Origin of the sequence: Kitasatospora sp. NPDC059146 (genome assembly GCF_042786665.1) — a bacterium.
Lineage (GTDB): Bacteria > Actinomycetota > Actinomycetes > Streptomycetales > Streptomycetaceae > Kitasatospora.
In genome coordinates, this window is record NZ_JBHZCY010000015.1 from 1,210 (window position 1) to 110,064 (window position 108,855).

At 74.1% G+C, this 108,855-nt stretch carries 97 protein-coding genes and 1 tRNA gene; 43 read left to right on the top strand and 55 right to left on the bottom strand.

The genetic code is table 11. The features are described from left to right. From ACFXPX_RS09285 to proC, 6 genes are all read right to left on the bottom strand, one after another. Nucleotides 1–1,051, bottom strand: a 1,051-nt coding sequence (locus ACFXPX_RS09285) for an NAD-dependent epimerase/dehydratase family protein (RefSeq protein WP_380640359.1), incomplete at its 3' end; no start/stop codon positions are given. A 151-nt stretch (nucleotides 1,052–1,202) separates the two neighbouring features. Then, a complete protein-coding gene (locus ACFXPX_RS09290; RefSeq protein ID WP_003948845.1) occupies nucleotides 1,203–1,301 on the bottom strand; it encodes a 30S ribosomal protein bS22 in 99 nt (32 codons plus the stop codon). 190 nt (nucleotides 1,302–1,491) lie between these two features. Beyond that, complete coding sequence (locus ACFXPX_RS09295; protein ID WP_045699258.1) at nucleotides 1,492–1,701, bottom strand: helix-turn-helix domain-containing protein; 210 nt, start codon at nucleotides 1,699–1,701, stop codon at nucleotides 1,492–1,494. Nucleotides 1,702–1,926: 225 nt separating this feature from the next. After that, entirely contained in the window at nucleotides 1,927–3,123 is a 1,197-nt protein-coding gene (locus tag ACFXPX_RS09300; RefSeq protein ID WP_375881746.1) for an acetoin utilization protein AcuC, read from the bottom strand. 49 nt (nucleotides 3,124–3,172) lie between these two features. Then, on the bottom strand, nucleotides 3,173–4,375 hold the full coding sequence (locus tag ACFXPX_RS09305; RefSeq protein WP_380640361.1) for an MFS transporter: 1,203 nt from the start codon (nucleotides 4,373–4,375) through the stop codon (nucleotides 3,173–3,175). 85 nt (nucleotides 4,376–4,460) lie between these two features. Continuing rightward, a complete protein-coding gene (proC, locus tag ACFXPX_RS09310; protein ID WP_375881741.1) occupies nucleotides 4,461–5,288 on the bottom strand; it encodes a pyrroline-5-carboxylate reductase in 828 nt (275 codons plus the stop codon). Between the two features lie 208 nt (nucleotides 5,289–5,496). Here proC and ACFXPX_RS09315 point away from each other — a divergent pair, with 208 nt between their 5' ends. Beyond that, on the top strand, nucleotides 5,497–5,946 hold the full coding sequence (locus ACFXPX_RS09315) for a hypothetical protein (protein WP_375881738.1): 450 nt from the start codon (nucleotides 5,497–5,499) through the stop codon (nucleotides 5,944–5,946). A 44-nt stretch (nucleotides 5,947–5,990) separates the two neighbouring features. Here ACFXPX_RS09315 and ACFXPX_RS09320 read toward each other — a convergent pair whose 3' ends face one another. The 7 genes from ACFXPX_RS09320 to ACFXPX_RS09350 all read right to left on the bottom strand — a co-directional run bounded on the left by ACFXPX_RS09320 (nucleotide 5,991) and on the right by ACFXPX_RS09350 (nucleotide 14,219). Next, on the bottom strand, nucleotides 5,991–6,503 hold the full coding sequence (locus ACFXPX_RS09320; RefSeq protein ID WP_380522900.1) for a hypothetical protein: 513 nt from the start codon (nucleotides 6,501–6,503) through the stop codon (nucleotides 5,991–5,993). A 79-nt stretch (nucleotides 6,504–6,582) separates the two neighbouring features. Further along, nucleotides 6,583–8,427, bottom strand: a complete 1,845-nt coding sequence (gene ilvD, locus ACFXPX_RS09325; protein ID WP_380522901.1) for a dihydroxy-acid dehydratase — start codon at nucleotides 8,425–8,427, stop codon at nucleotides 6,583–6,585. Nucleotides 8,428–8,643: 216 nt separating this feature from the next. After that, nucleotides 8,644–9,414: a class I SAM-dependent methyltransferase gene (locus ACFXPX_RS09330; protein WP_375881731.1), complete on the bottom strand. Its 771-nt coding sequence runs from the start codon at nucleotides 9,412–9,414 to the stop codon at nucleotides 8,644–8,646. 45 nt (nucleotides 9,415–9,459) lie between these two features. After that, nucleotides 9,460–10,263 (bottom strand): sugar phosphate isomerase/epimerase family protein, encoded by an 804-nt coding sequence (locus tag ACFXPX_RS09335; protein ID WP_375882328.1) that lies wholly within the window; start codon nucleotides 10,261–10,263, stop codon nucleotides 9,460–9,462. Between the two features lie 489 nt (nucleotides 10,264–10,752). Then, a complete protein-coding gene (locus ACFXPX_RS09340; RefSeq protein ID WP_375881728.1) occupies nucleotides 10,753–11,715 on the bottom strand; it encodes a Ppx/GppA family phosphatase in 963 nt (320 codons plus the stop codon). A gap of 151 nt (nucleotides 11,716–11,866) precedes the next feature. After that, nucleotides 11,867–12,721 carry a glycerophosphodiester phosphodiesterase gene (locus ACFXPX_RS09345; RefSeq protein WP_380640363.1) on the bottom strand — a complete coding sequence of 285 codons (855 nt, stop codon included), beginning with the start codon at nucleotides 12,719–12,721 and terminating at the stop codon, nucleotides 11,867–11,869. A gap of 169 nt (nucleotides 12,722–12,890) precedes the next feature. Then, nucleotides 12,891–14,219 carry an SUKH-4 family immunity protein gene (locus ACFXPX_RS09350; protein WP_380640364.1) on the bottom strand — a complete coding sequence of 443 codons (1,329 nt, stop codon included), beginning with the start codon at nucleotides 14,217–14,219 and terminating at the stop codon, nucleotides 12,891–12,893. A 109-nt stretch (nucleotides 14,220–14,328) separates the two neighbouring features. On the opposite strand from ACFXPX_RS09350, the gene ACFXPX_RS09355 reads away from it, so the two are divergent. Further along, the gene (locus ACFXPX_RS09355; protein ID WP_380405455.1) at nucleotides 14,329–14,598 is read left to right on the top strand and encodes a DUF6247 family protein; all 270 of its coding nucleotides are present in this window, start codon (nucleotides 14,329–14,331) and stop codon (nucleotides 14,596–14,598) included. Between the two features lie 3 nt (nucleotides 14,599–14,601). Here the strand turns inward: ACFXPX_RS09355 and ACFXPX_RS09360 are convergent, their stop codons facing one another. From ACFXPX_RS09360 to ACFXPX_RS09370, 3 genes are all read right to left on the bottom strand, one after another. Then, the gene (locus tag ACFXPX_RS09360; RefSeq protein ID WP_380522905.1) at nucleotides 14,602–14,847 is read right to left on the bottom strand and encodes an antitoxin; all 246 of its coding nucleotides are present in this window, start codon (nucleotides 14,845–14,847) and stop codon (nucleotides 14,602–14,604) included. A gap of 67 nt (nucleotides 14,848–14,914) precedes the next feature. Continuing rightward, nucleotides 14,915–17,710 (bottom strand): toxin glutamine deamidase domain-containing protein, encoded by a 2,796-nt coding sequence (locus ACFXPX_RS09365; protein ID WP_380640368.1) that lies wholly within the window; start codon nucleotides 17,708–17,710, stop codon nucleotides 14,915–14,917. A 28-nt stretch (nucleotides 17,711–17,738) separates the two neighbouring features. Beyond that, nucleotides 17,739–18,209, bottom strand: coding sequence for a hypothetical protein (locus ACFXPX_RS09370; RefSeq protein ID WP_380640370.1), 471 nt, complete (start codon nucleotides 18,207–18,209; stop codon nucleotides 17,739–17,741). Nucleotides 18,210–18,469: 260 nt separating this feature from the next. Here ACFXPX_RS09370 and ACFXPX_RS09375 point away from each other — a divergent pair, with 260 nt between their 5' ends. Next, on the top strand, nucleotides 18,470–19,294 hold the full coding sequence (locus ACFXPX_RS09375; protein ID WP_380522919.1) for a hypothetical protein: 825 nt from the start codon (nucleotides 18,470–18,472) through the stop codon (nucleotides 19,292–19,294). Between the two features lie 169 nt (nucleotides 19,295–19,463). On the opposite strand, the gene ACFXPX_RS09380 is transcribed toward ACFXPX_RS09375, so the two are convergent. Next, entirely contained in the window at nucleotides 19,464–20,633 is a 1,170-nt protein-coding gene (locus ACFXPX_RS09380; protein WP_375881712.1) for an NADH-quinone oxidoreductase subunit D, read from the bottom strand. Next, complete coding sequence (locus tag ACFXPX_RS09385; RefSeq protein ID WP_375881710.1) at nucleotides 20,630–21,646, bottom strand: SAM-dependent methyltransferase; 1,017 nt, start codon at nucleotides 21,644–21,646, stop codon at nucleotides 20,630–20,632. Before ACFXPX_RS09385 ends, ACFXPX_RS09380 begins: the two co-directional genes overlap by 4 nt. A gap of 165 nt (nucleotides 21,647–21,811) precedes the next feature. On the opposite strand from ACFXPX_RS09385, the gene ACFXPX_RS09390 reads away from it, so the two are divergent. From ACFXPX_RS09390 to ACFXPX_RS09465, 16 genes are all read left to right on the top strand, one after another. Beyond that, complete coding sequence (locus ACFXPX_RS09390; RefSeq protein WP_375882323.1) at nucleotides 21,812–23,005, top strand: sensor histidine kinase; 1,194 nt, start codon at nucleotides 21,812–21,814, stop codon at nucleotides 23,003–23,005. 26 nt (nucleotides 23,006–23,031) lie between these two features. Next, a complete protein-coding gene (locus tag ACFXPX_RS09395; RefSeq protein WP_375881707.1) occupies nucleotides 23,032–23,721 on the top strand; it encodes a response regulator in 690 nt (229 codons plus the stop codon). Between the two features lie 104 nt (nucleotides 23,722–23,825). Next, nucleotides 23,826–24,773: a Rossmann-like and DUF2520 domain-containing protein gene (locus ACFXPX_RS09400; RefSeq protein ID WP_375881705.1), complete on the top strand. Its 948-nt coding sequence runs from the start codon at nucleotides 23,826–23,828 to the stop codon at nucleotides 24,771–24,773. Beyond that, nucleotides 24,773–25,678 (top strand): pantoate--beta-alanine ligase, encoded by a 906-nt coding sequence (gene panC / locus ACFXPX_RS09405; protein WP_375881702.1) that lies wholly within the window; start codon nucleotides 24,773–24,775, stop codon nucleotides 25,676–25,678. The genes ACFXPX_RS09400 and panC overlap by 1 nt, the downstream gene beginning before the upstream one ends. 96 nt (nucleotides 25,679–25,774) lie before the next feature. Further along, complete coding sequence (panD, locus tag ACFXPX_RS09410; protein ID WP_380640372.1) at nucleotides 25,775–26,224, top strand: aspartate 1-decarboxylase; 450 nt, start codon at nucleotides 25,775–25,777, stop codon at nucleotides 26,222–26,224. A gap of 15 nt (nucleotides 26,225–26,239) precedes the next feature. Next, entirely contained in the window at nucleotides 26,240–27,913 is a 1,674-nt protein-coding gene (locus ACFXPX_RS09415) for an L-aspartate oxidase (protein ID WP_380522910.1), read from the top strand. Between the two features lie 4 nt (nucleotides 27,914–27,917). Continuing rightward, nucleotides 27,918–28,886 carry a carboxylating nicotinate-nucleotide diphosphorylase gene (gene nadC, locus ACFXPX_RS09420; RefSeq protein WP_375881694.1) on the top strand — a complete coding sequence of 323 codons (969 nt, stop codon included), beginning with the start codon at nucleotides 27,918–27,920 and terminating at the stop codon, nucleotides 28,884–28,886. A 59-nt stretch (nucleotides 28,887–28,945) separates the two neighbouring features. Further along, nucleotides 28,946–29,731 carry a type III pantothenate kinase gene (locus tag ACFXPX_RS09425; RefSeq protein WP_375881691.1) on the top strand — a complete coding sequence of 262 codons (786 nt, stop codon included), beginning with the start codon at nucleotides 28,946–28,948 and terminating at the stop codon, nucleotides 29,729–29,731. A gap of 165 nt (nucleotides 29,732–29,896) precedes the next feature. Then, on the top strand, nucleotides 29,897–30,646 hold the full coding sequence (locus tag ACFXPX_RS09430) for a hypothetical protein (RefSeq protein ID WP_375881688.1): 750 nt from the start codon (nucleotides 29,897–29,899) through the stop codon (nucleotides 30,644–30,646). Between the two features lie 102 nt (nucleotides 30,647–30,748). Beyond that, the gene (lysX, locus tag ACFXPX_RS09435) at nucleotides 30,749–32,305 is read left to right on the top strand and encodes a bifunctional lysylphosphatidylglycerol synthetase/lysine--tRNA ligase LysX (protein WP_380640374.1); all 1,557 of its coding nucleotides are present in this window, start codon (nucleotides 30,749–30,751) and stop codon (nucleotides 32,303–32,305) included. Nucleotides 32,306–32,554: 249 nt separating this feature from the next. Beyond that, nucleotides 32,555–33,019, top strand: a complete 465-nt coding sequence (locus ACFXPX_RS09440; RefSeq protein ID WP_375881683.1) for a BlaI/MecI/CopY family transcriptional regulator — start codon at nucleotides 32,555–32,557, stop codon at nucleotides 33,017–33,019. A gap of 9 nt (nucleotides 33,020–33,028) precedes the next feature. Beyond that, complete coding sequence (locus ACFXPX_RS09445; protein WP_375881681.1) at nucleotides 33,029–33,565, top strand: amino-acid N-acetyltransferase; 537 nt, start codon at nucleotides 33,029–33,031, stop codon at nucleotides 33,563–33,565. 91 nt (nucleotides 33,566–33,656) lie between these two features. Further along, a complete protein-coding gene (locus ACFXPX_RS09450) occupies nucleotides 33,657–34,007 on the top strand; it encodes an Lsr2 family protein (RefSeq protein ID WP_375881678.1) in 351 nt (116 codons plus the stop codon). A 669-nt stretch (nucleotides 34,008–34,676) separates the two neighbouring features. Then, nucleotides 34,677–37,196, top strand: coding sequence for an ATP-dependent Clp protease ATP-binding subunit (locus tag ACFXPX_RS09455; RefSeq protein ID WP_375881675.1), 2,520 nt, complete (start codon nucleotides 34,677–34,679; stop codon nucleotides 37,194–37,196). 273 nt (nucleotides 37,197–37,469) lie between these two features. After that, nucleotides 37,470–39,821 carry an immune inhibitor A domain-containing protein gene (locus ACFXPX_RS09460; protein WP_375881672.1) on the top strand — a complete coding sequence of 784 codons (2,352 nt, stop codon included), beginning with the start codon at nucleotides 37,470–37,472 and terminating at the stop codon, nucleotides 39,819–39,821. Nucleotides 39,822–40,261: 440 nt separating this feature from the next. Beyond that, entirely contained in the window at nucleotides 40,262–41,185 is a 924-nt protein-coding gene (locus tag ACFXPX_RS09465; RefSeq protein ID WP_380586256.1) for a M23 family metallopeptidase, read from the top strand. A gap of 26 nt (nucleotides 41,186–41,211) precedes the next feature. Here the strand turns inward: ACFXPX_RS09465 and ACFXPX_RS09470 are convergent, their stop codons facing one another. Then, nucleotides 41,212–41,850 (bottom strand): TetR/AcrR family transcriptional regulator, encoded by a 639-nt coding sequence (locus ACFXPX_RS09470; RefSeq protein WP_380522912.1) that lies wholly within the window; start codon nucleotides 41,848–41,850, stop codon nucleotides 41,212–41,214. A gap of 260 nt (nucleotides 41,851–42,110) precedes the next feature. Between ACFXPX_RS09470 and ACFXPX_RS09475 the strand changes: the two genes are divergently transcribed. Further along, nucleotides 42,111–43,706: an MDR family MFS transporter gene (locus tag ACFXPX_RS09475; RefSeq protein WP_380522913.1), complete on the top strand. Its 1,596-nt coding sequence runs from the start codon at nucleotides 42,111–42,113 to the stop codon at nucleotides 43,704–43,706. Nucleotides 43,707–43,789: 83 nt separating this feature from the next. On the opposite strand, the gene ACFXPX_RS09480 is transcribed toward ACFXPX_RS09475, so the two are convergent. After that, the gene (locus tag ACFXPX_RS09480; RefSeq protein ID WP_380640376.1) at nucleotides 43,790–44,707 is read right to left on the bottom strand and encodes an A/G-specific adenine glycosylase; all 918 of its coding nucleotides are present in this window, start codon (nucleotides 44,705–44,707) and stop codon (nucleotides 43,790–43,792) included. Between the two features lie 291 nt (nucleotides 44,708–44,998). On the opposite strand from ACFXPX_RS09480, the gene ACFXPX_RS09485 reads away from it, so the two are divergent. Next, the gene (locus tag ACFXPX_RS09485) at nucleotides 44,999–45,871 is read left to right on the top strand and encodes a hypothetical protein (RefSeq protein WP_380640379.1); all 873 of its coding nucleotides are present in this window, start codon (nucleotides 44,999–45,001) and stop codon (nucleotides 45,869–45,871) included. 209 nt (nucleotides 45,872–46,080) lie between these two features. Here ACFXPX_RS09485 and disA read toward each other — a convergent pair whose 3' ends face one another. Together disA and radA are read right to left on the bottom strand one after the other, a co-directional pair. After that, nucleotides 46,081–47,139 (bottom strand): DNA integrity scanning diadenylate cyclase DisA, encoded by a 1,059-nt coding sequence (gene disA, locus ACFXPX_RS09490; protein ID WP_350507754.1) that lies wholly within the window; start codon nucleotides 47,137–47,139, stop codon nucleotides 46,081–46,083. A gap of 202 nt (nucleotides 47,140–47,341) precedes the next feature. Beyond that, nucleotides 47,342–48,889, bottom strand: a complete 1,548-nt coding sequence (radA, locus tag ACFXPX_RS09495; RefSeq protein WP_375881658.1) for a DNA repair protein RadA — start codon at nucleotides 48,887–48,889, stop codon at nucleotides 47,342–47,344. A 150-nt stretch (nucleotides 48,890–49,039) separates the two neighbouring features. Here radA and ACFXPX_RS09500 point away from each other — a divergent pair, with 150 nt between their 5' ends. After that, complete coding sequence (locus tag ACFXPX_RS09500) at nucleotides 49,040–51,004, top strand: hypothetical protein (RefSeq protein WP_380640381.1); 1,965 nt, start codon at nucleotides 49,040–49,042, stop codon at nucleotides 51,002–51,004. Nucleotides 51,005–51,425: 421 nt separating this feature from the next. Here ACFXPX_RS09500 and ACFXPX_RS09505 read toward each other — a convergent pair whose 3' ends face one another. Together ACFXPX_RS09505 and ACFXPX_RS09510 are read right to left on the bottom strand one after the other, a co-directional pair. Continuing rightward, nucleotides 51,426–52,760, bottom strand: a complete 1,335-nt coding sequence (locus ACFXPX_RS09505) for a DUF1254 domain-containing protein (RefSeq protein ID WP_380526259.1) — start codon at nucleotides 52,758–52,760, stop codon at nucleotides 51,426–51,428. Nucleotides 52,761–52,853: 93 nt separating this feature from the next. Continuing rightward, nucleotides 52,854–54,191: a DUF1254 domain-containing protein gene (locus ACFXPX_RS09510; RefSeq protein WP_380595313.1), complete on the bottom strand. Its 1,338-nt coding sequence runs from the start codon at nucleotides 54,189–54,191 to the stop codon at nucleotides 52,854–52,856. Between the two features lie 210 nt (nucleotides 54,192–54,401). Between ACFXPX_RS09510 and ACFXPX_RS09515 the strand changes: the two genes are divergently transcribed. After that, nucleotides 54,402–55,442, top strand: a complete 1,041-nt coding sequence (locus ACFXPX_RS09515; protein WP_380640383.1) for an NAD-dependent epimerase/dehydratase family protein — start codon at nucleotides 54,402–54,404, stop codon at nucleotides 55,440–55,442. A gap of 113 nt (nucleotides 55,443–55,555) precedes the next feature. Here the strand turns inward: ACFXPX_RS09515 and ACFXPX_RS09520 are convergent, their stop codons facing one another. Further along, complete coding sequence (locus ACFXPX_RS09520; protein WP_380640385.1) at nucleotides 55,556–56,605, bottom strand: family 2 encapsulin nanocompartment cargo protein polyprenyl transferase; 1,050 nt, start codon at nucleotides 56,603–56,605, stop codon at nucleotides 55,556–55,558. A gap of 168 nt (nucleotides 56,606–56,773) precedes the next feature. Beyond that, entirely contained in the window at nucleotides 56,774–58,195 is a 1,422-nt protein-coding gene (locus ACFXPX_RS09525; RefSeq protein WP_375881641.1) for a family 2B encapsulin nanocompartment shell protein, read from the bottom strand. Nucleotides 58,196–58,525: 330 nt separating this feature from the next. Between ACFXPX_RS09525 and ACFXPX_RS09530 the strand changes: the two genes are divergently transcribed. Continuing rightward, nucleotides 58,526–59,572, top strand: coding sequence for an ATP-grasp domain-containing protein (locus tag ACFXPX_RS09530; protein WP_380526250.1), 1,047 nt, complete (start codon nucleotides 58,526–58,528; stop codon nucleotides 59,570–59,572). Between the two features lie 17 nt (nucleotides 59,573–59,589). Here the strand turns inward: ACFXPX_RS09530 and ACFXPX_RS09535 are convergent, their stop codons facing one another. From ACFXPX_RS09535 to ACFXPX_RS09545, 3 genes are all read right to left on the bottom strand, one after another. Then, nucleotides 59,590–60,132 carry a methylated-DNA--[protein]-cysteine S-methyltransferase gene (locus ACFXPX_RS09535; protein WP_380640387.1) on the bottom strand — a complete coding sequence of 181 codons (543 nt, stop codon included), beginning with the start codon at nucleotides 60,130–60,132 and terminating at the stop codon, nucleotides 59,590–59,592. A 148-nt stretch (nucleotides 60,133–60,280) separates the two neighbouring features. Continuing rightward, complete coding sequence (locus ACFXPX_RS09540) at nucleotides 60,281–60,514, bottom strand: hypothetical protein (protein ID WP_380640389.1); 234 nt, start codon at nucleotides 60,512–60,514, stop codon at nucleotides 60,281–60,283. A 184-nt stretch (nucleotides 60,515–60,698) separates the two neighbouring features. Then, complete coding sequence (locus ACFXPX_RS09545; RefSeq protein WP_380526244.1) at nucleotides 60,699–61,988, bottom strand: MFS transporter; 1,290 nt, start codon at nucleotides 61,986–61,988, stop codon at nucleotides 60,699–60,701. A 202-nt stretch (nucleotides 61,989–62,190) separates the two neighbouring features. Between ACFXPX_RS09545 and ACFXPX_RS09550 the strand changes: the two genes are divergently transcribed. Further along, a complete protein-coding gene (locus ACFXPX_RS09550; RefSeq protein ID WP_380526242.1) occupies nucleotides 62,191–63,045 on the top strand; it encodes a hypothetical protein in 855 nt (284 codons plus the stop codon). A gap of 30 nt (nucleotides 63,046–63,075) precedes the next feature. Here the strand turns inward: ACFXPX_RS09550 and ACFXPX_RS09555 are convergent, their stop codons facing one another. Genes ACFXPX_RS09555 through ACFXPX_RS09565 form a run of 3 tightly spaced genes read right to left on the bottom strand, consistent with a single transcriptional unit; the run spans nucleotide 63,076 to nucleotide 65,900 of the window. After that, nucleotides 63,076–63,894: a serine/threonine-protein kinase gene (locus ACFXPX_RS09555; RefSeq protein ID WP_380640391.1), complete on the bottom strand. Its 819-nt coding sequence runs from the start codon at nucleotides 63,892–63,894 to the stop codon at nucleotides 63,076–63,078. Further along, nucleotides 63,891–65,720 (bottom strand): ABC transporter ATP-binding protein, encoded by a 1,830-nt coding sequence (locus ACFXPX_RS09560; RefSeq protein WP_380526238.1) that lies wholly within the window; start codon nucleotides 65,718–65,720, stop codon nucleotides 63,891–63,893. Before ACFXPX_RS09560 ends, ACFXPX_RS09555 begins: the two co-directional genes overlap by 4 nt. A 42-nt stretch (nucleotides 65,721–65,762) precedes the next feature. Continuing rightward, complete coding sequence (locus ACFXPX_RS09565) at nucleotides 65,763–65,900, bottom strand: hypothetical protein (protein ID WP_375881624.1); 138 nt, start codon at nucleotides 65,898–65,900, stop codon at nucleotides 65,763–65,765. A 357-nt stretch (nucleotides 65,901–66,257) separates the two neighbouring features. Between ACFXPX_RS09565 and ACFXPX_RS09570 the strand changes: the two genes are divergently transcribed. The 7 genes from ACFXPX_RS09570 to ACFXPX_RS09600 all read left to right on the top strand — a co-directional run bounded on the left by ACFXPX_RS09570 (nucleotide 66,258) and on the right by ACFXPX_RS09600 (nucleotide 74,594). Beyond that, the gene (locus ACFXPX_RS09570) at nucleotides 66,258–66,731 is read left to right on the top strand and encodes a hypothetical protein (RefSeq protein WP_375881622.1); all 474 of its coding nucleotides are present in this window, start codon (nucleotides 66,258–66,260) and stop codon (nucleotides 66,729–66,731) included. Beyond that, nucleotides 66,724–67,539: a class F sortase gene (locus ACFXPX_RS09575; RefSeq protein WP_380640393.1), complete on the top strand. Its 816-nt coding sequence runs from the start codon at nucleotides 66,724–66,726 to the stop codon at nucleotides 67,537–67,539. The genes ACFXPX_RS09570 and ACFXPX_RS09575 overlap by 8 nt, the downstream gene beginning before the upstream one ends. Nucleotides 67,540–67,761: 222 nt before the next feature. Next, nucleotides 67,762–68,625 carry a hypothetical protein gene (locus ACFXPX_RS09580; protein WP_380640395.1) on the top strand — a complete coding sequence of 288 codons (864 nt, stop codon included), beginning with the start codon at nucleotides 67,762–67,764 and terminating at the stop codon, nucleotides 68,623–68,625. Beyond that, on the top strand, nucleotides 68,622–69,383 hold the full coding sequence (gene cseB, locus ACFXPX_RS09585; RefSeq protein ID WP_380526232.1) for a two-component system response regulator CseB: 762 nt from the start codon (nucleotides 68,622–68,624) through the stop codon (nucleotides 69,381–69,383). Before ACFXPX_RS09580 ends, cseB begins: the two co-directional genes overlap by 4 nt. Nucleotides 69,384–69,454: 71 nt before the next feature. After that, nucleotides 69,455–70,696 (top strand): sensor histidine kinase, encoded by a 1,242-nt coding sequence (locus ACFXPX_RS09590; protein ID WP_380640397.1) that lies wholly within the window; start codon nucleotides 69,455–69,457, stop codon nucleotides 70,694–70,696. Nucleotides 70,697–70,863: 167 nt separating this feature from the next. Then, nucleotides 70,864–73,992 (top strand): trypsin-like peptidase domain-containing protein, encoded by a 3,129-nt coding sequence (locus ACFXPX_RS09595; protein WP_380640399.1) that lies wholly within the window; start codon nucleotides 70,864–70,866, stop codon nucleotides 73,990–73,992. An 8-nt stretch (nucleotides 73,993–74,000) separates the two neighbouring features. Beyond that, the gene (locus ACFXPX_RS09600; protein ID WP_380594517.1) at nucleotides 74,001–74,594 is read left to right on the top strand and encodes an NUDIX hydrolase; all 594 of its coding nucleotides are present in this window, start codon (nucleotides 74,001–74,003) and stop codon (nucleotides 74,592–74,594) included. Here ACFXPX_RS09600 and ACFXPX_RS09605 read toward each other — a convergent pair whose 3' ends face one another. After that, nucleotides 74,595–75,827, bottom strand: a complete 1,233-nt coding sequence (locus ACFXPX_RS09605; RefSeq protein ID WP_380594519.1) for a hypothetical protein — start codon at nucleotides 75,825–75,827, stop codon at nucleotides 74,595–74,597. A gap of 123 nt (nucleotides 75,828–75,950) precedes the next feature. Between ACFXPX_RS09605 and ACFXPX_RS09610 the strand changes: the two genes are divergently transcribed. Continuing rightward, a complete protein-coding gene (locus ACFXPX_RS09610; RefSeq protein ID WP_380594521.1) occupies nucleotides 75,951–76,370 on the top strand; it encodes a CU044_2847 family protein in 420 nt (139 codons plus the stop codon). Between the two features lie 83 nt (nucleotides 76,371–76,453). On the opposite strand, the gene ACFXPX_RS09615 is transcribed toward ACFXPX_RS09610, so the two are convergent. Beyond that, a tRNA-Thr gene (locus ACFXPX_RS09615) sits at nucleotides 76,454–76,527 on the bottom strand. Nucleotides 76,528–76,808: 281 nt separating this feature from the next. On the opposite strand from ACFXPX_RS09615, the gene ACFXPX_RS09620 reads away from it, so the two are divergent. The 3 genes from ACFXPX_RS09620 to ACFXPX_RS09630 all read left to right on the top strand — a co-directional run bounded on the left by ACFXPX_RS09620 (nucleotide 76,809) and on the right by ACFXPX_RS09630 (nucleotide 79,503). Further along, nucleotides 76,809–77,900 (top strand): ABC transporter ATP-binding protein, encoded by a 1,092-nt coding sequence (locus ACFXPX_RS09620; protein ID WP_375881521.1) that lies wholly within the window; start codon nucleotides 76,809–76,811, stop codon nucleotides 77,898–77,900. Between the two features lie 179 nt (nucleotides 77,901–78,079). Beyond that, nucleotides 78,080–78,523: a hypothetical protein gene (locus ACFXPX_RS09625; protein ID WP_375881519.1), complete on the top strand. Its 444-nt coding sequence runs from the start codon at nucleotides 78,080–78,082 to the stop codon at nucleotides 78,521–78,523. 191 nt (nucleotides 78,524–78,714) lie between these two features. Further along, a complete protein-coding gene (locus tag ACFXPX_RS09630) occupies nucleotides 78,715–79,503 on the top strand; it encodes an NDP-sugar synthase (protein WP_375881517.1) in 789 nt (262 codons plus the stop codon). A 133-nt stretch (nucleotides 79,504–79,636) separates the two neighbouring features. Here the strand turns inward: ACFXPX_RS09630 and ACFXPX_RS09635 are convergent, their stop codons facing one another. The 7 genes from ACFXPX_RS09635 to ACFXPX_RS09665 all read right to left on the bottom strand — a co-directional run bounded on the left by ACFXPX_RS09635 (nucleotide 79,637) and on the right by ACFXPX_RS09665 (nucleotide 86,761). Next, nucleotides 79,637–81,358 (bottom strand): DoxX family protein, encoded by a 1,722-nt coding sequence (locus ACFXPX_RS09635; RefSeq protein WP_380640401.1) that lies wholly within the window; start codon nucleotides 81,356–81,358, stop codon nucleotides 79,637–79,639. Nucleotides 81,359–81,546: 188 nt separating this feature from the next. Further along, the gene (rlmB, locus tag ACFXPX_RS09640) at nucleotides 81,547–82,539 is read right to left on the bottom strand and encodes a 23S rRNA (guanosine(2251)-2'-O)-methyltransferase RlmB (RefSeq protein ID WP_380640403.1); all 993 of its coding nucleotides are present in this window, start codon (nucleotides 82,537–82,539) and stop codon (nucleotides 81,547–81,549) included. A 136-nt stretch (nucleotides 82,540–82,675) separates the two neighbouring features. After that, nucleotides 82,676–84,070, bottom strand: coding sequence for a cysteine--tRNA ligase (gene cysS / locus ACFXPX_RS09645; RefSeq protein ID WP_375881509.1), 1,395 nt, complete (start codon nucleotides 84,068–84,070; stop codon nucleotides 82,676–82,678). Between the two features lie 114 nt (nucleotides 84,071–84,184). Then, nucleotides 84,185–84,580 carry a PPOX class F420-dependent oxidoreductase gene (locus ACFXPX_RS09650; RefSeq protein WP_375881507.1) on the bottom strand — a complete coding sequence of 132 codons (396 nt, stop codon included), beginning with the start codon at nucleotides 84,578–84,580 and terminating at the stop codon, nucleotides 84,185–84,187. A gap of 191 nt (nucleotides 84,581–84,771) precedes the next feature. Next, nucleotides 84,772–85,263 (bottom strand): 2-C-methyl-D-erythritol 2,4-cyclodiphosphate synthase, encoded by a 492-nt coding sequence (ispF, locus tag ACFXPX_RS09655; protein ID WP_360225686.1) that lies wholly within the window; start codon nucleotides 85,261–85,263, stop codon nucleotides 84,772–84,774. Further along, nucleotides 85,253–86,008: a 2-C-methyl-D-erythritol 4-phosphate cytidylyltransferase gene (gene ispD, locus ACFXPX_RS09660; RefSeq protein ID WP_375882312.1), complete on the bottom strand. Its 756-nt coding sequence runs from the start codon at nucleotides 86,006–86,008 to the stop codon at nucleotides 85,253–85,255. Before ispD ends, ispF begins: the two co-directional genes overlap by 11 nt. A gap of 270 nt (nucleotides 86,009–86,278) precedes the next feature. Next, nucleotides 86,279–86,761 (bottom strand): CarD family transcriptional regulator, encoded by a 483-nt coding sequence (locus ACFXPX_RS09665; RefSeq protein ID WP_030244332.1) that lies wholly within the window; start codon nucleotides 86,759–86,761, stop codon nucleotides 86,279–86,281. A 426-nt stretch (nucleotides 86,762–87,187) separates the two neighbouring features. Here ACFXPX_RS09665 and ACFXPX_RS09670 point away from each other — a divergent pair, with 426 nt between their 5' ends. Continuing rightward, complete coding sequence (locus ACFXPX_RS09670; protein WP_380640405.1) at nucleotides 87,188–87,895, top strand: DUF461 domain-containing protein; 708 nt, start codon at nucleotides 87,188–87,190, stop codon at nucleotides 87,893–87,895. Nucleotides 87,896–88,127: 232 nt separating this feature from the next. On the opposite strand, the gene ACFXPX_RS09675 is transcribed toward ACFXPX_RS09670, so the two are convergent. Beyond that, entirely contained in the window at nucleotides 88,128–88,823 is a 696-nt protein-coding gene (locus ACFXPX_RS09675; protein WP_218199074.1) for a response regulator transcription factor, read from the bottom strand. A 2-nt stretch (nucleotides 88,824–88,825) separates the two neighbouring features. Beyond that, nucleotides 88,826–90,316 (bottom strand): sensor histidine kinase, encoded by a 1,491-nt coding sequence (locus tag ACFXPX_RS09680; protein WP_380640408.1) that lies wholly within the window; start codon nucleotides 90,314–90,316, stop codon nucleotides 88,826–88,828. A gap of 306 nt (nucleotides 90,317–90,622) precedes the next feature. On the opposite strand from ACFXPX_RS09680, the gene phoU reads away from it, so the two are divergent. Both phoU and ACFXPX_RS09690 read left to right on the top strand, forming a co-directional pair. Then, nucleotides 90,623–91,312, top strand: coding sequence for a phosphate signaling complex protein PhoU (gene phoU, locus ACFXPX_RS09685; protein WP_380526211.1), 690 nt, complete (start codon nucleotides 90,623–90,625; stop codon nucleotides 91,310–91,312). 166 nt (nucleotides 91,313–91,478) lie between these two features. Next, nucleotides 91,479–91,658, top strand: coding sequence for a hypothetical protein (locus ACFXPX_RS09690; RefSeq protein WP_350507747.1), 180 nt, complete (start codon nucleotides 91,479–91,481; stop codon nucleotides 91,656–91,658). Between the two features lie 97 nt (nucleotides 91,659–91,755). Here the strand turns inward: ACFXPX_RS09690 and ACFXPX_RS09695 are convergent, their stop codons facing one another. Continuing rightward, a complete protein-coding gene (locus ACFXPX_RS09695; protein WP_380640410.1) occupies nucleotides 91,756–92,352 on the bottom strand; it encodes a lytic polysaccharide monooxygenase in 597 nt (198 codons plus the stop codon). Between the two features lie 259 nt (nucleotides 92,353–92,611). Next, the gene (locus ACFXPX_RS09700; RefSeq protein ID WP_375881490.1) at nucleotides 92,612–93,370 is read right to left on the bottom strand and encodes a phosphoglyceromutase; all 759 of its coding nucleotides are present in this window, start codon (nucleotides 93,368–93,370) and stop codon (nucleotides 92,612–92,614) included. 149 nt (nucleotides 93,371–93,519) lie between these two features. On the opposite strand from ACFXPX_RS09700, the gene ACFXPX_RS09705 reads away from it, so the two are divergent. Further along, complete coding sequence (locus tag ACFXPX_RS09705; protein WP_380640412.1) at nucleotides 93,520–94,833, top strand: MDR family MFS transporter; 1,314 nt, start codon at nucleotides 93,520–93,522, stop codon at nucleotides 94,831–94,833. Nucleotides 94,834–94,849: 16 nt separating this feature from the next. On the opposite strand, the gene ACFXPX_RS09710 is transcribed toward ACFXPX_RS09705, so the two are convergent. Next, nucleotides 94,850–95,392: a YbjN domain-containing protein gene (locus tag ACFXPX_RS09710; protein WP_380640414.1), complete on the bottom strand. Its 543-nt coding sequence runs from the start codon at nucleotides 95,390–95,392 to the stop codon at nucleotides 94,850–94,852. Nucleotides 95,393–95,490: 98 nt separating this feature from the next. Beyond that, nucleotides 95,491–96,858: a D-inositol-3-phosphate glycosyltransferase gene (gene mshA, locus ACFXPX_RS09715; protein ID WP_375881483.1), complete on the bottom strand. Its 1,368-nt coding sequence runs from the start codon at nucleotides 96,856–96,858 to the stop codon at nucleotides 95,491–95,493. Nucleotides 96,859–97,084: 226 nt separating this feature from the next. Between mshA and ACFXPX_RS09720 the strand changes: the two genes are divergently transcribed. Continuing rightward, entirely contained in the window at nucleotides 97,085–97,918 is an 834-nt protein-coding gene (locus ACFXPX_RS09720; protein WP_380640416.1) for a class I SAM-dependent methyltransferase, read from the top strand. 203 nt (nucleotides 97,919–98,121) lie between these two features. Here ACFXPX_RS09720 and ACFXPX_RS09725 read toward each other — a convergent pair whose 3' ends face one another. Beyond that, complete coding sequence (locus ACFXPX_RS09725) at nucleotides 98,122–98,682, bottom strand: O-acetyl-ADP-ribose deacetylase (protein WP_375881478.1); 561 nt, start codon at nucleotides 98,680–98,682, stop codon at nucleotides 98,122–98,124. Nucleotides 98,683–98,921: 239 nt separating this feature from the next. On the opposite strand from ACFXPX_RS09725, the gene ACFXPX_RS09730 reads away from it, so the two are divergent. Further along, nucleotides 98,922–100,439, top strand: a complete 1,518-nt coding sequence (locus ACFXPX_RS09730; RefSeq protein ID WP_380526201.1) for a SpoIIE family protein phosphatase — start codon at nucleotides 98,922–98,924, stop codon at nucleotides 100,437–100,439. Nucleotides 100,440–100,558: 119 nt separating this feature from the next. Here ACFXPX_RS09730 and ACFXPX_RS09735 read toward each other — a convergent pair whose 3' ends face one another. The 7 genes from ACFXPX_RS09735 to ACFXPX_RS09765 form a co-directional block, all read right to left on the bottom strand. After that, entirely contained in the window at nucleotides 100,559–100,900 is a 342-nt protein-coding gene (locus ACFXPX_RS09735; protein WP_375881473.1) for a DUF2516 family protein, read from the bottom strand. A gap of 122 nt (nucleotides 100,901–101,022) precedes the next feature. Then, complete coding sequence (locus tag ACFXPX_RS09740) at nucleotides 101,023–101,601, bottom strand: hypothetical protein (RefSeq protein ID WP_380640418.1); 579 nt, start codon at nucleotides 101,599–101,601, stop codon at nucleotides 101,023–101,025. Between the two features lie 2 nt (nucleotides 101,602–101,603). Continuing rightward, nucleotides 101,604–102,011 carry a helix-turn-helix domain-containing protein gene (locus tag ACFXPX_RS09745; protein ID WP_375881467.1) on the bottom strand — a complete coding sequence of 136 codons (408 nt, stop codon included), beginning with the start codon at nucleotides 102,009–102,011 and terminating at the stop codon, nucleotides 101,604–101,606. A 250-nt stretch (nucleotides 102,012–102,261) separates the two neighbouring features. After that, nucleotides 102,262–103,548, bottom strand: coding sequence for a MerR family transcriptional regulator (locus ACFXPX_RS09750; protein ID WP_380640420.1), 1,287 nt, complete (start codon nucleotides 103,546–103,548; stop codon nucleotides 102,262–102,264). Between the two features lie 34 nt (nucleotides 103,549–103,582). Beyond that, entirely contained in the window at nucleotides 103,583–104,464 is an 882-nt protein-coding gene (locus tag ACFXPX_RS09755; RefSeq protein ID WP_375897252.1) for an RNA polymerase sigma-70 factor, read from the bottom strand. Nucleotides 104,465–104,479: 15 nt separating this feature from the next. Next, on the bottom strand, nucleotides 104,480–104,680 hold the full coding sequence (locus ACFXPX_RS09760) for a hypothetical protein (protein WP_380640422.1): 201 nt from the start codon (nucleotides 104,678–104,680) through the stop codon (nucleotides 104,480–104,482). After that, on the bottom strand, nucleotides 104,677–107,829 hold the full coding sequence (locus ACFXPX_RS09765; protein WP_380640424.1) for an SNF2-related protein: 3,153 nt from the start codon (nucleotides 107,827–107,829) through the stop codon (nucleotides 104,677–104,679). The genes ACFXPX_RS09760 and ACFXPX_RS09765 overlap by 4 nt, the downstream gene beginning before the upstream one ends. 226 nt (nucleotides 107,830–108,055) lie before the next feature. On the opposite strand from ACFXPX_RS09765, the gene ACFXPX_RS09770 reads away from it, so the two are divergent. Continuing rightward, the gene (locus ACFXPX_RS09770; RefSeq protein ID WP_380527348.1) at nucleotides 108,056–108,661 is read left to right on the top strand and encodes a YceI family protein; all 606 of its coding nucleotides are present in this window, start codon (nucleotides 108,056–108,058) and stop codon (nucleotides 108,659–108,661) included. Nucleotides 108,662–108,855: the final 194 nt, after the last annotated feature.

The following is a 108,855-nucleotide window of genomic DNA, read 5'->3' on the forward strand; positions in this document are numbered from 1 at the left end:
CTTCGGGGCCGAGCAGGGCGGTCAGCCGGTCGGTGACGGCGGCCAGCCGCTCCGGCGGCAGCAGGCCGGGGCCCCGGGCGGCGGCGAAGTCGGCGAAGGCCTCCGGAGTGCTGAACGCCGGACGGTAGCCGAAGGTCTCCCGCAGCCGGGTGGTGTCCACCACCCGGCCGTGGGTGAGCAGCCGCAGCTGTTCGGGCGAGACGTCGACCAGCCGGGTCTGCCGGGCCAGCACGGCCATCCAGCTGACCGCGGGCAGCAGCAGCGGCAGGGTGGGGCGGCCGAGCCGGCGGGCGCACTGGGAGAGCAGCAGCACGCCCTCCCCCGCCACGTTGAAGGTGCCGGTGTTGACGGTGCCGGGCTCGGGCTCGCCGGCGGCCCGGCAGAGCACCGCGACGGCGTCGTCCTCGTGCACGAACTGCAGCCTGGGGTCGTAGCCGAGCACCGTCGGCAGCACCGGCAGCGCGAAGTACTCGCTGAGCGGGGTGTCGGCGCCCGGACCGACGATGTTGGCGAAGCGCAGCACCGTCACCGCGACGTCCGGGCGGCGCCGGGCGAAGCCGCGGACGTAGCCCTCCACCTCGGCCGCGTCCTTGGCGAAGCCGCCGCCGGGCGGGTCCTTCGGCTGGATCCGCTCGCTGAACACCGCCGGGTCGCGGGGCGCGGAGCCGTAGACGCCGGTGGTGGACTTCACCACCAGCCGGCGCACCCCGGGCGCCTTCTGGCAGGCGCCGAGCAGCTGCATGGTGCCGATGACGTTGGACTCCTTCACCGCGGAGCGGTTGGTGGAGCCCAGACCGGTGGCGCTGACGCTCAGGTGCACCACGGTGTCCACCCGGTGCTCGGCGATCACCCGGGAGACCGCGGGGCGGCGCAGGTCGAGCTGGTGGAAGGTGTACGGGGCGGCCGGTCCGTCCGGCTCCCGGAGCGGCAGCCGCGGCGGCTGCACGTCCACGCCGACGACCCGGTCCACCCCCGGGCGGCGACGGAGCTCGGCGGCGAAGCGGGCACCGAGATGGCGTGCCACGCCGGTGACGAGCACGACCACACCCACGGTGCTGCACCCCATTCCCTCGACCCGAGCGGCCTGCGTGCACCGTACCGCGCCGCCCCACCGGGCCGTGAAACGACACCGCCCGCCCCGGGCCACGAGGGCCGGGACGGGCGGTGGAAGCGCTGGGCGCGCTCAGCGCGGCCGGGGGCGCTTACTTCTTGTTGCGACGCTGAACGCGGGTCCTCTTCAGAAGCTTGCGGTGCTTCTTCTTGGCCATACGCTTGCGACGCTTCTTGATGACAGAGCCCACGGAACAACCCTCGCTCACTGAGACTCTCGTCCGTGAGAGACGGAGTCCATACGACTGACGTGAGGGCCTAGCCTACCGTCCGCGTGGCCCGGGCCGTAATCGCGCTCCCCTGAAGCGGGAAACTCGCGGGAAATCCGGGGCGAACGGGGACGGATCCACGGCTGTGGACCCGCCCCCGCCCGGCCTGGTGCTACGCGCTCTCGAGCCGCACGTAGGACTCCTTGAGGTACTCGTGCACCGCCTGCTGGGGCACCCGGAAGGACCGTCCGACCCGGATCGCCGGCAGCTCTCCGCTGTGCACCAACCGGTACACCGTCATCTTGGACACCCGCATGACCGCGGCCACCTCGGCCACGGTCAGGAAGACGACTTCCTGCAGGGGACGCTCGACGGAACTCATGACCATCACCCGACCCTTACCCGTGTGCAAGGCACCGGCTTCCCCTCCGGTGACTCCACCGGCACACGTGTATCCCCAGAGTAGTTATGGGTGGTACCAGTGGGAAGAGGGGAAGTGCAGTCCTCGTACGGTGAGAGATAGGACCGTTGCAGTACGTAGTCACTCGGCGGTTCGCCCCAGGGGGCGTACGCACGGCCCCGCCGGCGCGCGGCCGGGACGGCGGATTCAGGCCAGCAGACCGTGGTGGGGGAACACCGCGCGGCGGGCCGCGAGGATGGCCTGATCGAGACGGTCGGCCGGATCGTAACCCGAGTCGAAGTCGCGCCAGGACGGGCGGGCGCCGTCGGTCATCCGCAGCGGGGCCGGGCCGCGGGTGCGGCGGTAGACCTCGGCGCGCCAGGACTCGGGGGTCTCGGTGGCCGGGTCGACGGGCCGGCCGGCGGCGGTGGCGACCAGGTGGGTCCAACTGCGCGGGACGACGTCCACCACGGCGTAGCCGCCCCCGCCGGTGGCCACCCAGCGGCCGCCGGTGAGCCGGTGGGCCAGCCCGTGCAGCTCCTCGGCGATCAGCCGCTGGGCGTCCACCGTGACGGCGAGGTGGGCCAGCGGGTCCTCCAGGTGGGTGTCCGCGCCGTGCTGGGTGACCAGGACCTGCGGCCGGAAGGCGGCGAGCAGTTCGGGCACCAGGGCGTGGAAGGCGCGCAGCCAGCCGGCGTCGCCGGTGCCGGCGGGCAGCGGCAGGTTGGCGGCGGAGCCGGGGGCGTCCGGGCCGCCGGTCTCGGTGGGCCAGCCGGTCTGCGGGAAGAGCGTGGCCGGGTGCTCGTGCAGCGAGACGGTCAGCACCCGCGGGTCGTTCCAGAAGGCCTCCTGGACGCCGTCGCCGTGGTGGACGTCCACGTCGACGTAGGCGACCCGTTCGGCGCCGAGTTCGAGCAGCCGGGCGATCGCCAGGGCCGGGTCGTTGTAGACGCAGAAGCCGGAGGCCTTGCCGGGCATCGCGTGGTGCAGTCCGCCGGCGAAGTTGACGGCGTGCGGGGTCTCGCCGTGCCAGACCGCCTCGGCGGCGGCGACCGACTGGCCGGCGATCAGCGCGGCGGCCGAGTGGACGGCCGGGAACGACCAGTTGTCGTCGGTGCCGAGCCCGTGCCGGGGGTCCGACTGCTCGGGGTGGGCGGCGGCGTGCTTGACCGCCTCGACGTACTCCTTGGTGTGCACCAGCTGCAGGGTGGACTCCCCGGCGGCCGGCGCGGACCGCACCGTCACCCCGGGCCCGGTGGCGAGTCCGAGGGCCTCGACCAGGCGCATGGTCAGCGCGAGCCGGGCCGGGTCCATCGGGTGGCCGGGGCCGAAGTCGTAGGCGGTGACGGCCTCGTCCCAGTAGAGGTGCAGGCCGCAGGAGGAGTCACGCTCGGCTTCGGGCATGGCCTCCACCGTAGTGGGTGGGGGCGGCGGGCCCCGCCCGCCCCCACCGTCAGACGGCGGCGGGGGCCGGCAGCCGTGCGGGTTCCGGGGCGAAGCGCTCGGCCAGCGGCAGCACGGCGAGCACCAGCAGCATCGGGGCGAGCAGCGCCCAGCGGTACGAGCCGGCGTCCGCGATCGCCCCGACCAGTGGTGAACCGATCAGGAAGCCCACGTAGTTGAAGAGGTTGAGCCGGGCCACGGCGGCGTCCGAGTCGGCCGGGAAGAGCCGGCCGCCGGCCGCGAACACCTGCGGGATGATCGCGCAGATGCCGAAGCCCAGCACGGTGAACGCGGCGATGCCCGCCCAGGCGGTGGGCGCCAGCGCGGCCAGTCCGAAGCCCAGCGCGGCCAGCGCGGCGCCGGAGCGCACCACCGCGACGGCGCCGAAGCGCTGCACCGCGCGGTCGCCCAGGACCCGGCCGAGCAGCATCGCCACCATGTAGCCGAGGTAGGAGAGTTTGGCGAGGTCCTCCCGGCTGCCCAGGCCGTCGGTGAGGTACTTGACGCTGTAGTTGGAGACCGAGGCGTCCGCGATGTACGCGAAGGCCATCGCCAGGCAGAGCGGCAGCAGCGGGCGCCAGGGGATGGTCCGGGCGGCGGCCTCGGCGGCCTCCCGGACGGCGTCGCCGAGTTCGGCCGGTCCGGCGAAGCGGGTTCCGGTCAGCACCGCGAGCGGGGCGACCACCGCCGCGGCCGTACCGAACAGCACCGGCAGTCCCAGGTCGTAGTGCGAGCCGAGGCCGGCGACCGCGGCGCCGAGGATCCCGCCGAGGCTGAACGCCGCGTGGAAGCCGATCATGATCGAGCGGCCGTAGCGGTGCTGGAGGCCGACCCCGAGCATGTTCATACTGGCGTCCAGCGCCCCCACCAGCAGCCCGAAGGCGCCCAGCGCGAGGGCCAGTTGCCACAGCGTGTCCCCCAGCCCGGCGCCCGCCAGGCTGAGGCAGACGGCCGGCTGGACGACCCGCAGCACGGCCCGGGCGCCGGTGCGCTTCACCAGCTGCTCGGAGAGGATCGAGCCCGCCCCGGCCAGGATCGGCACCGCGGCCAGGAAGACCGGCAGCAGGCCGTCGCTCAGCCCGTACCGGTGCTGGATCTCCGGGATGCAGGTGACCAGCAGCGCGAAGGTGGTGCCCTGGAGCAGGAAGCTGACGGCGAGCGCGGCCCGCCCGGCCCGCAGGCCGGGCGGGAGGACAGGGGGGACGACGCTCATGCGGGACCTCGCTACTGGCCGGTAGAACGATGTTGGCCGAGAGCGTAGGGCGTGCGCCGCCTTTGCGGGAGGGGTCGCGCAGGGGTCATTTCCCGCCGGAGGCCAGCTCCCGGGAGCGGTCCCGGGCCGCCTCCAGGGCGCCGAGCAGCGCGGCCCGCACCCCGTGGTTCTCCAGCTCGCGGATCGCCGCGATGGTGGTGCCGGCCGGGGAGGTGACCGCCTCGCGCAGCTTGACCGGGTGCTCGCCGGAGTCGCGCAGCATCACCGAGGCGCCGATCGCGGACTGCACGATCAGGTCGTGCGCCACCTGCCGGGGCAGGCCGAGCAGGATGCCCGCGTCGGTCATCGCCTCGACCAGGAAGTAGAAGTAGGCCGGGCCCGAGCCGGACAGCGCGGTGGCCGCGTCCTGCTGGGCCTCCGGCAGCCGCAGCGCCTTGCCGACCGAGCTGAAGATCCCCTCGGCGCGCGCCAGGTGCTCCTCCCGGGCGTGCGAGCCGCCGGAGATGACGCTCATCCCCTCGTCCACCAGCACCGGCGTGTTGGGCATCACCCGGACCACCGGGGTGCCGGCCGCGAGCCGCTCCTCGAACCAGGCGGTCGGGACGCCGGCCGCCGCCGAGATCACCAGCCGGTCCGGGCTGATGTGCGGGGCCAGCTCCTCCAGCAGGGTGCCCATGTCCTGCGGCTTGACCGCGAGGATCAGGGTGTCGGCGAGCTTGGCGGCCTCGGCGTTGGAGACGGCCACCACGCCGTAGCGGTCGGCGAGTTCGGCCGCGCGCTCGGGGCGGCGGGCGGTCACCAGGACGTCCGCCGGGTCGGTGCCGGCCCGCAGCAGGCCGGAGAGCAGGGCCTCGCCGATCTTGCCGGTGCCCAGGAAGGCGATCTTCTGTCCGTGTGCTGCGCTGCTGCCCATGGTCCGCTCCTTGCCTCGGTACTGCGGCCATCCTCGCACCGCCCGGCGGCGCCCGTCCGGACCGTCCGGTCCGTGGTCCGCGGGGCCCCGCAGGGGCGGGGACGGCCCGGGAGCGCCGGAAGGGTCCGGGCGCGGGCTTTGCCCCTAGGGAGAAAACTCGGGGGTTTCCCCTATGGCCTCCGGGCCCGGGCGGGCGCACCGTGGAGCCATGGCACACGACGAAATGTCCCGACGTGAGAACCGGCAACTCGCCGCCGCCTCGGCGACGATGGGCCCGTGGCGGACGGCCGCGGGAGTCGGTGCGGTGGTGGGCGCGACCGCCCTGGGGGTCGAGGCGATCTCCGGGGACTGGTCACTGGCCATGCTGGCCGGACCGGCCGGCTGGGCCCTGTTCTTCCTCTTCCTGGTCGGCACCGTCGGCGGTCAGCTGCGCCGCGACACCACCGACCGGCGGCTGCGCCGCTGGGCCGACGCGCACCCGTGGCAGTCGGCGCTCCCGGCGGCCGGCGGACTGCTGGTGCTGAACACCCTGGCGCAGTACTTCCTCGGCGACAGCGGGCTGTTCGGGTCCTTCTTCATCTCGCTGCTGCCGGCCGGCCTGCTGCTGGTGATCGCCGGGGTGGTGGGCTCGGTGAAGCAGGCCCGCGGCAAGGGTTAGGAACCCGCGGCGAGGATCGGGGCGGAGGGGCGGCGGGTCGGCGGTCAGCGCTTGCGCTTGCCGCCGGGGCGGCCGCTGCGGCCGGCCTGGCGCTTCTCGTACTGCTCGACGGCCTTCCGGTGGGCGTCCCGCCGGACGGCCTCGCCGGGGGCCTCGACCAGGCTGCGGGCGAAGTAGGCGGCCAGGCTGCCGACCCCGCCGATCAGCCAGACGGCGCCGAGCGACTTGTCCTCGGCCATCCAGCCGGTCAGCTGCTCCTTGCCCTCGGTGAGGACCTTCCAGGTGCGTCGGACGGCCATCAGCGAGCAGACCGCGATGGCGGCGGTCAGCAGCCCGTTCAGGAAGCCGCCGCTCTCGGAGAGGGCGATGCCCTCGACGCCGAAGCGCAGCACCAGTGCGGCGGCGGCGGTGGCGGCCAGGGCGCCGACCGAGACGCCGACCCGGCGCAGCCAGTAGCCGTTGTCCCGGTGGAGCCAGGAGGTGCCGAAGAAGCGGATCGGCTCCGGCTCGGGGGCGCCGGCGGGCTTGGGGGCGGGGGTGGGGGGCTGCTCGCTCACGTCGTCGATTATCACCCGGGCGCCGCGGAACGAGGGAGGAGCCGTCCCGGCCGGGACGGCTCCTCCGGGGTGTGCGGGGTCAGCCGAGCTTGCTGACGTCCCGGACGGCGCCCTTGTCGGCCGAGGTGGCCATCGCCGCGTAGGCCCGCAGCGCCTGGCTGACCTGGCGCTCGCGGTTCTGCGGCCGGTAGCCGTGCCCGGCCTCCAGCGCCCGACGGCGCTCGGCGAGGACCTCGTCCGGGACCTCCAGGGAGATCGTCCGGGCCGGGATGTCGATGGCGATGGTGTCGCCGTCCTCGACCAGCGCGATGATGCCGCCGGAGGCCGCCTCCGGGGAGGCGTGGCCGATGGACAGGCCCGAGGTACCGCCGGAGAACCGGCCGTCGGTGACCAGCGCGCAGGCCTTGCCCAGGCCGCGGCCCTTGAGGAAGGAGGTCGGGTAGAGCATCTCCTGCATGCCCGGGCCGCCCTTGGGGCCCTCGTAGCGGATGACGACGACGTCGCCCTCCTTGATCCGCTTGGCGAGGATCGCCTCGACCGCAGCCTCCTGGGACTCGCAGACCACCGCCGGGCCGCTGAACGTCCAGATCGACTCGTCGACGCCGGCCGTCTTCACGATGCAGCCGTCCTCGGCGAGGTTGCCGTACAGCACGGCGAGGCCGCCCTCGACCGAGTAGGCGTGCTCGACGCTGCGGATGCAGCCGCCGGCGGCGTCGGTGTCCAGCGACTCCCAGCGCTCGGACTGCGAGAAGGCCTCGGCGGAGCGCTTGCAGCCGGGTGCGGCGTGCCACAGCTCGACGGCCTCGGCGGAGGGCGAACCGCCGCGCACGTCCCAGGTCTTGAGCCACTCGGCGAGCGAGTCGGAGTGCACGGTGTGGACGTCCTCGTTGAGCAGCCCGCCCCGGTACAGCTCGCCGAGGATGGCCGGGATGCCGCCGGCCCGGTGCACGTCCTCCATGTAGTACGAGCCGTTGGGCGCGACCTTGGACAGGCAGGGCACCCTGCGGGAGACCGCGTCGATGGCCCGCATGTCGAAGTCCAGCTCGGCCTCCTGGGCGGCGGCGAGCAGGTGCAGGATGGTGTTGGTCGAGCCGCCCATGGCGATGTCGAGGGCCATGGCGTTCTCGAAGGCGGCGCGGCTCGCGATCGCGCGCGGCAGCACCGAGGCGTCGTCCTGGCCGTAGTGGCGGTTGGTGATCTCGACGACCGTGCGCCCGGCCCGCTCGTACAGCGCCCGGCGGGCGGTGTGGGTGGCGAGCACCGAGCCGTTGCCGGGCAGCGAGAGGCCGATCGCCTCGGTGAGGCAGTTCATCGAGTTGGCGGTGAACATGCCCGAGCAGGACCCGCAGGTCGGGCAGGCGTTCTCCTCGATGATCGCGATGTCCTCGTCGGAGACGTTCTCGTTGACCGCCTGGGAGATCGCGTCGATCAGGTCCAGCTTGCGCACGGTGCCGTCGACCAGGGTGGCCTTGCCGGCCTCCATCGGACCGCCGGAGACGAACACGGTCGGGATGTTGAGGCGCAGCGCGGCCATCAGCATGCCGGGGGTGATCTTGTCGCAGTTGGAGATGCAGATCAGCGCGTCGGCGCAGTGCGCGTTGACCATGTACTCGACCGAGTCGGCGATCAGGTCGCGCGAGGGCAGCGAGTAGAGCATGCCGCTGTGGCCCATCGCGATGCCGTCGTCGACGGCGATGGTGTTGAACTCGCGCGGGATGCCCCCGGCCTCCTTGATCGCCTCGGAGACGATCCGGCCGACCGGCTGGAGGTGGGTGTGGCCGGGGACGAACTCGGTGAAGGAGTTGGCGACCGCGATGATCGGCTTGCCGAAGTCCTCGCGGGCTACGCCGGCGGCCCGGAGAAGCGCCCGGGCGCCTGCCATGTTGCGACCGTGGGTGACCGTACGGGACCTCAGCTCGGGCACTGTGCTCCACTCCTTCGGGGCTCTCGCCGGCGCCCCGCCGGTGATCAGGGTGCGGGGGCCGTTGTGGCTTACGAGCCTACGCCCGCCGTCCGGCCGGCGGACGGCGCGTCCGCGATGCGGGCAGCCGGGGCGGGGTGCGTGCGGGGGCCTGCGGCGGACGGGCGGCCCCGGGCGGCGGGACGGGCGGCCTGCGGACGGCGTGCGGACGGCCTGCGGTCAGGCCGGCTTGACGGCCACGGTGAGGTCCAGGCTGAACGGTTCTGCGACCAGGCCGTCCGGGAACTCGACGGCCATCGCCGCCCGCTCGGCGGCCAGCACCGGGGCGCGCTCCTCGGGGCTGAGCGAGGCCAGGTAGGAGCGGGAGGTCAGGTCGGTGAGCACGTGCTCGACGGTGACCTGCCGCTCCCAGTGCAGCACCGTCCGCTCGACCACCAGGCCGGCCGGGGCGAAGTGCCGGGTGTGGCCGCTGATCCCGCCGTAGCCGCGGTAGCGGTCGGGCAGCGCGGCGGCCATCCGCTCGGCCCGGGCCCGGACCCACGGCACGGTCTCGTCGTGCACGTTCCACCAGGTGGCGACGGCGCCGCCCGGCCGCAGCACCCGGACCGCCTCCGGGACGGAGCGCTCGGGGCGGGTCCAGTGGAAGGCCTGGGCGTAGGTGATCAGGTCGGCGGAGGCGTCGTGGAAGGGCAGGTCGTCGCCGGTGCCGCGGACCAGCGGCAGGGCGGGCGAGGAGGCCAGGAACTGGGCGGCCATGCCGTCGCTGGGCTCGACCGCGACGACCTCGGCGCCCCGGGCGGCCAGCAGTCGGGTCGCGATGCCCGTCCCGGCGCCGACGTCCAGGACCCGGGCGCCCTTGAGGCCGCGGCCCCAGAGCCGCTCCACCGCGTCGAACAGCTCGTCCGGGTAGCCGGGGCGCCCCCGGTCGTACTCGGCGGCGACCGCGCCGAAGCTCACGGCGAGTTCCCGGTAGTTCTGGTAGTCCGTCACATTTCCCCCTGCGTACGGCAGTTCACGCCCGATCGGGCCGGGCGATCAGCGTACGCGCGAGGGGGTGGCGAGGTGCAAGCGGGTGAAGGCCAGGGCCTCGGCCAGGTCGGCCTCGCGTTCGGCGGGGGACGCGGAGCGGCGGGTGTTGACCTCCAGCACCACGTGGCCGTCGAAGCCGGTGCGGGCGAGGTGCTCCAGCAGTTCGGCGCAGGGCTGCTTGCCCCGGCCGGGGATCAGGTGCTCGTCCTTGCCGGAGCCGCTGCCGTCGGCCAGGTGGACATGGGCGAGCCGGTCGCCCATCCGCTCGACCATCTCGAAGGCGTCGATCCGGGAGGTGGCCACGTGCGAGAGGTCGATGGTGAAGTGCCGGTACTCCTCGTCGGTGACGTCCCAGCCGGGGGCGTACGCCAGCACCTCGCGGTCGCGGTAGCGCCACGGGTACATGTTCTCGACGGCGAAGCGGACGTCGGTCTCGCCCGCCATCCGGTTGATGCCCTCGACGAACTCGCGGGCGTACTGCCGCTGCCAGCGGAACGGCGGGTGCACCACGACGGCGCTCGCGCCGAGCTTCTCGGCCGCCGCGCGGGCCCGGACCAGCTTGGTCCACGGGTCGGTGGTCCAGACCCGCTGGGTGATCAGCAGGCAGGGGGCGTGCACGGCCAGGATCGGCAGCTGGTGGGCGTCGGAGAGGCGGCGCAGCGCCTCCAGGTCCTGGCTGACCGGGTCGTTCCAGACCATCACCTCGACCCCGTCGTAGCCGAGCTTGGCGGCCAGCTCGAAGGCGACGGCGGTGCTCGCCGGGTACACCGAGGCGGTGGACAGCGCCACCTTGGTGTCCGGGATGTGCAGGGTCGGGTGCTGGGGCAGCACCAGCCGGTCGGTGGTGCGCAGCAGCGGCGGGCGGGCGGCGTCGCGCTTGGCGGCCTTCACCGAGCGGACGGACTGGACGGCGGCCTTGGCGGCGCCGGCGGCCTTGCGCGCCGCGGTCTTCTTGGCGGGGGCGGAGGTGGCCTTGGCGGGGGCCTTGGCGCTCTTGGCTGCCTTGGCGCTCTTGGCCGCCTTGGCGGCCTTCGCGCTCTTGGCGACCTTCGCGGCCTTGGCCACCTTGGCCACCTTGCCCGCCTGTGCCGCGGTGGCGCCCTTGACCGCCTTGCCGAGCCCGGCCGTGCCGAGTCGGCCGCGCGGGCCGGCCGGCCGCGGCTGCCCGTCCGCTCCGGGAGCGCGGCCCTCCTGCGTTCCGTCCTCGCCCGCTGGTTGCACCACGGGAGACAGCGTAAGCGGAGCGCGCCCCGAACGGGGGCGGACGCCCGGCGGAGTGACCGCCGGCACGCTCCCCCGCTACTGGGTGAGCGCGGGGCGGCGCTGGTCGGTGGGACTGTCCATCGCGTCCAGCTCGCGCAGGATGATGCCCTCGCGCAGCGCCCACGGACAGACGTCCAGCTCGTCCAGGCCGAACAGGTCCATCGCGGCGTCCGCGACCAGGGCCCCGGCCAGCAGCTGCTTGGCCCGGCCCTCGGAGACCCCGGGGATCTGCGCGCGCTCGGCGACGGTCATCGTGGACAGCCGCGGCAGCCAGGCGGCGAGCCCGCTGCGGGTGAGCCGGCGGTCGGCGTACGGGCCGGCGTCGGCGGGGGCGGCGCCGGTCATCCGGGCCAGCTGCTTGAAGGTCTTGGAGGTGGCGACGGCGTGCTGCGGGGCCCCGAGCCGGGAGATCTCGCCGACCACGTTGGCGATCTCGGCGCGGACGTGCCGTCTCAACTCGCGCAGCGCGTCCGGGTCGGCGACGTCCCCGGGCAGCCAGCGGGCGGTCAGCCGCCCGGCGCCGAGCGGCAGCGAGCAGGCGACGTCCGGCTGCTCGTCCAGGCCGCAGGCGATCTCCAGGGAGCCGCCGCCGATGTCCAGGTTGAGCAGCCGGCCCGAGGACCAGCCGAACCAGCGCCGGACGGCCAGGAAGGTGAGCCGGGCCTCGTCCTGCCCGGAGAGCACCCGGAGTTCGACCCCGGTCTCGGCGGCGACCCGGCGCAGCACCTGCTCGCCGTTGGCGGCCTCGCGGACGGCCGAGGTGGCGAACGGCAGGATGTCGACCACGCCCTTGTCCTCGGCGACCCGCAGCGAGGAGGCGATGTGGCCGATCAGCCGGTCGACGCCGGCCTCGCTTATCGCGCCGGAGCCGTCGAGCAGCTCGGCCAGGCGCAGTTCGGCCTTGTGCGAGTAAGCGGCCAGCGGGGCGGCACCCGGATGGGCGTCCACCACGAGGAAGTGGACCGTGTTGGAACCTACGTCGAGTACACCGAGTCGCATAACTCTCCACGCTACGCGATCCGGCCGTGGAGGAGATCGGTTGCGACCGTATTCGCGCTGGTCCAGGTCGTTCCCGACCGTTCCGGGTGCGATCGGTGGGTGGTGCCCGACGACCGTGCGCTCAGTGGTCGCCCGCTCAGTGGCCGCGCGCTCAGTGGCCGCGCGGACCGGACCGGCGCTCGGTGCGGCAGTTGGCGTCCACCCAGCGGCGGGCCGGGCCCGGGGTGTCGGTGATCAGGCCGTCGGCGTCCCGGGCGGTCATCAGCTGCCAGGCCTCAGCGTCGTCCAGCGTCCAGACGTAGACCTCGCGCCCGGCCTTGCGCTCGGCCGCGATCCGGGTGGCACTGGCCAGGCCCGCGTCCAGGGCGATGCCGTCCAGCTTGAGGTCCCCCGGGTCCTCGGCGATCCCGCCGCTCTGGATCAGCACCACCGGCAGGGAGGGGGCCACCGCGTGGGCCTGGCGCAGGTTGGCGACCGAGAAGGAGTAGAGCACGACGTGCGCCCGGCTGCCGGCCGCGATCCGGGCGATCCGGGCGACGTCCTCGGGGCGCTGCCACTTGATCTCCATCAGCAGCGTGGCGCTGCTGGTGGAGAGGCGCGTCAGCAGTTCCTCCAGGGTCGGGACGGGCTGGGCGCCGCCCGGGCCGACGGTCACCCGCAGGGCGGCGACCTGGGCGGCGGTCAGGTCCGCGACGGCGCCCTTGCCGTTGGTGGTGCGGTCCACGGTCGGGTCGTGCATCAGCACCGGGACGCCGTCCCGGGTGGTCTGCACGTCGGTCTCCAGCCAGTCCGCGCCCTGGTTCAGCGCGGTGTCGAAGGAGGCCATGGTGTTCTCGGGCGCGTTGAACGGCGCACCCCGGTGCCCGATCACCACCGGGGACGCGCACACCTGCGGCGCGGCGGCCGAGCGGGCCTGCAGCGCGGGACCGGCGGAGGCGCACCCGGTGGCCAGGACCGCGAGCGCGGCGAGGGCGGCCGTCTGGGCGGCGCGGGGCGGGACGGTCACGGCTCGGTGCTCCGGTTTCGGTCGCTCGGGGTCGGTCGGTCGGGGTCGGTCGCTCGGGGTCGGCTGGTGCGCGGTCGTCTGATCCTCCTGACAGCCCCGCACCGACGTCCGGTTCCCCGGTCCGCCGGGATCGCCGGGATCGGCCGGATCGCCACGGCCCGCGGCCGGATCAGAGCAGGCCGTCCCACAACTGTTCCACGATGACGGCCCACCAGTTCTCCGGATCGCCGTAGACCGTACCGTCCAGCTCCGCCAGCCCCCGCTGCAGGGCGTCCACCGCCGTACCCGCCGCGGCCGGGTCCAGCCCGCGCAGGGTCGGCCACCAGCCGGCGAACAGTTCCAGGCAGCGGACGAAGGCCCGCAGGTCGGCGTTGCAGTGCCGGGCCGTCGCGTCGTCCGGGTCCACCGCCCGGACGGCGCCGTCCGCCGGGTCGAGGGTGATCAGCGCCCAGCCGTCCGTCCCCAGCACCAGCTGCCCGGCCGCCGCCGTCCGCTCCCGTTCGGCCGCCCGGGTGCCGCGGCCGAGCGCGGCGAGGTACGGCGCGAGCGGGGGCAGCACGGTGCCCGGGCGGGAGCCGTCCGCGATCGCCTCCGCACCCGGGCGGTGCAGCGCGAAGAAGCCGTCCACCGCCCTCGGCAGCCCGACCGCCAGCAGCAGCGCCGCCGCCTCCCCGGGCAGCTCCGCGCGCACCACCTCCGCCGGGTCGAAGCGCTGCACGCCCGCCGGACCGAACCGCCCGGCCAGCCGCTGCGCCAGCGCGGCGTCCGGCTCCGGCGGCAGCGGCGGCACCGCCCGCGGGAACGGCACCCGGTTGCGCCCCGGCCCGTCCGGCCCGTCCAACGCGTCCGACGCGTCCGGACCGGCGGTCCCGGCGGGCAACTCCCGTACGGCGGCGGCCCGGTGGTCGAAGCGCGGGCCGTACGGCAGGTCGAAGTCCAGCCGGGCGTGCGGCAGTTCGGCCGCCAGCGCGTACGACCAGTAGCCGCCGGGCAGGGCCGCCATCCGCAGGTCGGTCCGCACCGCCAGCACGTCCTCCGCCGCGACGCCCCGCTCCCGCAGCCACCACCAGCCGCGCAGCGCCGGATGCGGCAGCCCGGCGGCCGAGCGCAGCGCCAACGTGCGGGTGCCGCCGGTGCCGTCCCGGTACGTCAGTTCGGCCCGGGCACCACGGCCGGTGGCCGGCGGCCGGGTCGGGTCGTGGCCGCCCGCACCGACGAAGTCCCGGTAGAGCCCGACCACTTCGTCCACCGGCACGGACGGCCAGACCGTGAACCGCCCGCTCTCCCGGTCCACCACGGCACACGCGGCCCCGACCTCCTCGGGCGCCCGGCGCTCCCCCGTCCGCGGATCCACCTCCACCCGCGGCGGCTCCGCCCAGACCACCCACCCCAGCTCGAACTCATGCGCGCACACCCGCCGCGCCACCCCGGCCCCCTGCGGCAGATCCCCGTTGATCCACCGGTGCCCCGCCTCCACCGCCTGCGCCCGAGCGATCACGCGTCCACCCCCGTCGAACCGAATCCGAACGCCACCATCATCCAGCCCCGATCAGCCACCGGGGACGACACTGGACCCCGCCCGCCCGACCATGACATCCGGAGGAACGGTGAACACCACACCCGTGCACGGCCGACAGCCCGTCGCCCGCACCCAGGGCGCCGTCGCCGCAGCCCTCCCCCCGGCACAGCGGAAGGAGTTCCACCGGGAGATGGACGAGGCAGACGAGGAGACGATCGACGGCGTCCTGCGCCGCTGGTGGCTGCGCGCACAGCTCTACCGCGACCCGGAGGGCGACCGCATCCACACCGCCGTCCGGTCCGGCACCGCTCCCGGCACTCCTGCGTCCACGGTCCTGCGCCGGCTCGGGGCGCCGTGAGCCTCAGGTCCGCGACTCGGGGCACCGCTCCCGCCCCTCGTCGATCGCGGCCAGGACGTCCACCGTGCTGACGCCGGCGCTGGTCTCCCGATCCAGTCGGGCCACCGTCTCCGCCAGCGTGGGCTTGGAGGTCTGGCGCGCGATGAGGTCCAGGACATAGGCGTTGAGCGACTTGCCGGCCCGGGCCGCACGAACTTCGAGGATCCGGAGCTGGTCTTCCGGGACGTCCCGGATCGTCAGGGCGGTCATGCCTGGAAGGTAGCGCTGCTGCACGCGTCTCCGCGTGCAGCAGCGCTGTTCCCGGCTGCAAAGGCGCTCAGGCCACCGCGAGGTCGAGGGGGCGGCCGTCCGGGGTCAGGGCGATGGCCCAGAGGCCCTGGGTGGCGGGGTGGAGGGGGGCGGGGCCGCGGCGGGCGAGTTGGTGGTCGAGGTAGGTGACGGCGTCCCGGTGGTTGACCGCGTTCCAGGCGTGCGGGCGGCCGTAGGCGTCCAGGGTGAGCAGGACGGCCTGGGCGCCGTGCCCGGCCCGGCGGAGTTCGGCGGCGAGGCGGGTGAAGGCCTGGCCGCCGTCGCCGAGGTCGCGGAAGGGGGCGCCGAGTTCGCGTTCGGCGCGGTCGCGGCCGCCGCGTTCGCCGGCGTCGCCCTCGGTGGGGATGCGCGGGGCCGCGCAGGTGGGGCGGCCGGTGTAGGTGTCGACGGCGGAGAGGGCGATCTCCAGGCTGTTGTTGGCCCGGCCGGGTTGGCGGTGGCCGCCCGCGTTGACGGCCTCGGTCCAGCCGCCGGCCGCCGGGTCGGGGTGGCGGGCCGGCCGGTCGTCCTGGTCGCGGGGGACCCGTCGTTCCAGTTCGGCCTGGTGCTGGGGGTCGACCGGGCCGAGCCCGCCGGGCCGTCCGTACGGGCGGCTGTCGGCGATGGTGCGCAGTCGGGGTTCGGGGTCGTCGGCGAGCGGGCCGCGGCGGGCGCGCAGGGCGAGTTGGAGGGCCAGGGCGTGGGCGGTGGCGACCGGGACGGCGCCCCAGGCCAGGGCCGGGTCGGCGAGGGGCGCGGCGGTGTCCCGGCGGCGGCCGTCGGGGTGGTGGGGCTCGGGCCGGCCGATGACCGGGGTGGTGCCGACGATCGGCGGCTCGGTCGGCGGTGGCGGTGGCGGTGGCGGTGCGGTGGCCGGGCCGTGGGTTCCGGCCGGGGTACGGGGTGCGCCGGACTGCGGTCCGGCGGCCACCGGCGCGCCGACGGCGGGTGCACCGGCCACGGGGGTGCCGACCACGGGCGCGCCATTGGCGGGCGCCCCCGCCCCGACACCGCTGCCGAAGGGCGTGGCCGGGTGCGCCGGGTATCCGCCGCCGCCGCCGGCGGCGAGCGGGCCGGGCCCGACGGCGCCGATCGGGCCGGCCACCGGGTAGCCGCCCGAGTAGGCCGGTGTCCCGAACGGCCCGGGCGCGCCGATGACGCCGCCGACACCGACCACGCCGATCGGTCGGACGACCGGGGGTGTGTCCGGCGCCGGGCTGTAGACGGGTCCGCCGGTGGACGGCGCGGTGACGGGCGCGGGCGGCGCGGCCACGGAGTCGGTCCGTACGGTCACCGGCACGGTGCCGCCACCGCCGTTGGTGCGGGTGGGCGCCTGGAGCGGGTAGTCCCCGTCCGACCAGCCCGCCGCCACCGATGAGCCGCCCTGGTGGGCGGGGACCGCCGCCCGGACCGACGGCCCGTCGTCCCGGGCGGGCGGCGACCAGTCGGCGGCCGCGGCCACGGCCCGGTGCGATCCGCCGTACGAGCCTCCGTACGCGGGGCCGGTGGCCGCCGCGGCCGGGTCGGCCGTCGGCACCGGGGCCGGGACGGCCGTGGGGTCCGCGGTGGGGTCCGCGACGTACGACGCCGCGGAGAGCACGGACGGGACCACCGGCGCGCCGACCCGGTCCGCCGTCGGCTCCCCCGGCACCTTCGGGTCGCCCCCGGGAGCCCCGGGAGCCCTGGGGTCCCGCGGGTCGGTCAGGTCGGTCAGGTCGGCGAGCGGCAGCCCGTGCAGGTCCTTGCCCGCCCGGTCGGTGAGCACCGGCTGCCCGTGCTCGTCGAGCCGGACGGCGAGGCTGGCCACCCCGACCACCGGCTTGCCGTCCGGCCCGGTCACCACCAGCAGCCCGGCGGCATCGGCCACCGGTGTGCCGTCGGAGCGCAGGATGACCGGCTTGCCGTCCGTGCCGAGGACGGGCTGCCCATGGGCGTCGAGCGCGACGCTGAGGCCGGGCACGCCGACCAGCGGCTTGCCGTCCTTCCCGGAGAGCACGACCAGGCCGGTGCCGTCCTTGCCGAGCACGCCCGGTACGCCCAGGGCGGCGGGCAGTCCGGCGGCGAGCGGGTCGAAGCCGGCCGCGGTGCGGTAGGAGGCGGTGGTGACGCCGGGCGTGGCCGCGGCGCCCAGGCGCAGCAGGGCGACGGCGGAGGGGTCCTTGAGCGCGGTGGCCAGGGCGTCCTTCATGCCGCGGCCGAGTTCGGCGAGCAGTCCGGCGATCTTGAGGGCGGCGGTCTCCACCGCGACGGCCTCGATGCCCGCGGCGACCTGGTCGGCGGCGGTGTTCTCGACGCCGGCCGCGAAGCCGGCGACGGACTTCGCCAGTCCGCCGAACACTCCCGTCCGGCCCGTCTGCCCGGTCTGCCCGCTCTGCCCCGTCTGCCCGGTCCGGTCGGCGCTGCGGGCCACCCCGGCCGCGGTCCGCCGGACCTCGGCGGCCTGCTCCCGGGCCTGTTGGAGCTCGGCGGCCAGGTTCCGCAGAGTGGCGATGATCTCGGCCTTGCAGCCGTCGACGTCCTGCGCGGCGGTGTCGAAGGCGGCGGCGACCAGCCCGACCGCGGTGTGGGCGTCCGGCAGGCGGCCCTTGCCGCCGTCGCTGCAGGTGCGCCAGTAGGCGGTGAAGGAGTCGACGGCGTGGCCGGTGTTGTCGGCGGCCACCCGCTGGGCGGACTCGCCGCCCCGGCGGGTGATCCGTTCGGCCTCCGCCGCGAACTCCCGCCAGTGCGCGGCCGCCGTGCGCAGGGCCCCCTCGTCGGCCTGCGGCCACGGGTGGCCGGTCCTGGCCAGGAGCGGGACCAGTTCCTCGGGCAGTTTCCGGGACACGCGCTTCTCCCCCTTCGAGCCGGGCCGTTCAGACCGACATGTCCTGGGGGACGGCCGGTGCCGCCCCCGGGGTTGCCCCGGTTCCCGAAGCCGTCGGCGGGCCCTGGTACACGGCGGGCCTGGCGACCGCCCCCGGACCGGCCGCGGCCGGTCCGGTGTTCGCGCCGAAGCCGTCCGCCGTCGAGGTGTCGGTGTCGGTGGTCCGCTCGGCCATGGTGTGCAGTCCGGCGCCGACCTGGCCCACCTGGCCGGCCAGGGCCCTGAGCCCGCCGAGGAGTTCACCGTGCGCCGGGCCGTAGACGGCGGCGAAGGCGCTGCCCGGCTGGTCGGCGCCCCAGGGCGCGCCGAGCGCGGCCAGGTCCTTCTCCAAGGTGCCGACGGCCTTGCCGAGTTCGCGTCCGAGCTTCTCGAACTCCCTGCCCTCGCCGTGGAGTTCCCACGGTTTGAGGGCGAACCCGGTGCCGTCGCCGTCGGACTCGCCGGTGCTGCCGCCTGCCATCCCCGTACCTCCCCGTAGCGGACCGCGGCCGCCATCCTAGGCACGCGGCCGCCTCCGCCCGGCGGACGGCCGCACCTCTTCACCCCGCCTTCACCGCGTCCCGGGCGCGTGCCGGACGCGTCCCGGGCGCGCGGCGGGCGTCGCCCACCGGCCCGTACGCCCCCGCGAAGCTCTACCCTTGCCGGGTGGCACCAGCAGAAACGTCCAAGAAGAAGGCCAAGGCGAAGCCCCCGGCCGCCCCCGCCCCCGTCGACCTCGCGATGCCGACCCTGCGCCGCGAGATCCCGCGCGACGAGGTCCCGCTCGACTTCCCGCGCGCCTGGGTCGAGTTCGCCGACCCCGCCGACGAGGAGCAGGTCTTCCGCTGCGACCTGACCTGGCTGACCTCCCGCTGGTCCTGCGTCTTCGGCCAGGGCTGCCACGGCATCCGCGAGGGCCGCGGCGAGTCGGACGGCTGCTGCACGCTGGGCGCCCACTACTCGGACGAGGACGACGAGAAGCGCGTCCTCGGCCACGCGGCCCGGCTGACGCCCGAGCTGTGGGAGAACTTCGCCGAGGGCACCGACGCCAAGGGCCGGATCCGCAACGACGGCGGCGTCACCATGCTGGACGAGGACGGCGACCGCCAGACCCGCCGGGTCGACGGCGCCTGCATCTTCGTGAACAGCCCGGACTTCGCGGGCGGCGCCGGCTGCGCCCTGCACGCGCTGGCCCTCAAGGAGGGCCGCGAGCCGCTGGAGACCAAGCCGGACGTCTGCTGGCAGCTGCCGGTCCGCCGCACCTACGACTGGATCGACCGCCCCGACGACACCCGCTACCTCCAGGTGACGATCGGCGAGTACGACCGCCGCGGCTGGGGCCCGGGCGGCCACGACCTGCACTGGTGGTGCACCGGCGCCCCGGCCGCGCACCAAGGCGCGGTGGCGGTGTACGTCAGCTACCGCCCCGAGCTCACCGAGCTGATGGGCCGCGAGGCGTACGAGGTGCTGGCCCGGCTGTGCGAGGAGCGCATCGCCACCAAGGGCGACCGCAGGGTGGCCCCGCACCCGGCGGACCCGGTCAAGAAGGCCAAGGACAAGAAGTAGCGGCTGCGGGCCCGGTCCCCCTCAGGGGAGCCGGGCCTGCCGTCGGTAGACCGGTCGGTCCAGGCGGCCGTCGGTAGACCGGTCGGTCCAGAGCTACCAGTAGACCGGTCGGTCCAGACGACCCTCGGTAGACCGGTCGGTCCAGACAACCGTCAGTAGACCGGTCGGTCTATTTGTCGATGTCGCCGACCACGAAGAACATCGACCCGAGGATCGCCACCATGTCGGCGACCAGCGTCCCGGGCAGCAGCTCGGTGAGCGCCTGGATGTTGTTGAAGGACGCCGAGCGCAGCTTGAGCCGCCACGGCGTCTTGTCGCCGCGCGAGACCAGGTAGTAGCCGTTGACCCCGAGCGGGTTCTCGGTCCACGCGTAGGTGCTGCCCTCGGGCGCCTTGAGCACCTTGGGCAGCCGCTGGTTGACCGGGCCGGGCGGGAGGGTGGCGAGCTTGTCGAGGCAGGCGTCGGCGAGGTCCAGCGCGTTGCCGGTCTGCTCCAGCAGGCACTCGAAGCGGGCGAGGCAGTCGCCCTCCTCGCGGGTGACGACGGTGAGCACCTGCCGCAGTTCCTCGGAGCCGTACGCGAGGTAGGGCTCGTCGCGGCGCAGGTCGAGGTCGAGGCCGCTGGCCCGGGCGATCGGGCCGCTGACCCCGTACGCCTGCGCCTGGGCCGCGGTGAGCACGCCGACGCCGGCGGTGCGGGCGCGGAAGATCTCGTTGCCGAGGACGAGGTCCTCGAAGACCGGCAGCTGGGAGCGGACGGTGGCGACGGCGGCGCGGACCCGGCCGAGCCAGCCGGCCGGGAGGTCCTCCTTGAGGCCGCCGACCCGGTTGAACATGTAGTGCATCCGGCCGCCGGAGGCCTCCTCCAGCACGTGCTGGAGGTCCTCGCGGCCGGTGAAGGCGTGGAAGATCGGGGTGATCCCGCCGAGTTCCAGCGGGTAGGAGCCGAGGAACATCAGGTGGTTGAGCACCCGGTTGAGCTCGGCGAGCAGGGTGCGGATCCACACCGCCCGCTCGGGGACCTCCATGCCGAGCATCCGCTCGACGCCGAGCACCACGCCGAGTTCGTTGGAGAAGGCGGAGAGCCAGTCGTGCCGGTTGGCCAGCATGATGATCTGCCGGTAGTCACGGGCCTCGAACAGCTTCTCCGCGCCGCGGTGCATGTAGCCGATCACCGGCTCGGCGGTGACGATCCGCTCGCCGTCGAGCAGCAGGCGCAGCCGCAGCACGCCGTGGGTGGCCGGGTGCTGCGGGCCGATGTTGAGCACCATGTCGGTGGTGCCCGCCCCGCCGGTGAAGTTCTCGGCTCCCGCCCCGATGCCGACCGTGGTCTCCCTCATGACCCCAGAGTCTGCCATCCCGGCAGGGCCGCCAGGCTCGTCGGTACCGGCATGCGGACGGCTTGCAGGACCCAGCCGAAGCCGCCCAGCCCGGCCGGGTCGGTGAGTTCGGCCCCCTCCCCCGCGCCGCTGAGCGCCCGCAGGTAGCCGGCCGGGTCGGTGGAGGCGAGCGCCAGCGGCGGGCGCCCGCCGCTGACCCCGAGCGCGCGCAGGGCCTCGCGCTGCGTCGTCCACAGGCTGTGGAGACCGGGGACGGCGACGGCGTCCAGCGCCACGTGCGCGGTCACGTCGCGGGAGCCGTCCGGCACCGGGGCCACCTCCCGGCCGTCCCGGAAACCGGTGAAGGTCCCGAACGGCGGCCGCCGCCCGGCCGTGTGCCCGTAGTCGACGGCGACGGCCAGGCCGCGCTCCAGCCCGGCCACCGCCCGGGCCCAGGCGGCGTCCCGGGGCGCCCCGAACTCCACCACCTCCCCGGGCTCGACGGCCGGCCACCAGCGCTCGGCCCAGGCCGCGTCGGCCGCCGAGACGGGTTCGCCGAGGCGTTCCTCGCCGGTCGCGGTGTCCACCTCGCGGTAGCGCAGCACCCCGTCCTCGTCGACCTCCCCGGCGTCCAGCGGCACGTTGTCCAGCCACTCGTTGGCGAACAGCAGCCCGGTCACCCCGCGCGGCGGCTCCGTCGTCCACAGGGCTGTGGACGGGAGTCCGGCGGGCCGGTCGGCGAGCTCCACGCCGTACGGGCGCAGCCGGGCGAGCACCGGCCCGGGCAGTTCGGCCAGCACCCCGGCCAGCAGTTCCCCGCGCCCGGCCCCGACGTCGATCAGGGCCAGCTCCTCCGGACGACCGAGGGCCTCGTCAACCTCCAGCAGCAGCCGGGCCACCGCACGGGCGAACCTCGGCGAGGCGTGCACCGAGGTCCGGAAGTGCCCGGCCGGGCCCTCCGGCCTGCGGTAGAAGCCGCCGTCCCGGTCGTACAGGGCCCGTTCCATGGCGGGCGCCCACCGCATCCACGTCATGGGGCGGGACGCTACCCGCCGGTGCGCGGCCCCTCCCAACCGGAGCGGGGGCGTCTCCGACCTACGGAGTAGGACGGATCGCCCTACCGGCGGACCTGGGCACCTCGTGCGACTGCCTAGGCTGGACACGTGCATCGACTCAACGCCTGGCTCCGCCGTCACCCCATGGTGGTCGACGCCGTCTGGGCGTCGCTCGTGCTCTTCTTCGCCCTGGTGTCCGACAGTTCCTCCGACAGCGGCTGGCGCCTCAACTCCGAGATCCTGGTCGCGGTGCTGCTGCCGCTGCTGATGGTCTTCCGCCGGCGCTTCCCCGACGTCACCGTCGCCGCCGCCACCGGCGTCGGCCTCGGGCAGGTCGCCGCCGACATCGACCCGGGCGCCTCCTCCATCGCCTACCTGGTGTTCGCCTACACCGGCGCCGCCTTCGGCCAGAAGTGGACCTCCCGGCTCGCCCTGCTCGCCGGGCTCTCCGCCGGTCCGCTGGCGTTCTGGCGGATGCACCTGGTGAAGACGTCCACCACCGACCACACCGGGGTGTACGTCTCCCGGCCGTACGGTGTCGCCGAGGCGCTGCTGGTCACCGTGCTGATGAGCACCCCGTTCATCCTCTGCTGGGCCTGGGGCCGGCTGACCAGGGTGCGGCGCGCCTACCTGACCGAGCTGGAGGACCGCGCGGCCCGGCTGGAGCGCGAGCGGGACGCCCAGTCCAAGGTGGCCGTGGCGGCCGAGCGGGCCCGGATCGCCCGCGAGCTGCACGACGTGGTCGCGCACAACGTGTCGGTGATGATCGTCCAGGCCGACGGCGCCGCCTACGTGCTGGACAACTCCCCGCAGCAGGCGAAGGAGGCACTCGGCACGATCGCCTCCACCGGGCGGCAGGCCCTGGTCGAGATGCGCCGCCTGCTGGGCGTGCTGCGCACCGCCGGCACCGCCGAGGAGTACGTCCCGCAGCCGGGCGTCGAGGAGCTGCCCGACCTCCTGGAGCAGGTCCGCACGGCCGGGCTGGAGGTCGACTACGCGACCTCCGGGCACCCGCGCGAACTCCCCCGCGGCGTCGAGCTGACGGTCTACCGGATCGTCCAGGAGGCACTGACCAACGTCCGCAAGCACGGCGGCCCCGACGTGCACGCCCGGGTGGCGGTCGACTTCGGCGAACGCGAGCTGGCCGTCCTGGTGGAGGACGACGGCCGCGGCAGCACCGACGAACAACTGGCCGCCGGCGGCACGGACGGTCTGGGCCACGGCCTGATCGGCATGCGCGAGCGGGTCGGCATGGTCAGCGGGAGCCTCGACGTGGGCCCCCGCCCCGGCGGCGGCTTCCGGATCCGCGCCGTCCTCCCGCTCAAGGCGGCACACTAGCCCCCCGTCCTCTGTTAGGAGCCACCTTGACCATCCGCGTGATGCTCGTCGACGACCAGGAACTGCTGCGCACCGGCTTCCGGATGATCCTCCAGTCGCAGGGCGACATCGAGATCGCCGCCGAGGCGGGCGACGGCGCCCAGGCGCTGGAGCGGCTGCGGCACACGCAGGTGGACGTGATCCTGATGGACGTGCGGATGCCGCGCCTGGACGGTGTGCAGGCGACCCGCCGGATCTGCCTGGCCGAGGACGGCAGCCCGCTGCCGAACGCCCCGCACGTGCTCATCCTCACCACCTTCGACCTGGACGAGTACGCCTTCGCCGCGCTCAAGGCCGGGGCCAGCGGCTTCCTGCTCAAGGACGTCCCGCCGACCGAGCTGGTGGCCGCGATCCGCGCGGTGCACGGCGGGGACGCCGTGGTCGCCCCGACCACCACCCGGCGGATGATCGACCGCTTCGCCGAGGTGCTGCCGACCCCGCACAGCGCGCCGGGCTCGGACGTCCTGGGCCCGCTGACCGAGCGCGAGCGGGAGGTGTTCCTGCTGGTCGCCCAGGGCCTGTCGAACGGCGAGATCGCGGCCCGGCTGGTGCTCTCCGAGGCCACCGTGAAGACCCACGTCGGCCGGATCCTGGCCAAGCTGGGGCTGCGCGACCGGGTCCAGGCGGTGGTGCTGGCGTACGAGGCCGGGCTGATCCGGGCCGGGGCGTCCGACTAGGGCCTAGCCACGCCCAGGGACGACTGCCGGGGCCGCCCGTACACTGGGGCGGTACGTCCGGTACCCGACGCGGACCGGAACGGTCATTCAGGACAAGGGTGGACATGGATTCGTCCGACTTCGCCGACTTCGGAGAGTTCGCCCCGCTCGCCGACGGCCTCGGCGACCCCAGCAGCCGACCGGCCCGGCTCGCCGTCGGCGTGGTCGGCACCGGCCGGGTCGGCCCCGCGCTGGGCGCCGCCCTGCAGCTCGCCGGGCACACCGTGGTCGCCGCCTCCGGGGTGTCCGCCGCCTCCCGCCGCCGCGCCGAGTCCCTGCTGCCGGGCGTGCGGATCGTCACCCCGCCGCAGGTGATGGCCGCCGCCGACCTGGTGCTGCTGACCGTCCCGGACGACGCGCTCGCCGACCTGGTGGCCGGGCTGGTCGCCACCGGGGCGGTCCGCCCCGGCCAGCTGCTGGTGCACACCTCCGGCGCGCACGGCGTCGGCATCCTGGAGCCCGCCGCCCGGGCCGGGGCGCTGCCGCTGGCCCTGCACCCCGCGATGACCTTCACCGGCACCTCGGTGGACCTCGCCCGGCTGGCCGGCTGCCCCTTCGGGGTGACCGCCCCCGAGGAGCTGCGGCCGGTCGCCGAGGCGCTGGTGGTGGAGATGGGCGGCGAGCCCGAGTGGGTGCCCGAGGAGGTCCGCCCGCTCTACCACACCGCCCTCGCGCACGGCGCGAACCACCTGGTCACCCTGGTCGCCCAGGCGATGGACCTGCTGCGCACGGCCGGCGTCGCCGAGCCCGGCCGGATGCTCGGCCCGCTGCTCGGCGCCGCCCTGGACAACAGCCTGCGCTCCGGCGACGCGGCCCTCACCGGCCCGGTCGCCCGGGGCGACGCGGGCACCGTACGGCGCCACCTGGCGCAGCTCAGTACGGTGTCCCCGGACATCCCGGCGGCGTACCGGGCGATGGCCCGCGCCACCGCGCAACGGGCGCTCGCCAACGGGACGATCGACGACGCGTCGGCGGCGGCGCTGCTGGACGTACTGAACGAGGAGAAGCACTGATGGCACGCGGGAAGCAGCCGAGCAAGGCCCAGCGGGCGCCGAAGGTCCACCGGGCCGTCGTCACCCACACCGTGGACGACTTCGAGGCCGCGTTCTGGCCGGACGAGAGCCCGGTGGACAACGCCGTGGTGATGACCATGGGCGCCCTGCACGAGGGCCACGCCGCGCTGGTCCGGGCCGCCCGCAAGCAGGTCGGCCGGGAGGGCCGGGTCGCGGTCACGGTCTTCGTCAACCCGCTGCAGTTCGGCCCGGCCGAGGACCTGGAGCGCTACCCGCGCACCCTGGACGCCGACGTCAAGCTGGCCGAGGAGAACGGCGCCGACGTGGTGTTCGCGCCGTCCGTCGAGGAGGTCTACCCGAACGGCGAGCCGCAGGTGCGCCTGGCGGCCGGCCCGATGGGCGGGCGCTTCGAGGGCGCCACCCGCCCCGGCCACTTCGACGGGGTGCTGACCGTCGTCGCCAAGCTGCTGCACATCACCGACCCGGACTTCGCCTTCTTCGGCGAGAAGGACGCCCAGCAGCTGGCGCTCATCCAGCGGATGGTCGCCGACCTGGACTTCGACGTCGAGATCGTCGGCGTGCCGACCGTCCGCGAGGAGGACGGCCTGGCGCTGTCCTCGCGCAACCGCTACCTCTCCGAGGAGGAGCGCACCCGCGCCCTCGCCCTGTCCAAGGCCCTGTTCGCCGGCCGGGACGTCGCCGCGCAGGGCCCGAAGGCCGTACGCGAGGCCGCCTCCGCCGTCCTGGACGGCGCCGAGGGCGTCACCCTCGACTACCTCGCCCTGATCGACCCGCACGACTTCTCCGAGGCGGCGGACGACTTCCAGGGCGAGGCGGTGCTGGCCGTCGCCGCACAGGTGGGCTCGACCCGCCTGATCGACAACGTTCACGTCATCTGCCGCTAGGCAGCTGACCGTCCAGCACGGAATCGTTCGCTGAACAGTTCGCCGAACAGGTAGTTCAACCCCTCAGGCATGCACTCACAGGAGGCGTGACCCGCAATGCTCCGCACCATGCTCAAGTCCAAGATCCACCGGGCCACCGTGACCCAGGCCGACCTGCACTACGTCGGCTCGGTCACGGTGGACGAGGACCTGCTCGACGCCGCCGACCTGCTCCCCGGCGAGCTGGTCCACATCGTCGACATCAACAACGGCGCCCGGCTGGAGACGTACACCATCGCCGGCCCGCGCGGCACCGGCGTGATCGGCATCAACGGCGCCGCCGCCCGCCTGGTCCACCCGGGCGACCTCGTCATACTCATCGCCTACGGGCAGATGAACACGGCCGAGGCCAAGGGCTACGAGCCGAAGGTGGTCTTCGTGGACGGGAACAACCGGATCACCGGCTTCGGCGGCGACCCGGCGCAGGCCCCGGAGGGCAGCGGACTGCTCCGCGGCGACGCGGCGTACCGTGACGAGGACGGCGCGGCCACCACGGCCACGCGCTGAAGGAGCCACTGAGTCATGTCCGCTACGCACCGCCTCACCGCCCCGGCCCCGGGCTGGACCGCCGCCACCGACGTGGTCGTGGTCGGCTCCGGCATCGCCGGTCTCACCGTCGCCCTCAACGTCCGCAAGGCCGGCCTGCGGGCCATGGTGGTCACCAAGGCGGTGCTGGACGAGGGCTCCACCCGCTGGGCCCAGGGCGGCATAGCCGCCGCCCTGGGCGAGGGGGACACCCCGGAGCAGCACCTGGACGACACCCTGGTGGCCGGCGCCGGCGTCTGCGACGAGGAGGCCGTCCGCACCCTGGTCACCGAGGGCCCGGACGCCGTCCGCCGGCTGATCGCCGTCGGCGCGGCCTTCGACCGCGACGCGGACGGCGAGATCCTGCTCACCCGCGAGGGCGGCCACCACCGCCACCGGATCGTGCACGCGGGCGGGGACGCCACCGGCGCGGAGGTCTCCCGCGCCCTGGTCGCCGCCGTCCGCAGCGACCCGGACCTCGAACTGATCGAGCACGCGCTCGTCCTCGACCTGCTGACCGACGCCGAGGGCCACACCGCCGGGCTGACCCTGCACGTGATGGGCGAGGGCCAGCGCGACGGCGTCGGCGCCGTCCGGGCCCGCGCCGTGGTGCTCGCCACCGGTGGCCTGGGGCAGGTCTTCTCCGCCACCACCAACCCGGCCGTCTCCACCGGCGACGGCGTGGCCCTGGCCCTGCGGGCCGGCGCCGCCGCCGCCGACCTGGAGTTCGTCCAGTTCCACCCGACCGTGCTCTGGCTCGGCCCGGACGCCGCGGGCCAGCAGCCGCTGGTCTCCGAGGCCGTGCGCGGCGAGGGCGCCCACCTGGTGGACGCGGACGGCGTGCGCTTCATGGTCGGCCAGCACGAGCTGGCCGAACTCGCCCCGCGCGACATCGTCGCCAAGGCCATCACCCGGCGCATGCAGGAGCAGGGCTCCGACCACATGTTCCTGGACGGGCGGCACTTCGGGGCCGAGATGTGGGAGCACCGCTTCCCCACCATCCTGGCCTCCTGCCGCTCGCACGGCATCGACCCGGTCACCGAGCCGATCCCGATCGCCCCGGCCGCGCACCACGCCGCCGGCGGCGTCCGCACCGACCGGCACGGCCGTACCTCCGTCCCCGGCCTGTACGCCTGCGGCGAGGTCGCCTGCACCGGGGTGCACGGCGCCAACCGGCTGGCCTCCAACTCCCTGCTGGAGGGCCTGGTCTTCGCCGAGCGGATCGCCGCCGACCTGGCCGAGCGGCACGCGGCCGGCGAACTGCCCGAGCGCACCGTGGACGTGGCCGCCGCGCAGGCCGCCCGGCCGGTGCCGCTGCCGGCCTCCGAGGCGCGCGCCGAGATCCAGCGGCTGATGTCGCGCGGCGCGGGCGTGCTGCGCTCGGCCGCCTCGCTGGCCGACGCCGCGGCCGGGCTGGCCCTGCTCGGCGAGCAGGCCCGCTCCCACGTGGCCGAGGAGAAGCCGGCCGACCCCCGGGTGGAGACCTGGGAGGCCGCCAACCTGCTGCTGGTCGCCACCGCCCTGGTGGCGGCCGCCGCGCAGCGCGAGGAGACCCGCGGCGGCCACTGGCGCGAGGACTTCCCCGAACGCGACGACGCCCACTGGCGGCGCCACCTGATCACCACCCTCGCCGCCTCCGGCGACCCCGTCAGCACTCCCGAGGAGCAGTAGAACCATGACCCACGCGCACGAGGAACTCCCCCTGGCCGACCAGGGCGGCTGCGGCGACGGCTGCGCCTGCGGGGACGGCGAGGGCTACGAGACCGGCCTGGACCCGCAGCTGGCCGAGCTGCTGGAGGAGGCCGGGCTGGACCCGATCGAGGTCGAGGACATCGCCACCCTGGCGCTGGCCGAGGACCTGGCCGGCGGCGAGGACGTCACCTCGGTGGCCACCGTGCCCGCCGACGCGGTCGCGACCGCCGACTTCACCGCCCGCCAGGCCGGTGTGGTGGCCGGCCTGCGGGTCGCCGAGGCGGTCGTCTCGCTGGTCTGCGAGGAGGAGTTCGAGGTCGAGCGGCACGTCCAGGACGGCGACCGGGTGGAGGCCGGCCAGGTGCTGCTGTCGGTCCGCTCGCGCACCCGCGACCTGCTGACCGCCGAGCGCAGCGCGCTCAACCTGCTCTGCCGCCTGTCCGGCATCGCCACCGCGACCCGGGCCTGGGCGGACGCCCTGGAGGGCACCGGCGCGGTCGTCCGGGACACCCGCAAGACCACCCCGGGCCTGCGCGCCCTGGAGAAGTTCGCGGTCCGCTGCGGCGGCGGCGCCAACCACCGGATGGCGCTCTCGGACGCCGCCCTGGTGAAGGACAACCACGTGGTCGCCGCGGGCGGCGTGGCCGAGGCCTTCCGGGCCGTCCGGGCCGCGTACCCGGAGCTGGCGGTCGAGGTCGAGGTGGACGAGCTGGCGCAGATCCCCCCGGTGCTGGAGGCCGGTGCGGACCTGATCCTGCTGGACAACTTCACCGTCGAGCAGTTGAAGGAGGCCGTCGCGCTGGTGGCCGGCCGGGCGAAGCTGGAGGCCTCCGGCGGACTGACCCTGGCCGGCGCGCGCGAGGTCGCCCAGACTGGTGTCGACTACCTGGCCGTGGGCGCGCTGACCCACTCCTCGCCGATCCTGGACATCGGCCTGGACCTGCGCGCCTGACCGTCAGGTCGAGAGCGGTTCCTGCCCCGATCCCGTCCCGACTCGCAGAAAGCGTTCCCGTGCTCCTCACCATCGACGTCGGCAACACCCAGACCACGCTCGGCCTGTTCGACGGCGAGGAAGTGGTGGAACACTGGCGGATCTCCACCGATCCGCGCCGCACGGCCGACGAACTGGCGGTGCTGCTGCACGGGTTGACGGGCAGTCGCACCGCGGTCCGGGAGGCCGCGGTGGAGGGCCTGGCGATCTGCTCCTCCGTCCCCGCCGTGCTCCACGAGCTCCGCGAGGTGACCCGCCGCTACTACGGCGACGTCCCCGCGGTGATCGTGGAGCCCGGCGTGAAGACCGGGGTGCACGTCCTGATGGACAACCCCAAGGAGGTCGGCGCGGACCGGATCGTCAACGCGCTGGCCGCCAACCACCTGTACGGCGGCCCGTGCATCGTGGTCGACTTCGGCACCGCGACCACCTTCGACGCCGTCAACGCGCGCGGCGACTACGTGGGCGGCGCGATCGCCCCCGGCATCGAGATCTCGGTCGAGGCGCTCGGCGTCCGCGGCGCCCAGCTGCGCAAGATCGAGCTGGCCCGGCCGCGCAACGTGATCGGGAAGAACACCGTCGAGGGCATGCAGTCCGGCATCCTCTACGGCTTCGCCGGTCAGGTCGACGGCCTGGTCGAGCGGATGGCCCGGGAGCTGGCCAAGGACCCGGACGACGTCCAGGTGATCGCCACCGGCGGGCTCGCCCCGCTGGTCCTCGGCGAGGCCACCACCATCGACGAGCACGAGCCCTGGCTGACCCTGATCGGCCTGCGCCTGGTGTACGAGCGCAACCGGCCGAGCTGACCCCGCCCGCCGTCCCCGCTGCCCCGCACCCCCGGTCACTCGGCTGACCCGGTGGGTGCGGGGCAGCGTCACAGGCTTGGCGAAAGGTTTCTCCAGCGGGCCGACCGCGCGGAATTCCGCGCGACGTTACCGACAAATCGGATATTCCTCACGTAGTGTCAACCCATGCCTACGCCACACGGATCGCGCGGCGGCATGGCCTTCAGCGCCGACGAAGTCCGCGTGCTGCGCCGAGCCCTCGCCCAAGCCCTGCACCCCGCCGTCCCCGTCCACCTCCAGGCCCCCGACCGGACGGCGCTCGCCGGGCCCGGCGCCGAGCTGTGGGCGGAGGACGTCCAGGACGCCCTGCACCTGACCGAGGCCATCGACGAGGCCGTCCAGGAGGGCGGCCGGCTGCGCGCCTTCCTGCTCGCCGACCTCGGCCGCTACCGCGCCGCCCTGCCCGGCAGCGCCCCCGGCTACCTGGAGCGCCTGGAGGAGGCGGTGACCGACGGCTACCTGCCCGGACCCGAGGACCTCACCGCCCTGCGCGGGCTGACCCGCCAGCCCTGCGGCCACGGCGAGCGGGCCCGCCGCTCCCGGCTCGCCGGGCGCTGCCACGCCCTGGCCGAGGCCGCCGTCCGTGAGCGCCTGGCGCTCTCCACCGGGCAGCCGCGCCACCTGGTGGCCGTACCGAACCCCGCCGCACCACCCAGCAGTCACCCCACCCCTGTAGGAGGACGGATCACGATGAGCAGCACCGACTCCCGGGACTCCCGCCCGGAGCAGCCCGCCGCCGCGCAGACCCCGCCCCGCCCGCACCGGATGCCCACCCCGGCCGAACTCTTCGGCCGCCGCCCCAAGCCTCCGGCCCGGCCCGCCCCGGAGGCCGGGCGGGACGGCGAGGAGGTCGAGCTCGCCACCGGCACCGGCTGAGCCGCCCGCACCCGCCCCGGAGGGGAGGCCGTCGGTCCGACGGCCTCCCCTCCGGCGATATCCGGTCGCGGAGCACCGTGTGTGGCTGGCTACCCTTGTGGGGTGAGCGATCAGAGCCTTGTCCCCGCGACCGACGACCTTCCCGAGCAGATGCGCGTCCGGCGCGAGAAGCTGGACCGGCTCCGGGCGGCCGGGGTCGACCCGTACCCGGTCGGATTCCCCCGCACCAGCACCATCGCGGACCTGCGTGCCAAGCACCCGGACCTCGAACCCGACACCGCGACCGGCGAGCGCGCCGGCATCACCGGCCGGGTGATCCTGTCCCGCACCGGCGGCAAGCTCTGCTTCGCCACCCTGCGCGACGGCTCCGGCGACCTCCAGGTGATGTTCTCCCTGGACAAGCTCGGCGCCGAGCGGCTGGCGGCCTGGAAGTCCGACATCGACCTGGGCGACCAGGTCGGCGTCGAGGGCGAGGTGATCACCTCCAAGCGCGGCGAGCTGTCGGTGATGGTGGACCGCTGGGAGCTCACCGCCAAGTGCCTGCGCCCGCTGCCGGACAAGCACAAGGGCCTGACCGACCCGGAGGCCCGGGTCCGCCAGCGCTACGTCGACCTGATCGTGAACCCCGAGGCGCGCCAGATCCTGCACCTGCGCAGCAAGGTCGTCCGCTCGATCCGCCGCACCTACGAGGACCGCGGCTACATCGAGGTCGAGACCCCGATGCTGCAGCCGGTGCACGGCGGCGCCAACGCGCGTCCGTTCAAGACGCACATCAACGCGTACGACATCGACCTCTACATGCGCATCGCCCCCGAGCTGTACCTCAAGCGGCTGGTGGTCGGCGGCGCCGAGAAGGTCTTCGAGATCAACCGCAACTTCCGCAACGAGGGCGCGGACTCCACCCACAACCCGGAGTTCACCTCGCTGGAGTCGTACGAGGCCTACGGCGACTACGACACCCAGGCCGAGCTGATCCGCGCGACGATCGTCAACGCCGCCCGGGACGCCCTGGGCACCACGGTGATCAAGGGCCTCGACCCGCACGGCGTGGAGCACGAGATCGACCTGGCCGAGCCGTGGGCGGAGGTCAGCGTCTACCCGGGCATCTCCGCCCACCTGGGCGTCGAGGTCACCCCGGAGACCTCCGTCGAGGAGCTGCGCGCGCTGGCCACCGAGCACGGCATCCCGTTCGAGAAGAACTGGGGCCACGGCCAGATCGTGCTGGAGATGGTGGAGCGCCTGCTGGAGGAGAACGCCGTCCGGCCGACCTTCATCAAGGACTACCCGACCGAGGTCTCCCCGCTGACCCGCCAGCACCGCTCGGTCGCGGGCGTGGCCGAGAAGTGGGACCTGGTGATCTTCGGCACCGAGATCGGCACCGCCTACTCCGAGCTGGTCGACCCGGTCGAGCAGCGCGCCCGCCTGACCGCGCAGTCCCTGCTGGCCGCCGGCGGCGACGTCGAGGCGATGCAGGTGGACGAGGACTTCCTGCGCGCCCTGGAGTACGCGATGCCCCCGACCGGTGGCCTGGGCCTCGGCGTGGACCGCCTGATCATGCTGCTGACCGGCAAGAACATCCGGGAGACCGTGCTCTTCCCGCTGGTGAAGCCGGAGCCGAAGGCCTCCGCCGCCGCGGCGGAGAAGACCGAGGAGGAGTGACCTGATGGACTACGTCAGCGCGATCGTGCCGCCGCTGGTCATGGCGATCGGCTTCGGATTCCTGGTGCGGGCCATCATCCGCAGCCAGGGCGGGGCCCAGAAGGCCAAGGAAGACACCGACTGATCGACTGGCGTCGTCAGCCGCTCCGAACCACCCGCGCCGCCATTCCCGATTCCCGGGGGTGGCGGCGCGCCGGTTTGGCGCACTTCACAAGATTTGCCCCATTCACTCCCTATCCTGGCCGCACTATGGTCCGGCAACTCGGCGAACTTGAGAACGCCATCATGACCCGGGTGTGGCGGTGGAACCGACCGGTGACGGTTCGCGAGGTTCTCCTGGATCTGCAGTCGGAACGCGAAATCGCGTACACCACGGTGATGACCGTCCTGGACAAGCTGCACAGAAAGGGCTGGCTGCGCCGCGAGCGGGTGGGCCGGGCCTATCGATATGAACCGGTCTCCTCGCGTGAGGCGTACACGGCGGCCCTGATGAACGACGCCTGGGCCACCGGCGACAATCCCGCGGCGGCCCTGGTCCACTTCTTCGGCCTGATGTCGCCGGAGCAGCGCGAGGCCCTCCGGGACGCCTTGCGGGTCGCGGCCTTGTTCCCGCCCGATCCAGCGGCGGATCAGCCCGCCCCGGATTCCCCCGCGGACGGCCCCGATACCGGCGGAGCGGATACCGGGGAGACCCCGCCGGGCGCGACGCGATAACGTCCCGCCATGGAGGTCACCATCCGCCGCGCGCGGACCACGGACGTACGGGCCGTACGCGGGCTCATCGACGCCTACTCGCGCGACGGCATTCTGCTCGACAAGCCCACAGTCACACTGTTCGAATCCGTCCAGGAGTTCTGGGTCGCGGAACGCGACGACAACGGCGCGGTGGTGGCCTGCGGCGCCCTGCACGTGATGTGGGAGGACCTCGCCGAGGTCCGCACCCTCGCGGTCGATCCGTCCTGCCGGGGCTTCGGGATCGGGCACGTGCTGTTGGAGAAGCTGGTGCAGACCGCCCGCTGGCTGGGCGTCCGTCGGATTTTCTGCTTGACGTTCGAGGTTCCGTTCTTCGCGAAACACGGTTTCGTCGAGATCGGGGAGCTCCAGGAAACCGATGATGGTACGACAGACCCGGCGGCGATCGCTACGGACGTCTATGAAGAACTCCTCCGCTCGTACGATGAAGGTGTCGCGGAGTTCCTCGACCTGGAGCGGGTGAAGCCCAACACACTGGGCAACTCACGCATGCTGCTGCACCTCTGAGCGGCTCCGCGCCGGTCAAGGGTTTGTGTTTTCCGCAGAAAGGCGCTTTCCTTTCCTTAGGCAATGGGTCGTTTAGCGGAAAGGGAAGCCCGTGGCACAGAGGGTGCAGGTCATTCTTGAAGACGATCTCGATGGCGGTTCGGCGGACGAGACGGTGACGTTCGCGCTCGACGGCGTTGCCTACGAGATCGATCTGAAGAGCGCCAACGCGGACAAGCTGCGCGGTCTGCTGGCGCCCTACCTGGAGAAGGGCCGCAAGCAGAGCGGCCGGCTGGCCGGGCCCCGCCGCCCGGGCCGCGCCGCCGCTGCGCGGCCGTCCGGCAGCGCTCCCGACACCGCGAAGGTCCGCGCGTGGGCCAAGGAGCAGGGCATGGAGGTCAACGACCGCGGCCGGGTGCCGAGCACCGTCCGCGAGGCCTACGACAAGGCCAACGTGGCCTGACCCCGGCGCCACCACCGGCCCGCCGGAGCGGATGCGGGGCCCCGGCGGCCGCGTACGGCACCGACGACACACGCGCGGGGCGCGGAGGTGACACCTCCGCGCCCCGCGGCGCGCACCGGGCCGGCCGCCGCACCGGGGGCCCCGGGGCCCGGGCCTGCCCGGCCGGCCGGGGCTGCGGGCTCGGGCGGCGGAACAATCACGAGCTGTGCAACGCTGTAGGGGCGAAGCGGTAACGCGGACACCCCGGGATGGCGTACGACCGTCCCCGGCCGCCGTCGAACCACCGTCACCGCGGCCGGACTTCTCGCCAGGCGAACACCGCCACCGCGGAAACTGCGCGAGAACCGCCCCGATACCGGGTATGAATGCAGGTGGACGGGTGCTTCGACCCGTCCAGGGGCAGCATGTGCGACCGGCCGAAGAGGACCCGGCTCCGCCCCGGCGACTCTTGTTCGCCGATGGCGTAGCGGTTTCCGGTGCATCCGGCCCACCTGTGGGAACACCGATTCCCAGCATCAGGTTGGGATTGGTGTCGGCTGGTCGCGCAGCATCTCGCTCCTCTACCGGGGAGTGAATCCGTGGGCCGCGCCGCTGAGCGGGACTAGCATGCGGAAGGACAGGGCGGGGACGGACCCCGAACTGCCCGACCGCTCTGAGGAGCGATAAACGATGTTCGAGAGGTTCACCGACCGCGCGCGGCGGGTTGTCGTCCTGGCTCAGGAAGAAGCCCGGATGCTCAACCACAACTACATCGGCACCGAGCACATCCTCCTGGGTCTGATCCACGAGGGCGAGGGCGTCGCCGCCAAGGCCCTGGAGAGCCTCGGGATTTCCCTTGAGGCCGTGCGCCAGCAGGTCGAGGAGATCATCGGCCAGGGCCAGCAGGCCCCGTCCGGTCACATTCCCTTCACCCCCCGGGCGAAGAAGGTCCTGGAGCTGTCGCTCCGGGAGGCCCTGCAGCTCGGCCACAACTACATCGGCACCGAGCACATCCTGCTCGGCCTGATCCGCGAGGGCGAGGGCGTCGCAGCCCAGGTCCTGGTGAAGCTGGGTGCCGACCTCAACCGGGTGCGCCAGCAGGTCATCCAGCTGCTCTCCGGTTACCAGACCAGCGGCGGCAAGGAGTCGGCCACGGCCGGCGGGCCTGCCGAGGGCACCCCGTCGACCTCGCTGGTCCTGGACCAATTCGGGCGCAACCTCACCCAGGCCGCCCGCGAGGCCAAGCTCGACCCGGTCATCGGGCGCGAGAAGGAGATCGAGCGGGTCATGCAGGTGCTGTCCCGCCGCACCAAGAACAACCCGGTCCTGATCGGTGAGCCCGGCGTCGGCAAGACCGCCGTGGTCGAGGGCCTGGCGCAGGCGATCGTCAAGGGCGAGGTCCCGGAGACGCTCAAGGACAAGCAGCTCTACACGCTGGACCTGGGCGCCCTGGTGGCCGGCTCGCGCTACCGCGGTGACTTCGAGGAGCGCCTCAAGAAGGTGCTCAAGGAGATCCGCACCCGCGGCGACATCATCCTGTTCATCGACGAGCTGCACACCCTGGTCGGTGCGGGCGCCGCCGAGGGCGCCATCGACGCCGCCAGCATCCTCAAGCCGATGCTGGCCCGCGGCGAGCTGCAGACCATCGGTGCCACCACCCTGGACGAGTACCGCAAGCACCTGGAGAAGGACGCCGCGCTGGAGCGCCGCTTCCAGCCGATCCAGGTCGCCGAGCCCTCGCTGCCGCACACCATCGAGATCCTCAAGGGTCTGCGCGACCGCTACGAGGCCCACCACCGGGTCTCCATCACGGACGCCGCCCTGGTCGCCGCCGCCACCCTGGCCGACCGGTACATCTCGGACCGCTTCCTGCCGGACAAGGCGATCGACCTGATCGACGAGGCCGGCTCGCGCATGCGCATCCGCCGGATGACCGCGCCGCCGGACCTGCGCGAGTTCGACGAGAAGATCGCCGACGTGCGCCGCGAGAAGGAGAGCGCGATCGACGCGCAGGACTTCGAGAAGGCCGCGTCCCTGCGCGACGACGAGAAGCAGCTCCTGCAGGCCAAGGCCAAGCGCGAGAAGGAGTGGAAGGCCGGCGACATGGACGTCGTCGCGGAGGTCAACGAGGAGCTCATCGCCGAGGTCCTGGCCACCGCCACCGGCATCCCGGTCTTCAAGCTGACCGAGGAGGAGACCTCCCGGCTGCTGCGCATGGAGGACGAGCTGCACAAGCGCGTCATCGGCCAGAAGGACGCCATCAAGGCGCTCTCCCAGGCCATCCGGCGCACCCGTGCGGGCCTCAAGGACCCGAAGCGCCCCGGCGGTTCGTTCATCTTCGCCGGCCCGTCCGGCGTCGGTAAGACCGAACTGTCCAAGACGCTCGCCGAGTTCCTCTTCGGCGACGAGGACGCGCTGATCGCGCTCGACATGTCCGAGTTCTCCGAGAAGCACACCGTCTCCCGGCTGTTCGGCTCCCCGCCCGGGTACGTGGGCTACGAGGAGGGCGGCCAGCTGACCGAGAAGGTCCGCCGCAAGCCGTTCTCGGTCGTCCTCTTCGACGAGGTCGAGAAGGCCCACCCGGACATCTTCAACTCGCTGCTGCAGATCCTGGAGGACGGTCGTCTGACCGACTCCCAGGGCCGCGTGGTCGACTTCAAGAACACCGTCATCATCATGACGACCAACCTCGGCACCCGGGACATCTCCAAGGGCTTCAACCTGGGCTTCGCGGCCACGGGTGACTCCCAGACCGGGTACGAGCGGATGAAGGCGAAGGTCGGCGAGGAGCTCAAGCAGCACTTCCGCCCCGAGTTCCTGAACCGCGTCGACGACATCGTGGTGTTCCACCAGCTGTCCGAGGTCGACATCATCCAGATCGTCGACCTGATGATCGCCAAGGTGGACGAGCGGCTCAAGGACAAGGACATGGGCCTGGAGCTCAGCGTCGAGGCCAAGAAGCTGCTGGCCAAGCGCGGCTACGACCCCATCATGGGTGCCCGTCCGCTGCGCCGCACCATCCAGCGCGAGATCGAGGACCACCTCTCCGAGAAGATCCTCTTCGGCGAGCTGCGGGCCGGCCACATCGTGGTCGTGGACGTGGACGGCGACGGCAAGGACGCCAAGTTCACCTTCCGCGGCGAGGAGAAGTCGGCCGTCGCGGACACCCCGGCCGAGGTCGCTTCGTCCGGTCCGGACCTGACGAAGTAGACCAACATTTAACAGACAACTTCACAGCCACGAGCCCCCGGCGTCCGCGCCGGGGGCTCGTTGCGTTCCGGATTCCCGCGCAGGGCCCGGACCAGGCGTTTTCTGACCTGCCGTCAGCTGACATGAAATCGGCGAGCATAGCGCCGTGGCCATGTCAGGGTCAAGGTCTATCTTTTCCAGCTCCACTTCGGTCAAATGACGTCCACCTGTCTTTCATATTGGTTTACCGGGCCTTGGCCAAGAGTCAGCTCGGTCGGGGAGGGCGTCACAACGTTGAAGACCACCAGGAGAGCCGCAGCGGTCACCACCGCGGCGGCGGTCATAGTCACGCTCGGCGCGGGTCTGTTCCCGAGCAGCGCCGTCGCGGCCGGCTCGGCACCGGTTCCGAAGGACCCGGCCGACGCCGTCCAGTCCGTCAACACCGAGCACAACATCCCGGGCCCGCTGACCGCCAAGGTCGACGCGGAGAAGAAGGCCGCCACCGAGCAGCTGCTCAACGGCACCGCCCAGGTCGAGCAGCACAACGGCAGCACCAGCGTGAAGCTCGGCAAGGACAAGTACGTCGAGCTCCCCCGTGAGCGCTCGGACAAGATCTTCACGATCCTGGTCGACTTCGGCGACCAGGTCGACAACACCACCAAGACCGCCGACGGCAAGGTCAAGTACGGCGGCGAGGCCGGCCCCAAGCACAACGAGATCGAGGCGCCCGACCGCGCCACGAACAACTCGACCGCCTGGCAGGCCGACTACAACCAGCAGCACTACCAGGACCTGTACTTCGCCAAGGACAAGCCCTCGCTGAAGACCTTCTACGAGAAGCAGTCCTCGGGCCGCTACACGGTCGACGGCGTGGTCTCGGACTGGGTCCGGGTGCCGTGGAACGAGGCCCGTTACGGCTCCGACTACTGCGGCTCCAACGTCTGCTCCAGCGCCCAGGACCTGATCCGCGACGCCGTCGACATCTGGTACAAGGACCAGCTGGCGAAGGGTCAGACCAAGGAGCAGGTCAAGGCGACGCTGGCCTCGTACGACCAGTGGGACCGCTACGGGTCGCACCACGACGGGAACTTCAACCAGCCCGACGGGTACATCGACCACTTCCAGATCGTGCACGCCGGTGAGGACAAGTCGGCCGGTGGCGGCAAGCAGGGCAGCAAGGCCCTGTGGGCGCACCGCTCGTACGTCTACGGCAACCTGACCGGCCAGGCCGGCCCGGACAACAACAAGCTCGGCGGCGTCCAGGTCGGTGACTCCGGCTTCTGGATCGGCGACTACACGATGCAGCCGGAGAACGGCGGCCTCGGCGTCTTCGCGCACGAGTACGGCCACGACCTCGGTCTGCCGGACCTCTACGACACCGCCGGCAAGGGCATCGACAACTCGGTCGGCTTCTGGTCCCTGATGTCGTCCGGCTCCTGGCTCGGCGAGGGCAAGGACAGCATCGGCGACATGCCGAACGACCTCGACGCCTGGAGCAAGTACCAGCTCGGCTGGCTCAAGGTCGACCGCGCCAAGGCGGGCACCGAGTCGACGCACCACATCGGCCCGGTCGAGTACAACACCAACCTTCCGCAGGCGCTCATCGTCGACCTGCCGAAGAAGAGCATCACCACCGACATCAACAAGCCCTTCGGTGGCAACAACGAGTGGTGGAGCGGCAGCGCCGACAACCTCAACGTCACGCTGACCCGCGACATCGACCTGACCGGCAAGACCAAGGCCAGCATCAACGCCAAGGCCTGGTACGAGCTGGAGCCGGACTTCGACTACGCCTTCGGCGAGGTCTCCACCGACGGTGGCAAGACCTGGACCGTGGTGGACGGCACCTGGAACGGCGCCGCCCTCCCGAAGGAGAACGGCCGCCCGGCCCTCAGCGGCCTCACCGCCGCCTGGGGCGACCTGTCGTTCAACCTGGACGCCTACGCGGGCAAGAAGATCCAGTTCCGCTACCACAACACCACTGACGGCGGTCTGCACTACCGCGGCTTCGCGGCGGACAACATCGCCGTGGTCGCCGACGGTGCCACCGTGTTCAGCGACGACGTGGAGAACGGCGACAACGGCTGGACCGCCGCCGGCTTCACCCGCTTCGGCGGCTCGTACACCAAGGACTACGCGCAGTACTACATCGCGGAGAACAAGCAGTACGTGTCGTTCGACCAGACCCTCAAGACCGGCCCGTACAACTTCGGTTCGGCCGCCAAGCCCAGCTGGGTCGAGCACTACTCGTACCAGCCCGGCCTGCTGATCTGGTACTGGGACGAGTCGCAGACCGACAACAACGTCAGCGCCCACCCGGGCCACGGCCTGGTCCTGCCGGTCGACTCGCACCCGGCCCCGATCAAGTGGTCCGACGGCACCCTGATGCGTCCGCGCATGCAGGGCTTCGACTCGACCTTCGGTTCGCGCCGCGTCCCGGCGCTGACCCTGCACAAGGCCGACGTCGAGACCGTCATCCCGAAGTCCAAGGGCGTCGACGAGTTCAACGACCTGAAGTCCTGGTGGTCGAAGGACGACCAGTACGCCGGTGTGGACGTGCCGAAGACCGGCACCAGCATCGAGGTCGAGAACGAGTCCGCGAACTACCTGGAGACCTGGATCCGGGTCCGCCCGGTCGACAACTGATCGTCCTGACGGTCAGGCCGTGATCGCGCGGCACTGAGTTCTCCACGTCCGGCCCGCCCCCGCCACCACGCGGGGGCGGGCCGGACGCTTTTCGGCGGCCGGGCGCTCTTCGGCGGCCGGGCGCTTTCCGTCGGCCGGCTCCGCCCGGGAGCGCGCGCACCGGGTGGCGCTGGTCACAGCGGTTCGGCGCGGTACGACCGGGCCTAGTAGTCGGCGGGGCGGGACCGCGGCGTGGACCCGGTCGGGCCTCGGCGATCCGATCTCATGATCATTACTCCGTCGGCGGGAATCCCGGCGCCACGCCGACTACACGGGGTAGTACATCGCCGGGTTTGGGGCTGCGCTCGGTGACGGTTAAAGCTGAGTGCTCCCCAGCGCAGCCGACCGCCCGACCGGGCGTTTCCGTGTTGCCCCCGCACGACCGTGAGGTACGACCCGCGATGTCCAACGTCCCGCCCGTGGGGCCGGCCCTGCGCCGGCTCGCCGTCCGCGCGACGGCCCAGGCGGCCGTCTGGCAGCCGCGGATCGGCCAGGCCGTCCGCAGCCGCGCCGTACCGTCGCTGCGGCTGCTCACGACCCCCCGGCACGCCACCCTGCCGGGCAGCCGGCAGCGGACCGAGCGCGACCACGCGGTGGCCTCGGCCGGGGCGGCCGCCGCGCTGCTGGCGGGCGTGCTGCTGATCGCCACTCCGGGCAGCGCCTCGGCGCAGACCGTACGGCCGACCACGCCCGGCAGCTCGGCCTTCACGGCCCCGCGGGCGGAGGTGCCCAACCCGGGCCTGGTGCAGGTGGCCGGGCCGAGCCCGTACAAGCTGCCGGACGACGCCGCCTCGGCGCAGGCCTTCGTGGCCGTGGCGCCCAACCTGCTGCCGCTCGACCCGGCCGCTGCGGAGCCCGCGCCCGCCGAGCAGCCCGGCGCGCAGCCGGAGGCCGCACCGGACCCCGCGCCCGCGCCGGACTGGTCGGCGCCGGCGCCGGACGCGCCGACCAGCAACCCGTTCGGGAAGCCCAACCGCAGCTACGCCGCCGGGTACCACACCGGGGTGGACTTCGCGGTCTCCCCCGGCACGCCGGTGCTGGCGGTCGGCGACGCGACCGTGGTCTCGGCCGGCTGGGACGGCGCGTACGGCAAGGAGGTCGTGCTGCGGCTGGCCGACGGGCACTTCGCGCAGTACGCGCACCTGTCGGCGGTCTCGGTGTCGGCCGGCGACCGGGTGCCGGCGGGCCTACGGGTCGGACTGTCCGGGAACACCGGCAACTCGACCGGGCCGCACCTGCACTTCGAGATCCGCACCAGCAACCGCTACGGCGCGGTGGTCAACCCGATCGCCTACCTCTCCGCGCACGGCGTCACGGCGTTCTAGGACGCCGTGCCGCGGTGCCGCGGTGATCAGCCGGTGGTGCCGGTGGTGGGTCGGCCGATCCGGCTGCTGATCTCCAGCGCGACCTCGCGGGCCGCTTCGAGCGCCTCCTCCAGGTCCGCGGCCGGCAGCTTCTCGCCCCACACGTTCTCGGTCTCGCCGCAGTCGGAGGAGTCCTGCTTGAGCAGGAAGAACGCCGAGTGGGCGGTGAACAGCGCCATCGTGGCCCGCAGCCGGTCGCGGAACCCGGCGTCGGGTCCGTGCACCAGCTGCATCATGGTGATCACGCGCTCCCGGAACGCCAGCCCGGCCGGGGACTCCCGCAGCGCGGGCTGGTTCTCGTGGAAGAAGCGCAGCAGCGGGGCCCGCTCGGTCATCCCGTCCGCGTAGCGCCGGATCAACTCGTCGCGCATCTCCGGGCTCCAGGCCTCCTGCTCCCGGCCCCACGCGATGATCTCGTCGATCGGCGCGGCCATCCGCTCCACGATGCCCAGGACGATGTCGTCCTTGGTCTTGAAGTGGTAGTACAGCGCGGCCTTGGTGACGCCCAGTCGGTCGGCGATCTCACGCAGCGAGGTCTGCTCGTAGCCCTGCTCCGAGAAGAGCTCCAACGACACCTCGATGATGCGAGCCCGGGTGTCGCTGCGGGGGCTGTGCGGAGTGCCCATGGCCTGCCTCGTTGACTGCGTCGGTGACGGCTGCGGTGACTTGCTGCGGTGACTTGCTGCGGTGACGGCTGCGGACCCAGGGTGGCGTCCGCCCCGGGCCCATTCTCCCTGCCCAGGCGCTCGGTCTTAAAACTGGCTTGACGACCGGCTAGTAAAAAGCCTACCGTGCCGACGATCGATAAACTAGCCGGGCGTCAAGTAAGTGATCCGCACCGCGGCGCGAGGCCCGTCCGAAACACCCCTCCGGGAGACCCCACCCCATGTCACAGTCCAAGACCGCCGGCCCGGTACCGGAGGACAAGGCGACCGAGGAGGAGCAGCCGCGGTCACCCCGCGAGATCCGCCTCGTGATGGTCGGCCTGGTCGTCACGATGCTGCTGGCCATGCTCGACAACCTGATCGTCGGAACCGCGATGCCGACCATCGTCGGCGACCTCGGCGGCGCCGAGCACCTCTCCTGGGTGGTCACCGCGTACACCCTGGCCACCGCCGCCTCCACCCCGATCTGGGGCAAGCTCGGCGACCTCTACGGTCGCAAGGGCATCTTCCTGACCTCGATCGTGATCTTCCTGGTGGGCTCGGCGCTGTCCGGCCTGTCCCAGAACATGAACGAGCTGATCGGCTTCCGCGCCGTGCAGGGCCTCGGCGCCGGCGGCCTGATGGTCGGCGTCATGTCGATCATGGGTGCGCTCGTCCCGCCGCGTGACCGCGGCAAGTACCAGGGCATGTTCGCCGCCGTGATGGCCCTCGCCACCATCGGCGGCCCGCTGGTCGGCGGCTTCATCACCGACCACCTGAGCTGGCACTGGACCTTCTACATCAACCTGCCGCTCGGCCTGATAGCCCTCGCCGTGGTCGTCGTCACCCTCAAGCTGCCGAAGGTCACCAACACCGCCCGGATCGACTACCCGGGCGCGGTGCTGCTCACCGCGGGCATCACCTCGCTGGTGCTGATCACCACCTGGGGCGGCCAGCAGTACGCCTGGGGCTCCAAGGAGATCCTCGGCCTGGCCGCGCTCGCCGTCGCCTCGCTGATCGCCTTCTGCTACGTGGAGCAGCGGGCCCAGGAGCCGATGCTCCCGCTGAGCCTCTTCAAGAACCTGAACTTCACCCTGGTCTCGATCATCGGCTTCGTGGTCGGCTTCGTGATGTTCGGCTCGACCGTCTTCCTGCCGCTCTACCAGCAGATCGTCCAGGGCGCCTCGGCGACCAACTCCGGCCTGCTGCTGATGCCGATGATGTTCGGCATGCTGGTCGTCTCGCTGGTGGTCGGCCAGGCCGTCACCAAGACCGGCAAGTACCGGATCTTCCCGATCATCGGCACCGTCGTGATGACCGCCGGCATGGTCCTGCTCTCCACCATGGGCGTCGGGACCAGCAGCTTCACCTCGGCCTGCTGGATGGTCGTGCTCGGCGCGGGCATGGGCTTCCTGATGCAGATCACCATGCTGGTCGCCCAGAACAGCGTCGAGCTCAAGGACATGGGCGTGGCCAGCTCCACCGCCACCCTGTTCCGCACCATCGGCGGTTCCTTCGGTGTCGCGCTGTTCGGCGCCCTGTTCAACAACCGGGTGAAGGACACCATGACCTCGCGCCTGGGCGAGCAGGCCTCGGCCGGCGGCGGGGCGAAGGACCCGGGCCAGGTGAGCCCGGCCGAGCTGCGCAAGCTGCCCGAGGTCGTCCAGGACGCCTACCACCACGCCGTGTCCAACGGCATGCACACCGTCTTCCTGTGGGGCGCCGGGGTGGCCGTGATCGCCATCGCCGCCGCACTGTTCCTGCGCGAGGTGCCGCTGCGCGGCACCGGCAAGGGCGAGAAGCCGGCCGAGGCCTCGCTGGAGGCGGCGGCCGTCTGACGACCGCCCACGGACGACGGCGCCCCCGGGAAGGGATCTCCCGGGGGCGCCGTCCTCGTTGTCCGGGGGGGCTTCGCCGCCGGCTACTGGGGCAGCCGGTAGACGCCCTGCTCGACCGGCTCGACCAGGCCGTCGGCGACCAGGCCGTCCAGGGCCCGGGCGCGCTGCACCGCGTCCGGCCAGACCGCGTCCAGCCGGGCCTGCGGGACGGTGCCGTGCGCCTCGCGCAGCACCGCGAGCAGCTTGCCGCGCACCTGGCGGTCGGTGCCCTCGAAGGTCTGGCCGCGCCGGGCCGGGCCCTCGTACGGCGGGCGGCCGGCCCGTTGCCAGGCGCAGACGGTGAACAGCGGGCACTCCCCGCACTCCGGGCCTCGGGCGGTACAGACCAGGGCTCCCAGCTCCATCACGCCGACCGCCCAGGTGGCGGCCGTCCCGGCGTCGTCCGGCAGCAGCGCGGTCGCGGTGCGGCGCTCGGCGGCGGTAGTGGCGGTGGCCGGGTACTCCACGCCGGTCACCGCGCGGGCGAAGACCCGGCGGACGTTGGTGTCCAGCACCACGTGCCGCTGGCGGAAGGCGAAGGAGGCGACGGCCGCGGCGGTGTACTCCCCCACCCCGGGCAGCGAGAGCAGCGTGGCGTGGTCGTCCGGGACCTCCCCGCCGTGCTCCTCGGTGATCGCCACGGCGGCCGCGTGCAGGCGCAGCGCGCGGCGCGGGTAGCCCAGCCGGCCCCACATCCGGACCGCCTCGCCGGGCGCCTCGGCGGCGAGGGAGGCGGGGGTGGGCCAGCGGGTCATCCAGGCCTGCCAGGCGGGCAGCACCCGCTTCACCGGGGTCTGCTGGAGCATGAACTCGCTCACCATGACGGCCCAGGGCGTCGCGTCGGGGGTCCGCCAGGGCAGGTCGCGCTTGCTGGCCTCGTACCAGTCGATGACGGTCGAGTGCAGCAGCGGCAGGGGCAGTGGCGGCGCGGGGGCGGCTTCGGTGGCGGTGATGGCAGTCATGGCCCTTCGATCCTCCCACGGCCGCGGAGCCGGATCGAAGCGGATGCGGCGGCTCCGGACGGACCGTTCTCCCCCGGTTTCCGCTCGGGTCGCCACCCGGGCTCCACGCGGACTCCAGCGGGTCTCCGGCCGGTTCTCCGCCGGTTTCCGGCCGGGCATCCGGGTGAAAGGACTCCCTCGAACGGATCAAATGGCGGATCATGTGAAAGAAGGGGCGACTGTGCGGTGTTGGTGAGTCAATCGCCACACGCAGTCCCATAGAGTTTGATCGTGCCCTCTTTGCGTCAACCCGTGGGACCGCTGCCGGCCTCGATCTACTGGCGTCGGCGTGTCGTCGTGCTCGTCGCCGTCGCGGCGGTCGTCGCCCTGATCGCCTGGCTGATGACCGATCAGGGCGGGGGCGGTGACGGCGGCTCGTCGAGCAAGGCCGCGCAGCCCGTACCGTCCCAGAGCCAGACGCCCGCTCAGGCGATCACGCCCGGCGCCTCGCCGAGCGGCCCCGCGGCGCACCCGGCCGGCGGCTCCGGCGGCGGGCCGGTGGCCAGCGGCGGCGGCAGCGAGGTCGGCCTCAGCGGCGGCGCCACGGGTGGCGGCGGCGGCGGGACCGGCGGCTCGGGCGGGACCGGTGGGTCCGGTGCCTCGGGCGGGTCCGGCGGCGCGGGCGGTTCCGGTGGCGGCAGCCCGGCGCCCGGCGGGGCCGGCGGCTCGGGCGGTGGCGCCCCGGCGGTGAACACCGCCGAGGTGATGGCGCTCCCGGTCTGCTCCTCCTCGCAGGTCGCCCTGGAGCTGGCCGGCACCCAGAACTCGTACCAGCCCAAGGACAAGCCCAAGCTGGCGCTGACGGTCAAGAACTCCTCCGGCGCCAACTGCCGGGTGGACCTGGGCCGCACCGCCTCCGTGATCACGGTCAGCAGCGGCAGCAACAACGACCGGGTCTGGTCCTCCGGCGACTGCCCGCCCGACAAGGGCAACATCTGGGTGCAGATCCCGGCGAACGGCAGCCAGACCGAGACCTTCACCTGGGACCGCAGCCGCAGCAAGCCGCAGTGCGCGACCGCCGACCAGACCGCCCCGGCGAACGGGACGTACGTGGTGCTGGCGGAGCTCACCGGGCTCTCCGGTGACAAGGTGTCGGCCCGGACCTCGATCCGACTGGACAGCTGAACGCCCGTCACGTCCCCACGGAGCCCCCGGCCGCCGAACGGTCGGGGGCTCCGCACGTCGGCATGTCGGTGCGTCGGTGCGTCGGCCCGGCGGCACGTCGGCCGCTCCGTGCCGCGGGGTCCGGGGTCCGGGGTCCGGGGACGCGGAACGGCCCCCGAGGAAGCGTTTCTCCGGGGGCCGTTCGTGGTCCGCTGCGCGTCCGCGTCCGGTCAGACGTAGCGCTCCAGGATGGACGATTCGGCAAGGCGGGACAGGCCCTCGCGGACCGAGCGGGCCCGGGTCTCGCCGACGCCCTCGACCGTCTGCAGGTCGTCGATGCTGGCCGCGAGCAGCTTCTGCAGGCCGCCGAAGTGCTCGACCAGGCGCTCTATCACCGTGTTGGGCAGGCGCGGGATCTTCGCCAGCAGGCGGTAGCCGCGCGGGGAGACGGCGGAGTCCAGGGACTCCGGCGTGCCGGAGTAGCCGAGCGCCTTGGCGACCGTCTGCAGGTCCAGCAGCTCGGCGTGGGTGAGCGCCTCCAGGTCGGCCAGCACCTCGGTGACCGTGCGGCCCTTCTTGGCGGCGCGCTCCGGGAAGTAGTCCCGGGCGACCAGCTCGCGCTCCGGCTCCACACCGGCGATCAGCTCGTCCAGCTGGAGCGAGAGCAGACGGCCGTCGATGCCGAGCTCCAGCACGTAGCCGGCGATCTCGGTGGCGATCAGCCGGACCATCTCCAGGCGCTGGGCCACGGCGGTGACGTCCCGGACCGTCACCAGGTCCTCGATCTCCAGGGCGGAGAGCGTGCCGGCCACCTCGTCCAGGCGCAGCTTGTAGCGCTCCAGGGTGGCCAGCGCCTGGTTGGCGCGGGAGAGGACGGTGGTGGAGTCCTCCAGCACCCGGCGGGTGCCGTTGACGTACATGGCGATCAGCCGCATCGAGTGCGAGACCGCGACCACCGGGTAGCCGGTCTGCCGGTTGACCCGCTCGGCGGTGCGGTGGCGGGTGCCGGTCTCGTCGGTGGGGATGGTGGAGTCCGGCATCAGGTGGACGCCGGCCCGGACGATCTTGGTGATGTCCTTGTCCAGCACCACCGCGCCGTCGAGCTTGCACAGCTCGCGCAGGCGGGTCGCGCTGAACTCGACGTCCAGGACGAAGCCGCCGGTGCAGATCGGCTCGACGGTCTTGTCGAAGCCCAGCACGATCAGGCCACCGGTATTGGCCCGCAGGACCCGTTCCAGTCCGTCACGAAGCGCGGTACCGGGCGCGATGGCGGTGAGGGAGGCCCGCAGCAGGGCCTCCTCACGGGAGGCCTTGTCCGCCCCCCGGTCGCTGGCTGCCACGTGACTCCTCCGGTCGACCCCGTGCCGCGCGCCTCGCGCCGTGCGCCGGTCCGCGGTCTGTTGCTCTGTCGCTCAGTACCGCTCCGGTACTGCCTTCTGGCCAATGAGACTGGGGAAAGTCTAACTGCGTGCGGCTTCGGCAGGGCTTGGGTCAGCGCAGTTCATCGGAGTCGAGCGGCTCCCAGCCGTCCATCAGCTCCTCCGGGTACGCCGGGACCCGGGGTGCGCGGGGCGCCGGCGGGGCCGACGGAGCCTCACCACGCCCCTCCGTACGGGCCTCACCGCGGGTCTCGGAGCGGCTCTCGGAGCGCGACTTGGCGGCGGCCCGGCGGCGGCCCGGGATGGCCCGCAGCGCCTCGCCGATGTCGGCCACCTCGACCACCTTCATGCCCGGCGGCACCTTGCCCGGGTCCGGCGGGACCAGGGCGTGGGTGAAGCCCAGCCGGTGCGCCTCGGCCAGCCGGCGCTGCACACCCGTCACCCGCCGCACCTCGCCGGCCAGGCCGACCTCACCGATCGCCACCAGGTTGCTGGGCAGCGGGGTGTCGGTGGAGGAGCTGGCCACCGCGAGCGCGACCGCGAGGTCGGCGGAGGGCTCGGTGAGCTTCACCCCGCCGACCGTCGCGGTGTAGATGTCCTGCTTGCCGAGCTTCACCCCGCCGTGCCGCTCGACCACGGCCAGGATCATCGCGATCCGGGGCGACTCCAGGCCCGAGGTGGTGCGCCGCGGGGAGGGGATCTGCGAATCCACCATCAGCGCCTGCACCTCGGCGACCAGCGGGCGCTTGCCCTCCAGGGTGACGGTGAGGCAGGTGCCCGGGACGGGCTTGTCACGCCTGGTCAGGAAGAGGCCGGACGGGTCGGCCAGGCCGACGATGCCCTCGTCGTGCAGCTCGAAGCAGCCCACCTCGTCGGTGGCGCCGTAGCGGTTCTTGACCCCGCGGATGAGCCGCAGCCGGGCGTGCCGGTCGCCCTCGAAGCTCAGCACCACGTCCACCAGGTGCTCCAGCAGGCGGGGGCCGGCGATCTGGCCGTCCTTGGTGACGTGGCCGACCAGCAGGGTGGCCATGCCCCGCTCCTTGGAGGCCCGGATCAGCGCGCCCGCCACCTCGCGGACCTGGGCCGGGCCGCCGGGGGCGCCGTCCAGCTCGGCGGAGGCGATGGTCTGCACCGAGTCCAGGATCAGCAGGCCGGGGTTGACCGCCTCGATGTGCCCCAGCACCGCGCCGAGGTCCTGCTCGGCGGCGAGGTAGAGGTGCTCGGAGAGCGCGTTGATCCGGTCGGCGCGCAGCCGGACCTGGCCTGCCGACTCCTCGCCGGTGACGTAGAGCGTGCGGTGCCGGTCGGTGGCCGCCTTGGCCGCGACGTCCAGCAGCAGGGTGGACTTGCCGACGCCGGGCTCGCCGGCCAGCAGCACCACCGCGCCGGGCACCAGGCCGCCGCCGAGCACCCGGTCCAGCTCCGGCACGCCCGTGGAGCGGGCCGTCGCGACCTGGCCGTCCACCTGGGCGATCGGCCGCGCGGGCGCGCTGACCGGGCCCGCGGCGGTGGTGCGGATCGGCACCGCGCCGTACTCCTCGACCGTGCCCCAGGCGTTGCACTCCGGGCAGCGGCCGACCCACTTCGGCAGCTGGTTGCCGCACTCGGTGCAGCGGTAGGCCGGGCGCGGCTTGGCGGTGGTCTTGGAACGCGGAGGCATGCGGCCCACGGTAGCGGCTGGGTGTGACAGCGGAGGACCACCGCCGGACCGGACGCGCGCCCACACAGATGGGCGATGTTGTTACCCGAAAGAAGTACATACGCGGCGAACGGCGGGGACGGACCGCCCGCTGCTCCTACCGTCGGACGGGTGACAACGCGAACTGTTGGGCCCGTCGGGGCTGCGGACGCCGTGCTCGCGGCGTACGACCGGCAGGTGGACGGCCTGTTCACCTACTGCCTCTCGGTGCTGTGCGAGCACGACGCGGCGGCCGGCGCCCTGCGTGAGGTCCGCGAACTGGCCCGGCGGCACGGCAACCGGCTGGCCGAGCCCGGACTGGTCCGGGCCTGGCTCTTCTCACTGGCCCGGTACTGCTGCCTGCGGCGGCTCGCGGACGGGGCCTGCTCGGAGGGCGGGAGCGGGCCGGAGAGCGGCAGCGGGTCGGAGAGCGGCAGCGGGTCGGAGGACGGGACCGGCGCGGGGCCCGGGGCCGATTCGACCGGCGCGGAGCCGACCGGGGCGGAGGCGGTCCGGCGGCGGCGCGAGCTGGCCTCGCTCGCCTGGCCGGAGGCGGCCGGTACGGACCCGGAGCAGCGCGAGGCGCTGGAGCTCTCCGTCCGGCACCGGCTGACCCCGCTGGAGGTGGCGGCCGTCCTGGGCCTGCCGTTCGAGCGGACCCGGGCCCTGCTCGCCGCCGCCGAGGCCGAGGTGGCCCGGACCAGGGCGGCGCTGCTGGTGCTCGGGGTGGGTAGCTGCCCCGAGCTGGACCGGCTGGGCGGGGCCGGGGCCGAGTCCTGGCGGGACTGGGTGCTCGGCCCGGCGCTGCGGCGGGAGCTGGTGCAGCACGTGGTGGACTGCCCGACCTGCCGGGGAACGGCGGAGCGGGTGGCCGCCGGCGGGGCGGCGGAGGGCGCGTCCGGGCTGCCGGGACTGTCCGGGCTGTCTGGACTGTCCGGGCTGCCGCTGCTGACGGCGCCGGCCGCAGTGGGCGGCGCGGTGCAGCCTCCGGTGGCAGGGGTGTCGGGGCGGCGGGGTACCGCGGCGGCCGAACCGGGGCTGCGCTTCGACCACGGCGGCTTCCCCCGGCACCGGGCGCCGGACGCGGGCCGGAGCCTGGTGGTCCGTCGGCGGGTGGTGACCACCGGGGTGCTCGCGGCCGTCCTGGCGGCGCCGGTGGTGGCGCTCTGGGCCGGGCACCGGGGCGGCACCGGGGCGGGGGCGGCGGCCTCGGTGTCGGCGGTGCGGGTGGACGGGGCCGGGTCGGACGCCGGGCAGCGGCCGCCCTGGTCGGCCGGGGTGGGCGCGGGCGGCGGCGCGGGGATGCCCGGGCTGGAGCTGGCGGGTGCGGGTGGCAATGGGGCGGGTGGCGGAGGTGGCGGGAGTGGTGCAGAAACGTTGCTGCCCGGCTTTCCGCGGCTCACCCTCCAGGGACCGCTGGTCCCCGTGCCGGCCCGCGGCGCGACCCCGCTCGGCAGCCCCGCCCTGGTCGCCGCCCCGGCCCCCGCGGTCGAACAGGCCTCCGCGCCGGGCGCGGGCAACCCGGCGCCCGCCGGGCTGCTCACCGTCGAGGCCGGGGAGTACGGCAGCCGGACGGTGCTCACCCTCACCAACTCCGGCACCACGGAGATCCGTTGGCACGCGGTGACGGACGCCGGCTGGCTCCGGCTCAGCCGCGACTCGGGGACGCTGGCGCCGGGGCAGCGGATCACCGTGATCGTCACCGTGGACGAGGACCTCGCGCCCACCACCCACTGGACCGCCCGGATCGCGCTGCCGCCCTCCCAGGCGGTGGTCACCCTGGAGGGCGGACCGCAGAACCGGGGCGGTACCGCGTCTTCCTCGGCGGAGCCCTCGTCGGGGGACTCGACGGGGAGTTCGGCAGGGAGCTCGGCAGGGCCTTCCTCGGGGCCTGCGCCCTCGGGGCCTTCGTCGGCCTCCGCCTCGCCCTCCTCGCCGGCGTCGCCTTCGACGACGGCCCCGGCCCAGCCCACCGCGACGCCGAGCCGGACGGTCCCGCCGTCCCCCTCCGGATCGCCGAGCAGCGCACCCGCGACCACGGCGTCTCCGACGGCCGGCGCCTCGCCCCACCCGACGGGGGCGGCGACGGGGCACTAGGGCCTGTCCGGCGGATCTTGCCAGGCGCGCGACGCCGGGCATCCCGCCTGGACGCACACCCGAATCGCCCAAGTACGTCCAGTACGAGGCCGACTCGGGCGCACGCCCAGCCGGGCGCCCAACGCCGCGCGCTGATCTGCCAAGATCCGCCGGACAGGCCCTAGGCAGGCGGGCCGCGGTGCCGCGTGGAGTGGGAAGTCGGCCGGGTCGACTTCCTGCTCCACGCGGCACGGGTGCGGCGGCGTTGGGGTGCGTGCACCGGAGGCGCGCCCGAGCATCGGCCCGCAGGCGGGAATTCGGAGACGGACCCCGGGGAGGTCGGCCGCAAGACCGCGTGGAGTGGGAAGTCGGCCAGGTCGACTTCCTGCTCCGCGTGCTGTGGGCCGGGCGGCGGGAGCGGGGGGCAGGCGGGGGCGGGGCGTCAGTGGCGGTGGATCGGGGGGACCTGGTAGCTGCCGTCCAGGACCGACGGCTTCGGGCGGTAGAGCCGGATGATCGGGCGGAACTCGCCGAGCGGGGTGGGGAGCCAGTTGGCGGCGGCCGTCGGGTCCTCGGGCGGTTCGTGCTGGAGGGTCACGGTCAGCGAGCCGTCCGGGCCGTAGACCAGGCCGGGGGTGCGGTCGCCGATCGAGTAGCGGTCCTCCGGGTTCTCCACCAGGTAGTAGTCCGGCACCGAGTACATCGTGACGGACCAGAAGGCCTCGGCCGGCGGGGGCTCCTCGAAGCGGAGGGTGTAGCTGTTGGCGCCGGTGAGCGGGCGGCCGTCGGAGTCGTCGTAGGTCATCGCGTACGAGGCCTCGTAGGCGTGGTTGCCCCACAGGCCGGCCCGGGCGGCGGCGGCGCGGCTGAGGTAGGCGGCGCGGCGGTCGGGGATGCGCCACTCGGGGTCGTCCAGGGTGCCGGGGCCCAGGTGGTCGATGTTGTAGTCGAAGAGGTGGAGCGCCGAGCGCCACTCGCCGAGCGGGTGGTCCTCGGGCGGGCGGGTGGCGTCCTCGACCCGCTCCCGCCCGGCGGCCAGGCCCTTGGCGAGTGCGAGGGTCCACTCGGCGGCCGCGGCGCGGTACGGGGAGGCGCCGTCGTCCAGCAGGCCGAGCGGGGCGAAGCGGCGCTGGTACTCGATGTCGGGGGTGGCCGGCGGGAAGGCCTGCATCCACACCCGCAGGCGTTCGAAGAAGGCCAGCCGCTCGGGGACGTCCGGGTCGGGCTCGGGGACTCCGGCGACCAGGCCGCCGGGCTCCAGCGGCTCCAGGGCGAGCGCGGCCTGGAGGGCCTTGACCCGGGGCAGGTCGTCCGGGCCGTCGCAGGCGAACCGGCCGACGATCGTGCCGACGGTGGTGGGCAGTTCGATCACCCGGGCCGGGTCCGGCGCGGTGCCGTGCCAGTCCGGCGGGACGACCAGCCAGGTCTGCGCCGCAGTGCCGGTGGCGCGGCTGCCGAGGTAGGCGACGTTGTCCGTCCAGGCCCCGATGAACTGCAGCACGTAGTAGGCGCCGGCGGTGTCCGGGACGTGCAGCACCTGCGGGCCCTCGGAGAGGTCCAGTTGGGCGATCGAGTAGATGGTGTCGTTGTTGACCGAGACGAAGTGGTCGCCGGGGCCGGCCAGCCGGGTGGCGTGGCTGAAGTGGTTGAACGGCGCCGCCGGGAGGGTGCCCAGGCCGCCCTTGGCGAAGCGCTCGACCATGGTGAGGCCGGCGACGAGCGGGTAGCCGTAGACGTAGGCGTCGGCGGCCAGGGCCTCCAGCTCGGGCAGGTTCATCGGGGTCCTTCGTCGGGTCGGCGCCGGGGCGGGGCGGGGTCAGGGCGGGGCGGGGTCAGGGCGGGGCGGGGTCAGCGCGGGGTCGGCACGGGGTCAGCGCGGGGTGAGCGGCGGGGGCTGCCAGCGGCCGTCCAGTACGGCGGCCTCCGGGCCGTGGATCCGGAGCACCACGGCGAACGGGCCGTCCGGGGCGGGCAGCCAGTTGGCGGAGTGGTCGGCGTTGGCGGGGCGCTTGTGCTGGAGGTAGAGGGTCAGGCCGCCGTCCGGGTCGCGGAGCAGGCCGGGGGTGTCGCCGCCGACCGAGTAGCGGTCCAGGGTGTTGTCGACCAGCCGGTGCCCGGGGAGCGCGTAGACGGTCACCGACCAGAAGAAGCGGGCGGGTGGCAGGGCGTCCGGGGCGAAGCGGATCAGATGGTCGCGGTCGGCGGCGTTCGGCGGGCGGCGGCCCTCGCCGTCCGCTGCCCAACGGCCGTACCAGACCTCCTCGGTGGGCAGGCCGTACGGGTCGAGCTCGGCGGCGACGGCCAGCCGGAGGAAGTCCCCGCCGAGTTCCTCGCGGGTGCCGAACAGGCCTGCGGAGTCGCGGAGTTCGGCGACCGCCCGGGTCAGCCGGGCGCGGCCGTCGGCGATCCCGCGGCCGAGTTCGGCCCGCACCTCCAGCGGGAGGGCGGCGGGCTCGAACTCCCCGCGGCCGTCGACGCCGAGGTCGGTGAGGCGGCCGCGCAGCGCGGTCTCGGCGGGCGGGAGTGCGTCGGTCGGCGGGAAGAAGCCGAGCAGGAAGTCGAGGAAGGTGAGGAACTCGACGCCCTCCGGGACCTCGTCGCGCCAGACCGGCCAGACCGGTTCGGGGGCCGGGGCGGGCGCCGGGGTGCCCGCGTACGCGTGCAGCGGGCGCAGTCGGTACTGCTCCTGGACGGCCCGTAGTGCGGTGAGGTCGGCGGGGGTGTCCCCGGGCAGGCGGGTGCGGCCGACGACGCCGACCAGCCGGGTGGCGGCGCGGATCACGCCGGTGATGCCGGGCGGGACCTCGCCCTGCCAGTCGGGGCCGGCCACCAGGAAGTCCCCGGCGTCCTGGCCGGTGGTCCGGGAGCCGATCAACCCGGCGGGCAGGGTGTCGAGTTCGTGCACCGCGAGGGCGCGGTAGTCGTCCGTGGCGGGCACCGAGAGCACCCAGGGTTCGGCGCGCAGGTCGAGCCAGGCGCGGGACGGGAGGGTGTCGTTGTCGGGGGTGACGGCGTCGGTGTCGGCGGGCCCGGCCGGCCGGGTGGTGTGGCGGAAGACGCCGAAGCCGCCGACGTAGCCCGGGTCGGCGTCGTCCAGGGCCTGGGTGTAGAGGGCCCGGTAGTTCCGCAGGAGGGGGTGGGCGCGGATCCAGGCCTCGGCCGCGGTCGCGCGGATGGTGGCCGGATCGACGAGTGCCGGGTTGACCATGCTGTCGCTCTCCCAGGCCGGATCAGGCAGACAAGGGCAGACAAGGGGTGGATCAGGACGGATCGGGGCAGATCGGTACACCTGGGATGCTAAGGGGGGTGGGTGGGGGTGGCACGTCGGGCGGCGCCCGCGGCGGGCGGATCCGGTCCGGCGCTCTGCCCAGCGCTAACCCGGGCGTGGCGGCGGGCCGGCGGGGACAGGCTGAGTGGCATGAAGATCCTCCTGCTCGGGGGCTCGTCCTTCCTCGGACGTGCCTACGCCGCCGAGGCGCTCGCCCGCGGCCACCAGGTCACCACCTTCAACCGCGGCCGCAGCGCCCCCGACCTGCCCGGGGTCGAGGCCGTCCGGGGCGACCGCGACAGTGCCGAGGACCTCGCCCGACTGGTCGAGGGCCGCCGCTGGGACGCCGTCGTCGACACCTCCGCCCGTCAGCCCGCCCAGGCCGCGCTCTCCGCCCGGCTGCTGCGCGGACGGGCCGACCACTACACCTTCGTCTCCTCGGTGCACGCCTACGCCGACTGGGGCACCCAGGTGATCACCGAGGACTCCCCGCTCCTCCCCTGCCCCGCCGACACCCCGCCCGACCAGCCCTTCGGGCGCGAGTTGAAGGCGGGCGGCGAGCGCGCGGTGCTGGCGGGCTTCGGCGCCGAACGCACCCTGGTGCTCAGCAGCGGACTCCTGATCGGCCCGTACGAGCTGGGCGGCCGGCTGCCCTGGTGGCTGGAGCGGATGGCCCGCGGCGGGCGGGTGCTCGCGCCCGGCGATCCGGAGCGGACCATCCAGGTGATCGACGTCCGGGACTTCGCCGCCTTCGGGCTCGACCTGCTGACGGCCGGGACGGTCGGCCGCTTCCTCACCACGGCGCCGCCCGGGCGGCTCACCTTCGGGCAGTGGCTGGAGACCTGCCGGGAGCTCGCAGGCGCGCCCGGCACCGAACTGGTCCCGGTCGGGGACGCCGCCCTGCTGGCCGAGGGGCCGGACCAGGTCGGCCCCTGGCTCGAACTGCCCTTCTGGGCACCGGACCTGCCGGAGTGGAGGTACATCTGGCAGGTCGACAGCAGCCGCGCCGAGGCGGCCGGGCTGCGCTGCCGCCCGTTCGCGGAGACCGCCCGGGACACCTGGGAGTGGCTGCGCGCCCGGGGACCGGCCGAGGACACCGACACCGAGGGGCGGAAGCTGGTGCCGGGGGCGCCGTTCACCCAGGGGATCGAACCGGCCAAGGAGCAGCGGCTGTTGGCCGCACACGGGTGAGGCGCCCGGGGGCGGGGGCCTCGCGCGGAGCCTGAGCGCGGAGCCCGAGGGCGGGGGCGGGGGCGGGGGCGGGGGCGGGGGCGGGGGTCGCTCCCCGCCCCGGCGGGCCTCGCTCAGTGGCTGCGGCGGGTCACCAGTTCGGCCAGCGCCAGCAGTTCGTCCGCCGCGGCCGGCTCCGGTACGGCCACGGCCAGCTGTGCCATCGCCGCGGCCATCCGCTCGCAGGACTCGCCCTGCGCCCAGCCGCGCCCGCCGGCCTCGTCGACGGCGGCCGCGCACTGCGCCAACTCCTGGGCGGTGAGCCGGCGTTCGAGCGCGTAGAGCTCGCCGAGCCGGGCCCCGGCAGGGGTGCCGGAGCCGAGCGCCTTGACCACCGGCAACGACTTCTTCCGGGCGACCAGGTCCGCGCCGACCGGCTTGCCGGTGACCGTCGGGTCCCCCCAGATGCCGATCAGGTCGTCGATCAGCTGGAAGGCCAGGCCGATCTCGCGGCCGAAGCCGTCCATCGCCCGGGCCGCCTCCTCGGAGCCGCCGCCGTACAGCGCGCCCATCGCGCAGGCGGCGCCGAGCAGGGCACCGGTCTTGGCCTCGGCCATCGCCAGGCACTCGGCGAGCGAGACGTCGTTGCGCTGTTCGAAGGCGCAGTCGATCTGCTGGCCCTCGCAGAGCTCGACCACGCAGTCGGCGAGCCGGCGGATCGAGCCGCGGGCGGCCGGGTGGGCGTCCTCGGCGACCAGGCGCAGCGCCAGGGAGTGCATCGCGTCGCCGGCCAGGATGGCCTCGGTGGTGCCGAACACCCGCCAGGCGGTGGGCCGGTGGCGGCGGGTGTCGTCCCGGTCGATGACGTCGTCGTGGAGCAGGGTGAAGTTGTGGACCAGCTCCACGGCGGCGGCCGCGGCGGCGGCCGTCCCGGGGGTGCCGCCGAGGGCCTGGGCGGCGGCGAGGACCAGCGCCGGGCGGATCGCCTTGCCGGAGGAGGACTCGGAGGGCGTGCCGTCCGCCTCCCACCAGCCGAAGTGGTACCCGGCGACCTTGCGCATCGTGCCGGGCAGCGAGTCGACGGCGGCCTGCAGGACCGGGTCGACCAGGCCGCGGGCGCGGGCGAGGATGTCCGCGGCCTCGTGGCCCTCTTTGTGGTCCCGCTCCAGCGTGGAGCTCGTCATGGGTTCCTCCCCCGTATGTCGTGGGACGGCCGGCCCGTCGGGCGGCCGGGTTGCGCCGGGGCGGCGGGCCGGTGGCCGTGCACACCGCGGCGCGCCGCCCGGCCGGTGGCTGGTGCCCCGGCCGGGCGGCGCGGATTCGGGCTCGGAGGCCGAGCCGGGAGCCCGTCGTCAGCGCTGGGCGACGTCCACGTTCTCCAGCACGCCGACGGCGTCCGGGACCAGGATCGCGGCCGAATAGTAGGCGCTCACCAGGTAGGAGATGATGGCCTTCTCGTCGATCCCCATGAACCGGACCGAAAGGCCCGGCTGGTATTCATCCGGAATTCCGGTCTGGTGCAGGCCGACGACACCCTGGTTGTGGTCGCCGACGCGCATCGCGATGATCGAGCTGGTGTGCCCGCCGATGATCGGGATCTTGTTGCACGGGAAGATCGGCACCCCGCGCCAGGCGTTGACGTGCTTGCCCTCGACCTCGACGGTGCCCGGGTTGAGGCCGCGCTTGCTGCACTCCCGGCCGAAGGCGGCGATGGCCTTGGGGTGGGCCAGGAACATCTTGGTGCTGCGGCGGCGGCTGAGCAGCTCGTCCATGTCGTCCGGTGTGGGCGGGCCGGAGTGGGTCTGGATCCGCTGGTCGTACTCGGCGTTCTCCAGCAGCCCGAACTCCGGGTTGTTGACGAGCTCGTGCTCCTGGCGCTCGCGCAGCGCCTCGATGGTCAGCCGGAGCTGGTGCTCGGTCTGGTTCATCGGCTGGTTGTAGAGGTCGGCGACGCGGCTGTGCACCTTGAGGATGGTCTGGGCGACGCTCAGCTCGTACTCGCGCGGCTTGAGCTCGTAGTCCACGAAGGCGCCGGGCAGGTCGTACTCGCCCTGGTGGCCGGCGGAGAGGCCGATCGCCGCCTCGCCGTGCTTGTTCTGGGCCTGCTGGAAGCCGTTCAGGTACTCCATGATCTGCAGCTGGAGCGACTCGGAGCGGTCGTGCAGCTCCTGGAAGGACGGCCAGGCGAGCGCCATCACCGTGCCGGAGGTGGCGGCGCGGACGGTGTACGGCCAGGCACCGTCCTCCTCCTGGAGCGCCTCGTCGCCCAGGTGGTCGCCGTCGGCGAGGGTGCCGACCACCGTCTCCTCGCCGTACTTGCCGGTGCCGAGCCGGTCCAGCTTGCCGTGCGCGATCAGGAAGACCTCGGTGATCGGCGTGCCGGCCGTGACCAGGACGTCGCCCGGGGCGAACTGGCGCTGCACGAAGCGGCCGGCCAGCTCCTCCAGCACCGCGTCGTCCTGGTAGCCGCGCAGCACCGGCACCTCGGCCAGCGTCTGCGGGACGATCCGCACCTCGGAACCGGTCTTGACGAAACCCACCCGGCCGCGGCCGACCTTGTGGCGCAGGCGGCGGTTGACCCGGTACGTGCCGCCGGAGACCTCCACCCAGGGCAGCATCCTGAGCAGCCAGCGCGGGCTGATGCCCTGCATCTGGGGCGCGGACTTGGTCGTGGTGGCGAGGTTCCGCGCGCCCGCCGTGCTCAGTGACTGCTGCTGCCGGATCTCCGGCTGCGCGCCCGGCGCAGGAATACCGGCATTGGTTTCGGTCGACATAAGGGAGGCCCTTCGCATGCCCGATGAAGTGTCGCCTTGCGCATTCATGTTGCAGCTTCATGGTGGGCCCGTTCGGGGGCGTCCCGCAATCACTCATTCGAGTGGTTCCGAATAACCGAACAAATAGTACGACTAGATCACCTGATCGATATTTGTTCGACTATTTATTCGAAACTACCGGAACCCCGACCCGCCATCTTCCCCCATCGACCGCCCCGCCCGCGCCACCCCTTGACAGATCCGGTCCGCGCCCGCCCTGCCGTTCGAAGCCGTCGAACGGACCGCTAGGGTGCCCTGACCCTTCGTCAACTACGGTCCGGGAGGCGTCGCATGAACTCACCCGTACGGGTCTGGCTGAACCGCACCTACTCCGAGAACGTCCACTTCATCGAGCAACTGCGCACCGGCGCACGCCCGGTGGTCGTCCACGCGACCCACGCCGACCCGGACTCCCCCGTGCTCGCCGCCGCCGACCACGGCACCCCGGAACCCGCCGACCTGCCCACCGACGCCTACGTCCGCTACGCGCTCGACTACTGCGCCCGGCACTCCGTCGACGTCTTCCTGCCCCGACTGCACCAACTCGCCGTCGCCCTGGCCCTACCGGAGTTCGAGGCCCTCGGCACCACCCTGCTCTGCCCGCCCGCCACCGCGGTCGCCGCCTTCGCCGGCAAGGCGGACGGCTACGCCGCGATCGCCGCCGCCGGACTGCCCACCCCGCCCTGGTGGCGGGTCCGCACCCCGGACGAACTGCTGGCCGCCGTCGAGCGGATCGAGGACGACGGGCACACCGCCTGCCTCAAGCCCACCACCGGCGCGGGCGGCGCGGGCTTCCGGGTCCTCACCCGGAAACCGTACGACCCGGCCCGGCTGGCCGGCTGGGACCACCGGGTGCAGGTCGACCAGGTGGCCGCGGCACTGGCCGCCCCCGCCGCCGGGGGCGAGCCGCTCGACCTGCTGGTGATGCCGTACCTGGACGGGCCGGAGGTCTCGGTGGACTGCCTGGCCGACCGGGACGGCCGCCCGCTCACCGTGGTCGGACGGACCAAGGACGGCCGCCGCCGGGGCTTCACCACCGACGAGCGCTACCTGGAGCCGGTGCGGCGGCTGGTCGCGGCGAGCGGGATGGCGTACCTGTGCAACGTCCAGTTCCGCGAGTGGCAGGGGCGGCCGGTGGTCATCGACGTCAACACCCGCCCGGCCGCCGGGCTGTACCAACTGGGGCTGTGCGGGCTCAACCTGGCCTGGGACGCGGTGCGGCTGGCGCTCGGGGAGCGGGTCGAGGCCGGCGGGCCGCCGGACGTGGCGGGGATCGAGTACACCCTGGTGTCGGGGATCCAGCCGGTGCTGCCGCGGCGGGTGCCGGTGCGGTCGTAGGGGCTTGCCGACGGACCCTAGAGCGGGCCGTTCCAGTCCAGCGTCGGCTCCAGCACCCCCTCCAGGGTGAGCAGCCAGCGCTTCACGTCGATCCCGACCCGGCCGCCGCCGAAGCCGCCGATCCCGTCCGCCGCCACCACCCGGTGGCAGGGCACCAGCAGCGGGACCGGGTTGGCGGCCATCATCTGCCCGACCGTCCGGGCGGCCAGGCCGGGCTCGGTGACGTCCTCGAACACCCCGCTGCGGGCGGCCAGTTCGCCGTAGGTGACGGTCTGCCCGTACGGCACCTGCTCCCAGAGCGTGCGCAGCACGGCGCGGTGCGGCCCGGAGCTGAGGCTCCAGTCGATCGGCAGGCCCAACTCGCGGGTGCGGCCCACCAGGTAGGCGCCGATCCGCTCGGTCACGGCGGCGATCTTCGCCGGGTCGGTGCACGGCGGCACCTCGCCGTCCCGCCCGCCGTAACCGGCCGCCGCCACGCCCAGCGGCGTCACCGCGATGTGCATCGGGCCGCTGGGCAGCGGGGTGGGCACGGTCAGCCAGGACAACGACGACTGCGGCACGCTCGGGCCCCCGCCCTCCACCGGGTCGGACGGCGGGGGCACCGGCGTCCGAGGGGCTGGTCCGCCCCGCTCGCCATCGTACGGCGGGGCGGCGGAGCGCCGGAGGTGTTGTGCGGGCTCGGGGTGCCGGAAGGGAGCGGCCCCGGCCTCAGTGCTGCCCCTTGAGCTCCGCGGACAGCGCCCGCGCCCAGTGCGACAGATCGGCGCGGTCCGGCGCCCGGCCCTCGCACAGCACGGCGAGCTGCGCCTCGTTGATCCGGTTCGGTCCCGGGATCTCCAGCAGGTAGGCCAGTTCGGCCAGTACGGTGGCCAGCCGTTCGGCATCGGTGTGGTCCAGGACGGCCGCGGCCTGGTGGTGGCCGATGGTGAGCGAACCGGGCATGGTCAACCTCCTCCGTGACCCCCGCCCCTCCACCGTACGACCGACCCGGCCACCCCGCCCGCCGCGGAGGCACGCACGCGTGGGCGGAGCGACCGGCGGCACTCCGGGGCCGGCCGGTCACGGTGCGCGGTGGGCCGCACCGGTGGTGGCCGGGGGTGCGCCCCGGAGCCGTCCGAGGGGTGGGTCAGCTGCCCGGGCCCTCCTCCCAGCGTCGATTCCGTACGGCCGGTAGGCCCAACACTACGGCCCCGGCGGCCACTTGCCAGACCGCCCCGAGCAACAACACGTCACCGGCGCCGAACCGGTCCGCCAGCGGACCGGCCGCCGCCAGTCCCAGCGGGCCGAGGACGAAGGCGCCCAGCGCCCCGAAGGAGGTCAGCCGGCCCAGCAGCTCGGCCGGCACCCAGCGCTGGGTGGTGGTGCTGAACAGCGTCCCGCAGACCGCCGAGCCGACCCCCGCCACCAGCGCCCCCGCGACCACCCAGGGCAGCGCCACCCCCGCCGCCAGCGCCGCGGACGGCAGCGCCCAGGCCAGACCGGCCACGGTCGCCACCGCGAGCGGACGCCCCGGGCGGCGACCGAGCATCAGCAGCCCGCCCAGCACCGCACCGGCCCCGTACACGCCCATCACCAGGCCCCAGGCCCGGGCGCCGCCCAGCTCCCGCTGCGCGGTGAGCGGGCCGAGCACCAGGAACGGGGCCCAGACCAGCAGGTTGAACAGGCCCATCTGCACGGTGGTGATCCACAGCCACGGGCGCGCGGTGAACTCCGACCAGCCGGAGCGCAGTTCCCGCAGCATCGACTCCCCGCCGCCCGCCGGCACCCGCCCGGGCAGCCGGAGGCCGGCCAGCGCCAGGGCCCCGACGCCGTACGTCAGCGCGTCGATCAGCAGCACCGCGGCCGGGCCCTGGGTCGCCGTGACCAGCCCGGCCAGGGCGGGCCCGGCCACCGTGGACACCGAACGCGCCAGCCCCAGCAGGGTGTTGCCGTCCGCCCGCAGCTCCTCGCGGCGCACCAGAGCGGGCACGATCGCGCCGAACGCGGGCATGAACAGCCCCTCGCCGACCCCCCACACCGCCACCAGCACGACCATCGCCGGGACCGGAGCGTGCCCGGCCGCCAGCAGTGCGGCGAACAGCGCCTGGACGAGGCCGCGTAGGACGTCCGTGCCCAGCATCAGCCGGCGGCTGCCCAGCCGGTCGGCGATCACCCCGCCGGCCGGCAGGACCAGTACCACCGGGAGGATCCGGGCGGCCATCACCCAGCCGAGGTCGGTGCCGCTGCCGCCGGTGCCGCCACCCGCGCCGCCGCCGTCGAGCACCGCGAAGGCGACCGCGACCGGAGCCATCGAGGAGCCGAGGAGGGAGGTCGTGTACCCGACGAAGAAGCGGGTGAATTCACGCTCGCGCAGCACGGCGAGCCGGTCTCCCGGCCGCCGGGGGCGGGCCGGGGTCCGTTCGGTTTCCACTGCCATGGGCAGTCAGTCTGCGCGCGCCGGGGAGCCGGGTTCAAGGGTTTCCGGGGGAAAGTTGAGCCTTTTCGCCTCAATGTCTGGAGGGGCCGGTTCTGCCGCAGTAAATCGGCCCTTTCGTGGCCATTGAACTGCGGTTTACTGCGGATCACCGCTAACCTGGACGGTGATGCGAGACAGTCGTTTACTGCGGAAGAAGGCCGATGTGACGGAGCTCCCCCCGGTCGAGTACGGCCTCGCCGTCGAGCACTACCTGGCCGCCTCCGGACTCTCCGAGGGCTCCCGGCGGATCTACCGGATCGCCCTCCACACCTGGGCCTGGGCGCTCGCCGACCGACCCGCCCCCACCGGCCCCGAACGGCGGCGCGCCCGCCCGCCCGTCCTGCCGCTCGCCCTGCTCGACCACCCGGACGCCCCCGGGCGGCTGCACACCGCCGTCGCCCGCCGCGCCGCCGCCACCGACCCGCGCACGCTCAACCGCGAGCTCTCCACCCTGCGCGCGGCCGTGGCCTGGTGGCGCGCCCAGGGCTGGATCGACGGCGACCCGAGCACCGCCCTGCGCCCCGGCCCGCTGCCCGCCGAACCGGCGGAGGGCGGGAGCCGCACCGGGGGCGGGGCCAGGGCCGGGGGCGGCCCGCTGGGCAAGGAGCAGCTGCGCGCCCTGTTCGCCCGCCGGGCGCCGCTGCGCGAGCAGACGCTCTGGCACCTGCTGCACGAGTCCGGCGCCGCCATCGAGTCCGTCCTGGCCCTCGACACCGACCAGTTGGACCTCCCCGGCCGCCGCACCCGCCCCCGCTCCGACCGCCCCGGGCTCCGCTGGGGCACCGGCACCGCCCGGCTGCTCCCGCTGCTGGTCGCCGGCCGCGCCGGCGGCCCGCTCTTCCTCACCGACCGCCGCGCCCCGGCCGGCACCCCCGCCGCCGACCGCTGCCCCCACACCGGCCGCGCCCGGCTCTCCTACCGCCGCGCGGCCGAGCTCTTCACCGCCCACACCCGTCCGCTGTCCGAACCGCCCGGCGCCGGCTGGACCTTGCGGCAGCTGCGGTCCCGGGCCCGGTAGGCCGGACAGGGCCTGGCCGCGCGCCTTCGACTACCCCTCCGGCGGCATGACAGCGCGGCGGCCCTGCGGGAGCAAGTCGTCGAGTGCCGCCGACAGTTGGGCCGGTGACGGCCGGCCGGCCGGGTCGAGCCGCAGGCAGGCGTCGACCGCCCCGGCGAGCGGGCGGGGCAGCCGGCGGCGTCGGGACATCGGGGGCGCCGGGGTCAACGGCTCGCCGTCGAAGGGGAGTTCGCCGGTGGCGGCCTCGTACAGGGTGATCCCGATGCCCCAGACGTCGGTGGCCGCCGTGAGGTCGCCGCCCAGGAGCTGCTCGGGGGCGAGGTAGCCGTCCGTGCCGGCCCCCGGACGGCCCGGGCCCGGCGGGCGGGCGATGCTGAGGTCGAGCACCTTGGCGCGGCGGCAGTCGATCACCACGTTGGCGGGCTTGAGGTCGAGGTGCAGCAGGTGCCGGCCGTGCAGGTAGCGCACCGCCGAGCAGAGGTGCAGGCCGAGCAGCGTGAGGTCGGTGGCGGCCGGGCGGCGTGCGCTGCGGTCGATCAGGTGGGCGAGGGTCTCGCCGCTGAGCGTCTCCAGCACCGCGTACGGCTGCGGGCGTTCACCGGTGCCGTAGCCGCGCACCAGGTGCGGGTGGGTGAACGCGGTCAGCCAGCGGCCCTCCCGGAGCAGGCGCTCGCGCAGTTCGCGGTCGCGGCGGTGGTCGGGCCGGAGCACCTTGACGACGCAGCGGCAGTCGCGCTCCTCGCTCCAGGCGTCGTAGACGTCCAGCCAGCCGGTGCGGCAGAGGTGGGCGAGCACCTGGTAGCCGGGGGCGATCGGCGCCCCGGCGGTCATCGGCTCCCGGGAGCTCACCGCGCGACTTCCGTCGGGGTCGCGGCCCGGGCGAGCCGGGCGTAGTCGTCGTCGTGGGCGAGCAGGTGGCGGTGGCTGCCGGAGGCCACCACGCGGCCTTCGCGCAGCAGGACGATCCGGTCGGCGTTCCGTACGGTCAGCAGGTTGTGCGAGATCATGATCGTCGTCCGGCCGTTCATCAGCCGCCCCAGCGGTTCCAGGATCCGCCGACCCGACTCGGGGTCGAGACCGGTGGTCGGTTCGTCGAGCAGCAGGACGGGCGCGTCCCGGACCATCGCCCGGGCGATCGCGATCCGCTGGCGCTGGCCGCCGGACAGCAGCCGCCCGCGCTGGCCCACCACCGTGTCGTAGCCGTCCGGCAGCCGGCTGACGAACTCGTGGGCGTCGGCGGCCCGGGCGGCAGCCGTGATCTGGGCGTCGGTGGCGCCCGGGCGGCCGTAGGCGATGTTCTCCCGGACGGTGCCGTGGATGACCAGGGTCTCCTGCCACAGCACGGCGACCTGCTCGCGCAGGTCGGTCAGTGCCAGGTCGCGCAGGTCGATGCCGTCCAGCCGGACGGCGCCGCGCTCCGGGTCGTAGAAGCGCAGCAGGAGTTTGGCGACCGTCGACTTGCCGGCCCCGCTCGCGCCGACCAGGGCCACCGTCTCGCCCGGCTCGGCGCGGAGCGAGAGGTCGCACAGCGCGGCGCGGGCCGTGCCCGGGTAGCGGAACCACACCCCGTCGAAGGCCACCGCCCCGCGCACCCGGGCGGCGCGCAGCGGCCGCGGCGGATCGGCCACCTGCGGTTGCTGGTCGAGGAGTTCGATGATGCGCTCGGCGGCGGCCGAGGCCGAGAAGAAGCCGTTGCTGAGCCGCCCGATGCCCTGGATCGGACTGTAGAGCCGGCTCAACAGGGCGACGAAGACGAGGAGTTCACCGAGGGTGAGCCGGCCGTGGACCAACTCCCAGGCGCCCAGCCCGAGCACGATCAGCGCGCCGACCAGCTCCAGCATCTCCACGATCGGCGCGAACAGGGCGCGCAGCCGGGTCGCCGCCATGGTCGCCCGGAACCGCGCCAGGTTCTCCCGCACGAACCGGTCCTGCTCCCAGTCCTGCCGGTTGTACGCCTGCACCAGCGCGATGTTGCCCAGCGTCTCCTCCGCGAGGGCGCTGACCGAACCGCTGCGGCGCCGCCGCTCCCGGGACGCGTCCTTCACCCTCGTCGAGAACCGCCGGGCGGTGAGCCAGAACAACGGCGCGACCACCAGCGCGGTCAGCGCGAGGTCCCAGCGCAGGTAGAACAGCACCCCCAGGAAGACGGCCAGCTCGGCGGCGTACGCGACCGCGTCCAGGACGCCCGAGAGCAGGAAGGTCTCGACCGCCTCGACGTCCGCGGTCAGCCGCGACAGCACGTCGCCGAGCCGCCGTCGCTCGAAGAAGCCCAGCGAGAGGCCCTGCAAGTGCCGGAACACGTCCGCCCGCAGGGCCAGCAGGAAGCGCTCGCTGACCCAGGTGGAGAGCGTCTGGTCCGCGAAGTCGAGGGCCCCCGCCACCACGGTCAGCCCGGCGTAGCCGAGCGCGACCGGAAGGAACAGCCCGAACCTGCGCGGCACCAGCACGTCGTCGACGACGATCTTGAACAGCCAGACCATGGCCGCGTCGACGACCGGGCCGAACAGGACGACCACCACCAGCAGGGCCAGCCAGCGCCGTCCCCCGCGGGTGTAGGGCCAGAACCGCCGGAACGTGCGCCGCAGCGACACGGCCGGCGCCGGGGCGACGACCGGATCGGTCCGGCCGTCGCCGTCACCGGTGTCGACGGCCGTCAACCGCCGCAGTGACCGCACTCGCTCGTCCTGACCAGGGGACCGGAAGCGGTCCGTCGGTCGTCAGTGCCCGTGCTTGTTCTTGCGGCCGTGACGACGACCGCGACTGGTCGTGTTGTTGGTGTTCCGGTCCTCCTTGTCGTGCCCGCGGTCCTTGCGGGACTGCCGCATCGCCGGCAGGAGGTTGGCGAGGATGCTCATCACTGCCACCTTTCACTCGGTCGTACCCCCACACCGGGAGGTACGGACGGGCGGGCGGGGATGCTCAGCGGTGTTCGGCGCGGGCCCGGTTCGGTCTCCTGACGGGGCCGTTCCCGCGTACGTCACGGGCTCGGCCCCGCCTACGTCACAGGGCCGTTCCGGCGGGCCCGGGGACCGTTACCCAGCCGATGGGCGACCGTGACGCGGCCGGGCGGGGACTGCGACACGGCCCTCCTAGCGTCACTGACGACGCACCGGCCGTACCAGCACCACGGGCCGCGCCCCCGGTGCGCCGTTGGCGGGAACCGCGGTCCCGCCACTGACGCGTCCACCAGAGCCACGAAGGAGACCCCCGCCATGAGCAGGAGCCGTACCGACCGTTCGCCCGCCCGCCGTCTGCTGGCCGTCTGCGCACTGACCGGCGCCGCACTGGTGACCGTCGTCACCGGCGGACAGGCCTGGGCCGACGGCACCCCGCAGCCGGCCCCCGCCAAGCCGTCCGCCGCCCCCTCCAACGCCGCGCCGGGCGGCGCGGCCGTCGGCGGAGTCCGTCCGAGCGCCGCCCCCGCCAAGCCCGGCCAGCCGTCGGCGTCGGCGCCCGAGGGCGCCGCCCCGGCGGTCGCCACCGCCACCGCCACCCCGTCGCACGGCCCGGCCGGCTCCCAGCCGCAGGTCCGCGAGGTGCCGAAGGGTGCCGCCCAGGCCGGTGACGGCTCGGGCGCGACCGACGGCAACGGGCTGATGCTGGTCGGTGGCGGCGCCGTCGCCGCCGTCGGCGCCGGTGCGCTGGGCTTCGCCGTCCTGCGCCGCCGTTCCGGTGCGCGTGGCTGACACCCGTCCCGGGTCCGCCGGGCACCCCGGCGCCCTTCCCCCGCACCCGGCCGGGCGGGGAAGCGGCGCCGGGGTGCCCCCGGCGGCGGGGACCGACCGGCGGGGCGGTCGTGGGCGGCGGCGGGCCGCCCCGCCCGGCCCGAGCCTGCTGCGGCGGAGCGTCTTCGGTACGGCCGGCCTGCTCTGCATCGCCCTCGGCAGCACCCTCGCCCTGTCCGGCCGCGACACCCCGGTGGTGCGGATCGAGACCTCCGGCCACGCCCCGGCGGCCGGTGCCCCCGCCGCCGGCGCACCCGCCACCGCCCCCACCGCCGGCGCGCCCGCCCCGGGCGGCGCGCCGACCGCCGGTGACCAGCCGCTCGCCCCCTCGCCGCCGAACCGCCTGCTGATCCCCTCGATCGGCGTGGACGCCCCGGTGACCGACCTCGGCCTGAACTCCGACGGCACCGTCCAGGTGCCCTCGGCCGACCACGCCGACCAGGTCGGCTGGTACCGCAACGGCCCCGCCCCGGGCGAGGCCGGCCCCGCCGTCCTGATCGGCCACCTCGACACCAAGAACGGCCCGGCGGTCTTCAAGCGCCTGCCGGAACTCCACGTGGGCGACCGGATCGGGATCCGGCGGGCGGACGGCCGCACCGTCGACTTCACCGTCCGCAGCCTGCTCCAGGCCGCCAAGGACCGCTTCCCCACCGACGCCGTCTACGGCGACGCCCCCGGGCCCGCGCTCCGGCTGATCACCTGCGGCGGACGGATCGGCCCGGACGGGCACTGGACGGACAACATCATCGTGCTGGCCGACCCGGCCTGACCGGGCCGGAGCCGGGCCCGGTAGAACTGGGGACGACCACGGGGAGCGACGAACCGACGCCGCGCCCCACCGCGTCCCACTCCGGGACCCGGACGCCCGACCGCCTGACGTCCGACACCAGACGCCGGACGTCCGACGCCCGACCGACCGCCCGCCTGACGTCCGACACCAGACGCCCGGCGTCAGAGGCCCGACCGCGACCGAGGAGGACGAGCACCGACCGTGGCAGCACCGACCCCGCTCCGCCGCCGCCCCGGCGCCGTCCCCGCGGCCGCCCTCGCCGTCCTCGCCGCCCTGACCGCCCTCGGGGTCCTGGCCTTCGGCCGCGCCGCCCCCGGCGGCCTGCGGGACGACGGTCCGCGCCCGGCCGTCGCCCCGCCCAGCCCGTCCGCGGTGGCCAAGCCGCTCTGGCCCGACCTGGCCACCGCGCCGCCGCCGCCCACGTCCCCGACCGACGCCACCTCCCAGGCCCCGCCGCAGCCCGTACCCGACCTGACCGTGCCCGGGCACGACCTCACCGCCGTCGACGTCCGCGCCCTGCTCGCCAAGGACCCGGCGGTGAGCGCCGAGGAGCGCCGCGCGCTCGACTCCTGCGCCGGGTGCGAGGTGCGGGCCCCCGAGTTCCGCGACCTCACCGGGGACGGCCGGCCCGAGCTGATCACCGCCGTCGCCACCCCCGGGGCCCTCGTGCTGCACGTCTACACGCTCGCCGAGGACCGGGTCGTACCGATCCTGCGGGCCCAGGTCCAGCAGATGTCCAGCGCGGCGACCGTCGACTCCGACCTCTGGCTGTACGAGCCGACCACCTACGCCACCCGCACCAGCAGCCACTACCACTGGGACGGGCACCGGCTCGCCCTGGTCGAGCGGCGGGTGGACGGCGTCGGCCTGCTCCCGACCGCCGACCCGGGCGCCGAGGCGACGTCCGCCGCCGGCTCGGACCGCGTCCCCGTGCCCGTCCCCGGCCCGGCGCGCCCCTCCTCGGGGCCGAAGCAGCCCCCGGCCGCCGGGGTCGCCTCCCCGTCCGCCGCCCGACCCACCTCCCAGCCGTCCGGCCCCGCCGTCGTCCCGGAAGCGAAGCGATGACCACCGCAGCCGCCCCCGCCCAGCCGCACATCCTGCTCGTCGAGGACGACGAGGTGATCCGGGAGGCCACCAGGATGGCCCTGGAGCGCTACGGCTTCCCGGTCACCACCGCCGCCGACGGCCTGGAGGGACTGGAGGCCTTCCACGCCGTCCGCCCCGACCTGCTGCTGCTGGACGTCATGCTGCCGCTGCTCGACGGCGTCGGCCTCTGCCGCCGGATCCGGGAGGAGAGCCAGCTGCCGATCCTGATGATGTCGGCCCGCACCGACCCGGTCGACGTGGTGTCCGGCCTGGAGGCGGGCGCGGACGACTACGTGGTGAAGCCGTTCGAGAGCGCCGTCCTGGTGGCCCGGATCCGTACGGTGCTGCGGCGCGTCCGGGTCGCCCCGGCCGTCGAACCCGGCCCGGCCGCCGCCGTCACCCCGGCCCCCGAGGTCCTCGACGACCCCGTCGCGCCCTCCGCCGCCTCCCTCCGCACCGTCGACGGGCTGCAGGTGGACACCGACAGCATGGAGGTACGGGTCGACGGCCGCCTCGTCCCGCTCACCCCCACCGAACTGCGGCTGCTGCTGGAGTTCACCGCCGCCCCCGGCATCGTGCTGGAACGTTCCGCGCTGCTGGAGCGCGTCTGGGACTACGAGTGGGGCGCCGACACCCGGGTGGTGGACGTCCACGTGCAGCGCCTGCGGGCCAAGATCGGCTCCGGCCGGATCGAGACCGTCCGCGGCTTCGGCTACAAGCTGCGGCGCCCGGCATGACCCCGCGCCGGCCGACCCTGCGGCGCGTACCCCTGCGACGCCTGGCCCTGCGGCGCATATCCCTGCGGCACATGGCCCTGCGGCGCATGACCCTGCGCCGGCAGATCGCGACCGCCGTCGCCACCATCTCCGTCCTGGTCGCGGTCACCGTCGGCCTGCTGGTGCACCAGGCGATGATCCGCCAGCACGTCGACCAGGCCCGCACCGCGGCCGCCACCGCCCTCGGCTCCGCGCTGACCGACTACGGCCGCGGCACCCCCGGCCCCGGCGCCGCCGTCGACGACCCGGCCCTCCCCGCCCGGCTGCGCGAGCTCGCCGCCGCCGGCCGGCAGGGCTCGCTCCTCGCCGCCGACCCGCAGGGCGAGTCGATGTGGGCGGCGGGCCCGGTCCAGGGCGGGGTGCTCTCCGTCCGGGTGGACTTCACCCAGGACCGCCGGGCGATCGCCGACCTGGACCGGATCATCCTGATCACCGTGGTCGCCGCGGTGTTCACCACCGTGCTGGCCGGCGTGCTCGTCGCCGACCGGATCAGCCGCCGCCTGCGCACCGCCGCCACGGCCGCCCGGGGCATCGCGGCCGGCGGCACCGACACCCGGATCGGCGAACTCGTCGACGGCAGGGACGAGGTCGCCGACCTCGCCGCCGCCGTCGACCTGATGTCCCGCACCCTGCACCGCCGCCTCGCCGACGAACAGCGCTTCACCGCCGACGTCGCCCACGAACTGCGCACCCCGCTCACCGGCCTGGTCACCGCCGCCGAACTGCTGCCGCCCGGCCGCCCCACCCAACTGGTGCAGAACCGGGTCCAGGCCCTGCGCGCCCTGGTCGAGGACCTCCTGGAGGTCTCCCGCCTGGACGCCGACGTCGAATCCCCCGACCTCTCCGCCGTCCCGCTGGAACGCGCCGTCCGCCGCACCGTCACCCTCACCGGCCTCGACGTCACCGTCGACATCAGCTCCGACACCGCCGGCACCTCCGAAACCGCCGACCGGCAGGTCCGCACCGACCTGCGCCGCCTCGACCGCATCCTCGGCAACCTGCTGCTCAACGCCCACCGCCACGGCGCCGGCCCGGTCGAACTCCACGTCGACGGCCGCCGCATCACCGTCCGCGACCACGGCCCCGGCTACCCCGACGACCTCCTCCACCACGGCCCCCAGCGCTTCCGCACCAACGCCCCCGAACGCGGCCGCGGCCACGGCCTCGGCCTCACCATCGCCACCGGCCACACCCGCGTCATCGGCGCGACCCTCACCTTCAGCAACCACCCCGCCGGCGGCGCCGTCGCCACCCTCACCCTCCCGCCCGGCTAGGGCTGTCCGGCGTTCAGCGAACTCCCGCCCGGCCACCCCCTGTCCGCCACCGGCGAACTCCCGAACCGCCACAGCCTCTGGATTCCGCCGACGCCGGACGGAACCCTGGTGCCGTGACAACCGGCGCCCCGGGACGACCGGCGCGCCGGGCCCGGGGAGGAGCGGACGTGACGGACGAGGACGCGGCGTGGCGGCGGCGGGAGGAGCTCAGCCGGCTGGCCGCCACGCACACGGTCGCCATCGACGCCCCGGGGAGCCTCGGCTCCGGGTTCCTGGTCGCCGAGGACACCGTGCTGACCTGTGCCCACGTCGTCCAGGGCCACCTGGAGGTGACGGTGACGGCCCAGGGCCGCACCCTCGTCGCCGACGTGGGCGCGGTGTTCCCCGAACCCGACCCCGCGGTCCGGGTCCAGGGCTTCCCCGACCTCGCCCTGCTGCACCTCCGGGAGCCGCTGCCACTGCCCGGTGTGTGGCTGGGCGAGCGCGCCCCCCAGGAGGGCACCGAGGTGGTCGTGCACGGATTCAGCCACGAGACCCTGGAGTCGGGCCCGCAGCACGACAGCCTGCGCCTCCACGTGGCCGGCGGGAGCGGACGGTTCGTCAGGCTCCAGGGCGACCGGGTCGTCGCGGGGTTCAGCGGCGGCCCGGTGCTCGACCTCCGGACCGGCCGGGTGTGCGGGGTGCTCAAGACCTCGCGCGACGACCGGCAGGAGGCGGGCGGCTGGCTTGTCCCGGTCGACGCGGTGCGCGCCCACTTCCCCGCCCTGGCGGAGGCCAACGACGGGCACCACCGGCCCGGCACCGACTGGTGCGACCTCGCGCTGGACCGGGCCGGACGGCAGAACAGGCTGTTCGGACGCGACGGCCCCCGGCCGAGCAGACGTCCGCCGACCCCGGCCCAACTCCTCACCCACGGGGCGATGCCGTTCCTGGACCGCCCGGAACTGGCGGACCTCCGACGGTGGTGCGACGAGGAGCCCGACCTCCTGCTGCGTCTGCTGCACGCGCCCGGCGGCTCCGGCAAGACCCGGCTCGCCACCGAACTGTGCGGCCTCATGGGCGGGGCGGGCTGGATCGCCGGCGTCGCGGAGCGGAAGGCGCTGGACCGGCCGGAGTGGACCGCCGGGCTCACCGCCGCCCTCGCCGACGGGATCCCCGTGCTCGTCGTCTTCGACCACGCCCAGGCCCGGCCGGAGGACGTCTGCGCCCTGCTCGAACACGTCGACCGGTACGGGCCCGACCGGATGCGGCTGCGTGTGCTGCTGCTCGCCCGCGCGGACAAGCCGCTCTGGCAGGCACTGCAGAGCGGCCTCGACGACGGGGTACTGGCCGACGCGAGCGTGGTCCAGCTCGCCAGGACCGTCCCCGCCCCCGGGGACGCCTCCGTGGCCGCCACCGCCTTCCGGGTCTTCGCCGAGCGGCTCGGCTCCCCGCGACTCACCCCGCCGTCCACCCTGGACGCCCGCGCCGACCGGGAGGGCTCGCTCCTGGGGGTGCTGGCACTCGCGCTGGACGCCGTCCTGACGCTGCGCCAGGGACGCACCTGGTCCCCGGACGGCGATCCGCTCGAACGGGTCTGCGACCACGAGATCAGGATCTGGCACTCCACGCTCACCTGGTGGGATCCCCGGGAGCCGTCGTTCGCCGGCGAGAGCGGCAGGCTGCTGGCCGCGGGGCTCCTGCTGGTCCCCACGCTGGCCCCCGGCAGGCAACGGGCCGATCTCGTCGCGGTGTTGGAGCAGGTCCACGCGGCGGTCCTCCCGCACCGGCCGGTCCCCGACATGCTCCGCGTCAGCACCGCGCTGTGGGCGGTCTACCCCGCCGAGGGCGACCAGGTCGCCCCGCTGCGGCCGAACCGGATCGGCGAGGTCCTCGCCCGCCGGGTGCTCAGCACCCCGGAGAGCTCCGGCCACACCCACGCGTACCTCACCGCGCTGCTGTCCCCCACCCGTACGGACCCCGCCCGTACGGTCCCCACCCGTACGGACCCCGCCCTCGCCGGGCCCGCGCAGGAGCGGTTCGAGGCGGCGAAGGCGGCCGTCGAGGTGCTCGCCCGCGCCCGCGGCTGCACGGACGTGGGCCGGATCGCCGCCCACCCCGCGCACCGCGCCCTGGACGCCGTGCTGGCGCGCGCCGTCGCCGACCGGCCGGACGTGCTCCTGCCCGCGCTGGCGGCGAACGGCGCCCTGCTGCCCCACGCCGAGCCCCTCGCGGCCGTCATGCTGACCGCCCTGGAGTCCTGCGAGCCCCCGCTGCTCACCGCCGTGGAACAGCGGCTGCCCGGCTATCCGTCGAGCATGTCGCCGGTCTCGGTCGTCGTCCTGCGCCGGCTCCTGGAGCTTCCCGACGAGGAGTTCACCGAGGCGGACCAACTGCTGAGGCTGCGCAGGCTGGTCGGCTACAGCCTGCGGCTCGACGACGTCGACCCCGACGGCACCGGCCACGGCGGCGCCGACCCCGACGACACCGGCCACGACGGCACCGGCCACGGCGGCGCGCGGGACACGGCGGCCCTGACCGCGGCCCGGCAGGCCGTCGGGCTCAGCCGCGACCTGGTCCAGCAGACCGGACGCCACCTCCCGGAGTACGCGACGGCGCTCCACAACCTGAGCCTGCTGCTGCACCACGCCGGCCGGACCGTGCCCGCCCTGGAGCAGAGCAGGTCCGCGGTCGCCCACTACGAGGAACTGCTCGCCGACACCGAACCGAGGGACCGGCTGCGGCAGGTCCGGCTGCTCGACACCGCGACCGCGCTGAGCCTCCTCGCCGTACTGCGCCTGGAGGACGGCCAGGTGGACGCGGCCCACGGCGAGGCCGCCCGCAGCGTACGACTGTGCGAGGCGGCCGCTCCGGGGGTCCGGCAGGAGGCCACCCTGCTGTCCTGCGTCGAGGTGCTCGCCGAGTGCCACCGGCGGACCGGCCGGACCGCCGAGGCGGTGGCGGCCGGCGAACGGGTCGTCACCCTGCTGCGCGACCTGGCCGAACGGCACCCGGGACGCTACCTCGCCCGGCTGCCCGACGGGCTGCACCGGCAGGCGCTCGCCCTGATCGGCGCCGGCCGGGACCGGGAGGCGTACCTCGCCATGCGGGAGGCCGCGCACCTGCGCGCCGACCTTCCCGCCGGGAACCGTCAACGCCTCGCGGCCCAACGGCAGTCCCTGCGGGTGCTGGTCCAACTCGGCGGCGAGATACGGGAGTTTTCGGCCGAGACGAACTCTTGGGTGGAGCAACTGGCCGCCATGGGAGATCATGGCGAACGGGGCCGTCCCACCGGAGGCCCACCCGACAGCCGGTAGGGAGCGCCATGACCATCGACGACCGGACGTCCGCCGCGCCCGCCCCGATCCTGCGCCACGAGGCCGTCGAGGTCTTCGCGAACCGCTTCGGGCAGCTCAACAACGACCTCGTCGTCGGCCCGGGCGGCGCACCCGGCAAGTACCTCCGCTGGCAGTGGGCGCAGACCGGCGTGGTGGTGGTCCCGGTCGGCCCCGAGGGCATCGCCCTGGTGCCCTCGTACCGCTACCCGGTGGGCGCCGTCTCCCTGGAGTTCCCGCGCGGCGGCTGCGAGCCGGGCGAGAGCCCGGAGGAGGCGGCCGCACGCGAACTCCGGGAGGAGACCGGCCTCTCCGCCTCCTCCGTGCGGACCCTCGGACTGGTGCACGCGGACACCGGGCTGATCGAGACCGGCATCCACGTCTGCTGCGCCACCGTGCTCCCCTCGGAGGAGGGTTCCGCCCGGCCGGAGGCGATGGAGTCGGTGAGCCCGCCGGTCTGGGTCTCCCCGGAGGAGATGGCGGAGTGGCTCCGCGGGGGCCGGATCACCTGCGGGGTCACGCTCGCCGCCTACGCCCTCGCGGCCGCCGACTCCGGCGTGCTGTCCCCGACCGTCAGGGCGTGATCAGCCGCCGAGGGTGATCATCCGGTGCAGCGGGTCGAGGTGCCGCCGCGGCCCCGTCGCCACCCGCACCTCGTCGCCGTCCGGCGCGGCCGCGCCGAACCCGGCCACCACGTCGAGCGAGAGGTCCCGGGCCCCGTCGAGCGGCGCCCCGCGGACTTCGAGGCCCACCCCCAGCCGACCGGTCACCGTGTCCTCGTCCAGCCGGAAGCGCATCAGCCGGGTCTCGCTCCGCAGCCGCGCCCACGCCAGGCCGTCCGTACCGCGGAAGGTGCGCTCGAACGCCTCCAGCATCCACGCGCTGAACTCGCCGACCGACTGCCGCAGCACCGCGTCGTCCGGCCGCAGCCCCCGGCGCACCTGGCCGAGCTCCCGCACCAGGGCGTTCCGGGAGGGCTGCTCGACGGCCTCCAGCACCACCTCCAGGGGGAGTTGGGACAGCAGGAGGTTGTCGAGCAGGACGGCGGGCAACCCGGCCTCCTCCACGATCCGGCGGCTCCGCGCGGCCGACAGGGTGCCCGACCCGTCCCGCGGTCCGGCCATGCCGACGTCCAGCACGCCGGGCAGGGCCCGGCGGTAGGACTCGCCCGCCCACTCGTCCACCGACTGCAGCGCGAGGATCAGCTCGGCGCTGCTGCCCGGGTCCTTCACCCGGTACTTGTCCAGCCAGTCCCGGAGCGCCTTGTAGTCGAAGGGCTGCTGGTCGGCGATCCAGCTCCGCGCGTCCTCCAGCGCGGTCCGGGTGCCACCGGTGGCGTGCCGGCCCGCGACGTCGATCCTGGCCAGCACACCGGCCTTGAAGCGCGCCGCCACCGCCGTCCCGTCGTAGCCCACCGCGTGCGCCGCCGACATCGCCGTCAGCCGTGCGACGTAGCCGGGCTCGGGCACGTTCGTCACGTTCCGCCGCCTGTGGTCGTCCCTGATCTCCCGCAGGGTCCTCCCGGCGCGCACCGCCACCCGGATCCGGCCGGACTCCAGCAGCGGGGCGAGGTCCGGCAGTTCCGCGCCCTCCTCCGCCCACGGGACCTGCCGGGCCTCCTCGGCCGAGACCAGCGCCCTGAAGTACCGGTTGTTGAGGCTCTGCGAGTCCCCGATCAACAGGGCGTCGGCGAAGAGCACGTGCAACAGCACCCGGGACCGCAGGTCGGACGCCCGGTCGATCGGCGCCGCGGCGTGCGGCTCCACGTCGGAGAGGTAGATGCGCTCCGCGCCCGCAGGCGGCGATTCCGTGCCCATCGGTACCAACCCTTCGCCCCTCCACCGGAGTTCCCGTCGGGGATACTAGAGCGCCGGCCGACCGCCGGCTTCAGGAATCCCGCATTTCGATTGCGCGGAATCGACGCCATCTTTGGAGGCGGAATGTCGGACCTCGTCCGGGTCGAGACACCCGACGGAGGCACCTTCTGGGCCCGCGTCGAGGACGAGGGCGGCCCCCGCGACGTGGCCTTCCGCGGCCTCACCTACCGGCTCGACGACCTCACGGACACCCTCCATGCCGTCGTGGGCAGCGTCCGCTCGGGCCTGCGGGCCGCCGCCCCGGACGAGTTCACCCTCGAATTCGGCATCGAGCTCTCCGTCAAGTCCGGCCTCCTGGTGAGCGCCGTCGCGGGATCCAGCGGCAAGGCCTCCCTCAAGGTCTCGGCGACCTGGAAGAAGGACGAGGGAACCACCGCCACGGTGCGCCCCGAGGCCGAAGAGGAAGAGACAGAGGAAGCGGAATCGGAATCGGAATCCGAAGAACCGAAGGAATCGGGCCCACCGGCCGCCGCCAGCGATTGACCACGTCCCGCACGGACGCCCCGACACGCGGAGGGGCCGACTCGATCATGATCGAGTCGGCCCCTCCGGCGTCTCCGCCACGGAGCCCCCTGTCGGGTTCGAACCGACGACCCCCGCTTTACAAGAGCGGTGCTCTGGCCAGCTGAGCTAAGGAGGCACGGTGGCCGTCCGCGATGGATCACGGCGGCACCGGGGGCAGTCTACCGGGCCGGGGTGGTGGGGTGGGGGGATATCCCGGGGTTGGCGGGGTGGGTGGGCGTGATGGAACCGATGCGGAAAAGCGGGCGGCGGGGGGCTGACAAGCGGCGGAAGCGCAGGTAGCGTCGCCGGGAGTCGGTGTGTGCAGTGGTTCAGACCACTGCCCGGCCGACCGAGACGAACGAACCCCCTTTACTCGGATCGTCCGGCACGTTCCTGCCGGTGAAGGAGAGAACGACCATGGCTTCTGTCACGTACGACCAGGCGACCCGTGTCTACCCCGGGGCGACCAAGCCGTCGGTGGACGCGCTGGACCTGGAGATCGCGGACGGCGAATTCCTCGTGCTGGTCGGCCCGTCGGGCTGCGGCAAGTCGACCAGCCTGCGCATGCTGGCCGGTCTGGAGGACGTCAACAGCGGCGCGATCCGGATCGGCGACCGGGACGTCACCCACCTGCCGCCGAAGGACCGGGACATCGCGATGGTGTTCCAGAACTACGCGCTCTACCCGCACATGACCGTCGCCGAGAACATGGGCTTCGCGCTCAAGATCGCCGGCGTGAACAAGGCGGACATCCGCATCAAGGTCGAGGAGGCGGCGAAGATCCTCGACCTGACCGACTACCTGGACCGCAAGCCGAAGGCGCTGTCCGGCGGTCAGCGCCAGCGTGTCGCGATGGGCCGGGCGATCGTCCGCCAGCCGCAGGTCTTCCTGATGGACGAGCCGCTGTCGAACCTGGACGCCAAGCTCCGCGTCTCGACCCGCACCCAGATCGCCGGCCTGCAGCGCCGCCTGGGCATCACCACGGTGTACGTCACCCACGACCAGACCGAGGCGCTCACCATGGGCGACCGGGTCGCGGTGCTCAAGGACGGTCTGCTCCAGCAGGTCGACACCCCGCGCAACATGTACGACAAGCCCGCGAACCTGTTCGTGGCCGGCTTCATCGGCTCGCCCGCCATGAACCTGGTCGAGGTGCCGCTGGTGGACGGCGGCGTGAAGTTCGGCGGCTCGGTGGTCAACATCTCCCGCGAGGACCTGGCCGGCGCCGCGACGGACAAGACGGTGACCGTCGGCATCCGCCCCGAGCACTTCCAGATCGTTCCGGCTGGCGGCATCGAGGGTGTCGCGGTGACGGTGAACGTGGTCGAGGAGCTCGGCTCGGACGGCTTCGTCTACGGCACCACCCAGATCGGCGGCGTGGACAAGGACCTGGTCGTCCGCGTGCCCGGCCGCCAGATCCCGGCCCGCGGCGAGACCGTCCACGTCGTGCCGACCGCCGAGGAGACCCACGTCTTCTCCACCAGCACCGGGGCCCGCCTGGGCCGCTGACGCCCGGCACACCTCCCCTCGCACGGGGCAGCTCCGGAGCCCGTCGGACCGTTCGCGGTCCGACGGGCTCCGTCCGTACACCCCCACGTCAACACGGTGCAGGGACAACCCGGACACCCTGTCACTCGATGGCGTGACGGAGGGCGATCCGGGGCCTACCCACCGCTACTCTCCTGAGGGTGAAGCAGCTTGTGCGCCGTATCGGCCAGACCGTCGCCCTGACCCTGCCGGTCGTCCTGGTGACCACCGGCACCCTCGCCGTGACCCGGGTCCCGTGGGCCCCGCCGACCGCGCTCGACCAGCAGGTCGTGGCGGCCTCCAGCGGCGACGGCGTCGGCATCGGGCGGTCGTCCGCGGCCGCCGCCAGGACGGACGGGCTCGCCCCGCAGGACTCGCTGCGGGTGGCGCTGCTCGACGAGCTGCGCGCCAAGAACCCGTCCGCCGCGCTGGACCTGCTGGAGCGCTCGATGCGCGAGCAGCCGTCGCTGACGCCGTACTGCACCTCGCTGGCCACCGAGTTGGGCAAGGCGGCGGTCCGCAAGTACCAGGGCGACGTACAGCGGGCCCGCTCCTTCGCCCGCCCGGTCTGCGACGGCGCCTTCGCGGCCGGCGTCGTCGGCTGACGGATCCCCGGACGGCCGACCGATCCCCGGAAGGCCGACGGCATCGTCGGCCGACGGACAGCCGGGCGGTCGGCGGATCACCGGAAGGCCGACGGCATCGTCGGCCGACGGACAGCCGGGCGGCCGGCGGATCACCGGACGAGCGGTCCACTTGAGGCGCCAACCCCCTTCCGGCGCCCTATTGTTCAGCCATGACCGCTGACTCCGGCACCACCGCCGACCTCGCGTCCCCGCAGCCCCACCACACCCGGCCGACCACCACTCCCGTCACCCAGGCCGTGATCCTGGCCGGCGGCCAGGGTTCCCGGCTGCGCCCCTACACGGACGACCGCCCCAAGCCGCTGGTCGAGATCCCGGGGACGGGCACGCCGATCCTCGGCCACCAGCTGGCCTGGCTGGCCGCCGAGGGCGTCACCGACGTCGTGGTGTCCTGCGGTCACCTGGCCGACGTGCTGGAGGAGTGGCTCGACACGGCGGACCTGCCGCTGCGGGTGCGCACCGTGGTCGAGGCCGAGCCGCTGGGGCGCGGCGGCGGGCTCAAGTACGCGGCGAAGGCGCTGCCGCGCCCGGACGAGCCCTGGTACGCCACCAACGGCGACATCTGGACCCGGTTCAGCCTGCGCGACATGGCCGCCTTCCACCACGAGCGGGACGCCGTCGCGACGCTCGCGCTGGCCCGGCCGCGGATCCCGTGGGGCGCCGTGGAGACCGACCAGTTCGGCAACGTGCTGGACTTCATCGAGGCCCCGCCCTCGCCCTTCCTGATCAACGCCGGCCTGTACGTGTTCAGCCCGGAGTTCGCCGAGCTGCTGCCGGACGTGGGCGACCACGAGCGCACCACCTTCCCCCAACTCGCCCGCAGCAAGCGGCTCGCCGGGTACCAGCTGCCGCAGGGCGTGTACTGGCGCGCGATCGACACCGCGAAGGACCTCACCGAGGCGGCCAAGGAGCTCGCCGCCTACCGCGACAGCTCCCGCTGACGACGCGGAGACCGGCCGAGAACAGGCGGAGGACGGGCACAGGCCCGGCGAGGGCAAGCCCGCGGAACCGCCGAGCAGCACGACGGCCGGGTGCTACCCCACGGAGCACCCGGCCGTAGCGCGTCCGGCGGCCTCAGGTGGCGGTCGGCGTCCCCGGACGGGAGGACTGCCCACCGGCCTGCCCGTCGGCCTGTCCACCGGCCTCTCCGCCGGACAGGCCGGCCAGCGGCCCGCTGCCCAGTACCGGTCCGCTGCCCAGCACCCCGCCGAGCAGCCCGGAGCCGTTGCTCGGGCTGGGCTTGGGCGCGTTGCCCGAGCCGCCGGGGGCCGGGGTCCGCTGGGCGGGCGCGGAGCCGGACCCGGCGGACGGCGCGGCGGGCGCCGGGGAGGAGCCGCCGGTCTCGGGCTTGCCGGAGTGCTTGCCGCTGGGCGTGGCCCCGGCCGACTTGGCGGGGGCGGTGGACGGCGTGCCGGCGCTCGGGGTGGGGGGGGCCGGGCGGGGGGCGGCGGGCTGGGGCTGGGTGGACGCGCCCTGGCCGCCGGGGGCGCCGGACGGGCTGCCGGACGGCCACACCGGGGTGCCGTAGTCGCCGGACGGTCGGCCGGGCTCCTGGTGCGGGCGGCCGCCGGTACGGACGGCCGCGCCGAGCATCGAGCCGAGCAGCAGGGTGAGGCCGACCACGACGGTGGTGACGACCGCGCCGCGGCGCAGCACCCGGCGGCGCAGCGCACCGGGGGCACCGGTGCCGATCCGGCGCCAGGCCTCCAGGTTGAGCCGTCCGTCGAGCGAGGCGAACGGCGCCCCGGCGATCAGCAGCGGGCTCCAGGCCGCGAGGAAGATCAGGTCGGGGGTGTCGTAGACCGGGACGGCCCGCCAGCTGACGGTGAACAGCAGCACGGCGGAGAGCAGCATGGCCGCCCCGGCGGCGAGCCGCTGCCACAGGCCGAGGACGGTCAGCACGCCGACCACGATCTCGGTGAACGACACCACCAGGCCGGAGCCGACGGGGTGCGCCATCGCGAAGGCGAGCAGCGGCTCGGCGACCTTCCACGGGTGCAGCGAGGAGAGCCAGCGCATCATGGAGCCGCGCTCGCCGCCGTCGAAGTACACCGGGTCGCAGAGCTTGCTGAACCCGGCGTAGACGGAGAGCGAGCCGAGCACCGCGCGCAGCGGCAGCAGCACCAGGCCGAGGTCGACCCGGCGGCCGGGGTACCAGGGCTGCTTGCCGTCGGCCGCGGAGGCGGCGGAGACCTCCGGCAGTTCGCCGCTGGGGGTCCAGCCGTGCGGCTCGCCGACCGGGCCGACGCCGGCGTCGGTGGCGGTGCCGCTGCCCTCGCGCGGCTGGCGGGGGACGGTCCGGGCGCCCGCGTAGGCGGGCAGCACCTGGGTGTCCGCGCCGTCGGGGCCGGCGCCGCCGGGCGCGCCGTTGGTCCGCACCGCTTCCAGGAGCCGGGTGGCCGCGAGGTCGCCGGGGGCCGCCTGGCCGGTCCAGGTGACGGCGGTGACCCGGCCCTTGCGGCGCTGCGCGCCGCCGGCGGCCCCGGCCGCGGCTCCGGCCAGCGCCGGGACGGCGGAGGCGGGCACGACGACCTGCGGGGTGACCAGCGGACGGCGGATCAGGCCCTGGTTGGCGTAGGGGTCGCCGAACGCGGCGCCGGTGGACAGCAGTCCCGCCGGGGCGTCGATCAGCGGCGCCACCGGGGTGCCGAGCCGGAGTCGGAAGCTCGCCTGGGTGCTGCTGAGGCGCGCGGGGTCCGACGGCACCTTGACGGTGTCGATCCCGGGGCCCGCCTCTATCCCGGTGCTGCCCCCGCCGAACAGGGGGCGCCGAGGTGTTCTGGTGTCCACGTCCACGCCCGTCTAACCGGGTGACGGCCGCTTAGGACACTCTCCCGGGTGGATGTCCGGCGCATACTTGAAGTGATCATGAGAAAAGCGATCGGACCCGGTCGGGCCCGATCGCTTTTCACTCGGATCGCGGAGAATTCAGAAGTTCTCCTGCGGACGGGGGTCCGTCCGTGCTGGTCCGGACCTGCCGGGAATCAGCGCTTGGCGCGCATGCGGGCGGCCTCGTACAGCACGATGCCCGCCGCGACACCGGCGTTCAGCGACTCGGTCAGGCCGCTCATCGGGATCCGGACCCGCATGTCGCAGGTCTCGGAGACCAGGCGGGACAGGCCCTTGCCCTCGCTGCCCGCGACGATCACCACGGGGCCGTTCAGCAGCTCCAGGTCGCCCAGCTCGGCCTCGCCGTCGGCGGCCAGGCCGACGACCATCAGGCCGGCCTTCTGGTAGGCCTCCAGGGCGCGGGTCATGTTGGTGGCGCGGGCCACGGGCAGCCGGGCGGCGGCGCCGGAGGAGGTCTTCCAGGCACCGGCGGTCATACCGGCCGCACGGCGCTCGGGGATGACCACGCCGTGCGCGCCGAAGGCGGCGGCGGAGCGGACCACGGCGCCGAGGTTGCGCGAGTCGGTGACCCCGTCCAGCGCGATGATCAGCGCGTCCTGGCCGGCGTCGGAGGCCTCGGCGAGCAGGTCCTCGGGGTGGGCGTACTCGTACGGCGGGACCTGCAGCACCAGGCCCTGGTGGTTCATCCCGCCGGTCATCTGGTCCAGCTGCGCGCGCGGGGCCTCCATCAGCGGGATGCCGCGCTCGTTGGCGGCCTGGAAGGCGTCGCGCACCCGGTCGTCGGTGTCGATGAACTGCTGGACGTACAGGGCGTTGGCGGGCACGTCGCCCTTGAGCGCCTCGACCACCGAGTTGCGGCCGAAGACCAGCTCGGCACTGCCCGCGCCGCCGCGGCCGCCCCGGCCGCCGGCACCGGCCCGGCGCATGCCGGCCCGGGCCTTGGCGTCCCGCTCGCGCTTGATCGCGGCGTTGGCGGCCCGCTGCTTGGGGTGGCCCTTGCGCTCCTCACCGGGCGGGGTCGGGCCCTTGCCCTGCAGCGCCTTCCGGCTGTGCCCGCCGGTACCGACAGCGGCCCCCTTCTTCGACCCGGGGTTGCGGCGGTTCCTGCGCTGGCTGTTGCCGGCCATGGCTGTACTTCCTGTCTGTCCGGCATGCCCGGCCGCTCCGCTCGGTGCGGCGGCGGCCGACGGCATGCGCTACGTCATGCGGGAGGGCCGCACCGGTCCGGTACGGCCCACCCATCACCCCGATCGTCAGATGGGGTTACTGGCTGTTGATCGTCCAGCGCGGGCCGGACGGGGTGTCCTCGATCACCAACCCGGCCAGGCCGAGCTGGTCGCGGATGGCGTCCGCGGTGGCGAAGTCCTTGCGCTGACGCGCCGCCTGCCGCTGGTCCAGGACCAGACGGACCAGCGAGTCGACCACACCGTGGAGGTCCTCGCCGCGCTCCGCCCCGGCCCACTGCGGGTCGAGCGGATCGAGGCCCAGTACACCGAGCATCGCACGGACCTCGGCCAGTCGCGCCACCACGCTCTCCTTGTCGTCCGCGTTCAGGGCGCTGTTGCCCTGGCGGACGGCGGTGTGCACGACGGCCAGCGCCTGCGGGACGCCGAAGTCGTCGTCCATCGCCTCGGCGAAGGCCGACGGCACCTCGGGCGCCGCGTCGACCTTGCCGCAGCGCTCGACGGCCCGCTGGATGAAGCCCTCGATCCGGCCGAAGCCGACCTCGGCCTCGCGCAGCGCGTCCTCGCTGTACTCGATCATCGAGCGGTAGTGCGCGGCGCCCAGGTAGTAGCGGAGCACGATCGGCCGCCACGCCCGGACCATCTCGGAGACCAGCACCGAGTTGCCGAGCGACTTGCTCATCTTCTCGCCGGCCATGGTGACCCAGGCGTTGTGCACCCAGAAGGCGGCGAAGTCGTCGCCGTAGGCCTTGGACTGGGCGATCTCGTTCTCGTGGTGCGGGAAGATCAGGTCCAGCCCGCCGCCGTGGATGTCGAAGGCCGGGCCCAGGTACTTGTGCACCATCGCCGAGCACTCCAGGTGCCAGCCCGGACGGCCGCGGCCCCAGGGCGTCTCCCAGCTCGGCTCGCCCGGCTTGGCGGCCTTCCACATCGCGAAGTCGCGCTGGTCGCGCTTGCCGGTCTCGCCCTCGCCCTCGGGCTGGCGCAGGTCGGCGAGCTTCTGGTTGGAGAGCGCGAGGTAGTCGGGGTACGACTTCACGTCGAAGTAGACGTTGCCGTCGACCGCGTAGGCGTGGCCCTTCTCGATGAGCCCCTGCATCATCTCGATCATCTCGGGCACGTGCCCGGTGGCCCGCGGCTCGACGGTCGGCGGCAGGCAGCCGAGCGCGTTGTAACCGTCGTTGAAGGCGCGCTCGTTCTCGTAGGCGATCTGCCACCACGGCGTGCCGAGCTCGCGCTCCTTGGCGATGATCTTGTCGTCGATGTCGGTGACGTTGCGGACGAAGGTCACCTGGTAGCCGCGGTAGGCGAACCACCGCTGCATGATGTCGAAGTTGAGGCCGGACCGGATGTGCCCGATGTGTGGCGCCGACTGGACGGTAGCGCCGCACAGGTAGATCGAGACACAACCCGGTACAAGCGGGACGAAGTCGCGTACCTGTCGGGTGCTGGTGTCGTACAGACGAATGCTCACAGCGTCAAGCGTAGTGGGCGGCGGGGGGTGCCCCGCGACATTAACCGGGAACGGACCGGGCATTCCCCGGGGAACGGCGGGACCGCCCCGGGGAATCGCGGCCCGTCCGGCCGGTCAGATGCTGCCGACCACCTTGCGCGGGCTGAGCCGGACGACCACCCGGACGTCGTCCGGACCGTCGAAGCCGTACTCCTGGTCACCGCGGTACTTGAAGCCCAGCTCGTTGATCAACTCCCGGCCGCCCTCGGTGGTCAGCGTCACCGAACCGCGGACCTCCAGGTACTCGTACGGGCTCTCCGGCGGGTTGATCACGATCGAGGCCCGCGGGTCCTTCACCAGGTTGAGGTGCTTGCGGCGGCCCTGGACAGTGGAGAACAGGATGTCGTCGCCGTCCCGCTTGACCCAGACCACCGAGGACTGGGGGCTGCCGTCCGGCTGGATCGTGGAGACCACGGCGAAGCTCTTGCCGTCGATCAACGCCTTGGCGCGGTCGGAGAGTTGGGAAGTCATCGGGAACCTCTTCTCGTCGGCGACGGTACGACCCGGGGGTGAGCTCCGCACGGGCCCGGACCGAACCCTACCGATCCGGGCCCCCGCGGCATTCGGTGAACACCCGTCAACAGCCGTCTGTTTCCGGCCGGACCGCCGACGCCCGCCGACCGCCCGACGCCCGCCGACCGGCCGGACCGCCGGCGAACGGCTCAACGCCGTTCGTACACCAGGGCGGTGGCGATCGCGGCCAACCCCTCGGCCCGGCCGGTCAGGCCCAGGCCGTCGGTGGTGGTGCCGGAGACCGAGACCGGCGCTCCGGCCGCCTCGGACAGCGCGGCCTGCGCCTCGGCCCGCCGCTTGCCGATCTTCGGCCGGACCCCGATCACCTGGACCGCGATGTTGCCGATCTCGAAGCCCGCCTCGCGCACCAGCCGGGCCGCCTCGCCGAGCAGCTTCACCCCGGAGGCCCCGGACCACTCCGGGCGGTCGGTGCCGAAGTGGGCGCCCAGGTCGCCGATCCCGGCGGCCGAGAACAGCGCGTCGCAGGAGGCGTGCGCGGCCACGTCGGCGTCCGAGTGCCCGGCCAGTCCGTCCCCGGCGTCCGGCCACTCCAGTCCGGCGACCCACAGCGGGCGGCCGGCCTCGAAGGCGTGCACGTCCGTGCCGATCCCCACCCGGGGGATCAGGGGCTCAGTAGTCATCGGCGGCCCTCCGGCGGGCGAGTACGGCCTCGGCGAGCACGAGGTCCAGCGGACGGGTGACCTTGAACGCCTCTTCGTGGCCGGGCACCACGACGACCGTGCCGCCGTAGCGCTCCACCAGTCCGGCGTCGTCGGTGACGGGCACCGCGTCGGCGCCGCCGGCGGCCTCCTCGGCCAGCGCCTTGGCGTGCACCTCGACCAGGGCGGCCCGGTCGAAGCCCTGCGGGGTCTGCACCGCGCGCAGGGTGGCCCGCTCGGGCGTGTCGAGCACCGGCTCGGGGCGGCCCGGGTTCGGCTCGACCCGCTTCACGGTGTCGGCCAGCGGCACCGCGGGCACCACCGCCGGAGCCCCGGCCCGGACGGCGGCCGCGACGGCGTCCACCACCTCGACCGGGACGAGCGGACGGGCCGCGTCGTGCACCAGCACGATCTCGACGTCCTCGGGGATCGCCGCCAGGCCCAGCCGGACCGACTCCTGGCGGGTCGCGCCGCCGGCCACCACCCGGACGTCCTTGCCGGCCAGCCCGTGGCCGTCCAGCAGGGCGACCACCTCGGCCACCCCGTCGGCGGGCGCGGCGACCACCACCAGGCCGACCGCCCGGCTGCGGGCGAGCGCCCGAACGGCGTGCACCAGGAGCGGCACCCCGCCCAGTTCCCGCAGGGCCTTCGGGGCACCGGGCCCCAGCCGCTCACCGCGTCCGGCGGCGGGCACCACTGCTGCTGCAACTGCTCCTGACGCGTTCAGGTTTCACTCCTTCGGCGAAGTGGGTATGGCCATGGCGTGCCCGGCGGGCGCGGGGCCCCTTCCGAAGAACGACTGGTCCACTGCCCGCCGCACAACTGCGCAGAAACGGTGCAGAAACGGTCTTGCGGGCCTGGACCGGATCGGGTGGGGGGCGTCGTCCGGACACGCCTCAGCGCCCGGAGTGCCACTGCACCACCCCCGGACGGTTCGTCCTGGGAGCGGCACGCCGGCACCGGGCGCTGTGGGCGGTGGGGCGGAAGCCCGACTGCACTACGAGGCGAGCACCTCGTCGAGCAGCGTCTCCGCCTTGTCCTCGTTGGTGTTCTCCGCCAGCGCGAGCTCGCTGACGAGGATCTGGCGCGCCTTCGCGAGCATCCGCTTCTCGCCGGCCGAGAGGCCGCGCTCGCGCTCGCGACGCCAGAGGTCGCGCACGACCTCGGCGACCTTGATAACGTCGCCCGAAGCGAGCTTCTCCAGGTTCGCCTTGTAGCGACGGGACCAGTTGGTCGGCTCTTCGGTGTACGGTGCGCGGAGCACCTCGAAGACCCGGTCCAGACCCTCCTGGCCGACCACATCGCGCACGCCGACGAACTCCGCGTTCTCGGCGGGCACGCGGAGCGTCAGGTCTCCCTGCTGCACCTTGAGCACCAGGTAGGTCTTGTCCACACCTTTGATCTGGCGAATTTCGATGGCCTCGATCAGCGCGGCCCCGTGATGGGGGTAGACCACCGTGTCGCCAACCTTGAACGTCATGTGACAGGACCCCTTCCGTGGCTTTCCAGAATAACACGCCTTGCGGCCCACCCGAAGGGCGTTTTCGCAGGTCAGGGCCGGTACCGGGGCTTGACAAGGACCCCCGTGACGTGCTGCGACCGATGTTCGAGGGGGGCTTCCCGCAGGTCGGAGGCGGTTCCGAGGTCCGGCGAAACCCTTGCGCAACACCCCCGCAACCATGATTGGATCTTGAGCTTTCGCCCTGTTCCGGGCCGTGACCGGATCGTTATTCGATCTTGGTCGAAGCTTGTCCTACCGATGACCGGTTCATGCCATGGGTACGGCCGGACGGCCCCCGCGGGGCCCCGGGAGTGCGACACGGGGACCACCCCGTGAGGAGCGCATAAGTGAGGTCGATAATCTGAGACCTGACCTGTCGACACGTGACCTAGGAGTAGCCGCCGCATGAGCCGCAGCCTTCGACGCGGCAGCATCGCCGCCATCGCCGCCCTCGCCATCGCCTCGCTGTCCTCCTGCGCAGCCAGCAACACGCCGGACACCCTGCAGATCAAGCCGGACAACGCGGCGGCGACCCTTGGGACGAACCTTCGACTGAACAACATCGTGATCGTCACCGGGGCCGGTACCTCGGGTGACTACACGGGCCCCACCAACGTGGTCGTGAACATCTCCAACACGGCGACCACCCCGGCCGAGCTGCAGTCGATCACCGTCGGCAACGCTTCCGCCACCTTCGCGGACGCGGCGGGTGCTCCGCAGCCCACCCTCGTCATCCCGGCCGGCAGCTCGGTCGCGATCGGCGGCCAGGGCAACCCCTCCGCCTCGGTGAGCGCGGCCGCCGTCCACATCGGCGGCTTCGCCAACACCACCTTCGCCTTCAAGGACGGCCAGAAGGTCGACGTCCAGGCCGGCGTCAGCCCGGACTCGGACAAGAACCTCTACAAGGGCTTCGGCCCGACCCCGGCGGCCGTGCCCTCCAAGAGCACCTCCCCCGCCGCGACCGCCCCGACCACGCCGGGCACGCCGGCCACGCCGCCGGCCGGCACCACGCCGAGCGCCCCGGCCACCCCGGCCACCCCGGCCACCGGTGCCGGCACGGCGACCACCCCGGCCGCCCCGGCCACCGGCACCACCGCGCCAGCCGCCCACTGACACGACGCGCTGCCGACCGGGCGCACCCCGACGCAGCGCGCGAAAGCCTCCCGCCGGCCCTTCCGGGGCCTGCGGGAGGCTTTCGCGTGCCCCCGTGGGCCGCGTGGCCGCGTGGCCGCGTGGCCTGACCCTGTGGCCGGGCAGCCAGGCAGTCGGGCAGGAACGCGGGAGGCCCCCGCCGACGACTGCCGGCAGGGGCCTCCCGCGTCCTCGTCCCTCGCGGGCCCGCGGTTTACGGCTCGAACTTGTAGCCCAGGCCGCGGACCGTGACCAGGTAGCGCGGCGCGCCCGGGTCGGGCTCGATCTTCGCCCGCAGGCGCTTCACGTGGACGTCCAGGGTCTTGGTGTCGCCGACGTAGTCCGCGCCCCAGACCCGGTCGATCAGCTGCATGCGGGTGAGCACCCGGCCCGCGTTGCGCAGCAGCATCTCCAGCAGGTCGAACTCCTTGAGCGGCAGGTCGACCTTGGCGCCGTCCACCGTCACCACGTGCCGGTCCACGTCCATCCGGACCGGGCCCGCCTCCAGGGCGCCCGGGCCGCCGCCGTTGTCGCCCGCGCCGCCGTCCTCGCCGCGGCGGCGCAGCACCGCGCGGATCCGGGCGACCAGCTCCCGGGTGGAGTACGGCTTGGTGACGTAGTCGTCAGCGCCTATCTCCAGCCCGACGACCTTGTCGATCTCGCTGTCCTTGGCGGTCACCATGATCACCGGCACGCTGGAGCGCACCCGGAGCTGGCGGCAGACCTCGGTGCCCGGCAGGCCCGGGAGCATCAGGTCGAGCAGGACGAGGTCGGCACCGTTGCGTTCGAACTGCTCCAGGGCGTCGGGGCCGGTCGCGGCGACGGCCACCTCGAAGCCCTCCTTGCGGAGCATGTACGAGAGGGCGTCGCTGAACGACTCCTCGTCCTCGACCACCAGTACTCGGGTCACGATCAGGCCTCCGGGGCAAGCTGGGTTGTCTGTGTCAGGGGTTGTTCCCGCTCCCCGGCGGGGAGCGAACGGGCCGCACGCTCGGTGCGGTCCGCGGTGAGGGTCCGGGGTGCCGTGGCGGGCCCGGCGGTGTCGGCACCGGGCTCGGCGCGGCGTGCGCTGCGGGGTTCGTCGTGGTCCGGCGCGGCGTCGACGGCGTCGAGGTGGTCGTCGAAGTCCTCGCCCAGGTCGTCGGCCGGGGCGTCGTCCAGGTCGTCGTCGTAGTCCTCGTCGGGGGCGTCGGCGGGGGCCTGGCCGGCGGGCAGGCGGATGGTGAAGGTCGAACCCTGCCCCTCCACGCTCCACACCGAGACGGTGCCGCCGTGCGAGGCGGCGACGTGCTTGACGATGGACAGGCCGAGTCCGGTGCCGCCGGTCTGCCGGGAGCGGGCCGGGTCGACCCGGTAGAAACGTTCGAAGACCCGCTCGCGGTCCTTCTCGGAGATGCCGATGCCCTGGTCGGTGACCGAGATCTCGATCAGCTCGCCGTCCGCCTCGCCGAGCGCCGCGGCGCTGGAGATCCGGCGGGTGGCGATGGCCACCCGGGTGCGGGGCGGGCTGTAGTTGACGGCGTTCTCCACCAGGTTGCCGAGCGCCGCGGCGAGCTGGCCGCGGTTGCCGTGCAGGTAGAGCCCGGCGATCCCGCCGGCCGCGATCAGGATCTGCTTGGCGGCGGCCTGCTGGCGGCAGCGGTCGATCGCCTCGGCGATCAGCTCGTCCACCGCGACCGGCTCCGGGTCGACCATCAGCCGGTCGTCCTGGACCCGGGAGAGGTCGATGATCTCCTGCACCAGGCTGGCCAGGCGGGTCGCCTCGACCTGCATCCGGCCGGCGAAGCGCTGCACCGCCTCCGGGTCGTCGGACGCGTCGGCGACCGCCTCGGAGAGCAGCGACAGGGCGCCGACCGGGGTCTTGAGCTCGTGGCTGACGTTGGCCACGAAGTCCCGGCGGACGGCCTCCACCCGGCGGCGCTCGGTCTGGTCCTCGACCAGCACCAGCACCAGCCGGGAGCCCAGCGGGGCGACCCGGACGGAGACCGCGAGCGGCTCGGACGCGCGGGCCGCGCCGGGGCGGGGCAGCTCCAGCTCCACCTGCCGGATCTCGCCGTCCCGGCGGGTGGCGCGGGCCAGGGCCAGCATCTGGTCCACGGCGACCGCGCCGCCGCGCACCAGGCCCATCGCGTACGCGGCCGAGCTGGCCTTGACCACCTCGTCGCCCTCGCCCAGCACGATCGCGCAGGAGCGGAGCACCGAGAGCACGGTGTCGACCCCCGGCGGCAGCGGGGGTTCCGGGGTGCCGGTGCCCAGCGTCTGGTACCGGCCGTACTGCTTGCCGCTGGTGTACTTGCCCTTGGCCTGCTCGCGCTCGCTCCAACGGAAGGCGATGGAGGCGGTGAGGCCGACACCGAGCCCGGCTATGGCGCAGGCAGCGGCAGCGGCCACGTTCACGTCCATGTGGCCAGCGTAAGCGCACGGCCTGGCCACTCCCCAAGGGCTGGGTCAAGGCATCGACCAGGCGTTGCCGAGAATTCACCTCCACGTAGCTACCGATTCACCGCACCGGCCGTGCGCCGTCGCCCGAACGGCACAGAGTTGGCCATGCAGCCCGTGTGGGAGAGATCGGTGCGCCGAAGAGCGGCCACGGTCTCGGGTGTGCGCGTACCATTCGCGCCACCAGCAGCGGTCACCCGGACACCGGAACGATGGTCGGACGGGCTGACCGGTCGGCACCGCCACCGACACAGCTACTGAGGAGAGAACATGCGCGACGCGTACCACGAGGAACTCGATGCGATCGGCGACAGCCTGGTCGAGATGGCCCGGCTGGTCGGGTCGGCCCTGGGCCGGGCCACCACCGCTCTCCTGGACGCGGACCTGGCGCTGGCGGAGAGCGTGATCGCCGCCGACGAGAAGGTCAACGAGCTCCACCACGAGCTCGAGAACCGCGCCATCGACCTGCTCGCCCGGCAGCAGCCGGTCGCCACCGACCTGCGGATCGTGGTCACCTCGCTGCGGATGAGCGCCGACCTGGAGCGCTGCGGGGACCTCGCCCGGCACGTCGCCAAGGTCGCGCGGATGCGCTACCCGGACTCGGCGGTGCCCGCCGACCTGCACTCCACCGTCCTGGAGATGGGCCAGCTCGCCCAGCGCCTGGTCGCCAAGGCGGGCCTGGTCATCGCCACCAAGGACGTCGACAAGGCCCTGGAGATGGAGCAGGACGACGACCGGATCGACGCCCTGCACCGCGAGCTGCTGTCGCACCTGATCGACGAGCGCTGGCACCACGGCATCGAGACCGCCGTCGACATCACCCTGGTCGGCCGCTACTACGAGCGCTTCGCGGACCACGCGGTGTCCGTCGCCAAGCGCGTCGTGTACCTGGTGACCGGCGAGCACGTGGCCGAGTTCGTGGCCGCCACCGAGGCGGCCGAGGCAGCCGGGGCGGAGTGAGTGCCGCTCACCCCCGGGGGTGAGTAAACCTGTGGCGAGGGTGGTGCGGGTGCACGGATTTCCGGACGCCCCACCACTGCGCGCCTGTTGACGCTCCCTCCGAACGGCCGCTTCACTCAACGGTGGGGGCACCGGAGTGTTCCCGTCACTAGGAGGGAAGAGCTCGATGAAGGCCAACCCGACCCGACCGGCATCCGCCCACCACACCGTCGAGCCGCCCGCCCCGAAGCTGCTGCCCGTCCTCGCGGCCGGTTGCGGCTGCGGCCCCGGCTGCGGCTGCGGCTGCCAGTCCGGCGCGCCCTGCCAGTGCGGCGGCGCCGACGGCGGCTGCTGCGGCGGCCACTGAGGCACGGCTGCCGGAACGGCCGCCAGGACAGCCGCCGAGGCGTCCCGGGGTGCGCGGTCGTGCACCCCGGGACGCCCGCCCGGCCGTTCCGGAACCGTCAGAACTGGACGTCGGTGCAGGAGTAGAAGGCGTTCCCGGTGTCCGCGATCGTCCAGACCGAGACGACCACCTGGTGCCCGGTGCGCCCGCCCGGGAGGGTCGCGGTGTGGCTGAGCGTGCCCGGCACCTGCCGCCCGCCGTAGGGGACGGTCAGGAAGGGCGTCAGGTCGAGGTTGGCCCGGGTGACCGGCTGGCTCGCGTCGTAGCCCGGCTTGGTCAGGTAGTACCGGAAGTCCGTGGTCGCGTGCCGGGCGGTGAACTTCCAGGTGAAGGTGAGCCGCTGGCCCGCGGTCACCGGCGTGGCCGGCCAGGCGCCGCCGTGCGGGTCGTCCAGCTCGGCGAAGCGGGAGTTGCCGCCGGCGCAGATGGTGCCGTCGGAGGGCCCGCCGGCCGGGAAGCCCTTCGGCCCCTCGACGCTCTGCGGCTCCCACTGGATGTCGCCGCAGTCCCACGGGACGGCGTTCGCGCTCTCGTCGCAGAGCGCGGCGCGGCTGGGCGGCGTGGTGATGAAGCCGTGCGACTGGGCCGGGAGGGCCAGGGTGAGCGGGATCGCGAGCGCGGCGACGGCCGCCCCGACCAGATGACGTGTGCGCATGGTGCTCCTCCGTGGGGGTGGATGGAGAGTGCGCCGGGGCGCAGACGCGCGCGCGTTGGGGGTGCGGCGGCCGGGACATGGGGGAATCCTTGGCATGCCTGCGCCAGCCCGGTGCCCCCACGGTAGGAGTCGGCGCCACCGCCCGTCAATGGTCTGAACCATTTTCGAGCCCATCCCAACTCCCGCCCCACACCGGCCGGTTGAACGAAACAGGCCCCGCCCCCGGCGAACCGGGAACGGGGCCTCGTCGGCAAGCGGGTTACTTCTTGCCCTGGTTCTTGACTGCCTCGATGGCCGCCGCGGCGGCGTCGGCGTCGAGGTAGCGGCCGCCCTTGGCGAGCGGCTTGAAGTCGGCGTCCAGCTCGTAGACCAGGGGGATGCCGGTCGGGATGTTGAGGCCGGCGATGTCGGCGTCGGAGATGCCGTCGAGGTGCTTGACCAGCGCGCGCAGGCTGTTGCCGTGGGCGGTGACCAGGACGGTCTTGCCGGCGGCCAGGTCCGGGACGATGGCGTCGTACCAGTACGGGAGCATCCGGTCGACGACGTCCTTGAGGCACTCGGTGCGCGGGCGCAGCTCGCTCGGGATGTCGGCGTAACGGGCGTCGCCGGCCTGCGAGTACTCGGCGCCGTCGGCGAGCACCGGCGGCGGGGTGTCGTAGGAGCGGCGCCACAGCTGGAACTGCTCCTCGCCGAACTCGGCCAGGGTCTGGGCCTTGTCCTTGCCCTGGAGCGCGCCGTAGTGGCGCTCGTTCAGGCGCCAGCTGCGGTTGACCGGGATCCAGTGGCGGTCGGCCTTGTCCAGGGCGATCTGCGAGGTCCGGATGGCGCGGCGCAGCAGCGAGGTGTGCACCACGTCGGGAAACAGGCCCTCGGCGGCCAGGAGCTCGCCACCGCGGGCGGCCTCCTTCTCGCCCTTCTCGTTGAGGTCGACGTCGACCCAACCGGTGAAGAGGTTCTTCTGGTTCCACTGGCTCTCGCCGTGACGGAGCAGGATGAGTCGGTAGGTCGTGTCAGCCATGGCGCCCAGCTTAGTGGAGGGCGGGAAAACCCCTGGTGGGCACCTCGGGGGATGAGTAATGTGTGCAGCGCTTATCTGCCACTTACATGCGTCGGGCGGTCGGGCCCGCCCGCGCCGCCCGGCGGACGCCTGCCCTCGGGAGCCCCCACATGCTCGTCGCCCTGGCCGCCAATCCCCGGATCCGAAGACTGGTGCGCGAGACGGTGGGCGGGCTGCCGAGGCAGTTCTGGTGGCTCTGGGTGAGCACGCTGGTGAACCGGCTCGGTTCGTTCGTGGTGACGTTCCTGGCCCTCTACCTGACCGTCGAACGGGGGTACTCGGCCTCCTACGCGGGCCTGGTGGCCTCCTTGTTCGGCGCCGGTTCGGCGGTCTCGGCGATCGGCGCGGGCGTGCTCACCGACCGGATCGGGCGCCGCCCCACGCTGGTCGCCGCCCAGCTCGGCACCGCCGCCTCCACCGCCGTGCTCGGTTTCATGGACGGCCAGGTGGCGATCGCCTCGGTGGCCTTCGTGGTCGGCCTGTGCAACAACGCCACCCGGCCGCCCACCTCGGCGATCATCGCCGACCTCGTCCCCGCGGAGGACCGGGTCCGGGCGTACTCGCTGAACTACTGGGCGATCAACATCGGCTTCGGCCTGTCCGCCGCCGCGGCCGGGCTGATCGCCACCCACGGCTACCTCACGCTCTTCCTGCTGGACGCCCTGAGCACGCTGGTCTGCGCCGTGGTGATCTTCATCCGGATCCCGGAGACCAGGCCGCAGGCCGTACCCGGCAAGGCCGGGGACCCGGCCGAGCCGGGGATCAGCCTGCTCACCGTGCTCCGGGACGCCCCCTTCATGGTGCTGGTCGGGCTGACCCTGCTGGTCGCCCTGGTCTTCCAGCAGGGCAGCACCACGCTGGCCGTGGACATGGGCGCCTCCGGCATCTCGTCCACCCAGTACGGGCTGGTCGTCGGCCTGAACGGGCTGCTGATCGTGGTGCTGCAGATCCCGCTGACCCGGTGGATGGAGGGCCGTTCACGGACCGGGATGCTGATCGCCAGCTGCCTGCTCACCGGCTGGGGCTTCGGGCTGGCCGCGCTGGCCGGCTCCTCGGCCTGGCTGTTCGCGCTCTCGGTGGTGGTCTGGACGGTCGGCGAGATCCTGCACACCCCGGTGATGATGGGCCTGGTCGCCGAGTTGGCGCCGACCCACGGACGCGGCCGCTACCAGGGCGTCTACGGGCTGTCCTGGTCGCTCGCCTCGCTCCTCGGCCCGGCGGGCGGCGGGCTGCTGCTGCAGTACGCCGGTCCCGTGGTGCTGTGGACGGTCTGCGGGGCGATCGGGACGGCGGCGGCGCTCGGGTACGTGGTGCTGGCACGCCGGACCGGTGCGACGGGGCGCCGGCGCACCGGGGCCGTATCGGAGGTGACGGCCGTGGCGGCGCCCGTCGCGGAGCCGGCGAAGGCCCCGGCCGACGCCTGAGTGCCGCCCGCCCCGGTCAGTCGGCGGCCGGGGCGTCGGCAGCCGTGGCGTCGGCTGCCGGGGCGGCCAGGTGGGCGAAGGCGGCCAGGTTGCGGGTGGACTCCCCGCGCTTGGTGCGCCACTCCCACTCGCGCCGGATCGCCGAGGCGAAGCCCAGCTCCAGCAGGGTGTTGAAGGGCTCGTCCGCGTTCTCCAGCACCGTCCCGAGCAGCCGGTCGACGGTGTCCGGGGTGAGCGCCTCCAGCGGCAGCCGGCCGGCCAGGTAGACGTCGCCGAGCGCGTCCACCGCGTACGCGACGCCGTAGAGGCGGGTGTTGCGCTCCAGCAGCCAGCGGTAGACGGCCTGGTGGTTCTCGTCCGGGCGGCGGATCACGAAGGCGTTCACCGACAGGGTGTGGTCGCCGACCCGCAGTGCGCAGGCGGTGTTCAGCTTGCGGGTGCCCGGGAGGGTCGCCACCAGGGTGTACGGGTCGGCGGCGGCCGGCTCCCAGGCCACCCCGGCGTCGTCCAGGGCGGTGCGCAGGAGGGTCAGGGCCTCGTCCTTGGTGCGGATTGCCATGGGGGTGACGTTACTCGGCGGTACCCCCGGCGCGCAGCCGCCGACCCGGCCAGGACGCCGACCCGGGCCAGGACGCCGCCCGGCCCGGGCGTCGGCGCTCAGCGGCGCCGGGCCACCGCGAGCCGGCCGGCCGGGCGGGCCAGGCTGCCGGCGTAGACCTCGGCGGTGGAGGCCGCGGCGGTGTCCCAACCGAAGGCGGCCGCGTGCCGGGCGGCCGCCGCCCCGCGCCGGGCGACCAGCGCCGGGTCGGTGACGTACGGCTCCAGTGCACGCGCCCAGGCCAGCGGGTCGTGGCCCTGCACCAGGCTGCCGGACTCGCCGTCCCGCACCGCGACCGGCAGGCCGCCGACCGAGGCCGCCACCACGGGGGTGCCGCAGGCCTGGGCCTCCAGCGCCACCAGGCCGAAGGACTCGCTGTACGAGGGCATCACCAGGGCCGTCGCCGCGCGGTACCAGTCCGCCAGCCGCTCCTGGCCGACCGGCGGGTGGAACCGCACCACGTCGCCGATGCCGAGCTGGGCGGCGAGCTTGTGCAGGCTCTCCGGCCGGGCCAGCCCGGTGCCGGACGGCCCGCCGACCACCGGCACCACCAGGCGCTCGCGCAGCCCCGGACGGGCCTCCAGCAGCGCGGCGACCGCCCGCAGCAGCACGTCCGGCGCCTTCAACGGCTGGATCCGCCCGGCGAACAGCAGCACCGCCGCGTCCTGCGGCAGGCCCAGCCTCGCCCGGGCCTCGGACCCGGCGCGCGGGCCGCCGGGGCGGAAGACGTCCAGGTTGACCCCGGGGTGGACGACGGCCAGCTGGTCCGGCCGGGCGGCGTAGTGCAGCGCCAGCTCGGCGGCCTCCTCGGTGGTGTTGGCGATCAGCCGGTCGGCCGCCTCGACCACCTGGGTCTCGCCGATCACCCGGGCCGCGGGTTCGGGCGTGTCCCCCTCGGCCAGCGCGGCGTTCTTGACCTTCGCCATGGTGTGCATGGTGTGCACCAGCGGCACCCCCCAGCGCTGGGCGGCCAGCCAGCCGACCTGCCCGGAGAGCCAGTAGTGCGAGTGCACCAGGTCGTAGTGGCCGGGGCGGTGGCCCGCCTCGGTGCGCAGCACGCCGTGGGTGAAGGCGCACAGCTGGGCCGGCAGGTCCTCCTTGACCAGGCCCTCGTACGGGCCGGCGGTGACGTGCCGGACCAGCACGCCGGGGGCCAGCTCGACGGTCGGGGCGTCGTCCGAGCAGATCGCCCGGGTGAACACCTCGACCTCGATGTTGAGCTCGGCCAGGCGCTTGGCCAGCTCGACGATGTAGACGTTCATCCCGCCGGCGTCGCCGGTGCCGGGCTGGTGCAGCGGCGAGGTGTGCACGCTGAGCATGGCTATCCGGCGCGGGCGGCGACGGCCCGGGACGAGCGACTGGAGCCGGCCGCGCGCGGGCGTCGCGGACTGGGCACGGCGTACCGAACGGACGGGGTGCTGGATCACCTGGCTGAAGCCTCCTCGTGTGCGGCCCGTCTCGGCGGTCCGCGTGAACGGGCCCGCCACATGTCCGGTGTGCGCTGCCCCGTCCGGGCACACATCACCACCAGTGTGCCAACCACTGGGCGGGCGTCCGGCATTCCCGCTCCCGGCGACCGGTCCGCCGGGCCGGCATCCGCCCAGCTCAGGCCGGGGACGCCCGGCCCCGCGACCGCCGACTACCCTTCTGGGCATGGCTGCCTCCTTCGACCCCGCGACCGCCGCGCCCGCCCGCGGCCGGACCGGACGGCCGGTCGGGACGGTCACCCGGGGCACCACCAACACCAACCGGCTGCGCCGGATGGACCGCTGGATCGCCCACACCCTGGGCCGGGCGCTGCGCGCCGCCGAGCGGCCCCCGGTGGCGGTGGACCTCGGCTACGGCGCGGCGCCGTGGACGGCCGTGGAGCTGGCCGGACGGCTGCGCACGGTGCGGCCGGACGTCCGGGTGGTCGGGATCGAGATCGAGCCGGAACGGGTCGCGGCCGCGCTGCCGTACGCCGAGCCGCCGCTGCTCACCTTCCGGCGCGGCGGCTTCGAGGTGCCGCTGGACGGCGGCGCTCCGGCCCAGCTGATCCGGGCGGCCAACGTGCTGCGGCAGTACGAGGAGTCGGCGGTGCCCGGGGTGTGGGAGCGGCTGTGCACCCGGCTGGCCCCGGACGGGCTGCTGGTCGAGGGCACCTGCGACGAGATCGGGCGGCGGCACGTCTGGGTCGCGCTGGGGCCGGAAGGGCCCCGGACGGTGACCTTCGCGGCCCGGCTGGGCGGCCTGGGCCAGCCCTCCGACCTGGCCGAGCGGCTGCCGAAGGCGCTGATCCACCACAACGTGCCGGGGCGGCCGGTGCACGCCTTCCTGACCGACTTCGACCGGGCCTGGGCGGCGGCCGCGCCGTACGGGGCGTTCGGGGCGCGGCAGCGCTGGGTGGCGGCCTGCACCGCGCTGGCGGGCAGCTGGCCGCTGGTGGACGCGCGCGGGCGGTGGCGGCAGGGCGAGGTCACGCTGCCCTGGACGGCGCTGGCCCCGTAGGACGGGGCCGGGCCCGGATTCTGCGGGACCCGGACGGGGTTCCCGGAGGCCCGCTGGGGCCCGGCGGGGCCGGGCTGGTGAGCGACGCGCCTCATTCACTCGAACGAGTTATCGAATATCTCTGGCGTGTTGACGCCTCGTCACGCCACGATGGAGACCGCCGGGCGGCGACACCACACGCCGCCCGGCGCGCACCGCGCCCGTCAGCCCCCCTGCCCGAGCAGCTCCCGCCGGGCCCGTTCGAACACCTCGTACATCTCCGTCCCGAACAGCACGAACCGCACCTCCGCCAGCTCCGCGCCCGCGAGCGCGTCACCGCCGCCCAGCACCTCGGCGACGGTGCCGAGCGCGATCCGGGCCGCGTCCGCCGGCGGCCAGCCGAAGATCCCCGCCGACACCGCCGGGAAGGCCACCGTGCGCGCGCCCAACCCGGCCGCCGTGCGCAGCGACTCGCGATAGCAGGAGGCCAGCAGCCCAGCCCGCTCCTCGTACTCCTCCGCCAGGTACACCGGCCCGACGGTGTGCACCACCCAGCGGGCCGGCAGCCGCCCGGCCGTGGTCGCCACCGCCCGCCCGGTGGGCAGCCCCTTGCCCCAGTGCGAGGCCCGCAGCCGGCGGCACTCCTCCAGGATCTGCGGCCCGCCCCGGCGGTGGATCGCGCCGTCCACCCCGCCGCCGCCCAGCAGCGAGGAGTTGGCCGCGTTCACCACCGCGTCCACCTCCTGTGCCGTGATGTCACCCTCGACCAGGGTGATCCGCGTCACCACCACCTACCCCCTTCCCCGGACCCGCCCGGCAGCCGCCGGGCCGGGATCCGAGCCGTCGTCCGAATCCGATCACCACACCGCCACCGGCGTGGCAATAGCCACAACGGCGCCGGTCGGCCAGAGAAATCCCCGGAGATCACGTTATGGTCGCGAGAAGTTCCCCGACGCGCGGTGCCAGGCGGGCACTGCGGACGGACGCCGGCCGTTACGCAGGCGGGGAAAGGGAGGAACCACCGATGCCCGCAACGGGAGACGGGCGGGCACCTGGTGCCGCGGACCTGCCGGGCGCCCACGACGGCGCCCCCGTCGGCCATGCCCGTACCCGCCCGGCCACCACCGGCCCGGCCACGGCCGCTCCCCCGATACCCCACCCCCGCTCGCAGCCGGCCCGGACCGCGCACGGCACCCGCCGCCCCTCCCGCCCCACCGGAGGCGGTCACGCCCCCGCGCCCGGAGACGGACCCGTCGACGGCACCGTCGCGCCCCTGCGGCTGCTGGTCATCGAGGACGACGCCTCGGACGCCCAGCTGATCAAGGCGGCGGTCGCCGACAGCGGCACCTCGATCGAGATCCACTGGGCCCGCGGCCTCGAACAGGCCACCCAGCTGCTCGCCCAGTCCTCCCCCGCCGGCCGGCGCGGACGCTCCCGCGGCGGCGAGTTCGGCTGCGTGCTGCTCGACCTGGCCTCCCCCGCCGACCTGCCGCACCCGTCCGACCCCTCGGACGGCCTGGAAGGCCTGCACGAACTGCTGCGCCGCGCCCCGCACATCCCCGTCGTGGTGCTCACCGACGCCGCCGGGGCCGAACTCGGCGCCGCCGCCGTCGCCGCGGGTGCCCAGGACTTCCTGCTCAAGCACGAGACCGACGGCCCGCTGCTGGCCCGCGCACTGCGCTACGCGGTCGAACGCAAGCGGGCCGACGAGTCCCAGCGCCGCCTGGTCGAAGCCGAGTTGCGCGGCCAGGAGAACGCCCGGCTGCAGCGCCACCTGCTGCCCACCCCGCTGCTCGACGGCGCCGGGCTCTCCTTCACCCGGCGCTACCGCCCCGGCCGCCGCCGCGCCCTGCTCGGCGGCGACTTCTACGACGCCGTGCGCACCGACGACGGCACCGTCCACGTCGTGATCGGCGACGTCTGCGGCCACGGCCCCGACGAAGCCGCGCTCGGCGTCGCACTCCGGATAGCGTGGCGCACCCTGGTCTTCGCCGGCCTCACCGGCGAGACCCTGCTCACCACCCTCCAGCACGTGCTGGAGCACGAACGGCGCAGCGACGAGATCTTCGCGACGCTCTGCATGCTCGTCATCGAGCCCGGCGGCACCACCGACCTCGACTCGCTCGGCACCGGCGAACGCGCCCGGCTCTACCTCGCCGGGCACCCGGCGCCGCTGCTGCTCGGCCGCGACCACGCCCCGGCCACCCTGCCCGCCGACCACGCCGGGCCCGCCCTCGGCCTGCTGCCGTGCCACGACGGCGGGGCCGCCTGGCCCGCCCACGAGGTCGAACTCCAGCCCGGCTGGCGGCTGTTGCTCTACACCGACGGGCTGATCGAAGGCCGGGTCGGGGCCGGGTCGCGGCGCCTCGGCCAGGACGGACTGGCCGACCTGATCGCCGACCACCAGTCCGCCGGGCTCACCCGGGGCCGACTCGTCGACAGCGCGATCGCCGAGGTCGAGGAGCTGAACGGCGGGGCGCTGACGGACGACGTCGCGGTGCTGCTGCTGGAGCGCAACCCGGTGCAGCTGATCCTCGGCTGAGGCGGCTGCGGACGCGCCGCGGAGGCGTCGCGGACACGTCGCGGACAACGGCGCGGACACGCTGCGGCCCGGGAGGGTGAACTGCCCTCCCGGGCCGCGGCGTTGTCCGTGGGGTCGGCCTACCAGGGGCCGTACGGGCCGGTGTTGCTCCGGCCGGTGCCGCCGGTCAGCGCCCGGATCGCAGGGCGGACGTCCACCACGTAGACGATCGAGGCGACCAGGCCGGCCAGGGTGCCGATGCTGCCGAGGAAGTTCGCCCCGAACAGCAGGTCCCACCCGAAGCTGATCCCGAGGATCGCCAGCCAGAAGCCCTTGGTCTTCTTGTCGGCCGCCCGGTAGGCGTCCTCGCGGCGGGTGGCCGCGTCGATCAGCGCGAAGAACTTGTAGCCCAGGATCGCGACGGCCATCCACCAGAACGGGTTCAGGTAGGAAAAGGCCAGGATCTGGAACACTCCGGTCATCGCGGTCTCCTACGTCTCTCGGCTTGCTGCGCCCCGGCCGCCGCCCATCCTGGCACGGCGGCCGCCCGCAGGGTGTGAACGTCCCGCCGCCGGTGGATGTGCCCCGGGGTGGCGGGCGGCGGTCACTCCGTGGCGGAGGGGGTGTTCTTCCGGGGCCTGGCGGGCTTCTTCGGAGCGGGGGCGGCGGGGTCCGCGGCCGGGTCCGCCGGGGCGGCGGGGGCGTCCAGCAGCTCGGCCTCGACGGGGGCGGCCTCGAAGGCGGTCTCGAAGGCGGGGTCGACGGCCGGGTCGACGGGGACCTGGGTGGGGTCGGCGTCGGTGTGGGGGCGGGCCTTGTCCACGACGACCTTGCCGCGCTCGGCCAGTTCGTCGTAGGTCTCCTTGGCCCGGACCGCCAGCTCCAGCGCGCGGGCCACCTGCTGCAGGGCGAAGCCCTGGGCCCGCTCCTGGAGGACCTTGAGGTCGGTCGGGAGGGCCGTGACGGCCCCGGTGACCTTGGCCGGGGCGCCGGCCAGCAGCTCCTGCGCCTCGTGGAGCCTGGCGGTCGCCTTCTCCTGGGCACCCTGGCGGTCCGCCGCCAGGGCCTCGACCCGGCCCGGCACCTCGCGCAGCTTCTCGTACGCGAGGTCCCCGGCGCCGGCCAAGGCGTACAGCGGGGTCGGGTCGGTGAGGGTCTTCTTGATCTCGTCGGTGATCGGCATGCTTACCGGTCCTCCCGGTGGGTGTTCTGGGTGGCCGCGCCGTCGGTCGTCGGGGTGGAGGCCGAGGCGGCGTTCTCCTTGAGGAAGGCGTCGTAGACCGCGAGCAGCGCCTGCTTCTGCTGCTCGTTGATCAGCGGATCGGCCAGGATCGAGGCCCGCAGTTCCAGGCCCTCGCCCCGCCGCTCCTCCAGGATCCCGGCCTGGACGTACAGCGTTTCCGCCGAGATCCGCAGCGCCTTCGCGATCTGCTGCAGGATCTCCGCGCTCGGCCTGCGCAACCCTCGCTCGATCTGGCTGAGGTACGGGTTGGACACGCCGGCGGCCTCCGCCAGCTGGCGCAGCGAGAACTGCGCGTTGCGGCGCTGCTCGCGGATGTACTCGCCCAGGGAGGCGACGTTGAGTGAGGCCATGGGGACAGGGTGCGGGATCGTGCTTGCAATTGCAAGCAGGGTGCTAACTGGGGGCTAGCGGGTGGGGGGCCGCTGCGCGGGGCTGTTGGTGGGTGGGGGGCTCTCGGGAGGGTGGGTTGGTCCGGGGCGGTGCGCGCGCGGGGCGGGCGGGGCCCGGCGCCGCGCCCGGGGGTGGGTGCTCCGGCGGCTGGGTGATTTTCGGACCGCCGACTCTGTGGGTGGGGTGTGATCGCCATTGGCGGTCTGAAAATCACCCGTTACGCCGCTCTCCGCACCCACCCCCTCCACCGCCCCCTCCCGCAGCGCGTCCCTCTCGCCTTGGGCGGGTTGGGGGGAGGTGGGGGGTGGGTGTTGGTGGGTGGGTGCGGGTTCTTGTGGTGCGGGCGCGCGGGCGGTGCCGCGCGCGCCCCGGGGGGGTGGGGGGGGGGGGGGGGGGGGCGGGGCCCCGCCCCCCCGGGGGGGGGGGGGGGCGCCCGGGGAGGCGGACCGGCATCAGGCCGGCGAAGGTGCCGGTCCGGCCGGGGGTGCGGATGGCGAGCGGGGCGATCGGGCCGCCGAGTTCGAGGAGGAGTTGTTCGGGGTGGGCGGCGCGGAGGGCGTCGAGGAGGAAGTCGCGGTTGAGGGCGATGTGGGGGTCGTCGGGGGTGGGGTCGGCGGTGACGGTGAGGTGGCCGTCGTCGGTGAGGGTGAGCACGGTGACCTGGCAGTCGGCGCCCTGGGGGCCGGAGGGGAGGGTGCGGGTGGCGCCGGTCTCGACGGCGGTGCGCAGGGCGGCGGCGGGGAGGGTGAGGCGGTGCTGGGGGTCGAGCCGGGTGAGGACTCGGTGGTCGGGGTAGTCGGTGGCCGGGACGGCGCCCTCGATGCGGTGGTCGGGGGTCTCGGCGCGGAAGGTGTCGGCGCCCAGGGCGAGCAGGACCTCGGCGGGGGCCCCGGGCAGCAGTGCGCGCAGGGCGTCCACCAGGGCGGTGGGGACGGTGGTGCCGGGGGCGGGCTGCTGCGGGGCGCCGAGCGCGGGCAGTTCGGCGAAGGCCATCCGGTAGCGGTCGGTGGCGACCAGGCGCAGGACCGGGCCGTCCGGTTCGAACAGCACGCCGGTCAGGGCGGGGTGGTCCGGGTCCTCGCAGACGGCGAAGCGGACGGCGTCCAGGGCGGCGGCCAGGCGGTCGGCGCGGACGGTGAGGTGCAGGGTGGTGGTCATCAGGTGCTCCCTCTGCTCGATCGTGGTGCGGATCAGGGAGAGTTCGCGGCGGGCGTCGGCGAGGCCGTCCTCCAGGCGGCGCAGGTGGGCGTCGAGGACGCGTTCGGCGTCGTGGCCGGCCAGTACGGCGCGGATGTCGGCCAGCGGGAGGCCGACCCGGCGGAGCCGGACCAGCAGGCGGGCGTCGGCGAGTTGGGCGGGCCGGTACCAGCGGTAGCCGGTCTGCGGGTCGACCCAGGCGGGGGTGAGCACCTCGGCGCCGTCGTAGTAGCGCAGGGTGCCGACGCCCAGGCCGCTGGCGCGGGCCAGTTCGCCGATGCTGTGCAGCTCGCTCTCCATGCCGGTCACTCTCGGGGCTCGACCTGGTCGAGGGTCAAGCGAGGTGGGTGAGCTTGTCCGGGTTGCGGACGGCGTGGATCGAGCTGACCAGGGGCTCGCCGTCCGGGCCCTCGGTGAAATCGAGGACGGAGACGGAGTCGACGGCGCCGTCGACGGTGATCAGCAGGCCGGGCTGGCCGTTGACCAGGACGGGGCGGACGCCCGCGGCCTCGCCGAGCTGGCGGAGCACGCCGAGGAGGAAGCGGGCGACGTTGTCGGCGCCGGTGACCGGGCGCAGGGCCGCGCGGATCACTCCGCCGCCGTCGCTCCAGGCGGTGACGTCGGGGGCGAGGAGTTCGAGCACCCGGTTGAGGTCGCCGCCGACGCAGGCCGAGAGGAACTCGTCGGTGGCCCGGCGGCGCAGCTCCGGCGGGGCGTCGTAGCGGGGGCGGCGGGCGCGTACGTGCGCCCTGGCCCGGCTGCCGACCTGGCGGCAGGCCGCCTCGGTGCGGCCCAGGGCCTCGGCGATCTCCGGGTAGGAGAAGCCGAAGGCCTCCTTGAGGACGAACACCGCCCGTTCCAGCGGGGAGAGGCTCTCCAGCACGACCAGCAGGGCGAGCGAGACGCTCTCGGCGCGCTCGACGCCGTCGGTGGCGTCGGGCTCGGAGACCAGCGGTTCGGGCAGCCAGGGGCCGACGTAGGACTCGCGGCGGACGGCGGCCGAGTCCAGCCGGTTGAGGGCGAGGTTGGTGACCGTACGGGCGAGGTAGCCGGCGGGGCTGGCGACCGGGCCGGTGACCCCGCTCCAGCGCAGCCAGGTGTCCTGGACCAGGTCCTCGGCGTCGGCGACGCTGCCGAGCATCCGGTAGGCGATGCCGAAGACCGTCCGCCGGTGCTGTTCGAAGGCGGCGAGCCGGGTGTCGGGGGTGTCGGTCACGTTCGGGACGCTACCTCAGGAGCGGAAGGCCTCGTAGGCGGGGGCGAGCAGGGTCGCCAGGTCGCGGCCGTGGACGGTGATGCCGGAGCGGCCGAGGCGGTGCAGCGAGGGCTCGACCGGCTCCTCGTCCGGGGTCGGCGACAGGGTGAAGTCGCCGCGCCAGTAGGCGGCGACGTTGACCATCGGGGCCTTCGGGGGCGGTGCCTGGTCGGTCATGCGTCCTCCTCGGCGACGGCGTCCTCGCGGGTGAGGGTGACCAGTTCGCGCAGGGCCTCGGCGGGGAGGTCGGTGAGCCAGTGCTCCCCCGCGCCCACCACGGTGTCGGCCAACGCGCGTTTGGTGGTGAGGATTTCGTCGATCCGCTCCTCGACGGTGCCGACGCAGACCAGGCGGCGGACCTGGACGTCGCGGCGCTGGCCGATCCGGAAGGCCCGGTCGGTGGCCTGCTCCTCGACCGCCGGGTTCCACCAACGGTCCAGGTGGATCACCTGGTTGGCGGCGGTGAGGTTGAGGCCGGTGCCGCCGGCCCGCAGCGAGAGCAGGAACACCCGGGGGCCGTCCGGGGCCTGGAAGCGCTCCACCAGCTCCTCCCGGCGGGCGCGGGGGACGCCGCCGTACAGGTGGAGGACCTCCTCGCCGAGGCGGCGTTCCAGGTACGGGCGGAGCATGGTGCCGAACTCGGCGTACTGGGTGAAGACCAGGGTGCGGTCCCCCTCGGCCAGCGCCTCCTCCAGCAGTTCGGCGAGCCGGGCGACCTTGCCCGAGCGCTCGCCCAACGGCGAACCGTCGTGCAGCAGTTGGGCCGGGTGGTTGCAGACCTGCTTGAGCTTGCCGATCGCGGCCAGCACCGTGCCGCGCCGCTCCACGCCCCGGATCCCCTCCACCCGCTGGAGCAGGTCGGCGACCACCGCCTGGTAGAGGCCGGCCTGTTCGGCGGTGAGGTTGCACCAGACGGTCATCTCCTGCTTGGCGGGCAGCTCGGCCGCCACCGCCGGGTCCGTCTTGAGCCGGCGCAGCACGAACGGGGCCGTGCGGCGCCGGAGTTCGGCGGTGCGTTCGGGGCTGCGGTGCAGTTCGACCGGGATCGCGTAGCGCTCCTTGAAGCGCTCGGCCGGGCCGAGCAGGCCGGGGTTGGCGAAGTCCAGCACGGCGTGCAGTTCGGCGAGCCGGTTCTCCACCGGCGTGCCGGTCAGGGCGATCCGGTGCCCGGCCACGGGCAGCGCGCGGATCGCCCGGGACTGGGCGGTGCCGGTGTTCTTGATGTGCTGCGCCTCGTCGGCGACCACCCGGCGCCAGCGGATCGCGCGGAGCGCGGCGAGGTCGCGCTGGACCAGCCCGTAGGTGGTGATGACCAGGTCCGCTCCCCCGACGGCGTCGGCGAGTCGGTCACCGCCGAGGCGGTCGGCGCCGTGGTGGACGTAGCGGCGCAGGCCGGGGGCGAAGCGCTCGGCCTCGCGCTGCCAGTTGCCGACCAGGGACATCGGGCAGACCAGGAGGGTGGGGGCGTCCGCCCCGGACCGTTCGGCAGCCAGCAGGGCGAGGGTCTGGACGGTCTTGCCGAGGCCCATGTCGTCGGCCAGGACGGCGCCGAGGCCGAGCTCGGACATGGTCCTGAGCCAGGCGAGTCCGCGCTGCTGGTACGGGCGGAGTTCGGCGTGGAAGTCCGGTGGCAGGGCGGGGACTTCGGGGGTGGCGGTGACGGTTCCGGCGAGCAGGTCGCCGAGCGGGCCGTCCGCCCGGACGCTGGTGACCGGCAGCCCGGCGACCGTCGCCTCCGGGTCGAGGGCGAGCCGCAGCAGGTCGGCGGCGGCGAGCAGGCCGTCGCGCTGCTCGGTGAGGAAGGCCAGTGCGGCGGCGATCTGGGCCGGGTCGGCCTCCAGCCAGGTGCCCCGGACCCGGACCAGCCCCTGTTTGGCGGCGGCGAGTTCGGTGAGCTCCTGCTCGGTGAGCGGGGTGCCGTCCGGGCCGAGGGCGGCCTGCCAGCGGAAGGCGACCACGGCGTCCCGGTCGACCTGGCTGGTGACGGCGAGGGTGCCGGGGGCGGACGGGGTGGTGGCGCGCAGGGTGAGGCCGAGCCGGGGGCGGCGGCGCCACCAGGAGGGCAGCAGCACGCCGAATCCGGCCCCGGCCAGGGCGGGCGCGGCGGTGCGCAGGAAGTCGAGCGCGCCGGCGCGGTCGAGCGGCAGGGCGGACGGGCGGGAGCGGTGGCGCAGCCCGTCCAGGGCGGGCCAGCGGTGGGCGGCGCGGGCCAGTTCGGCGACCAGCACGTCGGCGGGGCCGGCCCGGTCGCCCCCGGGGGCGACCTGCGCGAGCTTGCGGTCGAGGGCCGCGTGGGCCGCGCCGCCCTCGTGCAGTTCGGCGGCGCGGACCAGCAGGGAGGGCTCGTCGACGGCCTGGAGCAGGAACTCCAGCCGCCAGGCGTCGTCGGAGGGGCTGCCGTCCGGATCGTCGTCGGCGGGGCCGAGCGGTTCGACCAGGCGGAAGCAGAGCCGCAGGGCCGGGTCGGCGGGCTCGGCGGTGGCGTACCAGTCGGTGATCCGGCGGCGCAGTTCGGCGAGCTCCCCGGGCGAGGCGTCGACCTCCCCGGAGGGGGTGGCGAGGGCGTGCAGCCAGCGGTCGGCCGGGGCCGGGCCGGGGGCGGGGAAGGGGGTGTCGGCCAGGGCGGCCCGGGCCTCGGCGTCGACCAGGGCGCCCAGGGCGGCGCCCAGCAGGGCCTCGCCGGTGCCGGCGCCGGTCGGCCACTCGCCCAGCAGGACGGGCGGGCAGCCGGCCGCCAGGGCGGCGGCCTCGCGGCGCCCGGCCGGGGTGGGGTCGGGCCGCCAGCGGGCCCGGGGCCGGCCGTCGGCGAGGACGGGCAGGGGCAGCACCCGGCCCCGGCCGACCGCCCGCCAGGCGAGGTCGTGCACCCCGGTGAGCCAGCGCAGCGAGGGCCCGTAGACCACTTCGACCCGGCCGGTGCCGGGCAGGTCGGTGTCGGTGACGGCCCAGTGCGGGTCGTGGACCTCGCCGAGCAGCTGGGCGGCGGCGCCGGCCTCGAACAGCAGGGCGGGCACCCGCCAGGGGGTGAGCACGGCGCCGCCGCGAGGCGGGGTGACCGGCAGGTCGGGCGAGGGCGCGGGCAGGGGGCCGACGGTGGGCAGCAACAGGGTGGCCCAGCGCTCGGGGGCCTGCCCGGCGAGCCAGCCGAGGCCGGGCCCGATGCCGCCGAGCACGGCGGCCAGGCGGTCGGCCGGGCAGGCGTACGGGTGGGCGCGCGGGGCGGGCCGGTCGGGGAGGTGATCGGTGGCGCCGGGGTGGGCGCGGGCGTCCTCGGCCCAGAGGGCCAACCGTCCGTCCGCCCGCCAGAGTGCGTGCAGGACGAACATGCGGGGCCTCTCGGGGCGGGTGGGAACCGTCCTTCGCAGCCTAGCCGGAGGGTCGGACAGTGCCCGTCGGGCCGCCCGGCGGCGCCCGTTGGGCCGGGCGGCTGGGCCGTTCGGGTGGTTCGGCGAAGTGCTTCGACCGTTGTGGTTGAAACTTGAACGAAAGAGTCGTACGGTGGAGTCAAGAAGTTGAAGCCTAAACAAATGGCTTCGAACCCGAGGAGGAGCCATGGGCCTGTTCAACCGCACCAAGACCGCCACCCCCACCGCCGTCCGGACCCCGGCCGGCCCGGACCTGTCGCACCTGACCGGCGACTGGGCGATCGACACCACCCACAGCGAGATCGGCTTCGCGGTCCGCCACGCGATGGTCACCAACGTCAAGGGCCGCTTCACCGACTACGAGGGCAAGCTGCACCTGGACGGCGCCGAGCCGCACAACTCCTCCGCCGAGCTCGTGATCAAGGTCGCCAGCGTCGACACCAACCAGGCCCAGCGCGACGAGCACCTGCGCACCGGCGACTTCTTCGCGGTCGAGACCCACCCGGAGATCCGCTTCCGCAGCACCTCCGCCGAGGCGGTCGGCGACGACTCCTACCGGATGACCGGCGAGCTGACCATCAAGGGCACCACCCGCCCGGTCGTCCTGGAGCTCGACTACACCGGCAGCGCCACCGACGCCTACGGTGCCGAGCGGGTCGGCTTCGAGGGCCGGACCGTCGTGGACCGCACCCAGTTCGGCCTCACCTACAACGCGGCCCTGGAGACCGGCGGCGTGCTGATCGGCGAGAAGGTCAAGCTCAGCTTCGACATCTCCGCCGTCAAGGCGGCCTGAGCCGGCCGTCCGCGGCCACGGCGGCCCGTGCCGCCCCCACGACCCACCGCCCCTGCCCGTCCCCCCGGGGCAGGGGCGGTGTGCTTGGGTCCGTCTTCGAACTCCCGTCGTCCGCCCGGAGGGCGGGCGGGGCGGCGTTGGGGTGCGTGCATCGCAAGGCGGAGGAGGGAGCCCAATGCAGCGCATTGGCGACC

Bases quoted from the DNA above. Each gene is read 5' to 3' on its own strand.
- ACFXPX_RS09430 (WP_375881688.1), top strand. From the start codon at position 29,897: ATGCCTACGCCACACGGATCGCGCGGCGGCATGGCCTTCAGCGCCGAC.
- ACFXPX_RS09540 (WP_380640389.1), bottom strand. From the start codon at position 60,514: ATGCCCGGTTCGCTCACCATCGGCCACCACCAGGCCGCGGCCGTCCTG.
- ACFXPX_RS09305 (WP_380640361.1), bottom strand. From the start codon at position 4,375: ATGAGCGTCGTCCCCCCTGTCCTCCCGCCCGGCCTGCGGGCCGGGCGG.
- ACFXPX_RS09415 (WP_380522910.1), top strand. From the start codon at position 26,240: ATGTCCGCTACGCACCGCCTCACCGCCCCGGCCCCGGGCTGGACCGCC.
- ACFXPX_RS09670 (WP_380640405.1), top strand. From the start codon at position 87,188: ATGAGCCGCAGCCTTCGACGCGGCAGCATCGCCGCCATCGCCGCCCTC.
- ACFXPX_RS09570 (WP_375881622.1), top strand. From the start codon at position 66,258: ATGAGCAGGAGCCGTACCGACCGTTCGCCCGCCCGCCGTCTGCTGGCC.
- ACFXPX_RS09700 (WP_375881490.1), bottom strand. From the start codon at position 93,370: ATGGCTGACACGACCTACCGACTCATCCTGCTCCGTCACGGCGAGAGC.
- ACFXPX_RS09400 (WP_375881705.1), top strand. From the start codon at position 23,826: ATGGATTCGTCCGACTTCGCCGACTTCGGAGAGTTCGCCCCGCTCGCC.
- ACFXPX_RS09705 (WP_380640412.1), top strand. From the start codon at position 93,520: ATGCTCGTCGCCCTGGCCGCCAATCCCCGGATCCGAAGACTGGTGCGC.
- ACFXPX_RS09340 (WP_375881728.1), bottom strand. From the start codon at position 11,715: ATGCGACTCGGTGTACTCGACGTAGGTTCCAACACGGTCCACTTCCTC.
- ACFXPX_RS09765 (WP_380640424.1), bottom strand. From the start codon at position 107,829: ATGTTCGTCCTGCACGCACTCTGGCGGGCGGACGGACGGTTGGCCCTC.
- ACFXPX_RS09525 (WP_375881641.1), bottom strand. From the start codon at position 58,195: ATGTCGACCGAAACCAATGCCGGTATTCCTGCGCCGGGCGCGCAGCCG.
- ACFXPX_RS09545 (WP_380526244.1), bottom strand. From the start codon at position 61,988: ATGGCAGTGGAAACCGAACGGACCCCGGCCCGCCCCCGGCGGCCGGGA.
- proC (WP_375881741.1), bottom strand. From the start codon at position 5,288: ATGGGCAGCAGCGCAGCACACGGACAGAAGATCGCCTTCCTGGGCACC.
- ACFXPX_RS09360 (WP_380522905.1), bottom strand. From the start codon at position 14,847: ATGACCGCCCTGACGATCCGGGACGTCCCGGAAGACCAGCTCCGGATC.
- ACFXPX_RS09710 (WP_380640414.1), bottom strand. From the start codon at position 95,392: ATGGCAATCCGCACCAAGGACGAGGCCCTGACCCTCCTGCGCACCGCC.
- ACFXPX_RS09620 (WP_375881521.1), top strand. From the start codon at position 76,809: ATGGCTTCTGTCACGTACGACCAGGCGACCCGTGTCTACCCCGGGGCG.
- ACFXPX_RS09590 (WP_380640397.1), top strand. From the start codon at position 69,455: ATGGCCCTGCGGCGCATGACCCTGCGCCGGCAGATCGCGACCGCCGTC.
- ACFXPX_RS09760 (WP_380640422.1), bottom strand. From the start codon at position 104,680: ATGACCGACCAGGCACCGCCCCCGAAGGCCCCGATGGTCAACGTCGCC.
- ACFXPX_RS09475 (WP_380522913.1), top strand. From the start codon at position 42,111: ATGTCACAGTCCAAGACCGCCGGCCCGGTACCGGAGGACAAGGCGACC.
- ACFXPX_RS09630 (WP_375881517.1), top strand. From the start codon at position 78,715: ATGACCGCTGACTCCGGCACCACCGCCGACCTCGCGTCCCCGCAGCCC.
- ACFXPX_RS09515 (WP_380640383.1), top strand. From the start codon at position 54,402: ATGAAGATCCTCCTGCTCGGGGGCTCGTCCTTCCTCGGACGTGCCTAC.
- ACFXPX_RS09770 (WP_380527348.1), top strand. From the start codon at position 108,056: ATGGGCCTGTTCAACCGCACCAAGACCGCCACCCCCACCGCCGTCCGG.
- ACFXPX_RS09690 (WP_350507747.1), top strand. From the start codon at position 91,479: ATGAAGGCCAACCCGACCCGACCGGCATCCGCCCACCACACCGTCGAG.
- phoU (WP_380526211.1), top strand. From the start codon at position 90,623: ATGCGCGACGCGTACCACGAGGAACTCGATGCGATCGGCGACAGCCTG.
- ACFXPX_RS09440 (WP_375881683.1), top strand. From the start codon at position 32,555: ATGGTCCGGCAACTCGGCGAACTTGAGAACGCCATCATGACCCGGGTG.
- ACFXPX_RS09750 (WP_380640420.1), bottom strand. From the start codon at position 103,548: ATGGAGAGCGAGCTGCACAGCATCGGCGAACTGGCCCGCGCCAGCGGC.
- ACFXPX_RS09730 (WP_380526201.1), top strand. From the start codon at position 98,922: ATGCCCGCAACGGGAGACGGGCGGGCACCTGGTGCCGCGGACCTGCCG.
- ACFXPX_RS09735 (WP_375881473.1), bottom strand. From the start codon at position 100,900: ATGACCGGAGTGTTCCAGATCCTGGCCTTTTCCTACCTGAACCCGTTC.
- ACFXPX_RS09720 (WP_380640416.1), top strand. From the start codon at position 97,085: ATGGCTGCCTCCTTCGACCCCGCGACCGCCGCGCCCGCCCGCGGCCGG.
- radA (WP_375881658.1), bottom strand. From the start codon at position 48,889: ATGCCTCCGCGTTCCAAGACCACCGCCAAGCCGCGCCCGGCCTACCGC.
- nadC (WP_375881694.1), top strand. From the start codon at position 27,918: ATGACCCACGCGCACGAGGAACTCCCCCTGGCCGACCAGGGCGGCTGC.
- ispF (WP_360225686.1), bottom strand. From the start codon at position 85,263: ATGACTACTGAGCCCCTGATCCCCCGGGTGGGGATCGGCACGGACGTG.
- ACFXPX_RS09390 (WP_375882323.1), top strand. From the start codon at position 21,812: ATGGTGGTCGACGCCGTCTGGGCGTCGCTCGTGCTCTTCTTCGCCCTG.
- ACFXPX_RS09370 (WP_380640370.1), bottom strand. From the start codon at position 18,209: ATGGCAGGCGGCAGCACCGGCGAGTCCGACGGCGACGGCACCGGGTTC.
- ACFXPX_RS09385 (WP_375881710.1), bottom strand. From the start codon at position 21,646: ATGACGTGGATGCGGTGGGCGCCCGCCATGGAACGGGCCCTGTACGAC.
- ACFXPX_RS09650 (WP_375881507.1), bottom strand. From the start codon at position 84,580: ATGACTTCCCAACTCTCCGACCGCGCCAAGGCGTTGATCGACGGCAAG.
- ACFXPX_RS09665 (WP_030244332.1), bottom strand. From the start codon at position 86,761: ATGACGTTCAAGGTTGGCGACACGGTGGTCTACCCCCATCACGGGGCC.
- ACFXPX_RS09455 (WP_375881675.1), top strand. From the start codon at position 34,677: ATGTTCGAGAGGTTCACCGACCGCGCGCGGCGGGTTGTCGTCCTGGCT.
- panC (WP_375881702.1), top strand. From the start codon at position 24,773: ATGGCACGCGGGAAGCAGCCGAGCAAGGCCCAGCGGGCGCCGAAGGTC.
- ACFXPX_RS09295 (WP_045699258.1), bottom strand. From the start codon at position 1,701: ATGAGTTCCGTCGAGCGTCCCCTGCAGGAAGTCGTCTTCCTGACCGTG.
- ACFXPX_RS09300 (WP_375881746.1), bottom strand. From the start codon at position 3,123: ATGCCCGAAGCCGAGCGTGACTCCTCCTGCGGCCTGCACCTCTACTGG.
- cseB (WP_380526232.1), top strand. From the start codon at position 68,622: ATGACCACCGCAGCCGCCCCCGCCCAGCCGCACATCCTGCTCGTCGAG.
- ACFXPX_RS09470 (WP_380522912.1), bottom strand. From the start codon at position 41,850: ATGGGCACTCCGCACAGCCCCCGCAGCGACACCCGGGCTCGCATCATC.
- ACFXPX_RS09380 (WP_375881712.1), bottom strand. From the start codon at position 20,633: ATGAGGGAGACCACGGTCGGCATCGGGGCGGGAGCCGAGAACTTCACC.
- ACFXPX_RS09610 (WP_380594521.1), top strand. From the start codon at position 75,951: ATGTCGGACCTCGTCCGGGTCGAGACACCCGACGGAGGCACCTTCTGG.
- rlmB (WP_380640403.1), bottom strand. From the start codon at position 82,539: ATGGCCGGCAACAGCCAGCGCAGGAACCGCCGCAACCCCGGGTCGAAG.
- ACFXPX_RS09680 (WP_380640408.1), bottom strand. From the start codon at position 90,316: ATGGACGTGAACGTGGCCGCTGCCGCTGCCTGCGCCATAGCCGGGCTC.
- ACFXPX_RS09695 (WP_380640410.1), bottom strand. From the start codon at position 92,352: ATGCGCACACGTCATCTGGTCGGGGCGGCCGTCGCCGCGCTCGCGATC.
- ACFXPX_RS09445 (WP_375881681.1), top strand. From the start codon at position 33,029: ATGGAGGTCACCATCCGCCGCGCGCGGACCACGGACGTACGGGCCGTA.
- ACFXPX_RS09375 (WP_380522919.1), top strand. From the start codon at position 18,470: ATGCCGACCCTGCGCCGCGAGATCCCGCGCGACGAGGTCCCGCTCGAC.
- ACFXPX_RS09565 (WP_375881624.1), bottom strand. From the start codon at position 65,900: ATGAGCATCCTCGCCAACCTCCTGCCGGCGATGCGGCAGTCCCGCAAG.
- ACFXPX_RS09605 (WP_380594519.1), bottom strand. From the start codon at position 75,827: ATGGGCACGGAATCGCCGCCTGCGGGCGCGGAGCGCATCTACCTCTCC.
- ACFXPX_RS09315 (WP_375881738.1), top strand. From the start codon at position 5,497: ATGGCACACGACGAAATGTCCCGACGTGAGAACCGGCAACTCGCCGCC.
- ACFXPX_RS09740 (WP_380640418.1), bottom strand. From the start codon at position 101,601: ATGCCGATCACCGACGAGATCAAGAAGACCCTCACCGACCCGACCCCG.
- ACFXPX_RS09520 (WP_380640385.1), bottom strand. From the start codon at position 56,605: ATGACGAGCTCCACGCTGGAGCGGGACCACAAAGAGGGCCACGAGGCC.
- ACFXPX_RS09480 (WP_380640376.1), bottom strand. From the start codon at position 44,707: ATGACTGCCATCACCGCCACCGAAGCCGCCCCCGCGCCGCCACTGCCC.
- ACFXPX_RS09505 (WP_380526259.1), bottom strand. From the start codon at position 52,760: ATGAACCTGCCCGAGCTGGAGGCCCTGGCCGCCGACGCCTACGTCTAC.
- ACFXPX_RS09510 (WP_380595313.1), bottom strand. From the start codon at position 54,191: ATGGTCAACCCGGCACTCGTCGATCCGGCCACCATCCGCGCGACCGCG.
- ACFXPX_RS09600 (WP_380594517.1), top strand. From the start codon at position 74,001: ATGACCATCGACGACCGGACGTCCGCCGCGCCCGCCCCGATCCTGCGC.
- panD (WP_380640372.1), top strand. From the start codon at position 25,775: ATGCTCCGCACCATGCTCAAGTCCAAGATCCACCGGGCCACCGTGACC.
- ACFXPX_RS09530 (WP_380526250.1), top strand. From the start codon at position 58,526: ATGAACTCACCCGTACGGGTCTGGCTGAACCGCACCTACTCCGAGAAC.
- ACFXPX_RS09465 (WP_380586256.1), top strand. From the start codon at position 40,262: ATGTCCAACGTCCCGCCCGTGGGGCCGGCCCTGCGCCGGCTCGCCGTC.
- ACFXPX_RS09745 (WP_375881467.1), bottom strand. From the start codon at position 102,011: ATGGCCTCACTCAACGTCGCCTCCCTGGGCGAGTACATCCGCGAGCAG.